Origin of the sequence: Dactylosporangium roseum (genome assembly GCF_025264685.1) — a bacterium.
In the GTDB taxonomy this organism is placed as follows: domain Bacteria; phylum Actinomycetota; class Actinomycetes; order Mycobacteriales; family Micromonosporaceae; genus Dactylosporangium; species Dactylosporangium roseum.
Genome location: NZ_CP073721.1, coordinates 5139559 through 5254901 on the forward strand (window position 1 = coordinate 5139559; position 115343 = coordinate 5254901).

The 115343-nt window shown below is 71.7% G+C and carries 96 protein-coding genes and 2 riboswitches (2 of these 98 only partly in view); of the genes, 31 read left to right on the plus strand and 65 right to left on the minus strand.

Annotation, left to right across the window (positions count from 1 at the left end):
- On the minus strand, positions 1–247 hold the 5' portion of the coding sequence (locus Drose_RS39165) for a hypothetical protein (protein WP_343869794.1). It extends 188 nt beyond the left edge of the window; only the first 247 of its 435 coding nucleotides appear in the window; its start codon is at positions 245–247; the stop codon falls past the left edge of the window.
- 499 nt (positions 248–746) lie between these two features.
- Between Drose_RS39165 and Drose_RS24085 the strand changes: the two genes are divergently transcribed.
- Positions 747–1643 carry a universal stress protein gene (locus Drose_RS24085; RefSeq protein WP_260723573.1) on the plus strand — a complete coding sequence of 299 codons (897 nt, stop codon included), beginning with the start codon at positions 747–749 and terminating at the stop codon, positions 1641–1643.
- Positions 1644–1671: 28 nt separating this feature from the next.
- Here the strand turns inward: Drose_RS24085 and Drose_RS24090 are convergent, their stop codons facing one another.
- The 3 genes from Drose_RS24090 to Drose_RS24100 form a co-directional block, all read right to left on the minus strand.
- Positions 1672–2016 carry a TraR/DksA C4-type zinc finger protein gene (locus Drose_RS24090; RefSeq protein WP_260723574.1) on the minus strand — a complete coding sequence of 115 codons (345 nt, stop codon included), beginning with the start codon at positions 2014–2016 and terminating at the stop codon, positions 1672–1674.
- A gap of 9 nt (positions 2017–2025) precedes the next feature.
- The gene (locus tag Drose_RS24095; RefSeq protein ID WP_260723575.1) at positions 2026–2343 is read right to left on the minus strand and encodes a TraR/DksA family transcriptional regulator; all 318 of its coding nucleotides are present in this window, start codon (positions 2341–2343) and stop codon (positions 2026–2028) included.
- A 65-nt stretch (positions 2344–2408) separates the two neighbouring features.
- Positions 2409–3233 carry a rod shape-determining protein gene (locus tag Drose_RS24100; protein ID WP_260723576.1) on the minus strand — a complete coding sequence of 275 codons (825 nt, stop codon included), beginning with the start codon at positions 3231–3233 and terminating at the stop codon, positions 2409–2411.
- Positions 3234–3868: 635 nt separating this feature from the next.
- Between Drose_RS24100 and Drose_RS24105 the strand changes: the two genes are divergently transcribed.
- Complete coding sequence (locus Drose_RS24105; RefSeq protein WP_260723577.1) at positions 3869–5080, plus strand: PucR family transcriptional regulator; 1212 nt, start codon at positions 3869–3871, stop codon at positions 5078–5080.
- Between the two features lie 36 nt (positions 5081–5116).
- Here the strand turns inward: Drose_RS24105 and Drose_RS24110 are convergent, their stop codons facing one another.
- The 3 genes from Drose_RS24110 to Drose_RS24120 form a co-directional block, all read right to left on the minus strand.
- Positions 5117–6403 carry an NAD(P)/FAD-dependent oxidoreductase gene (locus Drose_RS24110; RefSeq protein WP_260723578.1) on the minus strand — a complete coding sequence of 429 codons (1287 nt, stop codon included), beginning with the start codon at positions 6401–6403 and terminating at the stop codon, positions 5117–5119.
- Positions 6404–6572: 169 nt separating this feature from the next.
- Positions 6573–7367 (minus strand): rod shape-determining protein, encoded by a 795-nt coding sequence (locus tag Drose_RS24115; RefSeq protein ID WP_260723579.1) that lies wholly within the window; start codon positions 7365–7367, stop codon positions 6573–6575.
- Complete coding sequence (locus Drose_RS24120; RefSeq protein ID WP_260723580.1) at positions 7307–7708, minus strand: TraR/DksA family transcriptional regulator; 402 nt, start codon at positions 7706–7708, stop codon at positions 7307–7309. Before Drose_RS24120 ends, Drose_RS24115 begins: the two co-directional genes overlap by 61 nt.
- Before the next feature lie 187 nt (positions 7709–7895).
- Between Drose_RS24120 and Drose_RS24125 the strand changes: the two genes are divergently transcribed.
- Complete coding sequence (locus Drose_RS24125; RefSeq protein WP_260723581.1) at positions 7896–8243, plus strand: STAS domain-containing protein; 348 nt, start codon at positions 7896–7898, stop codon at positions 8241–8243.
- A gap of 20 nt (positions 8244–8263) precedes the next feature.
- Here Drose_RS24125 and Drose_RS24130 read toward each other — a convergent pair whose 3' ends face one another.
- The 4 genes from Drose_RS24130 to Drose_RS24145 form a co-directional block, all read right to left on the minus strand.
- A complete protein-coding gene (locus Drose_RS24130; protein WP_260723582.1) occupies positions 8264–8680 on the minus strand; it encodes a large conductance mechanosensitive channel protein MscL in 417 nt (138 codons plus the stop codon).
- A gap of 585 nt (positions 8681–9265) precedes the next feature.
- Positions 9266–9598, minus strand: coding sequence for a hypothetical protein (locus Drose_RS24135; RefSeq protein ID WP_260723583.1), 333 nt, complete (start codon positions 9596–9598; stop codon positions 9266–9268).
- On the minus strand, positions 9595–10179 hold the full coding sequence (locus Drose_RS24140) for a sigma-70 family RNA polymerase sigma factor (protein ID WP_260723584.1): 585 nt from the start codon (positions 10177–10179) through the stop codon (positions 9595–9597). Before Drose_RS24140 ends, Drose_RS24135 begins: the two co-directional genes overlap by 4 nt.
- On the minus strand, positions 10176–11702 hold the full coding sequence (locus Drose_RS24145) for a sodium:solute symporter family protein (RefSeq protein WP_260723585.1): 1527 nt from the start codon (positions 11700–11702) through the stop codon (positions 10176–10178). Before Drose_RS24145 ends, Drose_RS24140 begins: the two co-directional genes overlap by 4 nt.
- A gap of 130 nt (positions 11703–11832) precedes the next feature.
- Here Drose_RS24145 and Drose_RS24150 point away from each other — a divergent pair, with 130 nt between their 5' ends.
- From Drose_RS24150 to Drose_RS24160, 3 genes are read left to right on the plus strand one after another with little or no spacing between them, the layout of a single operon-like run.
- Entirely contained in the window at positions 11833–12099 is a 267-nt protein-coding gene (locus tag Drose_RS24150; RefSeq protein WP_260723586.1) for a DUF3311 domain-containing protein, read from the plus strand.
- Positions 12096–14267 carry a carbon starvation CstA family protein gene (locus Drose_RS24155; protein ID WP_313899928.1) on the plus strand — a complete coding sequence of 724 codons (2172 nt, stop codon included), beginning with the start codon at positions 12096–12098 and terminating at the stop codon, positions 14265–14267. The genes Drose_RS24150 and Drose_RS24155 overlap by 4 nt, the downstream gene beginning before the upstream one ends.
- Positions 14264–14437, plus strand: a complete 174-nt coding sequence (locus Drose_RS24160) for a YbdD/YjiX family protein (RefSeq protein WP_260723587.1) — start codon at positions 14264–14266, stop codon at positions 14435–14437. The genes Drose_RS24155 and Drose_RS24160 overlap by 4 nt, the downstream gene beginning before the upstream one ends.
- 218 nt (positions 14438–14655) lie before the next feature.
- Here Drose_RS24160 and Drose_RS24165 read toward each other — a convergent pair whose 3' ends face one another.
- The 4 genes from Drose_RS24165 to aceA form a co-directional block, all read right to left on the minus strand.
- Complete coding sequence (locus Drose_RS24165) at positions 14656–15405, minus strand: CbtA family protein (RefSeq protein ID WP_260723588.1); 750 nt, start codon at positions 15403–15405, stop codon at positions 14656–14658.
- 18 nt (positions 15406–15423) lie between these two features.
- Complete coding sequence (locus Drose_RS24170) at positions 15424–15639, minus strand: CbtB domain-containing protein (protein ID WP_260723589.1); 216 nt, start codon at positions 15637–15639, stop codon at positions 15424–15426.
- 392 nt (positions 15640–16031) lie between these two features.
- Complete coding sequence (gene aceB, locus Drose_RS24175; protein ID WP_260729797.1) at positions 16032–17615, minus strand: malate synthase A; 1584 nt, start codon at positions 17613–17615, stop codon at positions 16032–16034.
- Positions 17616–17635: 20 nt separating this feature from the next.
- Positions 17636–18907 carry an isocitrate lyase gene (gene aceA, locus Drose_RS24180; protein ID WP_260723590.1) on the minus strand — a complete coding sequence of 424 codons (1272 nt, stop codon included), beginning with the start codon at positions 18905–18907 and terminating at the stop codon, positions 17636–17638.
- Between the two features lie 234 nt (positions 18908–19141).
- Here aceA and Drose_RS24185 point away from each other — a divergent pair, with 234 nt between their 5' ends.
- The gene (locus Drose_RS24185) at positions 19142–20569 is read left to right on the plus strand and encodes a short-chain fatty acyl-CoA regulator family protein (protein ID WP_260723591.1); all 1428 of its coding nucleotides are present in this window, start codon (positions 19142–19144) and stop codon (positions 20567–20569) included.
- A 100-nt stretch (positions 20570–20669) separates the two neighbouring features.
- On the opposite strand, the gene katG is transcribed toward Drose_RS24185, so the two are convergent.
- Both katG and Drose_RS24195 read right to left on the minus strand, forming a co-directional pair.
- The gene (gene katG, locus Drose_RS24190; protein ID WP_260723592.1) at positions 20670–22937 is read right to left on the minus strand and encodes a catalase/peroxidase HPI; all 2268 of its coding nucleotides are present in this window, start codon (positions 22935–22937) and stop codon (positions 20670–20672) included.
- Positions 22938–22968: 31 nt separating this feature from the next.
- Complete coding sequence (locus Drose_RS24195; protein WP_260729798.1) at positions 22969–23394, minus strand: Fur family transcriptional regulator; 426 nt, start codon at positions 23392–23394, stop codon at positions 22969–22971.
- Positions 23395–23539: 145 nt separating this feature from the next.
- Between Drose_RS24195 and Drose_RS24200 the strand changes: the two genes are divergently transcribed.
- Positions 23540–23983 (plus strand): OsmC family protein, encoded by a 444-nt coding sequence (locus Drose_RS24200; RefSeq protein WP_260723593.1) that lies wholly within the window; start codon positions 23540–23542, stop codon positions 23981–23983.
- Between the two features lie 226 nt (positions 23984–24209).
- Here the strand turns inward: Drose_RS24200 and Drose_RS24205 are convergent, their stop codons facing one another.
- The 6 genes from Drose_RS24205 to Drose_RS24230 form a co-directional block, all read right to left on the minus strand.
- Positions 24210–25646, minus strand: coding sequence for a sulfatase family protein (locus Drose_RS24205; protein ID WP_260723594.1), 1437 nt, complete (start codon positions 25644–25646; stop codon positions 24210–24212).
- Positions 25647–25687: 41 nt separating this feature from the next.
- Positions 25688–27022, minus strand: coding sequence for a sulfatase family protein (locus Drose_RS24210; RefSeq protein WP_260723595.1), 1335 nt, complete (start codon positions 27020–27022; stop codon positions 25688–25690).
- Positions 27023–27054: 32 nt separating this feature from the next.
- Complete coding sequence (locus Drose_RS24215; protein ID WP_260723596.1) at positions 27055–28482, minus strand: sulfatase family protein; 1428 nt, start codon at positions 28480–28482, stop codon at positions 27055–27057.
- Positions 28479–29372 (minus strand): carbohydrate ABC transporter permease, encoded by an 894-nt coding sequence (locus Drose_RS24220; RefSeq protein ID WP_260723597.1) that lies wholly within the window; start codon positions 29370–29372, stop codon positions 28479–28481. Before Drose_RS24220 ends, Drose_RS24215 begins: the two co-directional genes overlap by 4 nt.
- A gap of 12 nt (positions 29373–29384) precedes the next feature.
- Positions 29385–30233, minus strand: a complete 849-nt coding sequence (locus Drose_RS24225) for a carbohydrate ABC transporter permease (protein WP_260723598.1) — start codon at positions 30231–30233, stop codon at positions 29385–29387.
- A gap of 110 nt (positions 30234–30343) precedes the next feature.
- Positions 30344–31618: an ABC transporter substrate-binding protein gene (locus Drose_RS24230; protein WP_260723599.1), complete on the minus strand. Its 1275-nt coding sequence runs from the start codon at positions 31616–31618 to the stop codon at positions 30344–30346.
- Positions 31619–31968: 350 nt separating this feature from the next.
- On the opposite strand from Drose_RS24230, the gene Drose_RS24235 reads away from it, so the two are divergent.
- Genes Drose_RS24235 through Drose_RS24245 form a run of 3 tightly spaced genes read left to right on the plus strand, consistent with a single transcriptional unit; the run spans position 31969 to position 36054 of the window.
- Entirely contained in the window at positions 31969–33114 is a 1146-nt protein-coding gene (locus Drose_RS24235) for a GntR family transcriptional regulator (RefSeq protein WP_260723600.1), read from the plus strand.
- A gap of 34 nt (positions 33115–33148) precedes the next feature.
- Positions 33149–34156, plus strand: coding sequence for a Gfo/Idh/MocA family protein (locus Drose_RS24240; protein ID WP_260723601.1), 1008 nt, complete (start codon positions 33149–33151; stop codon positions 34154–34156).
- The gene (locus tag Drose_RS24245) at positions 34156–36054 is read left to right on the plus strand and encodes a DUF2264 domain-containing protein (RefSeq protein WP_260723602.1); all 1899 of its coding nucleotides are present in this window, start codon (positions 34156–34158) and stop codon (positions 36052–36054) included. The genes Drose_RS24240 and Drose_RS24245 overlap by 1 nt, the downstream gene beginning before the upstream one ends.
- Positions 36055–36189: 135 nt before the next feature.
- On the opposite strand, the gene Drose_RS24250 is transcribed toward Drose_RS24245, so the two are convergent.
- Positions 36190–39372: a chondroitinase family polysaccharide lyase gene (locus tag Drose_RS24250; RefSeq protein ID WP_260723603.1), complete on the minus strand. Its 3183-nt coding sequence runs from the start codon at positions 39370–39372 to the stop codon at positions 36190–36192.
- An 81-nt stretch (positions 39373–39453) separates the two neighbouring features.
- Here Drose_RS24250 and Drose_RS24255 point away from each other — a divergent pair, with 81 nt between their 5' ends.
- Positions 39454–40257 (plus strand): sugar phosphate isomerase/epimerase family protein, encoded by an 804-nt coding sequence (locus Drose_RS24255; RefSeq protein WP_260723604.1) that lies wholly within the window; start codon positions 39454–39456, stop codon positions 40255–40257.
- A gap of 15 nt (positions 40258–40272) precedes the next feature.
- Here Drose_RS24255 and Drose_RS24260 read toward each other — a convergent pair whose 3' ends face one another.
- The 5 genes from Drose_RS24260 to Drose_RS24280 form a co-directional block, all read right to left on the minus strand.
- Positions 40273–41715 carry a sulfatase-like hydrolase/transferase gene (locus tag Drose_RS24260; RefSeq protein ID WP_260723605.1) on the minus strand — a complete coding sequence of 481 codons (1443 nt, stop codon included), beginning with the start codon at positions 41713–41715 and terminating at the stop codon, positions 40273–40275.
- A gap of 149 nt (positions 41716–41864) precedes the next feature.
- On the minus strand, positions 41865–42755 hold the full coding sequence (locus tag Drose_RS24265) for a dihydrodipicolinate synthase family protein (protein WP_260723606.1): 891 nt from the start codon (positions 42753–42755) through the stop codon (positions 41865–41867).
- Positions 42756–42765: 10 nt separating this feature from the next.
- A complete protein-coding gene (locus Drose_RS24270; RefSeq protein WP_313899930.1) occupies positions 42766–44196 on the minus strand; it encodes an FAD-dependent oxidoreductase in 1431 nt (476 codons plus the stop codon).
- Positions 44193–44492: a (2Fe-2S)-binding protein gene (locus tag Drose_RS24275; protein ID WP_260723607.1), complete on the minus strand. Its 300-nt coding sequence runs from the start codon at positions 44490–44492 to the stop codon at positions 44193–44195. The genes Drose_RS24270 and Drose_RS24275 overlap by 4 nt, the downstream gene beginning before the upstream one ends.
- Complete coding sequence (locus Drose_RS24280) at positions 44489–45688, minus strand: NAD(P)/FAD-dependent oxidoreductase (RefSeq protein WP_260723608.1); 1200 nt, start codon at positions 45686–45688, stop codon at positions 44489–44491. The genes Drose_RS24275 and Drose_RS24280 overlap by 4 nt, the downstream gene beginning before the upstream one ends.
- Before the next feature lie 214 nt (positions 45689–45902).
- Here Drose_RS24280 and Drose_RS24285 point away from each other — a divergent pair, with 214 nt between their 5' ends.
- Both Drose_RS24285 and Drose_RS24290 read left to right on the plus strand, forming a co-directional pair.
- Complete coding sequence (locus Drose_RS24285; protein ID WP_260723609.1) at positions 45903–46631, plus strand: GntR family transcriptional regulator; 729 nt, start codon at positions 45903–45905, stop codon at positions 46629–46631.
- A gap of 117 nt (positions 46632–46748) precedes the next feature.
- A complete protein-coding gene (locus Drose_RS24290; RefSeq protein WP_260723610.1) occupies positions 46749–48293 on the plus strand; it encodes a GGDEF domain-containing protein in 1545 nt (514 codons plus the stop codon).
- Positions 48294–48418: 125 nt separating this feature from the next.
- Here Drose_RS24290 and Drose_RS24295 read toward each other — a convergent pair whose 3' ends face one another.
- The 7 genes from Drose_RS24295 to Drose_RS24325 form a co-directional block, all read right to left on the minus strand.
- On the minus strand, positions 48419–49792 hold the full coding sequence (locus Drose_RS24295) for an L-serine ammonia-lyase (protein WP_260723611.1): 1374 nt from the start codon (positions 49790–49792) through the stop codon (positions 48419–48421).
- A complete protein-coding gene (locus Drose_RS24300; protein ID WP_260723612.1) occupies positions 49789–51090 on the minus strand; it encodes a serine hydroxymethyltransferase in 1302 nt (433 codons plus the stop codon). Before Drose_RS24300 ends, Drose_RS24295 begins: the two co-directional genes overlap by 4 nt.
- Complete coding sequence (gcvH, locus tag Drose_RS24305; protein WP_260723613.1) at positions 51087–51479, minus strand: glycine cleavage system protein GcvH; 393 nt, start codon at positions 51477–51479, stop codon at positions 51087–51089. Before gcvH ends, Drose_RS24300 begins: the two co-directional genes overlap by 4 nt.
- 5 nt (positions 51480–51484) lie before the next feature.
- On the minus strand, positions 51485–51703 hold the full coding sequence (locus Drose_RS24310; protein ID WP_260723614.1) for a hypothetical protein: 219 nt from the start codon (positions 51701–51703) through the stop codon (positions 51485–51487).
- A 47-nt stretch (positions 51704–51750) separates the two neighbouring features.
- Positions 51751–51847, minus strand: a riboswitch (glycine riboswitch).
- Positions 51848–51939: riboswitch (glycine riboswitch) on the minus strand. It abuts the riboswitch before it with no gap.
- A gap of 71 nt (positions 51940–52010) precedes the next feature.
- The gene (locus Drose_RS24315) at positions 52011–53306 is read right to left on the minus strand and encodes an aldehyde dehydrogenase family protein (protein WP_260723615.1); all 1296 of its coding nucleotides are present in this window, start codon (positions 53304–53306) and stop codon (positions 52011–52013) included.
- Positions 53307–53371: 65 nt separating this feature from the next.
- Positions 53372–54373, minus strand: coding sequence for a proline racemase family protein (locus Drose_RS24320; RefSeq protein WP_260723616.1), 1002 nt, complete (start codon positions 54371–54373; stop codon positions 53372–53374).
- A 72-nt stretch (positions 54374–54445) separates the two neighbouring features.
- On the minus strand, positions 54446–55792 hold the full coding sequence (locus Drose_RS24325) for an aminopeptidase P family protein (RefSeq protein ID WP_260723617.1): 1347 nt from the start codon (positions 55790–55792) through the stop codon (positions 54446–54448).
- A gap of 365 nt (positions 55793–56157) precedes the next feature.
- On the opposite strand from Drose_RS24325, the gene Drose_RS24330 reads away from it, so the two are divergent.
- Positions 56158–57942 (plus strand): ABC transporter substrate-binding protein, encoded by a 1785-nt coding sequence (locus tag Drose_RS24330; protein WP_260723618.1) that lies wholly within the window; start codon positions 56158–56160, stop codon positions 57940–57942.
- Between the two features lie 79 nt (positions 57943–58021).
- Here Drose_RS24330 and Drose_RS24335 read toward each other — a convergent pair whose 3' ends face one another.
- A complete protein-coding gene (locus Drose_RS24335) occupies positions 58022–60586 on the minus strand; it encodes a collagenase (RefSeq protein WP_260723619.1) in 2565 nt (854 codons plus the stop codon).
- Positions 60587–60869: 283 nt separating this feature from the next.
- On the opposite strand from Drose_RS24335, the gene Drose_RS24340 reads away from it, so the two are divergent.
- Entirely contained in the window at positions 60870–61586 is a 717-nt protein-coding gene (locus Drose_RS24340; protein WP_260723620.1) for a response regulator transcription factor, read from the plus strand.
- Here Drose_RS24340 and Drose_RS24345 read toward each other — a convergent pair.
- From Drose_RS24345 to Drose_RS24365, 5 genes are all read right to left on the minus strand, one after another.
- On the minus strand, positions 61574–62548 hold the full coding sequence (locus Drose_RS24345; RefSeq protein ID WP_260723621.1) for an ABC transporter ATP-binding protein: 975 nt from the start codon (positions 62546–62548) through the stop codon (positions 61574–61576). The genes Drose_RS24340 and Drose_RS24345 overlap by 13 nt on opposite strands.
- Before the next feature lie 21 nt (positions 62549–62569).
- On the minus strand, positions 62570–63631 hold the full coding sequence (locus Drose_RS24350) for an ABC transporter ATP-binding protein (RefSeq protein ID WP_260723622.1): 1062 nt from the start codon (positions 63629–63631) through the stop codon (positions 62570–62572).
- 164 nt (positions 63632–63795) lie between these two features.
- The gene (locus Drose_RS24355; RefSeq protein ID WP_260723623.1) at positions 63796–64773 is read right to left on the minus strand and encodes an ABC transporter permease; all 978 of its coding nucleotides are present in this window, start codon (positions 64771–64773) and stop codon (positions 63796–63798) included.
- A 78-nt stretch (positions 64774–64851) separates the two neighbouring features.
- A complete protein-coding gene (locus Drose_RS24360; protein WP_260723624.1) occupies positions 64852–66606 on the minus strand; it encodes an ABC transporter substrate-binding protein in 1755 nt (584 codons plus the stop codon).
- A 30-nt stretch (positions 66607–66636) separates the two neighbouring features.
- The gene (locus Drose_RS24365; RefSeq protein WP_260723625.1) at positions 66637–67635 is read right to left on the minus strand and encodes an ABC transporter permease; all 999 of its coding nucleotides are present in this window, start codon (positions 67633–67635) and stop codon (positions 66637–66639) included.
- A 110-nt stretch (positions 67636–67745) separates the two neighbouring features.
- Between Drose_RS24365 and Drose_RS24370 the strand changes: the two genes are divergently transcribed.
- The gene (locus Drose_RS24370; protein ID WP_260723626.1) at positions 67746–68705 is read left to right on the plus strand and encodes a LysR family transcriptional regulator; all 960 of its coding nucleotides are present in this window, start codon (positions 67746–67748) and stop codon (positions 68703–68705) included.
- A gap of 249 nt (positions 68706–68954) precedes the next feature.
- Here Drose_RS24370 and Drose_RS24375 read toward each other — a convergent pair whose 3' ends face one another.
- The gene (locus Drose_RS24375; protein ID WP_260723627.1) at positions 68955–71999 is read right to left on the minus strand and encodes an AfsR/SARP family transcriptional regulator; all 3045 of its coding nucleotides are present in this window, start codon (positions 71997–71999) and stop codon (positions 68955–68957) included.
- A gap of 187 nt (positions 72000–72186) precedes the next feature.
- Here Drose_RS24375 and Drose_RS24380 point away from each other — a divergent pair, with 187 nt between their 5' ends.
- Together Drose_RS24380 and Drose_RS24385 are read left to right on the plus strand one after the other, a co-directional pair.
- Entirely contained in the window at positions 72187–72642 is a 456-nt protein-coding gene (locus Drose_RS24380) for a DoxX family protein (RefSeq protein ID WP_260723628.1), read from the plus strand.
- Positions 72639–73085, plus strand: coding sequence for a DUF1579 domain-containing protein (locus Drose_RS24385; RefSeq protein WP_260723629.1), 447 nt, complete (start codon positions 72639–72641; stop codon positions 73083–73085). The genes Drose_RS24380 and Drose_RS24385 overlap by 4 nt, the downstream gene beginning before the upstream one ends.
- 274 nt (positions 73086–73359) lie before the next feature.
- Here the strand turns inward: Drose_RS24385 and Drose_RS24390 are convergent, their stop codons facing one another.
- The 8 genes from Drose_RS24390 to Drose_RS24425 all read right to left on the minus strand — a co-directional run bounded on the left by Drose_RS24390 (position 73360) and on the right by Drose_RS24425 (position 82683).
- Positions 73360–74076: an N-acetylmannosamine-6-phosphate 2-epimerase gene (locus Drose_RS24390; RefSeq protein ID WP_260723630.1), complete on the minus strand. Its 717-nt coding sequence runs from the start codon at positions 74074–74076 to the stop codon at positions 73360–73362.
- Positions 74073–75056 (minus strand): ROK family protein, encoded by a 984-nt coding sequence (locus tag Drose_RS24395; RefSeq protein ID WP_260723631.1) that lies wholly within the window; start codon positions 75054–75056, stop codon positions 74073–74075. Before Drose_RS24395 ends, Drose_RS24390 begins: the two co-directional genes overlap by 4 nt.
- Positions 75053–76024, minus strand: a complete 972-nt coding sequence (locus Drose_RS24400) for a dihydrodipicolinate synthase family protein (RefSeq protein WP_260723632.1) — start codon at positions 76022–76024, stop codon at positions 75053–75055. Before Drose_RS24400 ends, Drose_RS24395 begins: the two co-directional genes overlap by 4 nt.
- Entirely contained in the window at positions 76021–77070 is a 1050-nt protein-coding gene (locus tag Drose_RS24405) for an oligopeptide/dipeptide ABC transporter ATP-binding protein (protein WP_260723633.1), read from the minus strand. The genes Drose_RS24400 and Drose_RS24405 overlap by 4 nt, the downstream gene beginning before the upstream one ends.
- Positions 77063–79012: a dipeptide/oligopeptide/nickel ABC transporter permease/ATP-binding protein gene (locus Drose_RS24410; RefSeq protein ID WP_260723634.1), complete on the minus strand. Its 1950-nt coding sequence runs from the start codon at positions 79010–79012 to the stop codon at positions 77063–77065. The genes Drose_RS24405 and Drose_RS24410 overlap by 8 nt, the downstream gene beginning before the upstream one ends.
- A complete protein-coding gene (locus Drose_RS24415) occupies positions 79009–79971 on the minus strand; it encodes an ABC transporter permease (RefSeq protein WP_260723635.1) in 963 nt (320 codons plus the stop codon). Before Drose_RS24415 ends, Drose_RS24410 begins: the two co-directional genes overlap by 4 nt.
- 109 nt (positions 79972–80080) lie before the next feature.
- Positions 80081–81679 carry an ABC transporter substrate-binding protein gene (locus Drose_RS24420; protein ID WP_260723636.1) on the minus strand — a complete coding sequence of 533 codons (1599 nt, stop codon included), beginning with the start codon at positions 81677–81679 and terminating at the stop codon, positions 80081–80083.
- Between the two features lie 332 nt (positions 81680–82011).
- A complete protein-coding gene (locus Drose_RS24425) occupies positions 82012–82683 on the minus strand; it encodes a FadR/GntR family transcriptional regulator (protein ID WP_260723637.1) in 672 nt (223 codons plus the stop codon).
- Between the two features lie 370 nt (positions 82684–83053).
- Between Drose_RS24425 and Drose_RS24430 the strand changes: the two genes are divergently transcribed.
- The 3 genes from Drose_RS24430 (at position 83054) to Drose_RS24440 (ending at position 87665) form a co-directional block, all read left to right on the plus strand.
- Positions 83054–84811 carry an exo-alpha-sialidase gene (locus Drose_RS24430; RefSeq protein WP_260723638.1) on the plus strand — a complete coding sequence of 586 codons (1758 nt, stop codon included), beginning with the start codon at positions 83054–83056 and terminating at the stop codon, positions 84809–84811.
- A 379-nt stretch (positions 84812–85190) separates the two neighbouring features.
- On the plus strand, positions 85191–86345 hold the full coding sequence (locus tag Drose_RS24435) for a glycosyltransferase (RefSeq protein ID WP_260723639.1): 1155 nt from the start codon (positions 85191–85193) through the stop codon (positions 86343–86345).
- Positions 86346–86354: 9 nt separating this feature from the next.
- Positions 86355–87665: a lanthionine synthetase LanC family protein gene (locus tag Drose_RS24440; protein WP_260723640.1), complete on the plus strand. Its 1311-nt coding sequence runs from the start codon at positions 86355–86357 to the stop codon at positions 87663–87665.
- Positions 87666–87807: 142 nt separating this feature from the next.
- On the opposite strand, the gene Drose_RS24445 is transcribed toward Drose_RS24440, so the two are convergent.
- Positions 87808–88944 (minus strand): uroporphyrinogen-III synthase, encoded by a 1137-nt coding sequence (locus Drose_RS24445; RefSeq protein WP_260723641.1) that lies wholly within the window; start codon positions 88942–88944, stop codon positions 87808–87810.
- Between the two features lie 287 nt (positions 88945–89231).
- Here Drose_RS24445 and Drose_RS24450 point away from each other — a divergent pair, with 287 nt between their 5' ends.
- The 8 genes from Drose_RS24450 (at position 89232) to Drose_RS24485 (ending at position 97574) form a co-directional block, all read left to right on the plus strand.
- Entirely contained in the window at positions 89232–89717 is a 486-nt protein-coding gene (locus Drose_RS24450) for a TOBE domain-containing protein (RefSeq protein ID WP_260723642.1), read from the plus strand.
- 24 nt (positions 89718–89741) lie between these two features.
- Positions 89742–91043 (plus strand): ABC transporter substrate-binding protein, encoded by a 1302-nt coding sequence (locus tag Drose_RS24455; RefSeq protein ID WP_260723643.1) that lies wholly within the window; start codon positions 89742–89744, stop codon positions 91041–91043.
- A complete protein-coding gene (locus Drose_RS24460; protein ID WP_260723644.1) occupies positions 91043–92317 on the plus strand; it encodes a carbohydrate ABC transporter permease in 1275 nt (424 codons plus the stop codon). The genes Drose_RS24455 and Drose_RS24460 overlap by 1 nt, the downstream gene beginning before the upstream one ends.
- Entirely contained in the window at positions 92314–93234 is a 921-nt protein-coding gene (locus Drose_RS24465) for a carbohydrate ABC transporter permease (protein WP_260723645.1), read from the plus strand. The genes Drose_RS24460 and Drose_RS24465 overlap by 4 nt, the downstream gene beginning before the upstream one ends.
- Before the next feature lie 300 nt (positions 93235–93534).
- Positions 93535–94806 (plus strand): MFS transporter, encoded by a 1272-nt coding sequence (locus Drose_RS24470; RefSeq protein ID WP_260729800.1) that lies wholly within the window; start codon positions 93535–93537, stop codon positions 94804–94806.
- Positions 94807–94982: 176 nt separating this feature from the next.
- Positions 94983–95453 carry a CoA-binding protein gene (locus Drose_RS24475; protein WP_260723646.1) on the plus strand — a complete coding sequence of 157 codons (471 nt, stop codon included), beginning with the start codon at positions 94983–94985 and terminating at the stop codon, positions 95451–95453.
- A gap of 158 nt (positions 95454–95611) precedes the next feature.
- Positions 95612–96256, plus strand: a complete 645-nt coding sequence (locus Drose_RS24480) for a DNA alkylation repair protein (protein ID WP_313900052.1) — start codon at positions 95612–95614, stop codon at positions 96254–96256.
- 316 nt (positions 96257–96572) lie between these two features.
- Positions 96573–97574 (plus strand): glycoside hydrolase family 5 protein, encoded by a 1002-nt coding sequence (locus tag Drose_RS24485; RefSeq protein ID WP_260723648.1) that lies wholly within the window; start codon positions 96573–96575, stop codon positions 97572–97574.
- Positions 97575–97647: 73 nt separating this feature from the next.
- On the opposite strand, the gene Drose_RS24490 is transcribed toward Drose_RS24485, so the two are convergent.
- From Drose_RS24490 to Drose_RS24520, 7 genes are all read right to left on the minus strand, one after another.
- Positions 97648–98835: a TIGR02679 domain-containing protein gene (locus tag Drose_RS24490; RefSeq protein WP_260723649.1), complete on the minus strand. Its 1188-nt coding sequence runs from the start codon at positions 98833–98835 to the stop codon at positions 97648–97650.
- Positions 98832–102911, minus strand: a complete 4080-nt coding sequence (locus tag Drose_RS24495) for a TIGR02680 family protein (RefSeq protein WP_260723650.1) — start codon at positions 102909–102911, stop codon at positions 98832–98834. Before Drose_RS24495 ends, Drose_RS24490 begins: the two co-directional genes overlap by 4 nt.
- Before the next feature lie 16 nt (positions 102912–102927).
- Complete coding sequence (locus Drose_RS24500) at positions 102928–104271, minus strand: TIGR02678 family protein (protein ID WP_260723651.1); 1344 nt, start codon at positions 104269–104271, stop codon at positions 102928–102930.
- Complete coding sequence (locus tag Drose_RS24505) at positions 104268–105860, minus strand: TIGR02677 family protein (RefSeq protein WP_260723652.1); 1593 nt, start codon at positions 105858–105860, stop codon at positions 104268–104270. Before Drose_RS24505 ends, Drose_RS24500 begins: the two co-directional genes overlap by 4 nt.
- Before the next feature lie 361 nt (positions 105861–106221).
- Positions 106222–106578: a hypothetical protein gene (locus Drose_RS24510; RefSeq protein WP_260723653.1), complete on the minus strand. Its 357-nt coding sequence runs from the start codon at positions 106576–106578 to the stop codon at positions 106222–106224.
- A 7-nt stretch (positions 106579–106585) separates the two neighbouring features.
- Positions 106586–106894 carry a hypothetical protein gene (locus tag Drose_RS24515; RefSeq protein WP_260723654.1) on the minus strand — a complete coding sequence of 103 codons (309 nt, stop codon included), beginning with the start codon at positions 106892–106894 and terminating at the stop codon, positions 106586–106588.
- Between the two features lie 17 nt (positions 106895–106911).
- Positions 106912–108606 carry an MFS transporter gene (locus tag Drose_RS24520; RefSeq protein ID WP_260723655.1) on the minus strand — a complete coding sequence of 565 codons (1695 nt, stop codon included), beginning with the start codon at positions 108604–108606 and terminating at the stop codon, positions 106912–106914.
- 65 nt (positions 108607–108671) lie between these two features.
- On the opposite strand from Drose_RS24520, the gene Drose_RS24525 reads away from it, so the two are divergent.
- On the plus strand, positions 108672–109166 hold the full coding sequence (locus Drose_RS24525) for a MarR family winged helix-turn-helix transcriptional regulator (protein ID WP_260723656.1): 495 nt from the start codon (positions 108672–108674) through the stop codon (positions 109164–109166).
- Here the strand turns inward: Drose_RS24525 and Drose_RS24530 are convergent.
- The 6 genes in view from Drose_RS24530 to Drose_RS24555 are tightly spaced (at most 2 nt apart) and all read right to left on the minus strand, a layout consistent with a single transcriptional unit that may run on beyond the window.
- Positions 109109–110260, minus strand: a complete 1152-nt coding sequence (locus Drose_RS24530) for an alpha/beta hydrolase family protein (RefSeq protein ID WP_260723657.1) — start codon at positions 110258–110260, stop codon at positions 109109–109111. The genes Drose_RS24525 and Drose_RS24530 overlap by 58 nt on opposite strands.
- Positions 110253–111800, minus strand: coding sequence for a class I adenylate-forming enzyme family protein (locus Drose_RS24535; RefSeq protein WP_260723658.1), 1548 nt, complete (start codon positions 111798–111800; stop codon positions 110253–110255). The genes Drose_RS24530 and Drose_RS24535 overlap by 8 nt, the downstream gene beginning before the upstream one ends.
- Positions 111797–112738 (minus strand): aromatase/cyclase, encoded by a 942-nt coding sequence (locus Drose_RS24540; protein WP_260723659.1) that lies wholly within the window; start codon positions 112736–112738, stop codon positions 111797–111799. The genes Drose_RS24535 and Drose_RS24540 overlap by 4 nt, the downstream gene beginning before the upstream one ends.
- Positions 112735–112989: an acyl carrier protein gene (locus Drose_RS24545; protein WP_260723660.1), complete on the minus strand. Its 255-nt coding sequence runs from the start codon at positions 112987–112989 to the stop codon at positions 112735–112737. Before Drose_RS24545 ends, Drose_RS24540 begins: the two co-directional genes overlap by 4 nt.
- Positions 112990–112991: 2 nt before the next feature.
- A complete protein-coding gene (locus Drose_RS24550) occupies positions 112992–114257 on the minus strand; it encodes a ketosynthase chain-length factor (RefSeq protein ID WP_260723661.1) in 1266 nt (421 codons plus the stop codon).
- Positions 114254–115343 carry the 3' portion of a beta-ketoacyl-[acyl-carrier-protein] synthase family protein gene (locus tag Drose_RS24555; protein ID WP_313900053.1) on the minus strand. Its footprint extends 179 nt past the window's final position, so only the last 1090 of its 1269 coding nucleotides appear in the window; the start codon falls outside the window, past its right edge; it ends in the stop codon at positions 114254–114256. Before Drose_RS24555 ends, Drose_RS24550 begins: the two co-directional genes overlap by 4 nt.

Here is a 115343-nt window from a genome sequence, read left to right on the forward strand (position 1 = left end):
CTCCGCGCCACCCCAGGCACTCGCAGGTGAGATAGGTGTTCATCTCCCAGGCTTCCTCACCCTTCTCCTTGTAGGGCTCCGGAAGCGCGGGTTGTCCACCGACGTCGTGCAGGACGCTGCGGAGCGCCTCGTACCGCGCGTTCGAGATCTCGTAGGGCGAGTCCATCGGCGTGTGCTCGACGGGGTTGATCTCGGCGATTCCCCGTGCGATCTCGTCGAAGCGGACATCCCGGGTTGTCGTGCTCATGGCTCTCTCCGTTCATCTGGTCCCGGCCGGACCGCACCCCCGGGCGGACGACGACCACGCAGGTCGGGTCGACTCACCCGGAGAAGGGCGTGTTCGCTGCTCAGGCCGAGTGGATCCGCCAGTCGGCGTTGTGTGCCCGATGCGCGGGCCGCGAAACGCGCGACCGCGCGGGATCGCTCGTACGACCGACGAGGTTCGGCCGGCGGCGCACCCCGCCGAGGATCACCCCGAGGCGACGAACCGGCCCCGTCGGCGACCCGGGACCGGACCCTGGGCAGCGTTGCTTCCGCCGGCAGATCCGAAGCGCTCCCGCAGTTTCGTACCGCCCGTCGCGGGCAGTCGGCCCGGTGCCGGCCGGCATTGCCACCGCGATGGTGTGCGGGATCGAAGCGCCTGGTCCGTGGGGGTACGCGTTCAGGCGAGCACGGCCGGTGGCCGTGACCGGGATGTCCGACACCCGGTCACGGCCGATCCGCACCCCACCGGAGGAGTGATCGTGATGCGCCAGAGGCCCATCCGCGTCCTGGTCGGGTATGACGGTTCTCCCGCGGCGAGCACCGCTCTCGACGCCGGGTCGTTGCTGCTGCCGGGCGCGCACGCCGTGGTGGCCCACCTGTGGGCACCCCCGTTCACCAGCCCCGAGCTGCGCAGACGGCTGTGGACCGGATCACGCGACGTCGACGCGTTCACCGAAGCGGTCGAACGGGAAGGCGATCGGGAGGCGCATCGTCTCGCCGACGTCGGCAGCACGCTGGCCCGGGCCGCGGGCTGGGAGGCCGAGCAGATCACCCGGCGTTCGTACGGTGGCGAGGGATTGCAACTCGCGCAGATCGCGGACGAGGCCGACGTCGACGTCGTGCTCGTCGGCTCCCGGGGACTGCGCGGGGGTCGCGCGCTGCTCGGCAGCGTGTCGGACATGCTGGTCCACTACAGTTCCCGGCCCGTCCTCGTGGTGCCGCACCCGCTGCTGACCGACGAGTACGCCGCACTCGCCAACGGGCCGGCACTGGTGGGATGGGACGGCTCAGCGGGCGCCGCACTGGCCTGGCGACGCGCCCGCGAGCTGTTCCCCGGCCGGGAACTGATCGCCGCCGTCGTCGGCCGCGACGGCACGGCGAGCACCGTGCCCACGCCGCCGTCGGACGCCGGCCTCGAACCGGCCGCGGCGGCGTTGCCGCGCGACACCCGCGGCGGCCGGGCACGACGCGTCGCGGGTGCCCTCACCGCCCAGGCCCGGACACTCGGCGCGGCAGCCGTGGTCGTCGGCTCCCGGGGACGCTCCGCAGCGCAGGAGATCCTCCTCGGCACCGTCGCCAAGGCGACCCTGCACCGCGCACCCCTTCCGGTCCTGGTCGTTCCGCCCGCCGACCATCCAGACGGTGAACGCCCGGCATAGGCGCGCTCCCCCCGCCGACAGCGCCGGGTCACCGTTCGACACGGCCGGTGTCCCGGGTTTCCGCCGGGCGGCACCTGGGACAATGCCGGGTGGCCGGTCGCCGGGCGAGGACGTCGATCGGGATGTCCCGGCCACAGCCGTCACAAACGCCGTAGTTGTCGTGCCGCAGACGGTCCAGCGCACGCGCGACGTCACCGAGCGCCCGACGGGTGGCGGCCGTGAGCGTCGCGGTCGCCGTGGCGTGCGCGTCCTCGGATCCGAGCAGCGCCGCCTGCTGTCGCAGCAAGGTGAGTTGGGTGCGATGCCGGTCGTAGTGGTCCTCGAACATCATGCGCAGCACAGCGAGTTCGTCGTGCCTGCTGACGGTGTACACCGGCGCTGGCTAGCGGCTGCGCGACTGGCAGGGAACGCAGAGCCGGGCGTGGGGAAGGATCTCCAGCCGGGCTACGGGAATGGCGCCGACGCACCGCTCGCAGCGGCCGTAGGTGCCGTCGGCCAGCCGGGTGAGCGCGGCGTTGGTGTCGGCGATGGCGCGCCGAGCGGCGGCGGCGCGCTCGGCGATGGTGTGCGGGTCCTCACCGGCGCCCTGCGGGTCCGTGCCGGCGGTGGTGAGGGCGGTGAGCTCCGCGGTGTGCCGCTCCAACTGGGCGTGCAGCAGTTGCCGCAGCTTGCCGGTGTCCGCGTCCGTGTTGATGCTCATGGTTCTCCGTTGGGTTTGCGGCCGGACGGCGACAGGTCTGACCGTCTGGCGATTCGACGTACGGATCAGGCGTGCATCGCGGCACGGCGCAGGGCGGCCAGGGCGGCCAGACCGGCCCCGCGGACGGCGACGAGGTGCGGTGCCGCGGGCCGGCGAACCGGCAGGTCCACGGCGGCGGTGAGCCGGGCGGCCAGTCGCGGCCGGGTGGCGCCGCCCCCGACGAGCAGCAGGCCACCGCGTGTCGCCGCCGCGACGGCTTGCCGGTGCTGCGGCGCACGGCGCAATCGGCCGAGCAGGTCGACGACCACCGCGACGATCGTGTCGTCGGCGTCCGGTCCGGCCGCTTCGCCGACCCTGAGCTCGTGGCGGAGCGCACCGGCGACGACACCCCGGGCGAGCACGGCGGCTTCCACCAACTGGGCACCGACGTCGATGACCAGCTTCGGGCCGGCCGCGGCGCCGGCGCCGATGGCGGCGGCCCGGACGGTGTCGATGAGCAGCAGCCGCTTCGGCGTCAGGGCGGCCGTGAGTGCCTGGCGCAGTGCTTGCTCGTCGCGCGTGTCGGCCGGGGCGGGCCGGCAGGCCACGACGATCGCACCGGCCGGCAGGGCCGGGTTGTGCCTGTCACAGAGGCCGGCCAGCATCGCGGACGCGGCGGCCGGGTCGGTGATCCGGCCGTGTCGGATCACTTCACGCTTGGTGGGACCGCCGCCGGTGCGGGTGTGTACCAGGGGTCGACCGGATACCCAGATCCGTGTGTAGGCGCTGCCGATGTCGACGCCGATCGCGGTCGGCTGCACGGCGGCGGTGCCGAGAACTGCCGGATCGATCCGTTGTGCGGGGGCGGCGGGCCGCACCGCAAGAGCGGGGCTGATCACGTCGTTGATCACGGTGGCTCCTCTCGGCCGGACGAACGTCATCCGCAGGGGGTGCACGCCCGCGCTGACGGACGTACGAAACGGGATGCGGCGGCTGCACAGGGTGCGGCCCGGTCAACGCACGCGGGTCCGAGTCGGACGGCAGGCGCACGGGCGGCGTGTGCGCCGCCACCGGCGGGCGGCCGGGCCCGGATCGCGCCTGTCCCGCGGGCACCGGACCGGCGAGCCGGAGACCGGTCCGCCCGCTTTCGGATGGCGTCGGAGCCGTGCCAGGCACATGACCCGGCCGGGAGGCGGCGGTGACACGATGCCGACGGTGTCTCGCCCGCCCGGCGTCATGCCGGTCGTCATCGTCACTGTCCTCCCTTCGTCCAGTCGCTCCGTGAATCTCCAGCGTCCGCCGCCGCTCGGTGGGGCGCATCGGCGGCGACCGGCAACCTGGTCGTATGGTGATTGCCGACGGACGGCAACAGTGACTGGCGCGGACGGCACCGGCAACGGTCGTACCGCGACCGGACATGCCCTCGCATGCCGGTGCCCGGCAACCCGAAGCCAGGCACTCGGGCGCTTGGAGTCCGGCAGGCTGGAGCGTCCGCACGACGGTGGCGATCGGCGGAACGGAGCTGTCCAGCGTGAGAAGCGGTGAGATGCGGCGCCGTAGGGCCTCGGCGGCGGACCCGGCGGAGTGGCTGCACGCGGTTGGACAGGCGGCCAGCCGGGACGCGGGCGCACCGGCGGAACTGCTGGGCAACTATCTGCCGCTGCTGGCCGAGGCGGCGTCCACCGGCCGGCGGCCGCGCCGCGCCGACCTCGACGCCGTCGGCGAGCTGGGTCGCAGCGCGGCGCGGCAAGGCGTCTCGGCCGGCCGGGCGGTGCAGCTCTACCTGTCCGCGGCGCGACGTCTGTGGCAGGACCTGCCCGCCGTGGTGCGCTCCGACGACAGCGAGGCGGTCCGGGCCGCCGCCGCGGCGGTGCTGCAGGTCGTCGACGACGCGGTGGCCACCCTCGCCGAGGGCTACGCCCAGGCCCGACGGGACCTGGTGCGTCAGGAGGAGGCGCTGCGCCGCGAACTTGTCGACGACCTGCTGCGCGGTGACTCCGACCCGGGCGCGCTGGTGCAGCGGGCCGAGCCGTTCGGTGTCGACCCGGCCCGCGAGCACCAGGTCGCCCTGGCCGCTCCCGGCCGGCGGCTGCCCGACACGCAGGCGGCGATCACCGCGCTGGAGGCGGTCATCTTCGACCGGCTCGGCGACCGGGACGTCCTGGTCGCCACGAAGGACGGCCTGCTGGTGGTGATCGCTCCCGCCGACCTCACCGCGACCGGCCCGGCCGCGACCGGCGGCCGGCACGACCTCGGGCACCTCGTGCACGCCGAGCTGAGCCGGCCACGGCACGGCCGCCCGTGGCGGGTGACGGTCGGCCGGGCCCATCCGGGCCTGTACGGCATCGCCCGCTCCTACGAGGAGGCCCGCGAAGCGCTCGCCATGGTGAAACGGCTGCGCCTGGACGTCCCGGTGACCGCGGCCCACGACCTGCTGGTCTACCGGGTGCTGCTGCGCGACCAGCCGGCCATCGTCGATCTGGTCGGCGCCGTGCTCGGCCCGCTGACTGCCGCTCGGGGCGGCGCCGGACCGCTCCTGGACACCCTGCGGGCGTACTTCGCCACCGGCGAGGTCGCCACCGAGGCCGCCAAGCAGCTCGGGGTCTCGGTGCGCACCGTCACCTACCGGCTGGCGCGGATCAAGACCCTGACCGGATACGACCCGGCCGACCCCGACCACCGGTTCACGCTGCACGCCGCCGTCCGCGGCGCGACGGCCCTGAACTGGCCCGCCGATGCGCTGCCGGCGGTGACGTGACCGCCGGCGGCGCATCGGCGGCCCGCACGGCGCTGATCAGCGCAGCGGGTCGAACGGCGCCAGGTCGCGCGGCGCCTCGCCCTTGAGCACCGCCTCGGCCATCAGTTGCCCGGTGATCGGGCCGAGCGTGATGCCCCACATGCCGTGGCCGCCGGCGACGAACACCCGGGGACAGGCGGTCACCCCGGCCAGCGGCAGTCCGTCGGGTGTGCACGGCCGGGACCCGACCCATTCGTCGCGCCGGTCGTCAAGGTTCACGCCGGCCAGGAACGGGCGGACCGCGTCGACGATGGCGGTGACGCGCCGCGGGTCGAGGGGGTCGTCCGGCCGGCGGAACTCCATCATTCCCGCAACGCGCAGTCGGCCGCCCAGCGGTGTGCAGGCCACCCGTTGCTTGGCGAAGTACAGGGGACCGGCGGGCAGTTGTTCGGCCGGCACGCTGAAGCTGTAGCCACGACCGGCCTGCACCGGCCGCCGTACGCCGAACCGTGCGGCGAGCTGGCCGAGCAGCGCACCGGTGGCGACGACCACCGCGTCGTGCTGCCGCTCGTCCCCGTCACCGCGGCCCAGCAGGACGCCGTCCGGCCGGGGGCGCAGATCGGTCACGTCGGCGCCTTCCACGATGTCCCCACCGCGTGCCCGTACCGCATCCGCCAGGGAGCGTACGAACTGCGGCGGGTCCAGGTAGCGCTGCCCGTAGATCCTGATCGCGGCACCCACCCGATCGGTCAGCGCCGGCTCCAGGGCCCGGATCCGCCACCCCTCGACGGCGTGGAAGCGGACGTCCTGACCGGCCTCGCGGATCTGATGCAGTTCGGCGAGCAGGGCCCAGGCGTCGCGTTTGCGGGCGAAGCAGGCCAGGAACGTGTCCGGCCGGGACGTCGGTGCGGTCACGCCACCGGCGGCCAGCACGTCGAACGCTTCCAGGGCCCGCTCGTTCAGCGGCACGTAGGCGGCCATGCCGCGCCGCCATCGCCGCGCGGTGCTGTGCGCCACGAACGAGGTGATGAAACGCAGCAGGCCGGGATCGGCGCGCAACGGGAGGTACACCGGCGAGCGTGGGCTCAGTACCGCACGCAGCCCGTACCGCAGCACCGCCGGCTCGGGCAGCGGCGCGGTCAGGCCCGGGGTCAGCCACCCGGCGTTGCCCCACGAGGCACCCGCCCCGGCGTGCTTCCGCTCGTACACCGTCACGTGCACGCCGGCCTCTTGCAGAAACCACGCGGTCGACAGTCCGACCATGCCGGCGCCGACGACCGCGACGCTGCGCGGCGAACCGGCGGCGAAGGCCGGCACGCGCTGCTGCTGGAATCCGAATGACATGCTGTTTCCTTCCGCCCGGTCCCGCTGTGGCAACCGCCGCACAGGGCGGCGGTCGCGCCGTGGCCACCGCGGCCCCGTGTCCACCCATGCTCGTACGGCGCCGGGCCGCCTGACAGGGTGACCGCCTGCAAGCTGGTCGCGCGGTCGTTGCCGGTCACCGGCAACGGCGTCAGGCCGTGAGCAGGAGCCGGATGCCCGTGAGCGTGGCCAGCAGCGGATCAGCGGGCATGGTGACGGATCGGCCGGTCCACGCGGCCAAGCGGGCGGCGAGCCCGGGAGACATCGCGCCGCCGCCGGTGATGACGAGGCGCCGGCGCCGGACGCCGGGCTCGCGGACGTTCATGCCGCGCACACACCGGGCGATTTCGTGAACCGGATCGAGGGCGTTCCCCGCGTGGACCCGCACCGCCCCGGTGACGCGGGAGTCCGCGATGCGCGCCACCTCGATGCGGCCGGACCCGATGTCCACGGTGACCAGGTCGTCCGTCGCCGGGCCCAGCCCGCAGGCCAGCGCGGCCGCGAGCGGCTGCTCCACCGTCGTGACGCGACCGCCGACCGCGCGACGGACGACCGCGGCCAGCAGGTCCCCCTGCCGCACCGTGGCCGTCGCCGGCACACCGACCAGCACCGAACATTCGGGCCCGTACGACTGTCCGGTGCGGGCGACGAGGACGCGCAGAAGATCGACGCAGGCAGCGAAGTCGCGGACGGTACCTTCCCGGATGGGCGAGATCAGTTTCGCGCCGTCAGCGACCGCCGCTTCGGCGGCGGCCCGGCCGGCGACGCGCCGGCCGTCGGGCATCCGCGCGATGACGGCCGGTTCGACGATCGCCGCGGCAGCCTGCGGGGTCCACAGCCGCACCGCCGAGGTACCGAGATCCAGTGCGAGGCGCTGCCGCGGGTTCAGCACCCCGCCGGCCCGGGCTCGTGGCCGTGCCGCACGCTCGCGTGGTGTTGCTGACACGGCTCGCACCACCGGGCCGACGGCGCGGCCCGCAGACGGACGAGCGGGATCTCGCGGTCGCAGCGGCCACAGCGGCCGTAACCGCCTTCGGACATGCGCCGCAACGCCTCGGTGGTGTCGGCGATGCCCTGCCGGGCGGTCCGCATGAGCGTTCGCACGGTGTCCGGGTGATGTACGTCCGAGTCCGGCAAGCGGCCAGGTACCGTCAATCCGATGAGCTGTTCGGTGTAGTCCTGGAACTGCCGCTCGAGGAGCTCGCGCAGCGAGGCGGTCGCGCTGCGCGGGATTCCTGCCGGCGGCGCCCCGACCTCCGGCACCCTGGCCCTTGCCAGCTCGGTCATCACCACCACCTCCGTCGGAACGCCGTTGTCCATCCAGCCTCGGCCACCGACGGCGGCACGTCATGACCATCCACCGGCGAACAGCGATGCCGCAGCTTGCCGGACCTCGGCAACGTCCGGCCCGTGGCGCCACACCGCGTCTCATACTTTCAGATTGTCATCATTCGATAGACAGATAGTGACGATCATGGAGGTTCTGTGGGACGCTGGCGACATGGCGCTCTCGTTCGAGGTGTATCGGCACGCCGCCGGGCAGGTCCTGCTCCGGCTGCGGGGTGAGCTCGACCAGGACACGGCCGCGACGTTTCATCAGGCGCTGGCCACGGCGCTGGAGACGGTGCCGAGCGAACTGCTACTGGATCTGAGCATGGTCACGGCGGTCGGCGTCAGCGGGATCAGCGTCCTGATGGCCGCACGCCGCGCCGCCGACCAGTTGCGCTGCCGGTTCGGACTGTCCGCCGTCAGCCCAGCCGTCGACCGGCAGCTCCGCTCCCGGGGTCTCACCAGCCCGTCCCTCGAACCCGGCGGCCGGTAGGACCGACGCGGTGGTGCGGCTCAGGCGGCGGCGAGGTCGCTGGTGCAGTGCGGACACCGGACGGCATCCACGGGCACGTCGTTCAGCTTGCAGCTCGGGCAGGTCCTGGTCGGTGGCGGGTCACTGAAGACGGTCTTGCCGCGCTTGCGCATGTAGGCCCGGTACGGCACCACGATCAGGAAGTAGATCACGGCCATGAAGATGATGAAGTAGATGAGCGCGCCGATGAAGGCGCCGACGTCGACCCGCTGGCCGTTCAGCGTCCAGCCGATGCCCTTCCCGGACGATCCCCCACCCGCCAGCGCGTTGACCAGGGGTGTGATGATGCTGTCGGTGAAGGCCTTGATCAGGGTGCTGAACGCCAAGGCGACGACCAGGCCCACCGCGACGATGATCAGGTCGCCCTGCATCAGGAAGTTCTTGAAGCCTTTCAACATCCGCACTCCCCCCGTCATGGCGTCCCGGTGGCCGGCCTACGGCACGTTGCCCGCGAACACGCACGGTGGCCGGCTCGGGCACGGTCTCCACCGCGGCTCACCTCGCCCCCGCCGACTCCCGGTCTCGACCTGGACGACGCCATCCGGCAGGCCGCCGAGCGCACCGCCGGCGACCGGCGCCACATCGCGGGCGCGCGTCAGATCCGGACCCGCCCGCCGGCTCGCCGTCTCGGCCTTCTCTACCAAGCCGACGCGGACATAAACCGCGCCCGGCGAACCGAGCCGCGGACATGCCGCCGCGCCCTCGGCGCCCGGCTCGACGGCCGACCGGCCGGTATCACCCGCCTCCTCGCGCGGGTTGCCGCCCGCCGGAGATGGCACAGCTCGTGCGGTTTCATACCGCCTGCCGCGGGCAGTCAGCGTGCGCCGGCCGTCGTTGCCAGTGCGTTGGTATGCGGGATCGAGGCGCCTGGTCCGCGGGGGTGTGTGATCAGGCGGGACGGCCGGTGGCCGTGGCCGGGATGTCCGACACCCGGTCACGGCCGGCCCGGGTGACGGTGGGGTGACGGACGGCCGAGGCGCCGGCTACGGCGGCGGCCCGATGCCGTTCGTCGGCGCCTCGGTGCTGTTCCCCGGCCGGTCGTTGAAGATGATGTGGGTGTTGACGTCGGCGCGGCTCAACGCCCACAGGCCGAGGATGTTGGCGAGTGCGAAGATCACCGCGGCGAGGATCGGCAGCACGATCCGCCGCCGGCGCTCCCGGCGCCGCCAGTCGGCCAGGGCGGCCGGGTAGCGGTCCGGTGTGCCGTGCACGGAGGTGACGAGCGCGTCGAACACGTCACGGAGCTGCTCCTCGGCGGCCCCGGAGCCCGTGACCGGGCCGGTTCCGGGAGTCCTACCGGGTGTGACGCCGTTCATCTCCGCTCCTCCAGTAAGCGCGAGAGCGTGGCCATACCCCGCGACGTGTGCGACTTGACCGCGCCCGCGGAGATGCCCATCGCCGCGGCTATCTCCGATTCTCGCAAATCCAGCCAGTACCGCAGGACCAGCGCTTCCCGCTGCCGGGTCGGCAGCCGTTTGATCGCCTCCACCAGGGCCCGCTGGTCGTCGCGCAGCAACACCTCGGCCTCGGCCGATCCGACCGACTCGATCACCTGTTCCGCGTGCTTGCGCGCCACCTGCAGCCGGCGTACCCGCATCCGCACGAGGTTGCACACGACGGCGCGCAGGTAGCTCAGGGCGGCGTCGTGGCTGCGTAACCGGCGCCATCGCCGGTACAGCTCGTAGAACGCCTCCGAGACGATGTCCTCGGCCTCGCTCTCCGCGCCGAGCAGCACGGCCAGGCGCAGCAACTGGGTGTGGTTGGCGTCGAAGAGCCTGGCCAGTGCGACCTCACGGTCCAGGTCGACAAGGCCCGGCCCGGCGGGGGCGGGCTCGGGCTCGGGCGGCGCCGGGTCGGCAGCCGGTGCGAGCACGCGTGACGAGACCTGCTGGCTCACCGGACCACCGCCCGGGTGGCAGTACCGCCGCGGAGCTCCCGGGCCACGCCGAGCCAATCCAGCGCCGGGGTCAGCGCCGCGGCGATCCCGAGGTTGAGCACCAGCGCGGCGAGCGCGACGTACACGTGGACACCGGCGACCGACACGACCGAGGAGAAGCCGCCGGAGGCCACCAGCACGGTGCCCGCGACCATGCCGACGAGCCAGCCGGCGAGCAGCGCGCCGCGGTGCGGCCAGCGGGTGAACAGGCCGAGGGCCACCGAGGGGAACGTCTGCAGGATCCACACTCCGCCGAGCAGTTGCAGGTTGATCGCGTCCTGGTCGGGCAGGCCGAAGACGAACGCCAGCGCCCCGAACTTCGCCACCAGCGACACCGCGCGGGCGACCTGGGCCTGGTGCTTCGGTGTCGCCGACGGGTGGAAGTACTCGACGTAGACGTTGCGCACGAACAGCGCCGCCGCGCCGACCGACATCACCGCGGCGGGCACCAGCGCCCCGACCGCGAGCGCGCCGAACACGAGCCCCGCGGCGACCGGTGAGGTCAGCTCCCGCACCATCAGCGGCACGGCCGCCTCGGCGTTGCCGGGCCGGGCCGGCACGCCCGCGGCGAGCGCCGCGACGCCGAGCAGCGCGAAGAGCCCCAGCACGGCGGTCCACGCCGGCAGTCCGACGATCGCCTTGCGGAGCCGGTCGCCGCTGGACGCGGCGAAGGACGCGGTCAGCACGTGCGGGTACATGAGCAGCGCGAGCGCGGAGCCGAGCGCCAGCGTGGCGTAGGTGGTGTAGAGCGAGGAGGTGAGGGTCAGGGAGGCCGCCGGGACACCGCGTGCGGTGATGGTGTCCTCGGCGGCCCGGAACACCGCCCGCGGCCCGCCGAGCTGGTCGAGGACCAGCACGACGACGGCGACGACCGTGGTACCCACCAGGACCCCCTTGGCCATGGAGATGACGGTCGGCGCGCGCAGCCCGCTGCGGTACGTGGCGCCGGCCAGCACCGCGAACACCGCGACGAGCGTGAGGTCGCCCGCGATCCCGTCGGTGGGATAGAGGCCGCCGGCGACCAGGACCGCGCGGATGCCGAGCAGTTGCAGCGCGATGTACGGCATGGTGGCGAGAATGCCGGTGAGCGCCACGGCCAGCGCGAGTAGCGGTGAGTCGTAGCGGGTCCGCACGTAGTCGGCCACCGTCGTGTGGCCGTTGTCCTTCGCCACCTGCCAGAGCTTCGGCAGGAGCACGAAGGCCAGCGGGTAGACGATCACCGTGTACGCGAGTGCGAAGAATCCCAGCGCCCCGATGCCGTACACGAGACCCGGCACCGCCGCGTACGTGTAGGCCGTGTAGATCGTGCCGCCGAGCAGGAACCAGGTCAGCACAGCTCCGAACTGCCGTCCCGCCAGCGCCCAGCCGTCGAGCGTGGGCAGCTCGTCGCGGACCCGGAAGCGCCGCGCGGCGATCGCGAGCAGCGACGTGCCGGCGACGACCAGCGTGAAGGCGGCGGTGCTGGCGGCATCGACCATGGGCACCCTCTCAGTCCTCTGTGTGTTGCGCAGGCTCCCGGATCGGTTGACACGAAACAAGAGGCAATCGGGCAGTAAACCGTCAGACATGGATGCGCAACCTTCACATATCGTCGACGACTGATCGGAGGCCGGTATGGCGAGATTCCGGAAGGCATACAGGGTCGCCGCCTACACCGGCCTGGCACTGCCGCTCGTGGCAATTCTCCTGGTCCCGCTCTACGCGCGGACCACGCCCCGGCTGGCAGGGCTGCCCTTCTTCTACTGGTTCCAGTTCGCCTGGATCCTCCTCAGCGCGGCACTGATGGCGGCCGGTCATCTGCTGCTGAAGCGTGCGGACAGCGGGGTCGGCACGCCGGGGACGGTTTCGGGCGCACACCCCCACCCTGGAGAACATGGATGAGCATCTTCACTCCGCAGACCCGGGCCCGCCCGGGCGCGCGGACCATCGTGACCTGGACGGCCGTGTCGATCGTCGGCGCGATCGCCTGGGGTACCATCGCCCTCGCCCGCGGCGAGCGCATCTCGGCGATCTGGCTGGTCGTCGCGGCGCTGTGCTCGTATGCGATCGCCTACCGGTTCTACGGGCGCTTCATCTCCCGGCGTGTGCTCAAGGTCGACGACCGGCGCGCCACGCCAGCGGAGCGGCTGGACAACGGCATCGACTACCACGTCACCGACCGCCGCGTGCTGCTGGGCCACCACTTCGCCGCGATCGCGGGCGCCGGACCACTGGTCGGGCCGGTCCTGGCGGCGCAGATGGGCTACCTGCCCGGCACCATCTGGATCATCGTCGGCGTCGTCTTCGCCGGCGCCGTGCAGGACATGGTGGTCATGTTCCTGTCCATGCGCCGGGACGGGAAGAGCCTGGGCCAGATGGCCCGGGACGAGATCGGCCGCGTCGGCGGCGTCGCCGCCCTGGTGGCGGTCTTCTCCATCATGATCATCCTGCTCGGGGTCCTCGCGCTCGTCGTCGTCAACGCGCTGGCGAAGTCGCCCTGGGGCACCTTCTCCATCGCCATGACCATCCCGATCGCCCTGTTCATGGGCTTCTACCTGCGGGTGCTGCGGCCGGGCCGGGTGATCGAGACCAGTGTGATCGGCGTCGCGCTGCTGATGCTCGCCATCGTCGCGGGCGGCTGGGTCCAGGACTCGAGCTGGGCCGCCACGTTCACGCTCAAGCCCGAAACGCTGGTCTTCTGCCTGGTCGGGTACGGTTTCGTCGCATCCGTCCTGCCCGTGTGGATGCTCCTGGCGCCGCGGGACTACCTGTCCACCTTCATGAAGATCGGCACGATCGGGCTGCTCGCGGTCGGCGTGCTGGTCACCGCCCCGGTCCTACAGAACGAGGCCGTCACCAAGTTCGCCCTGAACGGCAACGGCCCGGTCTTCGGCGGCGCGCTGTTCCCGTTCGTCTTCATCACCATCGCCTGCGGGGCGCTGTCCGGCTTCCACGCGCTGATCTCCTCGGGCACCACGCCGAAGATGATCCAGAAGGAGTCGCAGGTCCGGCTCATCGGCTACGGCGCCATGCTGATGGAGTCCTTCGTCGCGGTCATGGCGATCATCGCCGCGTCACTGCTCGATCCGGGGCTCTACTACGCGATGAACTCCCCGGGCGGCGTGGTCGGCACGACCTTCGAGAGCGCCGCGACGGCGGTGTCCAACCTGGGCTTCGTCGTCACACCGGAGAGCCTGCGGGCCGCGTCCGCCGCCGTCGGCGAACCGACGCTGGTGTCGCGCACCGGCGGCGCGCCGACGCTCGCCGTCGGCATCTCGGAGATCTTTTCCGGCTTCCTCGGCGGCGCGGGCGTCAAGGCGTTCTGGTACCACTTCGCGATCATGTTCGAGGCGCTGTTCATCCTGACCACGGTCGACGCCGGGACCCGGGTCGGCCGGTTCATGCTCCAGGACACGCTGGGCAACATCTGGAAGCCGATCGGCCGGGTGAGCTGGCTGCCCGGCGTGTGGCTGACCAGCGCGGCGGTCGTGGGCGCGTGGGGGTACTTCCTGTACACCGGGGTCACCAACCCGCTCGGCGGCATCAACCAGCTCTTCCCGCTGTTCGGCATCGCCAACCAACTGCTCGCGGCCGTGGCGCTGACCGTGGTCACGGTCATCCTGGTCAAGAGCGGCCGCCTCAAGTGGGCCTGGGTCACCGCCGTCCCGCTGGTCTGGGACGTGGCGGTGACGCTGACCGCCAGCTACCAGAAGATCTTCTCCGCCGACCCGAAGATGGGCTTCTTCGCCCAGCGCCAGCGCTTCGCCGACGCCCTCGAACAAGGCAAGGTGCTCGCGCCCGCCAAGAACCTCGACGAGATGCGTGCGGTCGTCACCAACTCGACCGTGCAGGGCGTGCTGTCGGTGTTCTTCGCGGTCCTGATCATCATCGTGATCGTGGACGGGGCCCGGGTGTGCCTCCAGGCGATCATCCGGGGCCGGGAACTGCCGACGACGGAGGCACCGTTCGTGGAATCGACGATCGTCGCACCGTCGGGTCTCTTCCCCACGGCTGACGAACGACGGGAACTCGTCGGTGCGGCGACCGCCGACGGGGGCGGCGACCGATGAACCTCCGGCACCTGCTGGCGCGGCTCTGGTGGTATCTGCGCGAACTGGCCGGTGAGACCGGCTACGACCACTACGTCGCGCACCACCGGGAACACCACACGGCGGGGGCCCCGCTGACCCGCCGGGAGTACGAGCGGCTGAAGAGCGGCACCGCCGTGCGCTGCTGCTGAAGCACGGGACCGCGTCGCGGCCGGACCGGGGCGGGTGGAGCCGGTCCGGCCGCGACGGCGGCACGGCGCGGTCTTGGCCGGTCCCGGTGCCGGCGGAGTGGCCCGACGAGCGGCCAGAAGTCCCGGTGCCGGAGCGCTCACCGGCCCGGCCACCGAGGCCGATCCTGGTCCCGGCCGGGACCAGGTCGCAGCGCCGGACCTGCGCCCACCGGTGACGATCAGGCGGCGACCGGCCGCGTGGTGACCGCGGTGGAAGTGCGCAGGCTACGTTCGGTCAGGTAGCCGAACAACAGGCCCAGGGTGGCCCAGGTGACCGCCTGGGTCCCGAGTGACGCCAGCCGGAACTGCCACAGCAGCACCGGGGAGAACGCGCCGGGCACCTCGTTGACCGCGGGGAGCAGGGCGATGGCCGCGCCGACGACGACCGCGGCGCCGACGATCGCCACGGTCGTGGCGTTCCAGGCGCCCAGCCGCGGTTGCAGTGACCGGCCCGCGACGGCGACACCGATGACGGCGGCGACACCGATGACGACCATCAGGAAGTACAGGCCGGTGCGTTGCTGCAGCGTGTCCGGGTTGCCGGTGGCCGGCGGGTTGGCCGGATACTTCAAGAACGGCACGAGCGCCACCCCGACGAACCCGGCGAGCGCGACCAGCCCGGCAGTGGCACGGGCGCTGACCTTGCCGAACCGGCCGACCGTGAGCGCGACGGCGATGCCGAAGACGCCGCCGAGCGCGACGCCGTAGACGATCGAGGCGGTGGCCAGGCCCACGGTGCTCTGCACCGTGCGGCTGACCAGCTCGTGCTCGTGCTCACCGGCCGGCAACGGCGCGGCGTTGGCCTCCTCGAACGCGATCGCGTCGTTGATCGGGCCCTCGCCGAAGAGGTAGGCGAAGAGGAACGCGGCGACGCCGGCGGCCGCGCCGACAAGCATCCCGCGGACCAGCAGGGAACGGGCAGACAGCATGACCGGGTTTCCCTTGTCTCAGTGGCAGGGGAATCCGAGCAGGTGACGGCCGTCGTGGACGAACTCGTGGACGGTCTCGCCGGAGATGACCGAGGTGATCCCCTGCTCGGCACCGACGAAGTAGAGCAGCACGACGGCGAGCACGACGCCGAAGGCGGCCCAGGGCAGGATCTGCCGGAACGGGATCGGGGCCGGCGCCGCGGCCGGGGTGGGCAGAGCCGAGATGGTAGCCATGTCGATGCAGCCTCCTGCGGGATGTGCGCGTCCCATCGAGCGGTGTCCGTGACGGCGGCCGGGTCTGACTCCCACCGATGGTGGTTACAGTGGCGCGACCGCGCCGGGCTTGCACCGGCTTCCTGCCACCGTCACGCTGTGCCTCGGACGGTACGGCCGGCATCACACGGTGTCAAACGATGTGACGCGGCGCCAGCCCCTGACGGCCCCCGACGGCGCACCTGCCACCGCGCGGCCAGCACCGGGGTATCGCCCCCACTTCGTGCGTCGATCTTGCAGTTGTGGTGCCTGACAAACCTGGCATTCAGGGAGTGTCCCGGCACCACAACTGCAAGATCAACGCACGAAGTGGGGGTCAGTGACGTTCGGCCGGGGCGGTTCCGGGGGTGTCGTCACTGGCCCGGTTCGCACCTGACCGACGGTGCGAGGTGGTGGGCGTACGCGTCCGTGGTGAAGAACGCCGGAAGGTCCTCCTCGAGCGCGGTGCGCTCGACGACGCCGGCCGCCGCCACGGCACGGGCGCGGTCCGGCCCGTCACGATCGGCGGTCAGGTCTGCCAGGGCATCGGCCAGCAGCGACCGGACCAGTCCGTCGGTGACGACGCCACCGTCGGCCAGCGGTGTGCGGTGGTGCAGCCACTGCCACACCTGGCAGCGGGCGATCTCGGCGGTCGCCGCGTCCTCCATCAGGTTCGACAGCGCCACCGCACCCGTGCCGCCGAGCCAGGCATCGATGTACCGAAGCGCCACCTCGACGTTGGATCGCACCCCCTCGACGGTGACCTGGCCCGGGGTCTTGTCGACGGCGAGCAGGTCGGTGCCGGTGACCTCGACGTCGTCCCGGAGCCGGTCGAGCTGGTTCGGGCGGTCGCCCAGCACCGCGGTGAACGCGTCCCGGCACACCTCGACCAGGCCCGGGTGCGCGACCCAGGATCCGTCGAACCCGTCGCCGGCCTCGCGCTCCTTGTCCGCCCGGACCCGGGCGACGGCCTCCGCGTTGACGTCCGGCGACCGGCTCGGGATGAACGCGGCCATGCCGCCGATCGCGTGTGCGCCGCGCCGGTGGCAGGTGCTCACCAGCAGCTCGGTGTAGGCCCGCATGAACGGCACGGTCATGGTGACGTCGGAGCGGTCCGGCAGGACGAACTCGGACCACTGGCCGAAGTTCTTGATGATGCTGAAGATGTAGTCCCATCGGCCCGCGTTCAGCCCGGCCGAGTGCTCGCGCAGCTCGTACAGGATCTCCTCCATCTCGAACGCGGCGGTGATCGTCTCGATCAGCGTCGTGGCCCGGATGGTGCCCAGCGGCAGGCCGAGGTACTCCTGGGCGAAGACGAAGACGTCGTTCCACAACCGCGCCTCGCGGTGGTCCTCCAGCTTCGGCAGGTAGAAGTACGGGCCTTTTCCGGCGTCGAGCTGCCGCCGCGCGCAGTGGAAGAGGTAGAGGCCGAAGTCGACCAGGCTGGCCGAGATCGGCCGCCCGTCGACCACGATCCACTTCTCCACGAGGTGCCAGCCGCGCGGCCGGACGACGATCGTGGCCGGATCGTCGCCGAGGACGTACCGCTTGCCGCGCTCGTCGGTGAAGTCGATGCGCCGGTCGAGCGCGTCGATCAGGTTGAGTTGCCCGCCGATGATGTTGTCCCAGGTCGGCGCGGTGGCGTCCTCGAAGTCGGCCAGCCAGACCCGCGCGCCGGAGTTCAGCGCGTTGACGGTCATCTTGCGGTCCGGCGGGCCGGTGACCTCGACCCGCCGGTCGGTCAGCCCCGGTGCGGGCGGCGCCACCCGCCAGGCCGGGTCCTGCCGGATCCGGGCGGTGTCCGGCAGGAAGTCCGGCATCTGCCCGAAGGCGTACCGGGCGCGGCGGGCCCGGCGGGTGTCGAGCAGCGCCACGCGGCGTCCGCTGAACCGGCCGTCGAGCGCGACCAGGAAGTCCAGAGCGTCGGCGGTGAGGACCTCGTCGTAGCGGTCGGCCATCGGGCCGATGATCTTGTATCTCACGCGAACTGCTCCGCTTCGGTCGAACCGCGCAGGGCGGTGGTCTCCCCCGCCGGGTTGAGCACGGTGCTGATCAGGTCGAAGTAACCGGTGCCGACCTCGCGCTGGTGCTTGACCGCGGTGTAGCCCTCGGCCTCGGCGGCGAACTCCCGCTCCTGCAGCGCGACGTAGGCGGTCATGCCGTCGGTGGCGTAGCCGCGGGCCAGGTCGAACATCGAGTAGTTGAGGGCGTGGAAGCCCGCCAGGGTGATGAACTGGAACTTGTACCCCATGTGGCCCAGCTCCCGCTGGAACTTGGCGATGGTCGCGTCGTCGAGGTGCTTGCGCCAGTTGAACGACGGCGAGCAGTTGTAGGCGAGCAACTGGTCGGGGTACTGCGCCTTGATCGCTTCGGCGAACCGGGCGGCGACCTCGAGGTCGGGCGTGCTGGTCTCCATCCACAGCAGGTCGGCGTACGGCGCGTAGGCCAGCCCCCGGGCGACGCACGCGTCGACGCCGTTGCGGAACCGGTAGAACCCTTCCGCGGTGCGCTCGCCGGTCACGAACGGCTGGTCCCGCTCGTCGATGTCGGTGGTGAGCAGGGTGGCGGCCTGCGCGTCGGTCCGGGCGACGATCAGCGACGGCACACCGGCGACGTCGGCGGCGAGCCGGGCCGCCTCCAGGGTGCGGATGTGCTGCCCGGTCGGGATGAGCACCTTGCCGCCGAGGTGGCCGCACTTCTTCTCGGCCGCGAGTTGGTCCTCCCAGTGCACGCCGGCGGCGCCCGCCACGATCATGGCGGTCATCAACTCGTAGGCGTTGAGCACGCCGCCGAAGCCGGCCTCGGCGTCCGCGACGATCGGGGCCAGCCATCCGGTGGCGTCCTCGTCGCCCTCGGCGGTGCTGATCTGCGCGGCGCGCAGCAGGGCGTTGTTGATCCGGCGGACCACCGCGGGCACCGAGTTGGCCGGGTAGAGGCTCTGGTCGGGGTACGTGTGACCCGCGAGGTTGGCGTCCGCGGCGACCTGCCAGCCGGACAGGTAGATGGCCCGCAGGCCGGCGCGGACCATCTGGACCGCCTGGTTGCCGGTGAGCGCGCCGAGCGCGTGGATGTAGTCCTCGTCGTGCAGCAATTGCCACAGCCGCTGCGCCCCGCGGCGGGCCAGCGTGTGCTCCTCCTGGATCGCACCGCGCAGCCGCACCACGTCCTCGGGACGGTAGCTGCGCCGCACGCCCTGCCAGCGCGGGTCGGTGGCCCATTCATTTCGCAACTGTTCGACTGCGTCCCGCATCGCGTGCTCCTCGTTCGCTGTACCGTGATCGCCCGTGCGCCGCCGGCGGGGCCGGCGCACGGGCGACCGGGCGGACCATTGCCGATCCGCAGCCGGTGGTGGGGTGCGTCCACCGTCACACGGCGACGGCGGGCTGGTCGAGAGACGCATGAAGCGAAGTCCTGCGAATTTGTCGGACCATTTTGCCAACTTGCGAAATCGCCATTTCACAGCAGTGCTATAACTATCTGGGAGGTGAGGGCGATCACCAAGATCTTCGCCGGTGCCCGGCTGCGCCGGCTGCGGGAGGACCACGGGCTGAGCCAGACGGACCTCGCCCGGCACCTGGCGATCTCACCGAGCTATCTCAACCAGATCGAGCACGACGTGCGGCCGCTGACCGCCCCGGTGCTCATCCGCGCCACGGAGTTGTTCGGCGTCGACCCGACGGTGTTCGCCCCGCACGACACTCCGCAGCTCGTCGCCGGGCTGCGGGAGGCCCTTCCCGGCACGGGCAGCATCGCGGACCTCACCGAGTTCGCCGGTCGGCTGCCGGAGCTCGCCGCGTCCGTGATCGAGCTGCACCGCCGCTACCGGCAGGTCGCCGACCAGCTCACCGAGCTCGTCGGCGACCGCAGCGAGCTCGGCCGCAGCCCGCACGACCAGGTGACCGAGTTCTTCTACCGCCGGCAGAACTACGTGCCGGACCTCGACGAGGCGGCCGAGACCCTCGCGGCGCAGATGGGGCTCCGGCGCGGCCGGATCCGGACCGCCTTGGGGGACCGGCTGACGCATCTGCACGGCATCCAGCTCGCGCACGAGGACGCCCAGTCGCTCGGCGGCGAGCTGCACCGCTACCGACCCCAGACCCGCACGCTGCACCTGTCGACGTCGCTGCGCGCCGGGCAGGAGGCGATGCGGATGGCCGCGCAGCTCGCCCTGCTGGAATACGCGGACGTGATCGACGAGATCATCGAGGAGGAGCGGTTCGACGACGTCCAGACCCAGATCCTCACCCGGGTCGGCCTGGCGAACTACTTCGCCGCCGCGCTGGTCCTGCCCTACGAGCAGTTCCTGACCGCCGCGGAGAGCCGCCGGTACGACATCGACCTCCTCACCGAGCACTTCGCGATGGGCTGGGAGACGATCTGCCACCGGCTCAGCACGCTGCAACGGCCCCGCGCACGGGGCGTGCCGTTCTCGTTCGTCCGCGTCGACCGGGCCGGCAACATGTCCAAGCGGCAGTCGGCCACGGGTTTCCCGTTCTCCCGCACCGGCGGCACCTGTCCGCTGTGGAACGTCTACGAGGCGTTCAGCGCCCCGGGCCGCGTCGTCACACAGGTCGCGGCGATGCCCGACGGGCAGCGGTACCTGTGGATCGCCCGCACCATCACCCGGCACCACGGCGGCTACGGCCAGCCCGGCAAGGTCTACGCGATCGGGCTGGGCTGCCAGACCAAGCACGCCGGCCGGCTGGTCTACTCGACCGGCATGGACCTGCACGACTCCGAGGCTGCCATGCCGATCGGTCCGGGCTGCAAGACCTGCGAACGGTCGAACTGCCCGCAACGAGCCGCCGCGCCGATCAGCCGGCAACTCGACCTGGACGAGAACCGCAGCACCTTCATCCCGTATCCGCTGAAGGGCACACCCGCCGCCGAGACCGGCAGGCCGCCGAGATGACCCGGCACACTGTCGACCGCTCGGGTCCGCAGCGCGGTGCGAGCGGGACCGGGCCCGGTCGATCACTGTGGATCGGCCGGGCCCGTCGACGGCAGCCGGTTCAGGCGAGGTCGAACCGGTCGAGGTCCATGACCTTGGTCCAGGCCGCGACGAAGTCGGCCACGAACTTGTCGCGGGCGTCGTGGCTGGCGTAGACCTCCGCGAGCGCCCGTAGCTGGGAGTTGGAGCCGAAGATGAGATCGACCGCGGTGGCGGTCCACTTCACCTCGTCGGTGGCCAGGTCGCGGATCTCGTACACGTGCTCATCGGACTCCGACGCCTTCCACCGGGTGCCCGGGGAGAGCAGGTTGGCGAAGAAGTCGTTGGTGAGCACGCCGGGCCGGTCGGTGAGGACGCCGTGCCGGGTGCCGCCGAAGTTGGCGCCGAGGGAGCGCAGGCCGCCGATGAGGACGGTCATCTCGGGCGCGGTCAGGTCGAGCATGTAGGCACGGTCGACGAGCAGTACCTCCGGCTGGGTCTTCTCACCGGGACGCAGGTAGTTGCGGAACCCGTCGGCGCGCGGCTCGAGGACCCGGAAGGACTCGACGTCGGTCTGCTCCTGGGAGGCATCGGTGCGGCCCGGGTGGAACGGCACGGTCACCTCGACGCCGGCGTCACGCGCCGCCTTCTCGACCGCGGCCGAGCCCGCCAGCACGATCAGGTCGGCGAGCGAGATCTTCGCGCCGCCGGCCTCGTTGAACTCCCGCTGGATGCCCTCGAGGGTCGCCAGGACCGTGGCGAGCTGCTCGGGCTGGTTGACCTCCCAGCCGCGCTGGGGCTCGAGACGGATCCGGGCACCGTTGGCACCACCGCGCTTGTCGGTGGACCGGAAGCTCGCCGCGGAGGCCCAGGCGGTGGAGACCAACTGGGCGGTCGTGAGGCCGGACTCCAGGACCTTCGCCTTGAGGGCGGCGATGTCGGCGTCGCCCACGAGCTCGTGGTCGACGGCCGGCACCGGGTCCTGCCACAACTGGGTCTCCGGGACCCACGGCCCGAGGAACCGGCTGACCGGGCCCATGTCGCGGTGCAGCAGCTTGTACCAGGCCTTGGCGAACGCCAGCGCGAACTCGTCGGGGTGCTCCAGGAAGCGGCGGGAGATCTTCTCGTACTGCGGGTCGACGCGCAGCGACAGGTCGGTCGTGAGCATCGTCGGCTTGTGCTTCTTCGACGGGTCGTGAGCGTCCGGGATGATCGCCTCGGCGTCCTTCGCGACCCACTGCTTGGCGCCGCCGGGGCTCGTGGTGAGCTCCCACTCGTAGCCGAAGAGGATCTCGAAGAAGCGGTTGCTCCACTGCGTCGGCCTGTCGGTCCACGTCACCTCGAGACCGCTGGTGATCGTGTCAGCGCCTTTGCCGGTGCCGTGGCTGCTCAACCAGCCCAGGCCCTGCGCCTCCAGCGGGGCGGCCTCGGGCTCCAGGCCCACGTGGCCGTCGGCGACGCCGGCGCCGTGGGTCTTGCCGAAGGTGTGCCCGCCCGCGATGAGGGCGACGGTCTCCTCGTCGTTCATCGCCATCCGGGCGAAGGTCTCGCGGATGAAGTGCGCCGCCGCGGCCGGGTCCGCGTTGCCGCGGGGACCCTCCGGGTTGACGTAGATGAGGCCCATCTCGGTCGCGCCGACGCCCACCGTCATCTCCTTCTCGGAGACGTAGCGCTCGTCGCCGAGCCAGGTGTCCTCCGGACCCCAGAAGATCTCCTCGGGCTCCCAGACGTCCTCGCGGCCGAAACCGAAGCCGAAGGTCTTGAAGCCCATCGACTCCAGGGCGACGTTGCCGGCGAGGACGAGCAGGTCGGCCCACGAGATCTTCTGGCCGTACTTCTGCTTGACCGGCCACAGCAGGCGGCGGGCCTTGTCGAGGTTGGCGTTGTCGGGCCAGCTATTGAGCGGGGCGAACCGCTGCCCGCCGTCGCCGGCTCCGCCGCGACCGTCGTTGATGCGGTAGGTGCCGGCGGCGTGCCAGCTCATCCGGATCATCAGGCCGCCGTAGTGGCCGAAGTCGGCCGGCCACCAGTCCTGCGAGGTGGTGAGCACCTCGATGATGTCCTGCTTGAGGGCCTCGACGTCGAGCTGCTGGAACTCCTTGGCGTAGCTGAAGCCCGGCGCCAGCGGATTGCTCTTGGACGAGTGGGCGTGCAACACCGAGAGGTCGAGCTGGTTGGGCCACCAGTCCCGATTGGTGCGCGGACGGCCGCCGGTCTTCGGGGTCGGCGAGTCGATCGCCGGGTTTTCGCTCTCGCTGCCGTGCGCGGTCACGGAGTCGTGCGCGACCGGGCACTCCATGTTGTCCACGCCTTGAGCGCTGATGGGGGCCTGGTCCTGGGTGTCGCTCATCTGCTTCCCTTGCTTCCTTCCGAACTGGCGATCAGTGCGAGGTGCGTTTGGCTGCGCAGTCGGGGCAGGTGCCCCAATAGACGACTTCCGCCTCGTCGACCGCGAAGGCGTGATCGTCCGAGGCGGTGAGACAGGGTGCGCGGCCGGCGGCGCAGTCGACGTCGGCGATCACGCCGCAGGAACGGCACACGACGTGGTGATGGTTGTCCCCGACCCGAGACTCATAGCGGGCGGTCGTGCCGGCAGGCTCGATGCGCCGCACCAGACCGGCCTCGGTGAGCGCCCGCAGCACATCGTAGACCGCCTGGTGGGAAACCGTTGGATGATCGGCGCGGACCAGCGCGATCACCGTGTCGGTGTCGACGTGCGGGTGGTCGCGCAGCACGGCGAGCACCGCCAGCCGGGGCCGTGTCACACGCAACGAGGCCGCCCGGAGCTGCGCCTCGAAGTCGAACATCACACGACCAACATAGGCCATCTTTCTGGAATAGTTCAAGTTTTTGGACCGGCGTGTCCCGCTCGGCACCGGTGGGCGACCGGCCGGGAGGCCCCGCCACGCGGATCAGTTCGGCGAGCGGATCATCCGGGTAGATTCTGCGCTCATGAGTGACGACACCCTGCGCTCGGTGGACATCGAGCGCTCCAGCGCCGGACACTACGTCGCACGCAACGTCCGCGGCGGCTCGATCCCGATCGGCACGGGCGGCGACGACAGCTTCACCCCGGTGGAGTTGCTTCTGGCCGCCCTCGGTGGCTGCAGCGCCGTCGACGTCGACCTCATCACGAGCCGGCGCGCCGAGCCGAGCGGATTCGTCGTGAAGGTGACCGGCGACAAGGTCCGCGACGAGGCGGGAGGCAACCGGATGGAAAACCTGCGTGTCGAGTTCACCGTGACGTTCCCGGACGGCGCGGCGGGCGACGCGGCCCGCGACATCCTGCCCCGCTCGCTCGAGATGTCCCACAACCGGCTCTGCACCGTCTCACGGACCGTCGAGACCGGCACCCCGGTGCCAATCACGGTCGCGCCCAGCACGGGTGACGCGTAGCCGCGCGGACCTGGACCGCGCGAGTGGACGCCCTCGGACGCCGACCAGGGTAGTGCCCCGCGAGGGGCGAGGCACTACCCTGGCGTTCCGTCGTTCGCGCACCTGAACCCGCGGGTCGACCGCACCCCGCGCGGCTGCCGGCTCGCTGGCGCCGGACCCACGCGCCCGGCCGCGCAACAACCGCGTCCTCCGCCTGGTTCCACCGGCGTCCCCCTGCGAAGATCCATCACTTCCGGCCGGCATGACCGGGGTGCGGCTCGACGTGCCGGCCCGCCACTTCGGCGCGCCACCTGTCGTGCAGCGCCCGCAGCTCGGCCACTGTGCCGGGCTCGGCGGCGGCCAGGTCGGTCGTCTCGGCGGGATCCGCGGCGAGGTCGAACAACTGCCAGCCGAGGCCGGGCTCGGCCTTCTCGACGTCGCGCAGTCCCTGCACCTCGGCACTGTCCGGATCGACCCAGAGCAGCTTCCAGCGGCCGGCCCGCACCGCCCACTGGAAGCCGTTGTCCCAGTGCAGCACGGCATGGGTGGCGCCACGGTCGTCGTGGCGCAGCAGCGGCAGCAGGTTGTTGCCGTCGCAGTGCGCGTAGGCGGCCGGTGCCGCTCCCGCGGCGGCCAGCAGCGTGGGATACAGGTCCATCGAGGACACCGGCCCGTCCCGGTGCCGGCCGGCCGGGATCCCGCCGGCCGGCCAGCGCAGCAGGTAGGGCACCCGGACACCGCCCTCCCAGAGCGTGTACTTCGTGCCCCGCAGCGGTGTGTTGTCGGCGAAGTTGCAGTTCGAGCCGCCGTTGTCGGTCAGGTACACCACCACCGTGTCCTCGGCGACACCTTGGGCGTCGAGCGTGTCGAGCAGCCGCCCGATCTGGGCGTCCATCAACTCCAACTGTGCCAGGTAGTACTCCCGGCCGTTTTCGAGATTCGGCCGCACCTGCCCGTCGTACCAGTCCAGGTAGTCCTCGCGCCCGCCTTGATAGTCGGCGTGCGTCGGCAGCCCGCGTTTCTCCAGCTCGGCCGCGGGTAACTGCCAGCAGAAGTTGTGCACGGCGTTGAAGGCCAGCATCAGGAAGAACGGCTGTCCGGCCCGGACGCTGTCGGTGACGAACCGCCTGGCCCGCCGGCCCAGCTCGTCGGTCAGGAAGCCCTCGCAGTCGACCTCGGTGTCGCCCTCCAGCATCGGCTGCACGGCGCTGACCGCGGTGCCGAACTCGCCGTACTCCGCCACCGCGGCCCGGGAGTGGCGCAGATAGTTCAGCCGCCCGGTCTGCTGCCCCGCCAAGCCGTAGAAGGTGACGTCGAAGCCGTGGTGCGGGGGCGTGCCACGCTCGCCGACCCGCTCCGGGCCGTAGTGCACCTTGCCCAGGTAGCCGGTCACGTAGCCGAGCCCCTGGAACTGCTCGGCCAGTGACGGCGCGTGGTCGGGGTAGCGGCTGTCACCGAACCAGTGCACACCCCATCGGGCCTGGTACTGCCCGGCGATCAACCCGGCCCGCGACGGGCTGCACACCGGCGCCGTGACGTACCCCTCGGTGAGCGTGACACCCTCGGCGGCCAGCCGGTCCAGCGCCGGCGTCCGCACGTCGGGATGGATGCCCGTCGCGCCGCGATCGGCGTAGCCGTGGTCGTCGGAGAGGATGAGTACGACGTTCGGGCGGCGCTCGGACAACGCGTCTCCTGATCGGTGGGGCGGTCGCGGGGCGGTAGGTGCTAGTACGGGACCTCGAAGATGCGCCGCACCACCTCGTCGGGTATCGAGCTCGGATGGACCAGCCGCTTGAGGAAGCCGGCATCGTCGGTGCGCAATCCCCACGCCAGCAGCCGTTCCCGCATCTCGTCGAGCACGGGCGCGTAGCGTGACTCGACGGCCAGGTTCCGCATCTCGCCGGGGTCCTCGCGCAGGTCGTGCAACTGCTCCCGATTGCGTCCCCAGCTATAGACCACGTACTTGTACCGCTCGGTGATCAGCGCCCGGCCCGAGGTCAGCGGCGGGTCCGCCCGCTCGAAGCGGGTTTCGACCACCACCTCGCGGTGTCCGGCCGGCCCGCCGTGGCCGTCCGCGTCGCTCAGCAGCCGGCCCCAGTCGATGCCGTCAAGGCCCTCGGGCGGCCGGACACCCGCCACCGCGCACAGCGTCGGCAGTAGGTCCAGCCCGACCGAGACCGGCTCGTCGCACACCTGCCCGGCCGGGTAGTGCCCGGGCCGGCGCACGATCAGCGGTACCCGCGCGCACTCCTCGTACAACGCGGTCTTCTGGTTCCAGGCGTGTGCCGCGTCCCCGTCACCGTGATCGCTGGTGAAGACCACCACCGTGTCATCGGCGAGACCGCTGCCGGCCAGCGCGTCGAGGACCAGGCCGACGTTGGCGTCGGCGCGCTCCACGAGCCGCCGGTACGCGTACCGATACCGGCGCCAGTCGTCCGGCTGGTACTCACCTGTGCCGTACATCGACGCCCGGGCGGCCTGCTCGAAGCGCACCGCCTCGGGTTCGTACGGGTGGCGGCCGAAGTTGAGCGGGAGATTCGGCGTGTCGGCGACCGGCGCATCCGCCACGTCGCCGTACGGCAGGTGCTGGGCACGGGCGAGTTCGCAGATGCTGTGCGGGTCGTCGAAGGAGACCGTAAGGAAGAACGGCCGCGCCGGGCCGGCCGCCGCCCGCTCGCGCAGCCAGTCCGCGGACGTTTCGGCCAGCCCGGCGTCGCCGAACGGTGCCAGGACCGAGAAGCCGTCGGCCGGCGAGGCACTCGGCTGCCGGGCGTGCCACTTGCCGGCGAAGACGCAGTCGTACCCGGCCGAGTGCAGGAGGTGGCCCAGGGAGTCCCCGCCGCGGCCCGGCTCCAGGCCGTCGCCCTGATTGCCGCCGACACCCAACTGGTGCGGATAGCGGCCGGTGACCATGCTGCTGCGGGCCGGCACACACAGCGGAAACGTGGTGTACGCCCGGGTGAAGCGGACCCCGCCGGCCGCCAGCGCGTCCAGGTTCGGGGTGGCGACCTGCTCGTCGCCGGCACAACCGAGCAGGTGGGCGGCGTGCTGGTCCGTCATGATCAGCACAATGTTCGGTCGCCGGCCGGCGCTCACCGGTGGCTCCTTGCCACCAGTTCCTGCTCCACCTTCCGGCGACCGGGCCAGGGATCACCGGTGCGGTCGAGTTCGCGGCACAGCAGCTCGGCCGTCGACGCGACGACGTCCGGCTGGTCGCCGGCGACGTCGGTGCGCTCGTAGGGGTCGGCGACCAGATCGAACAGCCGGTGACGCAGCGGCTCGCCGGGCGGCGCTTCGACGATCAGCTTGTGGGTCCGCGTGCGCAGCCCACGCACGTCCAGGCGCAGGTTCTCCCGGCCCGGGCCGATGTACAGCGCCGCTTCCGGCCGGCCCGCGGTCTCCGGGCCGCCCGCCGTCAACAGTTGGCCGGACAGGTCGCGGCCCTGCATCGCCGGCGGGCGGTTTCCCGCCTGACCGAGCAGTCCCAGCAGCGTGGCGGCCACGTCGGGCGAGCCGAGCAGCAGGTCGTCGTGGCCCGGCTCGATGTGTCCGGGCCAACTGACCAGGAACGGAACCCGCATCGACTCTTCGTACGGCACGTTCTTGTAGACCAGACCGTGGCTGCCCAGTTGCATACCGTGATCGGAGGTGAACACGACGATCGTGTCACCGGTGAGCCCCTCGTCGTCCAGCACGGCGAGCAGCCGCCCGATCTGCTCGTCGACGCCGGTGATCGCGGCGTAGTACAACGGCGCCGCGTCGGCCGCCTCGGCCGCGGCCGGGGTGCCCCAATCGACGTTCGGCCTGCGCAGCAGATCCCGGGGATCCCGTCCCTCGTAGCGTCCCCGGTAGCGGTCGGGCACATGGTCGAACGGTTGGTGCGGCGGGTTGTACGACAGCACGAGCGCGAAGCGCTGCGCGCGCTCGCGATAGTGCCGCGCCGCCGTGCGCAGGTAGTCGACGGCGACGTCGGTCTCGTGCTCGGCGGACCACTGATCGACCCGCAGGACCTCCTCCCGCGGTGCGTCGCCCACCCAGAAGTGTGGTTGCGCGTGGTTGTCGCAGCAGCCGTGGGAGTACCAGAAGTCGAACCCGTGCCGATGCTCCGGCGGGGTATAGGCGTCCCACACCTTGCCGTCGTCGCGGCGGCCCTCCCCGTACACGGCGTCGTCGTCGACCGGGGCCTCGAGGTGCCACTTCCCGATGTAACCCAACGCGAAGCCGGCGTCGGACAGCACGTCCGACCAGCACCGGGTCTCCGGCCGAAGGCCGACGTCGGGGGCGGTGGCGGAGTTGACGTTGAACGGCACCCCGTTGCGGTGCGGATACTGCCCGCTCATCAGCATCGCCCGGCAGGGACTGCACACCGGGTAGGTGCTCACCGCGTCCGTGAGCACCCGGGACCTGCTCGCCAGTTCGTCCAGTGCCGGCGTGAGCACCGGGTCCTCACCCAGGAATCCCAGCGCGCCGGCCCGCCACTGGTCGGCGATGACGAACAGCAGGTTCGGCGCCGCCGTCACTTGCCCATGCCCAACGTGAGCCCCTCGGTCAGCCGCCGGCCGAGCCACACGTAGACGGCGAGCATGGGAATGACGATGATGCACAACCCGGCGAACAGGCCGCCCCAGTCCGCGCCGCTGTACGTCTGCTGCTGCACGAACGAGATGAGCGCCACCGGCAGGGTGTAGTTCTCCGTCGATTGCAGGAACGTCAGGGCGAGCAGGGTTTCGTTCCAGTGCCCGATGAGCTGCAGGACGAACGCGGTCAGGATGCCGCCCTTCGCGACCGGCAGCATGACCCGCCAGAAGACGCCTGTCGGCGACGCGCCGTCCAACGCGGCGGCCTCCTCCAGCTCCATCGGCAGCGAACGGAAGAACCCGGTCAGCAGGAAGACCGTGAACGGCATGGACAGCCCGATGTAGATCAGGTTGAGGCCGATGAGGCTGTCGACCAGGTGGACCGAGTTGAGCATGACGAACAACGGGATCAGGATGACCTGGGCCGGCACGCCGAGCCCCAGCACGAAGAACAGCGTGAGGCCCCGGCTGAGCCGGGACTCCTGCCGGCTGAGGTAGTAGGCGGCGGGTGCCGCCACGGCGACCGTCAGCACCGAGGACACCACGGTCACCCAGGTGCTGTTCCAGGTCGCCGTGGCGAAATCGCTGACGGTCCAGGCCTGCACGAAGTTCTCGACCGAGGCCGCGTGCGGCAACTCCCACGGGCTGGCGAGGATCGAACGCGTGTCACGGAACGCTTGCAGGACCATCCAGACCAGGCCGGCGACGTTCGCGAGGACGATCAGCCACATGAGCGCGACGCCCAGGCGGCGAATCGGTCCGGTGCCGTGCAGCAACGCCGGACCCCGCCGGCGGGTCGGGCGCCGCCGGACGATTGAGGACGATGAACGCATCTGCGGGGCCTCTCAGAACTCGATGACGTCACGACGCATCAGGCGCCGGAGCAGGACGACCAGCACGGTCACCAGGAGCAGGGACAGCATCGCCGAGGCCGTGGCCGCGCCGTAGGCCGGAATGGAGTCGCCCGAGAACGCCGTCGCGTAGGTGTACACCGCCGCCGTCCAGGTCTTGGCCGGTGGGATGCCGTTGCCGCTGCTGCCGCCGAAGATCCAGACGATCTCGAAGATCTTCACCGACGAGATCGTCCACAGCACCGCGCAGACCCCGAACACGTCCCACGTCAGGGGCAGCACGACGTGCCGGAGCCGCTGCCACGCGTTAGCACCGGCCAGCGCGCAGTCCTCGTAGTAGTAGCGGGGGATCCTGTCGACGCCCGCCATCAGGATCGTGGTGTAGTAGCCGGTGGTCATCCAGACCATCGTCAACATGATCAGCGGGAACAGGTTGTCCTGCGCCAGCCACTCCGGCGGCGAGTCGACGCCGAGCGGTTTGAGCAGCGAGTTGGCCAGACCGCCCGGGTTGAAGATGAAGCCGGCGAGAACGCCGTAGACCAGGGCGTTGATCAGGTGCGGGAAGAAGATGACGGACCGCACGAGCTTTCGGCCCGCCATGTCCCGCAGGATCAGCGTCATCGCGAAGCTGAGGACGAAGACCACGATTCCGACGATGAACAGCAGTTTCAGCGTGTTGGCGAGGGACTGCCGGAACAGCGGGTCCTTCACCAGTCCGCTGTAGTTGTCCACGCCGTTCCAGGTCATCGGCCCCGAGCCGGCCCATTCGTGGAAGCTGATCCACACCGCGCCGAGGATCGGGACGACGAACAGGACCACGTAGAACACCAGGGCCGGACCCACGAACGGAACCAGCAGGCGACGCCGCTGATCAGCCAGGGAGCCGCCGCGACGGGCCGAGCGCGGACGGGCGCCTGTCGGTGCCTTGGACGTGGCCGGCAGAACCCTCGTCGTCATTTCTGGGTCTTCCAGTACGCGATCTGCGCCTCCTTCATCTGACGCACGAAATCCTGCGCCGAGATCTTGCCGAGGAACAGTTCGTCGTCCTTGGCCCAGAAGGTCTTCTCGTTGTATCCGGGGAAGGCGACCCCGTCGTTCTGCTGGTGGTAGGTGGACACCTTGTCCAGCGCCGTCTTCACACTGGCCATCTCCGGCGCGGTCGCCGCGTCGCTACGGACCGGGATCACCTTGGCGTCGACGCCCCACTTGTCCTGGTACTGCTTGCGCAGGAAGAAGGCGGCGAACTCCTGCGCCAGCTTGGCGTTCTTCGCCTTCTTCGGCACGGCGAAGCCGGAGAAGTCGGCCCGCATGCTGTCGGCCGAACCGGTGGTCGGGAACGGGAAGGACCCGTATTCGAACCCGGCCGCGGCGTAGGTGGCCGACTCGGTCGGCAACCACGACCCCATGAACATCAGCGCGGCCTCGCCGTTGGCCCACTTCTGCTGCTGGGCGGGCCACTTGCTGGCGTTGTAGCCCTTGATGAGGTAACCGCCCTTGACCAACTGCTCGACCTTCTTGGCGGCGTCGAGCACCGCCGGGTCGTCCCACGCCGCCCCGGTCTTGTCGGAGGCCAGCTTCATCAGCGCGCCCGGCCCGCTGTTGCGCACCAGCAGGGTGCTGAAGAAGGCCGCGTTGTAACCGGCGATGTCACCGTCGGCGGCGAGCGGCGTCTGCCCCTGGGCCTTGAGCCGGTCGAGCAGGGCGATGAACTCGTCCCAGGTCTTCGGCGGGTTGGTCTTCAGTTCGGGGTGCTTCGCGGCGTTGAACCAGATCGCGTCCGACTGGATCTGGTACGGCAGCATCCACGGCTGGCCGTTGGCGTACTTGATGTCGATGGTCTTCAGAAGCTTGCCGGGAATCTGCTCGGCCGCGGTCTTGCCGTCGACCTGCGCCGCATAGGCTTCGGTCAGACCGAGCGCCTGCTCCGTGGCCACCAGTGCCGGATACATCTTGACGTACGGGCCGTCGACGAGGTCCGGCACGTTGTCCGTGTTCAGCGCGGGAACCAGCTTCTGCAGGTTGTTCCGCCCCTGCCACTGGACGTCGACCTTGACGCCACGTTCCTTCTCGAAGTCCGCGATGGCACCGGCCAGCACCTTCTGCTGCGGCTCGTCGCTCTTCCACATGGACCAGTACGTGAGCTCCTGGCTTGGCTTATCGGCAGCCGTCGAGGAGCAACCGGTCAGGGCCAGCGCCACGACAGCCGCGGCACCGACCGCGAGCCTCATGGACCGGCGTGCTGGATGAGCCCGGGTCATGGACCAACACCTCCCGAAACAGGGCAGCCGACGGGCTGCGAGTGCACGAACTGTTCCGACCCACAAAGAGAGGATTCAAGAAGTAATCCAAAGATCCAGCCTCGACCCGGCTCCCCGCCCCTCCGCCACCCCACTCCTCGCCCCGCCGCGATCGTGGAATTGCGGTCCCCAACTTATCCGACAAATCATCGTAAAGTCGGGACCATGACTCCACGATCGCGGCGGGTGGCAACCGGGCTCCTCGCTTATTACTTCTTTAATCCTGTCTTCTGTGCGGGGAAAATGGGCGGGCACCCAGCCCGGCACGACCCGAGGAGGACATGGTGGACATCAAGCCGGCTGCCGCTCCTCGCGGCCCCAGGTCGGCCCGGGACACCTCGGCTCGCGACCTGAAGTTCCAGCAACTCGCCGGTGAGCTGCGGCGCGGGATTCTTGCCGGCGACTGGGCCGCCGGCACCAAACTGCCCACCGAGAACCAGTTGGCCAAGGAAACCGGCCTGTCGATGACGACGGTCCGCCGGGCCTACGAGGAGTTGGTCGGGCAAGGGCTCGTCGTCCGCCGGCAGGGCGCCGGCACCTTCGTGACCACGCCCGACCGCCGCGGATCACGCGCTCGATGCTCCATCGGCGTGCTCGTGCCGGACACTCAGCTCTATTACCCGCGCGTCCTCCAGGGCATCGAAGAGGCCCTGTCCGCGGCGGGCGCCCGCCTGCAGTTGGCCACCTACCACTACGACCGGCGGGAGGAGGAACTCGACCTGCGGTTCCTGCTCGACTCCGGCGTCGACGGCCTGCTCCTGGTGCCGACACTGCTCGGACTGGACGACCCGGCGGGCCGGGCCGACCAGTTGATGTCCCTGCCCGTGCCGGCGGTCTTTCTCGAGCGCCGCCTGGCCGACGCCGGGCCCGGCGACCGGACCGAGCACGTCTGCTCCGACCACCAGGCCGGGGCGTACGACGCGGTGATGCACCTGCACCGCCTCGGACACGAGCGGATCGCCCTCGTGACCCGCTGCAACAACCCCACGGAGGCGGCCGTGCTGCAGGGGTTCGATCGGGGCATGCGGGATCTGGGCCTGGCGACCGACCTACGGCACTCCGCGGTCAAGGAGCGGTGGGGTCCCGACGTGGCGGACGAGTTCCTGGCCCGGTTGGTGGACTCGTCGGTGACCGCCGCCCTGGTGCTCGGCGACCGGGAAGCCGCGTTCATCGAAGGCGCGGCCCGCCGCCGGGGCCTGCGAATCCCCGAGCAACTGGCACTGGTCTCGTACGACGACGAGACCGCTGACGTCGCCGAGGTGCCGCTGACGGCGGTGTCTCCCCCGAAGTACCGCGTCGGTCGGATGGCCGCCGAGGTGTTGCTGCGCCGCCTGGCCGAGGGCGATGCCTGTCCACTCCACCAGGTACGCCTCCGGCCGCGCATCGTCATCCGCGCCTCATGCGGTGCCCGGCCGGTGCGGCAGTGACAGAAATGAAGGCAATCGCGAGTCAAGGAGGCCCATGCGTATCGGGCTGATCGGAGCCGGCGCGGTAGCGGAACTACACGCACGCGCCGCGGAGTCCCTGCCACACGTACGGCTGACCGCTGTGTGCGACCTGGTCGAGGACGCCGCCCGTCGTGTCGCCGCGCCCCGGGGGGCCGCGACCTTCACCGACTACCGGAGGCTGATCGGCAGCGGGCTGGTCGACGCCGTCATCGTCAACACGCCGCACGCGCTGCACCGCGAGATGGTGGTCGACGCCGCGGAACTGGGCCTGCACATCCTGGTGGAGAAGCCGATGGCGACCTCGCTGGCCGACTGCGACACGATGCGCGCGGCGTGCGAAGCGGCCGAGGTCACCCTGGTCGTCGGCCACATCCAGCACTTCCTGCCCGAGAAGGTGGCGGCGGAGGCGGTGCTCGCGCAGGGCGAGTGCGGCTCCCCCGTCATGGTGCACGACTACCGCAGCACCGACTACCGGCCGGGCACGCGTTCCGCGTGGTTCTTCTCCACCGAGATCGCCGGCGGGGGCGCGCTGATGAACATCGGGGCGCACTGCCTGGACCGGTCGGTCTGGCTCGGCGGGGCGGGCGCGGGCGCGGTGCGGATGACCGCGGCCACGTCACGGCGCTTCGGCGTCCCGGTCGAGACCGACGGGACCATCCATCTCGAGCTGGCCAACGACGTGGCCGCGTCGATATCGATCGTCTCCGACCCGCCGCGGAAGGTCGACGAGCTGATGGTGGTCTGCGAGCGCGGCGTGGTCACCGCCGATCCGCGACGCGGCACCTTCATCCGCCGGGACGGTCGCACCCGGATCGTGCTGGAGCCCAGCAGCTCCGGCATTCCGGATGCGTTCCGCGCCCAACTGGCCGACTTCGTGGCCGCCGTGGAGGGTGCGCCGCCCCGGGTCAGCCTCGACCACGGTCAGCACGTGGTCGAGCTGGTGCTGGCCGCGTACGAGTCCGCCGCCCTCGGCAAACCGGTCGTGGTCGGCGCTCTGCCCTCCCCGGCCTCCCGCACCTGATGGTCGCCGCGCTTCCTCCCCCCGACCGGACTCGCTCGGCCTACAGCGGCTGGACCCGCCGGCACTGGGAGTCCCTCGCCGATCGTCTCCTGGAAGGTGCGCGAGCGCACTCCTCGCCGTCGCACGCCCGGGTGCGGTTCCCGGCGCGCGGGCGCGAACAGGACGACACCGACGAGTTGGAGGGCTTCGCCCGGACGTTCCTGCTCGCGGCGCTCCGGATCGCCGGCGCACGGGGACGCGACGAGGGCCTGTGCGAGTGGTACGCCGCCGCGCTGGCGGCCGGCCCCGACCCCGGGCATCCCGAGGCCTGGCCGGCCATCGGGCACCACGGTCAGCCCCTGGTCGAGGCGACCGCGATCGCGATCGCGCTGCACTGGACCCGGCCCTGGCTGTGGGACCGGCTCCCCGACGCCGTCCGGCAACGGCTGGTCGCCTGGCTGGCCGGGTCGGCCGGTGCCTGGAGCGCCGACAACAACCACGTGCTGTTCGGCGCGACGGTCCAGGCCTTCCTGGCCTCGGTGGGAGCCGACCACGACAAGCTGGAGATCGACGGCGGACTGGCACGCATCGAGGACTGGTACGCCGGGGACGGCTGGTACACCGACGGCCGGGGCCGGCGCTTCGACCACTACAACGCCTGGACCTTCCACCTGTACCCGTTCTTCATCACCGACATGCTGGGCGAGGTCGCGGGACCGCACTTCGCCCAGACCTACCGCACCCGGCTGCGGATGTTCCTCGACGACTACCAGCACCTGTTCGACGGTACGGGCAGCCCGATCCTCCAGGGGCGTTCCCTGATCTACCGCTGGGGCGTGGTGGCACCCTTCTGGATGGGAGTCCTCCAGGACGCCACGCCGCTGTCCCCCGGTCGGACCCGCCGGCTGGCCAGCGGCGTGGTACGGCACTTCGTCGACCACGGGGTCGGCGCCGGCGGCACGCTCGGGCTGGGTTGGCACCGGGACACCGGCAGCCTGCTGCAGCCCTACAACGCACCCGGCTCGCCGCACTGGGCCAGCAAGGGATTCCTCGGCCTGCTGCTGCCGGCCGACCATCCGGTGTGGACAGCGCCCGAGGAGCCCCTGGAACTGGAGGAGCGCGACGTGCTGCGCCCCCTGCCGGGGCCCGGCTGGCTGGTCCACGGCACGCGCGCCGACGGGATCGTGCGGCTGCTCAACCACGGCAGCGACGGGCACCCGCGCAAGGACGATCCGCTCTACCGCCGGCTCGCGTTCAGCACCCGCACCGCGCCGGTGGATGCCCCCGTGCGCGACAACCGGGTCGACGTGGCGTTTGCCGATCCCGGCGCCTCGGTGCACCGGGGGCTGCTCGGCGGTACGACCCGGCCCGGCAGCGCCTCGTCCCGCTTCGACCTGGACGGCCACGGACGGGACGTACGCGTCGATGTCGCCACCACCGTCTTCGGCCCCGCCGAGCTGCGGCTGTTCCGGCTGCGCGGCGCCGTCGCCCTGCCGTTGCGGATCAGCGGGTACGCCGTCTCCGCGGACTCGCCCCTGTCCGTCACCACCGGCGACCGGTGGATCCGCGCGAGCCGCCCCGACGGGCTCTCGACGTTGATCGCCCTCATCGCCGGCGAGACCGGTGAAGCCCGCATCGACGTCACCCTCGACGCACAGGACACGGCGTTCGGCTCGCACGTCGCCGTGCCGTGGTTGCGGCTGCCCTCCGGCGCCGACTTCGAGGTGCGGCTCGCCTGCGTGGTCGCCCTGACCGGCCAGCCGTGGGATCCCGCCCCGCTGATCGCGTCGCTGGCTGTCACCTGGCTGCCCGACGGCGCACGGGTCGACCGCGGCGCCGAGGTCCGGCATCTGCCCTGGGTCACCGAGACCCGCTGGCCCGCCCACGCGATCAACCAGGGCGTGTTCCGCGTCGGCTAGCCCCCTCGTTGATCTTGCAGTTGTGGTGCCTGACAAACCGGGCATGCCGGGAGTGTCCAGGCACCACAACTGCAAGATCAACGAGCCAAGGGGGCGGGCTGCGGGGCCGGCGGCGGCGGCCCCGCAGCGTCCCGGTCAGGCGGGCCGAAGGCGGAACTGCACGCTGTCGCCGTGCTGGCAGAGCACGGCGACCACCGTCGCCGCGGCGACGGACTCGACCGCCACCCGCGGCTGCTCGCCGGCCAACTGCCACCGGCCGTTCAGGACGAGCCGCAGCCGGTGCGCGGCGCTGGGTGAGCGGCGCCACGGACGCGAATACGGGGTGACCCGGCCCACGAACCGCCCGGACGAGTCGTACTGGTCCGGGTCCTTGCCGTCGTACAGCCGCAGGTCGGGATCGGTGACCGACAGCACGAGGTCGGCGCCGTCGTCGTGGGCCAGCAGCAACGAGGGGGTGTCCACCGCGGCCAGCCGCCCCTCGGCGAGCCCGGACAGCGGCTCGAACACCACGTAGCCGGTGATCCCGGTGGCCCGGTCCCGCACCACGTGCGCCTTGTCGTCCGCGCGCAGCACCACGTACGGGGCCTGGCCGGCATCCGCCATGCGGGCGGCGAAGTCGGTCATCGCGGCCTGGTCGGCACCGACGACCATGGCGTACTGGTACGACGCGCCGGTGGGGGCGCTGCCGTGGTCGAGCCACGCCGCGGCGAAGTCCGCGCTGCCCTGGCTGACGCCACCCTGCTCGGGGCCGGTCTGGGTGGCCCGGCTGAGCATGAGCCGCTGCCCGGCCGGAACGTAGTAGCCGATGCGCTGGGGGTCGACCATCCACACCGGTCGTTGCAGGTCACGGTTCTGCTGGTACGGCAGCGAGGCGATCTGGCCGAGCTCGGAGTCGTACTGGGCGCTGGTTGCCTGCGGCAGCAGGGTCTGGAACAGCGTGGTCTCGGTCCGGTGCTGCGGATCGGTGTTGGTGATGCCCGTGCCGATCGCGACCACCCGATTGTCGAAGAGGAACACCGACTTGCGGGCGCGGTGGGACTCGTCGTATTTCGGGTGCTCGTGGAGCTGCATGCCGAACACCCCGTGGCGGCCGTCGATCGAGCCCGCTCCGGCGAACCGGGAGTCGGTGAGCAGCATCTCCTCGATCGTGCCGCTCAGGTCGGCCCTGAGCCGGTCGAAGGGCAGGTTGATCGTCGTGGTGCCCGGCCAGCGGTTCCAGTCCCAGCCCGGTTGCAGGAAGCCGCTGCCGCGGTTGTCGATCGGGTCGCCACCGCTCATCACCTGGATCTGGCCGTAGGTGGTGTAGCGGCCGTACAGGTTGTCGGCTTCGTAGATCTCGGAGCTCCAGAGGTACCGGTTGTGACCCCGGACGGCGATCAGCCAGTTGTTCCGGCGGTGCAGCGACAGGGCCGCGTAGTTCATCGCCCAGTTGCCCTCGGGAGCGGCCTCGGCCTTGACCCCGGCCGCGGCCAGCCGCTTGGCCAGCGCCTGCTGCACGGAGCTCGGCTTGGCCGGCAGCAGGCGCAGGAACGCCGCCCCGATCTCGGGGTCCAGCGCGGCCGAGCCGTCGGGCGAGCCGGCCTCGGTCATCACCTGGTACGGCGGGAGGGCGAGCCCGGTGAGGCCGGTGGGGTGCCGCGCGGCCAGGGACAGCGGCCACTGGTTCACGTTGGCGTACACCCGCATTCGCAGCAGCGCCTGCTTCCATCGTTCGTGCGCGGCCCGCGACACGGCGAACGTCGTGCCGGCGAGCGCGGCGACGGTCGGCGATCCGCCCTTGAGCCCGTCCCGGGCGTAGTCGGGGTAGAAGCCGACGTGGTGGAAGAGCGAGCCGTCGACCTTGAACCCGTCCTCGATGCCGGGTGACGGGCTGAGCGCCCGGTCGAGCCAGGCGGTGAGCAGCTTCAGGTTCGCGACCTGCGCCGCCGGTGTGGGCATGAGCAGGGCGGTGCCCAGCATGCCCTGAACGGTGGTGTTGAGGATGTCGAAGACACCGCCGTAGGGCCGGGCGTCGCCCCAGTCGTCGCGCAGCCGCCCGAACCCGGTCAGCCAGGCCAGATCGGCCCGGACGGCGGCGAGCAGGTTCCGCTCGGTGAGCACGTCGCGCATCAGGTAGACCGAGTCGTAGAACCCGCGGACCTGGTAGCCGAGGTGGTGGATCGTGCCCTGGGCGCTGCCGTCGGTCCACCCCTGCTCCCGCAGATGGGTGAGCATCCGCAGGTACTGCGTGGCCAGGGCGCTGCGGTGCTCCGCCACGGTGGTCGCGTCGTAGGCGGTGGCCACCTGGTACATGAGGTCGGTGTACGCCCGCAGCGCCACCCCGTTGACGAACGTGGTCAGCTCGGCGCCGATCGCCGGTGGATAGACGGCGTTCTGGTAGCCGATGATCGGGCGTCCGCGCCCGGTGTCCGGTTGCGCCGGTACGCCCATCGCGTCGATCGCCGCGACGAGCTCGGCGATCGAGTCCGCGGTGACCTTGACGGACTTACGCACCGTCGCGTAGTAGGAGGCGTGCACCTCGGCGAGGGAGGCCTGTTCGGCCGCGGTGGGTTCGGGCATGGGCAGCGGGCCGGCGGCGAGCCCGGAGAAGCGCAGCAGCGCGAGCCAGTGCGCGTTGTCCGCCAGCGCCACGTCGGCGTTGACGAAGGGGACCTGCCGGTCCGGTGTGGGGTGGTCGGGGCGCACGTCGCTGTTGAGGATGAGCAGATCCAGGTGCAGGGTCCCGGCGGAAGCCCGCCGCGGGGCGATGAGCCGCACGGTGTTCATCCCCTGGTGGGGCCGGCCCGACAGGTCGTAGCCGTAACGGATCCAGACCGTGCGCCAGCCGCGGAACCCGAGGTGGATCTCGCACCTGGCGTCCACGCCGGAGCCCCGGCCGAACTCGACCCGCAGGACGTCGTCCACGGGCCGGTCGTTGTAGAGCCACACGGAGAAGGTGGCGACCTGGCCGGCGGAGCCCTGGTCGCCTCCGGGCCGGTAGGAGCTGGGACGATAGTGCAGCGGTGCGCGTACCTCAACCGTCCCGCCCGGCTGGTAGTCCCACCGCAGGGAGTGATCTCCGGCGCGTGCCACGTCGCCGCTTATGCTCAGCCGCGAACCGTTCAGCGCCCGTACCTGGTCCGGTACGCGCGTCTCGAACAGGAACACCGGAGGCTCGAGCTCAAGTGCCCGCTGTTCGAGGGTCGGCACGTCGACAGGAGCCGTTTCGGCGATCGGTGTGCCGGCCCGGGCAACCGACGGCAGGCCGATGATGGCGGCACCCGCCACGGCGGCGGAGAGGACGCTGCGTCGCGTCAGACCCGAAGGTTGCTCTGACATGGTTCCTCCTGGGGATGAAAGCCTGAAGGCATCAGAGCCGTTCGGAAACACACGATTCAAGAAGGATTGAAGGGGAAACCTATGCCGCTGGCCTTCTCGACCCTCGGTTGCCCGGGCATCGACCTGCCGAGCGTCATCGACATCGCGATCGACCACGGCTACCAGGGCCTCGAACTGCGCGCCGGCCCGAACGAGCCGGTGCACGCCGGCCTGGACGGCGCCGGACGGCGTGCGGTGTCGCGCCGGCTGAGCGCGGCGGGCGTCACTGCCCTGAGCGTCGCCAGCTACGTCCGGGTCTGCGACCCGGACGCCGACGACGAAGCGGTGCTCTCGGCCGGGCTCGCCCACGTGCGGCTGGCCCACGACATCGGCGCCGCGTACCTGCGGGTGTTCCCCGGCGGCCGGCGCACCGCCGCGGCCACTGATGCGGACGACCGGCGTGGGGCACGGCGACTGGCGGGGATCGTCGCGGCCGGCGCCGGGCTCGGCGTCCGCGTCGCGCTCGAGACGCATGACAGCCACGGCCGGGCCGCCGACGTACGCCGGATCATCGACCAGCCAGGATGCGCCGACGTGCTGGTCGTCTGGGACGTCCTGCACACCTGGCTGGGCGCGGAGGAGCCGGCCGACTCGCTCGACCTGCTCGCCGGCCGGCTGGCGTACCTACAGATCAAGGACGTGGCGGGCCGCGCGGACCTGACGCCCCGGCCCCCCGCCACCGGCGCGCTGCCGCTCGCGCGGGTCGCCGCGGCGGTGCGGGACAGCGGATACGACGGATGGATCTCCTGGGAGTACGAGCGGGCGTGGTACCCGGCCGAACCGCCGCTGATCACCCTGGCGACGGAGGTACGGCGGTGGGTCCAGTCGCAGCGGCTGCTGCCCTGACCGCCGGCGACCGGCTCAAGGACCGGTGGGCACGACCCAGCTCGGCGGCTGGAAGGCGGCGTGCGGGTCCGCGTCCACCGGTCCGATCTGACCGGCCCCGACCACCGGCAGCGCCCGGCCGTCGCGGACGGGATCCGCGTGCGCGACGAACCACCCCTCGAGGTCGGCCCGCAGACGCGTGACGATGTCCCGGGTGTCGGGGCCGTCCACCCGGTTGACCCGTTCACCCGGGTCGTGCACGAGGTCGTACAGCTCGTGCGGGCCGTCCGGGTAGCGGTGCACGTACTTCCACGCACCGGTGCGGATCATCCGCACCGGTCCGTATTCGTCGTAGACCACGATCGGGCGGTGCGTCACGTCGCCGGTACCCGCCGCGGTGAGCAGCCCGGCGAACGACCGGCCCGGGCCCCGCTCGAACGGGCGCGGGTCCAGCCCGACCAGCTCCAGCAACGTCGCGGCCAGGTCGTAGGCCGAGAGCAGCTCGTGCCGCACCTGGCCGGCCAGGACCCGGCCCGGCTGGGCGATGACGGCCGGGACCTTGACCGAGGTGTCGTACATGTTCTGCGGGTACGTGCCGTTGCCCTTGCCCCAGATGCCGTGGTGGCCGGCGTTGAACCCGTTGTCACTGCTGAACACCACCAGGGTGCTGTCGCTCAGCCCCTGCTGCGCGAGGACGTCGAGCACCCGGCCGACGGCGGTGTCCATCGCGGTAACGGCGGCGAAGTAGCCCACGAGCGCGGCCCGGGTGTCCGGCTCGCCCCCGATCGGCGCGCCGTCCACGAGCGGCACCCAGGGATGGTGTGGCTCCTGGGGACACGTGGCGAAGGCGCAGTCGTCGTAGAGGCGCTCGACCTCGGGCGGGTGCTGGCCCGTCCACGGTTTGTGCGGGGCGGTGAAGTGCAGTGACAGGTAGAACGGTTCGGGCCGCCCGGACTCGGCCCGCAGGAAGGCGATGGCGTCGTCGGCCAGGATGTCGGTGAGGTAGCCGTCCACGGTTTCCGCCCGGCCGTCGCGGTGCATCGGCGCCCCGAAGTACGGGCTGCCGCCGCTCTTGTGGGCATACCAGTGGACGAACCCCGGTCGCGGCCGGTCGTTGGCGCCCAGGTGCCACTTGCCGGTCAGGCCCAGCCGATACCCGGCGTCGGCCAGCTCGTCGGTGAACAGCCGTTGCCCGGCGAGGTAGTCCACCGCGTCCGGGCCGACGTGCACGCCGTCGAGGTAGTCGTGCACCCCGTGCCGTGACGGAATCTGGCCGGTGAACAGACTCGCCCTCGCCGGCGAGCACACCGGCGAGGCGCAGAAAAAGTTCTCCAGCCGGGTCCCGGAGGCCGCCAGGGCGTCCAGCCGTGGCGTGCGGATCTCGTCGTTGCCGGCGCAACCCATGGCCCAGGGCCCTTGGTCGTCGCTGAGAACGAAGAGGACGTTGGGTCGCTGCGGGTCTCGGCTCGCCAACTTCACGCTCCTGACAGAAGGGACTCCGGCCGACGCCGTCCTGGCCGTTCCAGCCGCACACCGCACTGAAAGCGCTTTCCTGGGCGGTTGCCGTAATATATGGGCAGCCGGGACCCGGTGGCAAGGGCCGGCTCACGGACCGGCGTCGGCAGCGCTCAGTGGAGTCCCGCGGCCAGTGCGTGCCCGGTGGCGGCCCGGACCGCCGCGTCCTGGTCGGGCAGCAGCTCCATCCGGGGTGGGCGGCAGGCTCCCCCATGGCGTCCGGCGAGGTCCATGGCGAGCTTGATCGCCTGGACGAACTCGGTCCTGGCGTCCCAGCGCAGCAGCGGGTGCAGCGTCCGGTACAGCGGCTGTGCGGTGTGCAGATCGCCGGCGACGGCAGCCTGGTAGAGCCGCACGCAAGCGGCCGGCAGCGCGTTGGGGAAGCCGGCGATCCAGCCGACCGCACCGGCCAGGGCCATTTCGACGACCAGGTCGTCGGTGCCGATCAGCACGTCCAGGTCGGGGGCCAGTTCGGCGAGCTGGTAGCCGCGGCGCGGGTCGCCGCTGAACTCCTTGACGGCGACGATGGAGCCCTCGGCGTGCAGCCGCGCCACCAGTTCCGGGGTGAGGTCGACCCGGGTGTCGTACGGGTTGTTGTAGGCCACGACCGGCAGCCCCACCTTGGCCACCTCGGCGTAGTGCGCCAGCACCGCACGCTCGTCGGCCCGGTAGGCGTTGGGCGGTAGCAGCAGCACCGCGTGCGCGCCCGCCTCGGCGGCCTGCTCCGCCCAGCGCCGCGCGTCGAGCGCGCCGTACGCGGCGACACCCGGCACGACGGAGAACCCGTCCGGGGCCGCGGCGACCGCGGCACTCACCACCTCGGCGCGTTCGCGTTCGTTGAGCACCTGGTACTCGCCCAGAGAGCCGTTGGGGACGACACCGTCGCAGCCGGACCGCGCGAGCCAGCGTACGTGCTCGGCGTAGCCGTCCAGGTCGACGGACAGATCTTCCCGGAACGGCAGTGCGGTCGCCACGACCACACCATGCCAGGCCTTGCTTGCCATGACGGTTCTCCTAGGGTTGCGATACGGACGGATCGGTTGCCGCGTCTGCCAGCAGACGCAGCGGTACGGGCTGAGCGATGGGCCGGCTGGCCCACGCGGCGAGATCGGCGTGGGTCGCCGGCCGTCCCCCGTGACGGCTGACGAGCGCCGAGACGGCGTGACCGCAGACCCGCCCCTGGCACCAGCCCATGCCGGCGCGGGTGAGCAGTTTCGCGGTGCGTAGCTGCGTGGCGCCGTCCTGCTCGACCGCCGCGCGAACGCGTCCGGCGGGGACCTCCTCGCAGCGGCAGACGATCGTGGTGGGCGTGAGCCAGTCGGTCCAACCGGCGGGAATCCGGTAGACGTCGTGCATGGCGGCGGCGAACCGGCGCAGAGCGGCCCGGCGCGACAGCAGCCGTTCGGGGATCGTGCTCGGACGGCCGGCGGCGGCTCGGATGGCGAGTCCGGCGATGGTCCCTTCGATGTGGGACAGTGCCGCGCCGCCGATGCCGGTCACCTCACCGGCGGCGTAGACCGACGGCACGTCGGTGCACTGCTCGGCGTCGACGTCGGCGACCACGCTGCCGTCGACGTCGAGGCGCGTGGCGCAACCGAGCTGCACCAGCAGCTCGATCTGCGGGGAGAACCCGTACCCGATCGCCAGGGTGTCACATGTCACACGGCGCCGGGTGCCCGGCACGGGACGGCCGGCGCGGTCCAGCCGCATGACCGTCACCGCGGCCAGCCGCGCGTCGCCGTGTGCGGCCACGACCGCCCATCCGCCGCGTACCGGGATGCGGTGGCGCAGCAGCGACGTGTGGTACCGCACGGCCTCGACGATCTTGCCGGCGTTTCGGGCGAGGGTCGGCGTGTGTCGCAGGAACCGGCTGGTGCGCGCCGCCTCGTAGACGCCGGCCACGGTGGCGCCGGCGCGGCCGAGACCGGCGGCCACCGGCAGCAGGAACGGGCCCGACCCGGCCACCACCACCCGCTGTCCCGCGAGCACCAGATTGGCCTTGAGCAGCGCCTGGGCAGCGCCGGCGGTCACCACCCCGGGCAGGTCCCAGCCGGGAAACGGCAGTTGCCGGTCGTAGCCGCCGGTCGCGACCAGCAGCGCCCGACCGCGGATCGTGACGCCCACCGGTGTGCGCAGGTCGGTCACGGCGCGCACGGTGACCAGGCCGTCCGTCCGTTCGACCGACCACACGTGGTGATCGGGCAGGTGGGTGACTCCATCGAGCCCGGCCAGGCGATCGCGCAGCGCGGCGAACTGCCGCCAACCGTGGTGCACCGCCTCCGGCCGGGTGACGTGGAACGTGGCCGGCGGCTGACGGTGGTACTGCCCGCCCAGTCGCGGTGCGGCGTCGACGAGCGCCACGCGCAGGCCCGCTTCCGCCACGGTGCGGGCGGCGGACATGCCGGCCGGGCCGGCACCGACGATGACCGCGTCGTACGTGGTCATCGGACGGTCCCGGTGCGCACGACGTCGCCGGGCCGGGCCTCGATCTGGCACGCGCGCAGCGCCGGCCGATCGTTGACGGTGACCAGGCAGTCGAAGCAGATCCCGATGCCGCAGAACAGCCCGCGCGGGTCGCCGGCGCCGCGGGTGTGCCGGGTGTTCCGCACGCCGGCCGCCCACAGCGCGGCACCGATCGTCTGGCCCGGCAGGGCGGGCACCGGCCGGTCGTCGACGGTGATCCGGAACGGCGGGTCAGGATCGGCGCGGACGAGCCGCCAGGGCACGGGTGGCCGACTCATGTCGCCTCCTCGGTGAGCGCGCCGGGGCGCGGGGCGTCTGCCGGGTCGCCGAACCGGTCGGGCCGGAACGGGTGCAGGTCGAGTGCCGGCTCGGTGCCGGCGAGCACCTGGCCGATGAGGTGCCCCGTGGCGAGGGCGAGACCGATCCCGGCGCCCTCGTGGCCGCACGCGTGCAACAGTCCGGGCACGCGGGGATCGGCACCCAGCGCCGGCAGGTGGTCCGGCAGGTACGGCCGGAAGCCGAGGTAGGCCCGGATGACCGAGACGTCGGCGAGCACGGGAAACAGGTCGATCGCCTGCGCGGCGAGCCGCGCCAGCACCCGCACCGGCAGCACCCGGTCGAACCCGACCCGCTCTCGGCTGGCGCCGATGAGCACGGTGCCGGCCCGGGTGCCCTCGACGACGGGTGAGGTCTGCAGGTCGGCGGAGTCACTCATGACATCGGTGGTGTAGCCGGCGCCGTAGACCTTGTGCCGGATGATCGCCGGCAGCGGCTGGGTGACGAGGATGCAGCCCCGCCGCGGCAGCACCGGCACGGTCACGCCGGCGAGCTCGGCGACGTGCCCGGCCCGGACTCCCGCCGCGTTGACCACGGCCGCCGCCGGGATCGGGCCACCCGGGGTGTCCACACCGGTCACCCGCCCGTCCCGGCCGCGGCGCAGCGCGATCGCCGGCGTGTCCGGATGGACGACGGCGCCGTGTGCGCGGGCGAGCCGCAGCAGCACGGCGGCGGCGAGCATCGGCTGCACCTGGGCATCCTGCGGATACCACACCCCGCCGGCGAGTCCCGGGGCGAGGTGCGGCTCCAGTTCGGCCAGGTCGTCCGGTGCGACAACCTCGGCCCGCACGCCGTCGGCCCGCTGCGTGTCGGCGAACCGGCACAGCGCTTCCAGGCCGGCCTCGTCGGCGGCGACGACCAGGCCGCCCTTCGGCTCGTACTCGACGGTGTCGCCGTGCTCGTCGCCGAACTGCCGCCACAGTGCGCTGGACAGCATGGCGAGATCGAGCTCCGGCCCGGGACCCTTGTCCGAGACGAGGATGTTGCCCTCCCCCGCGCCGGTCGTGCCGCCGATGACCGGCCCGCGATCGAGCACCGCCACCCGCAGACCCGCGCGCGACGCGGCGTAGGCGCAGGCGGCGCCGACGATCCCGGCGCCGATCACCACGACGTCGGTTCCGCGAGCCACATCCAGCACGCCAGTAATATGTCACACAGCACTGTCGATGGCAACAGCCTTCGATGCCGGAGGACCGGGCCGGACATCGTGCGCGCCACCCGGCAGCGGCCGAATCCCGCACCCGCCCTGTCCGGCGGCGCCGGCGTGCGCGAAAATGCCAGGGCGCCGAGCCGGCAGACGTCCCCTCCGGGGCGATCCGGCCCAGGTGCGACGAGGCGGAAGGTGGCGAGGGATGCGTCCGGACGACCCATCACCGGCCGGCGGGGACGCCGGCCTCGGCCTGCCGGCCATGCGAGACCGGCGCAGCCTGCGGGAGGACATCGCGCAGGCGCTTCGCGCCGCCATCGTCGCCGGACGGTTGCGCCCGGACGTGCTGTACTCCGCACCGACGCTGGCGAGCGAGTTCGGCGTGTCCCCGACCCCGGTCCGCGAGGCGATCCTCGACCTGGCCAAGGAAGACCTGGTGACCATCGCCAAGAACAAGGGCTTCCGGGTCAACTCGATCTCCGACGAGGAGCTGGACGAGATCACCCAGATCCGCGAACTGCTCGAGGTGCCGACCGTGGCGGGTCTGGCCGGCCGGCTCACCGACGAACAGCTCCTGCACCTGCTGTCGCTGGCGGAGGCCATCGTCGAGGCCGCACGCAGGTCGGACGTCGTCGCGTACATCGAGGCCGACACGGCGTTCCACGTCACGCTGCTCACCTTCGCCGGCAACGCGCGACTCGCCGCCCTGGTCGCCGACCTGCGCAACCGCAGCCGGCTGTACGGTCTGGGCACCCTGCTCAGCGAGGGCACGCTGATCGACTCGGCGAGTGAACATCTGCAACTGGTGGAGTTGCTGCGCACCAGGAACGAACGTGCGATCGTGGAGCACACCCGCCGCCATCTGCGGCACGTACGCGGAATCTGGGCCGACCGTCCCGAGCCTGCACATTCGACCGCCACCGCGCCAAAATAGCGCCGGGCGAGGTCGAGTCGCTCATGTGTGGATGTGCGCCGCCGATGAACTAGTCGCCGTGCAGGTCCCGAGCTTGCGGTTGCGGCAGGAAGGCCATGACGCGGATGAGGTGATCCGATGAGTGCGCAACGGCTCCCGGAGGAGCGACCGGCGTTTCGCGCCTTCACCGCCGTGTCGGCCGTCATCGGCGTCGCCGTCCTGGTGCTGTCCGGCATGCAGTCCGCCCGGGAGATCGATCGGCCGCAGGTGTTGCAACTCCAGGCCGCCGCGATCGCGTTGACCGCGCTCGTGCTGGCGATGGCCGCCCGGTCCCCCTTGGTCATGTCCGGGTTCCGCGGCGAGGTGACGATCCTGCTCGACACCACGGTATACGTGGTCGTGGCGCACGTGGTGCCGTTTGGTGTCGCCGTGCAGTGCGTCGCGGTCGGGATGATCGTCGCGTGCTGGACACTGTCCATGAACACCATGGTCCGGGTGGCCCACCTCACCGCCGCGACGGCGGTGTGGGCGGGTGTCATCACGGTCAAGCCGTTCATCGAGGCGTGGCTGAGCGGCTTCCCCCAGTTGCTGGCCACCGCGCTGACCCTCGGCATCCTCGGCGAGGTGGGCACGCTCGCCGTCGTCGCCGTGACCGCATACTTCAGCCGGGGCCGCAACCCGTTGGCGCTGTTCCGCGCGAGCTTCGGCGTGGAGTTCCTGGTCGGCTGCGCGCAAGGCGCGCTGGCGTGCCTGACCATCGCGATCATCCGCGACGCGCCGGCCGCCGCCGCGTTGCTGGTGGTACCGATCGGCATGCTCATGGTGGTCTCCCGCGCGCTGGTCCGCTCCCAGTTGGCGAACATCCGCAGCTCGGTGCTCTCCGACGCGGTGCTGCACCTGCAACAGTGCGCCGACCCGTCCGAGATCTTGCAGGGCACGCTCGACCACGCGGCACGCATGCTGCGGTCCCGGCATGTCCAGTTCACCGACCGGCCGGCGGGCAGGGGCGAGATCCACGCGGTCGTCCACCGGCCGGACGGCACCCGGCTGCGGCTGGTCGCCGAGCGCCGCGCCACCAACGAAAACTTCGGCGCCGAGGACGGGCGGGCGCTGGCCGCGCTCGCGGCGACCGCGTCGGCGGCACTGCGCACCATCGACCTCATCGCGACGATGCGGTGGCGGGCGATGCACGACGCGTTGACACAACTGCCCAACCGGGCCCTGTTCCTCGAACGGGCCGACGAGGCGCTGACGCTTCGCCGGGCGGACGAGCTGGTCGCGATTCTCTTCGTGGACCTCGACGGATTCAAGGCGGTCAACGACACCCTGGGGCACGACGTCGGCGACCTGCTGTTGCAGGAGACGGCCAGACGCCTGGGCGAGATGGTCCAGGCACCGAACACGATCGCTCGGCTCGGTGGCGACGAGTTCGTCGTGCTCCTGCGCGACGTCGCGTCGCGAGCGGTGTTGGACGACGTCGTCGACGACATCTGCCGGCGCGTCGCCGAACCGATCGTCGTCGCCGGAGGGCGCGCCTCCGTGGGAGCGAGCATCGGCACCGCCACCGCGCCCCACGACGGCGCCACCACCTCCGCGCTGATGCAACGCGCCGACGAACGGATGTACAACCGCAAACACTCCCGGCGCGGCACGTCCGCAACCCCCCAGGCCGTCATCAGCTAGGGCCGTATCCCCACCGCCCGCCCTTGTTGCGTTGATCTTGCAGTCGTGGTGCCGGGACGCTCCCTGAATGCCCGGTTTGTCAGGCACCACAACTGCAAGATCAACGCAACAAGGGGGATGAGGGGTCAGCATTCGACGACGTTGACCGCCAGGCCGCCTCTGGCCGTCTCCTTGTACTTGTCCTTCATGTCCCTGCCGGTGTCGCGCATGGTCTTGATGACCTTGTCAAGACTCACCACATGGGTGCCGTCCCCCTGCAGCGCCATCCGGGCGGCGCTGATCGCCTGGATCGCCGCCATCGCGTTACGTTCGATGCAGGGCACCTGCACGAGACCGCCGACAGGGTCGCAGGTGAGGCCGAGATTGTGCTCCATGCCGATCTCGGCCGCGTTCTCCACCTGTTCCGGGGTGCCGCCGAGGACCTCGCACAGTGCCCCGGCGGCCATCGAACAGGCCGAGCCGACCTCACCCTGGCAGCCGACCTCGGCGCCGGAGATCGAGGCGTTCTCCTTGTACAGCAATCCGATCGCGCCGGCGGTGAGCAGGAACCGGACGGTGCCCTCGTCGTCGGCGCCGGGAACGAACCACCGGTAGTAGTGCAGCACCGCCGGCACGATGCCGGCCGCGCCGTTGGTCGGTGCGGTGACCACCCGGCCGCCGGCGGCGTTCTCCTCGTTCACCGCCAACGCGAACAGGCTCACCCAGTCCAGCGCGCGCAACGGATCGATCGTGGCCGGGTCGTCGACCAGCCTCCGCAGCAGTGCGGGTGCGCGGCGGACCACGCGCAGACCGCCGGGCAGCACCCCCTCGCTGTGCATGCCGCGCTGGACGCACGCCGCCATCACCGACCACAGGTGCAGCAAGCCGTCCCGGACGGCGGTGTCGGCCCGCCAGGAGCGTTCGTTGGCGAGCATGACCTGGCTGATGGCCGATCCGGTCCGCCGGCACCACGCCAGCAGCTCCACGCCGGTGGTGAACGGGTAGGTCACCGCCGTCTCGTCGGGCTTGATCCGGTCGACGCCGTGCGCGTCGCCGTCCACCACGAATCCGCCGCCGACGGAGTAGTACGTCCGCTCGCACCGTTCGGCGCCGGTCTCGTCGTAGGCGGTGAACCGCATGCCGTTGGGGTGCACCGGCAGCGTCACCCGGCGGTTGAAGACGAGGTCCGTGTCCGGGTCGAGAGTGATGTCGCGGACACCGAGCAGCCGCAGCCGGCGCGACGCGCGGATCGCCGCGATCCGGCCGTCCGTGGTGTCGACGTCGACTGTCTGGGGGTCGTCGCCCTCCAGCCCGAGCAGGACCGCCTTGTCACTGCCGTGCCCGCGTCCGGTCGCGCCGAGGGAGCCGTACAGCTCCGCCCGGACCCGTGCCGTCGCGTCGAGCAGCCCGTTGTGCCGCAGCGACTCGGCGAAGAGCCGGGCGGCCTTCATCGGGCCGACCGTGTGTGAACTCGACGGGCCGATGCCGACCGTGAAGAGGTCGAAGACGCTGATCGTCATGCCGGCACACCCTCGTGCGACACCGCGCCGAGCCGGGGATACAGCGGCCGCCGGGACACCAGCCCGCCGACGCGGGCGCGCAGGAGGGCCATGGCCGCGGCGTCGAGCGTCGGCCGCAGCGCCTGCGCGATGATGTCGGCGACCTCGCTGAAGTCGTCCGCCTCGAAGCCGCGGGTGGCCAGCGCCGCGGTACCGATGCGCAGGCCGGAGGTGACCATCGGGGGCCTGGGGTCGAACGGCACCGCGTTGCGGTTGACGGTGATGCCGATGGCGTGCAGCCGGTCCTCGGCCTGCCGGCCGTCGAGCTCGGATGCCCGAAGGTCGACGAGCACCAGGTGGACGTCGGTGCCGCCGGTCAGGACACGCACGCCCGCCGCGGCGGCGTCGGCGGCGCACAGCCGATCCGCGAGGATGCGCGCGCCTTGCAGGGTGCGCGCCTGCCGCGCGCGGAACTCCTCCGACATGGCGACCCGGAACGCCACCGCCTTGGCGGCGATGACGTGCTCCAGGGGCCCGCCCTGCTGGCCGGGGAAGACGGCGGAGGCGAGCTTCTTCGCGTGCTCGGCGGTGGACAGGATCACCCCGCCGCGCGGGCCGCCGAGCGTCTTGTGCGTGGTCGTGGTGACCACGTCGGCGTGCGGCACCGGATCGGGGTGCAGCCCGGCGGCGACGAGCCCGGCGAAGTGCGCCATGTCGACCATGAGCAGCGCCCCGACCGAGTCGGCGATCCGGCGGAACTCGGCGAAGTCGAGCTGCCTCGGGTACGCCGACCACCCGGCGATGATCATCTTGGGGCGGTGCGCGCGGGCGAGGTCGCGGACCTCGTCCACGTCGACGAGGCCGTCGTGCTCGCGCACGTGGTACGGCACCGCCCGGTACAGCAGGCCGGAGAAGTTGCGCCGCATGCCGTGGCTGAGGTGGCCGCCGTGCGCGAGGTCGAGACCGAGGATCGTGTCGCCGGGCTCGAGCAACGCCGCCATGGCCGCCGCGTTGGCCTGCGCGCCCGAGTGCGGTTGCACGTTGGCGTACTCGGCGCCGAACAGCTCCCGCGCCCGATCGATCGCGAGGCGCTCCACCACGTCGACGTGCTCGCACCCGCCGTAGTAGCGCCGGCCCGGGTATCCCTCGGCGTACTTGTTGGTCAGCACGCTGCCTTGCGCCTGGAGCACCGCGACCGGCGCGAAGTTCTCCGACGCGATCATCTCCAGGGTGTCCTGCTGCCGGCATAGCTCCCGGTCGAGCGCCGCGGCGACCTCGGGATCGACTGCGGCGAGCTCCTGGTCGAGTAGCCCGGTCACCGCAGCTCCTCGACCTCGGCCCCGACCAGGGCGGCGTAGGCGTGCGCGTCGAGCAGGTCGGGTGCGCCGGTGATCCGCAGCCGCAGCAGCCAGCCCCGGCCGTACGGCTCCGCGTTGAGCAGGCCAGGTTCGGCGACCACCTCGGCGTTGACCTCGACGACGACACCGTCGGCGGGGGCGTACAGCTCGCTGACGGCCTTTGTGGACTCGATCTCACCGCACGGCTCACCGGCGCGCAGCGTGGTGCCGACCTCGGGCAGATCCAGGTACACGACGTCACCGAGCGCCTCGGCGGCGATGGCGGTCACGCCGGCGACGGACACGTCGTCGCCGATCGTGAGCCACTCATGGTCGGTGGTGTACCGCAGGTCACGGGGAATCGAAGGCATGGCACTCATCTCCGGACGAAGGGCATGGTGGCAACTTCCACGTCGACATGGTTGCCGCGCAGGCCGCACGCCGGCTCGGCGTACGCCATGGCTACAGCACCCCACACGGCATGGTGTTCGAGCGGCTCGCTGCTGTGCCGCAGCGGCGTCGTCCAGCCGGCGAAGGTGAAGGTGGCGCCCGGGACGCGGTGCGCGTCGGGGGGCGGACTGCGGTGCTCGGCCACGAGAGGCTCCCTGGTGTTGATGCCGCGGCTGCGGCACCGATGGGTGACCTCCCCGCTCTGTCATCGGAGCCTGAGAGCTTCACCGCCGTGCTTCAGCGGTTTGCACCGTTGGCGCAGGACAGTGTCCTGACTTTCCAGAGTCGCCTCGCCGCAGCGGTACCTGTGCCTGAGAGATTCCCGGGGAGGATTGCTCCTTCGGCGCCTCGAACGATCGAGGGCTCTCCCGCTGCGGGTCGACAGCCGATATGCGGTTGTGGTGCAGACCGTAGAGCTCGGATCGCCGCGCGTCAAGGCGCGCCGTCCGGCATCAGTTCGCCTGGACGGTCACGGTCCGCACGGCGGTGTAGAAGTCCATCGCTGTCTTGCCTTGTTCCGGCGGGCCGTAGCTGGACGCCTTGGCACCACCGAACGGCAGGTGGAAGTCCACGCCGGTGCTCGGCGCGTTCACCTTCACCAGCCCGGTGTGCAGCTCATCGACAAGGTGCAGCGCGTTTCCCAGGTCTGCGGTGTAGACCGCGCTCACCAGCCCGTACGTGCCGGAGTTGGCCATCGCGACCGCGGTCGGCAGGTCGGCGGCCGACTGTAGCAGGCAGAACGGTCCGAACGTCTCGTGCCGGGCCAGCGCGTGGCCTTCGGAGAGCCCGCCGGCGAGCACCGGCGCGACGAGGTTGTCCGACGCGGTGCCGCCGGCCAGCACGAACCCCCCCGCCTCTCGGACCTCCTGCGCCGCGGCGAGCAGCCGGACGCGGGCGGCCTCGTCGATCACCGGGCCGCACGCGGTCTTCGGATCGGCCGGGTCACCGCAGGGCAGTTCGTCGATCGCCATGAGCAGCGCCTCACGCAGCGGCTCGGTGGCCGCGCCGACGCTGATGATCCGGCGCGTGGCTGTGCATTTCTGTCCGGCGAAGCCGTAGGCGGCGGCGACGATGTGCCGGGCGGCGCGGTCGAGGTCGGCGTCCGGCAGGACGATCGCCGGGTTGTGTCCGCCCATCTCCGCCTGCACCGGGATGCCGGTGGTGACCGCCCGCGCCGCCACCACCGTTCCGGCGTGCACCGAACCGGTGAACGACACGACGTCGGTGGTGGAGGTCAGCACCTGGCCTTCCGTCGCGTAGCCGGGAACGACCGCGACGAGCCCCTCCGGCAGCGCGCCGGCCAGCAGGTCGAACAGCCGGATGGCGCACGCGGTCGCCTGCGGCGCGGGCTTGAGCACGACACCGTTGCCCGCGGCGAGCGCGGGCGCGGCCTTCCACACCGGGATGGCGAACGGGAAGTTCCACGGCGTGATGAGTCCCGCGACGCCGCGCGGGCGGCGCCGGGTGTACAGCAGCCCCGTCCCGGTCGGCTCGAACACCGCACCCGCCGGGTCGAAGACCTGCTGTGCGTAGTACCGCAGGATCGCCACGGTGCGGTCCAGTTCGGCGGTCGCCTCGGTGACCGGCTTGCCGACCTCCCGGACGGCGAGCGCGATGAGCTCGTCACGGGCGGCGTGCACCCGCTGCGCCGCCGCGGTGAGCGCGGCGCCGCGTTCGGCGGCCGGGCGCTTACCCCACTCGCGTTGCACCAGCCGGACTCGCTCGACGGTGGCCACGACGCCGCTCATGCCGGCGGCAGGGACAGTGATGACGATGTCGTCCGGTTGCTGCGGTGACCGGCTCCGCACGGAATTCACAGCAGGAAGCCCTTCGGGAAGGGGTCGGTGGGATCGAGCAGGTACTGCGCCGTCGCGGTGATCCAGGCACGGCCGGTGATCGCCGGGATGACGGCGGGCCTGCCGGCCACGTCCGTCGTCGCGGTGAGCCGCCCGGTGAACCGGCTGCCGATGAACGACTCGTTGCGGAAGTCGGTGTGCAACGGCAGTTCGCCACGGCTGTGGAGCTGGGCCATCCGCGCGCTGGTACCGGTGCCGCACGGCGACCGGTCGAACCAGCCGGGATGGATCACCATCGCGTGCCGCGACCGGGTGGCGTCCGAGCCCGGTGCGGCGAGATAGACGTGCCGGCAGCCGGCGATGCTCGGATCCTCGGGGTGCACCGGCCTGCGCTGTTCGTTGATCGCCGCCATGACGGCCAGTCCGGCGTCGAGAATCCTCCCCGCGGCACCGCGCTCGAACGGCAGCCCCAGCCGCTCCAGCGGCAGGATGGCGTAGAAGTTGCCGCCGTAGGCCATGTCGTAGCGGACGTCGCCGAAACCGCTGACGGCGACGGTGAGGTCGGCCGCGTCCAGGTACGACGGCACGTTGGTGAGCGTGACGTCGGTCGCGGCGCCGTCCTGAACGCGCACGTCGACGACGACGAGCCCGGCGGGGGTGTCCAGCCTGATCGTGGTGATCGGCTCCACGACCGGGACCATGCCGGTCTCGACCAGGACGGTCGCCACGCCGATCGTGCCGTGCCCGCACATCGGCAGACATCCGGACACCTCGATGTACACCACGCCCCAGTCCGCGTCCGGGCGGATCGGCGGTTGCAGGATCGCACCACTCATCGCGGCGTGTCCGCGCGGCTCGTACATCAGCAGCGTCCGAAGATGGTCGAGGTGTTCGATGACGTACCGGCGCCGCTCGGCCATGCTGTCGCCCGGAATGACGCCGACGCCCCCGGTGATCACCCGGGTCGGCATGCCTTCGGTGTGCGAGTCCACCGCGTGGAAGATGTGCCTGGAACGCATTTCGGACGGCCTCCCGGCGCCGGTTCGACGGTGATGGGTGGAGCGGCAGGGGGCGACGAACCCACCTCCGCGTCAAGAGGCGACGCGATGCATCCAGTTCTCGACGTCCGCGGCGGTGCGCGGCAGATCGGCCGACAGGATCCGGTAGCCGTCCTCGGTGATCAGGATGTCCTCCTCGATGCGGAATCCCATGCCGCGCAGTTCGGCCGGGATGAGCTCGTCGTCGGGCTGGAAGTACAGGCCCGGCTCGACGGTCAGGACGTGCCCGGGTTCGAGCACACCGTCAAGGTACCGGTCGGCCGGCGCCGCGGCGCAGTCATGCACGTCCAGGCCGAGCATGTGTCCCGACCCGCACAGGGTCCACCGGCGGTGGACGCCGGACTCCTCCTCGAGCGCCTCGGCGGCCGTGCACGGCAGGACACCGAGGTCTTCCAACCCCTGTGCGAGCACCGCCATGGCCGCCCGGTGGAAGGCCCGGAACGGGGCGCCGGGGCGCAGGCAGGCCAGTGCCACGTCGTTGGCCTGCCGGCACAGCTCGTACAGGTCCCGTTGCAGCGGGGTGAACCGGCCGGAGATCGGCAGGACCCGCGTGATGTCGGCGGTGTACAGCGTGCGGGTCTCGACCCCCGCGTCGAGCAGCAGCAGGTCGCCGTCGCGGACCGGGCCGTCGTTGCTGGTCCAGTGCAGGGTGGCGGCGTGGGCGCCGGCCGCGACGATCGAGTGGTACCCGACGTCGTTGCCCTCCACGCGGGCCCGCAGCCAGAAGACGCCTTCCAGGTATCGCTCCGACGTGCCACGTGCCTGCGGCAACGCGCGAACGACGTCCTCGAACCCGCGGGTGGTGGCGGCGACCGCGTGCTCCAACTGCGCGATCTCCCAGTCGTCCTTGACCAGCCGCAGCTCGTCCAGCGCCGCGGCGAACTCGGCGTCTGCGCCGCTGTCGTTCGCCGGTACCAGCCGGTCGACCCGCGGGTCCACGTCCCGCAGGACGAGCGTCGGCGCGGCCAGCCGCAGCTCATGCTCCAGCTCGGCGATGTGCCGGGTGGGAATGCCGTAGCGCCGCGCGCTTTCCAGCAGGGTGAGACGCCGGCCGTTCCACAGTTCGCCGTACCGGCGGTCGCGGTAGAACTCGTCGTCCTTGCGGTCGCTGCGGGGGCGCAGGAACAGTGTGGCGGAGCCGTCCGGCGCGATGACCAGGACGCCGTCGGAGGACTGGTCCGCGGTGAGCCATGTGTAGCCGGAGTGCGGGCGGAACCGGAAGTCGGTGTCGTTGCTGCGGCGCACGTCGCCGCCGGCCGGCACCACCAGGCGGTGGCCGGCGAACAGCGTGTGGAGCCGCTCCCGGCGTGCGCGCGTGTACGGCGCGACGGGGTCCGCGGGCAGGTCGGCCTGTTCGGTGTCCGCCCAGCCGGTTCGCATGAACTCGGCCAGGGTATGACTGACAGGGAGGTCATGGCTGCCGGTACGCAGAGGCGGCTGAGTCACGGGTTCCTTCCACGAGGTCGAGGTCGCGCTGGACGGAAAGCTGCTCCCGGTGACCCGGAAGCAGCTCTACCCCCCCCGGACCGGCGTGCGAGGTCCAGGATCGCACCGACGACACGGCTGGGCTCATCAGCCGCGACATAGGAATTCGCTATGGCTGCGCGCCGACCTTCTCGGCACCTCCAAGGTGCGGCGAACGACCCCGCTTGGACAATGTAATGTGTTACAGATAACATCGCACGCTGCGTAGAGATCAGAACCCGCACGGGGCCGCGCCGGCCCCGCCGAGACCGGGGGTCGCCATGCAGGTGCTGCGCCCGACGCCGTCGGCAACCGTCCCGCCGGCCTTACCGACGACCACCCGACCGCGAACCGTCCCGCCGCCGATCCGGCACGCGGCCCGGTCCGGGGTCGGTGTCATGCTCGTCGCCGCGCTCGTTCTGAGTGCCTGTCAGGACAAGCACGGCGACGACCGGCAGCCGGTCCCGCGCGACGGCGGCACCCTGCACGTGGTGATCGGTGGCGCGCTGGCGCACCTCGACCCGCAGCGCGTGTACGCGGTCACCGAGGCCAACGTCAGCCGGTTGCTGACCCGGACGTTGACCACGTTCCGGTCGGTGCCGGGCGCCGGGGCGAGCGAGGTCGTCGGGGATCTCGCGACGGACGCGGGCCGCCCGAGCGAGCGCAACCAGGTGTGGGACTTCACGCTCAAGGACGGCGTGCGGTGGGAGGACGGCAGCCCGGTGACGTGCGCCGACGTGAAGTACGGCATCCAGCGCAGCTTCGCGCCGCAGTTCGCCGACGGGGCGCAGTATCCCAGCCAGTACCTGCAACCGAACCGGCAGCCGTACACCGGCCCGTTCGCGGCGAGCGCCGACGACGCCGGCTTGCGCTCGATCGAATGCTTGACGCCGCAGAGCATCCGCTTCCGTCTCAAGCAGCCGGTCGGCGACTTCGGCTACGCCGTGGCGCTGTCGGTGTTCGCGCCGGTGCCCGCGGCGAAGGACACGAAAGAGGCCTACGACCGCCGCCCCTTCGCCAACGGGCCGTACAAGGTCGAGTCGTCGACGGCGCAGGAGTTGGTGCTGACCCGCAATCCGTTCTGGCAGCGGCGCACCGACACAGTTCGGGGCGCACACCCCGACCGGATCGTGATCACCTGGCGCAACGACACCACCGTGGTGACCGCGAACCTCATCGACAGCGCCGGCACGTGGGCGGACACGATCGCGATCGACCGGGACGCGGCGCCGAACTTCGTCCAGCAGATCATCAACGATCCGGTGCTGGCCCGCCGGGCGGTCGTCGGCAGCACCGGCGGGGTGCGCTACTTCGCGCTGAACACGCGTACGATTCCAGACCTCACCTGCCGGCAGGCGCTCACCTACGCGCTGAACAAGCGACGACTGCGTTCCGCGCTCGGTGGCTTCGTCGTCGGGGAGTTCGCCGCGACCATGCTGGCGCCGCAGTTGAAGTCGCACCGCGAGTTCGACCTCTACGGCTCACTCGCGAACCCGGACGGCGACCCGGAGCGCGCGATGCGGATGCTGCAGCAGGCCGCGGCGGACCGGCCGTGCCCGACCCGCATCCGGCTGGCATACCCGAACTCGAGCGACGTCGCTCGGGCGATCAGCACCGTGGTGGAGTCGTACCAGCGCGTCGGGATCGAGGTCGTCCGCAGACCGTACCCCTCGCAGTCGTACTACTCCACCGGCATCGGCAACCCGGCCAACGGTAACGACATGATGTGGGCCGGCTGGGTGCCGGACTGGCCGAACGGCTCGGCGGTGATCCCGCCGCAGTTCGACGGCCGGCACGTGCCGAAGGACGGATCCGCGGGCAACACCAACTACGCCAACTTCAACGACCCGCAGATCAACGCCATGATCGACGACGCGCTGGCCGAGTCGAACCTGGAGCGGCAGTACCGGTTGTGGGGTGCGCTGGACGAGGCGATCCAGGCCAAGGCGGTCAGCATCCCGGTGTTCTACATCAAGGCGTTGCGGATGGCCGGCGCGAACGTGCGCAACGGATTCATCCATCCGCAGTTCGGCCAGCCGGACCTGTGCGCGCTGTACCTCGCCTGAGGGCGAAGGGTCGAGGCCGAACACAACAACGCTCCCCGTGCCATGGTGCGGCACGGGGAGCGTCGCGGAGCGGGTGCGGTTAGTAGCGGGTGCTGACGGTGACGCCCGAGCAGGCGGTCTTGCCGTACAGGCTGATGTAGTTGTAGCCGGCGGGCGGGTTGGTGATGGTCAGGGTCTCGGCGTTGGTGGTGCCGGTGGACGACCGGGTGAAGCTGCTGGTCGTCGCCCAGCTCGACGAGTTGTAGTACAGGTCGCAGTTGCCGGTGCCACCGCTGGCGGCGATGGTCAGGCTGGTCACCCCGGACGGCAGGTAGATGTAGAGGTAGTCGTAGTTGCCAGCCGTGGCGGAGCGGTTGGAGCGCTGGCAGTTGCGGTCCAGCGTGCGGGCGTCGGAGCCGGTGCACTCCGGCAGCGTGGTGCCGCCGCCGGTGGAGACCGAGATCGACTGGCTGGTCGTGGCGGTGGCGCCCTGGTTGTCGGTGACCTTCAGGGTGACCGTGTAGGTGCCGGCCGTGCTGTAGGTCTTGCTCGGGTTGGTGGCGGTGGAGGTGGTGCCGTCGCCGAAGCTCCACTGGCGGGACGCGATGCTGCCGTCGCTGTCGGTGGACAGGTCGGTGAAGCTGGCGGTGAGCCCGGTCGCCGAGACGTTGAACGACGCGGTCGGCGGCTGGTTGGTCGGCGGGGTGGTGCTGCCGCCGCAGTCACCGGTCGAGCAGCGGGTCAGCCAGGCGTAGAAGTCCGAGTCGTACCGGCTGCCGATGGTGTTGGTCAGGTAGGTCCGGGCGGTGGTGAACGCCCCGGTCCGGTAGTAGCCCAGCACGGTCATCATGTCGGAGCGGTGCGACTGGAGCATGTACCGCACGGCCAGGTAGCCCCAGTTGTAGATCCGGGTCTGGTCGTGGCTGTACGTGGTGTCGAACAATGTCCGCAACGTGTACGTGTGGTAGCCGGCCTGCGTCTGCGCACTGGTGTAGACCACGTTGCGGTACGAGTACGAGATGTACTCGGCGAAGCCCTCGATCCACCAGATGGTCGGCGTGGTGATGTTCGCGTTGAAGTCGCCGTACATGTTGTAACGGCCGTCGAGGTAGTGCGTGTACTCGTGGTTGAGGTTCCAGATCTGGAAGGTCGGGCGCACCCACTCGGCCTCGTAGGCGATGAACCGCGCCTGGTTGTTCGGGTCCGACGGGTTGCCCTCCAGGTACATACCGCCGTTGTTGGTGTCGATGCCGTAGATCGCACCGGCGTAGGTCTGGTAGTCGGTGCTGGAGTCGAACACCACGACCTCGATGTCCGTGTTCACGTCACCGGAGACCGGGCCGGGGTCGGACACCACGCTGTGGAAGTACGCGTCCTGCGACAGCAGGCTGCTGCAGGACGAGCTGAGCTCCGAGGAGGTCATGCTCTGCGCGATAATCTTGATCGACGAGCTGCAGGTGTAGTTGATCGGCAGCACCGTGCTCATGAGCCGGGCGGAGAGGTTGCAGGTGTTGTAGTAGCTGCAGTTCGCCGCGTCGTAGTACTGCGTCATCTCGGCCACGCCGACCCACAGGGCCGCGGTCCGGCCGGAGATGTTGCTCATGTTCAGCAGTCCGAGGGCCAGCGGCCGGACGGTGGACTGCAGCGGGGCCTCCTGGAGGAACCGGCCCAGCTCCCGGCCCGCGTTCGAGGTCAGGAAGGCGTTGTCGGTACCCAGCAGGTCGAGGTGGCTCTGGGCGAAGTTGTACAGGTTGTCCAGCACGGTCCGGTCGGACTGCACCGCGGTGACGAACGCGGGGACCTGGTGGCCCCGGAACAGCACGGTGTAGACGTTGTTGACCGCGTTGAGCATGTACCACGACGTGTTGTAGGACGTGTTGTAGTTCGTCAGCAGGCGGTTGACGACGTACAGGTAGCGGGCGTTCTCCTGGGCGCTGTCGATCAGCGTGACCGCCTCGGAGAGAGTCTCACCGTTGGCGTCGGTGACGTCCCAGGCGTGCGAGCTGGCGAAGAACGCGTCCAGGCCCGACCGGATGGCCGTCTGCAGCGACGCCCCGTAGGTACCCACCGAGGTGTCGTACCACTGCACGTAGTAGCCGGCACGTAGGTACAGCACCAGTTGCGGCATGCCCGTGCTGGAGTTGCCGGGGTAGCTCGACGAACCGTCACGCACCGCATAGGCGACGGAGGCCATCTGCGCCTCGCGGAAGGCGTAGTAGGCGTCGCTGCCGGAGAGGCTGAACAGGCTGTTGATGCAGTCGATCGAGGACGCCTTGATCTGACTCACCAGCGCCGATCCGCTACGGCTGGTGAAATCCGCGGCGCTACAGGTAGCCGCCGCCGCGAGGGACGTGCGGTCGGACGGGCGGGCCCGACGCGCGTTGTTGTCCTTCAGGTCGTAGTCGGTCCGGGTGGCGGTCTTCGACGACGGTTGCGGCGCGCGGCGGTTGGCCGGCTGCGCCTGCTTCGAGACGTGTTCGTCGCTGGTGGCCGGGTCGGCCGCGGTGGGCGGGGCCTGCGTGCTGTGGGGCGCGGCGGCCGCCCCGCCGGAGGGTACGGCCGGACCGGCGGCGGCCGGCACCGCCGCCAGCCCGCTCGCGAGAGCGAGCAGCAGCGCCGCGCCGGACAACCGGGCCATTCTTCGGCGGATCTGACTTGTGGTCACGCGATCTCCTTGGGGGTTTCGGCGAGCCGAAGGACGAACCAGCTCTGAGATGATTACATCCTTCGATGTATTGCTCGGCGATGGACGCTAACCACCACTGAAGATCGGCGACAACCGATCCACATGGGAGGGTCAGGTTCAGCCGTACCGCAGCTTTCGGCAACCTTTACGTGAGTGGTTCCGGGCCGCGGCGATCAGTGGACGCTATGGCGCCGGCTATGAGATTCGAGCGCGCGGACGTGAGATTCTGCGGATCTACGGACCTCGACCTCGGGTGGTTGACGTGGCGAACATCCTGCTCATCGACGAGGACTGCGCATACCGCCGGACGCTGGCGGGCGGCCTGACACAGTACGGGCACGTGGTGTCGGACGTGTCACTGCACGCGGCCGGCCGGGTGCTGGCCGACCTCACCTGCCACACCCACCAACGACCGGACGTGGTCCTCATCGACCCGTTCCTGCCGACGATGGACGGGTTGCTGCTCCTGCGACTGGTGTGCGTCGGGTCCCGCCGGCCGGTGATGCTGCACACGGCGGAGGATATCGAGGAGAAGGTGGTGCAGGCGCTGCGCGGCGGCGCGGACGGCTTCGTGCCCAAGCCGGGTCAGCCGGCGGTGCTGGACGCGAAGATCGGTGCGTTGCTGCGGCGGGTACCAGCCGCGCCGCCACCGGCGCCCTGTGTGGTCGGCGCGCTGCGTGTCGACGTGGCCGAGCGCCGGGTGTCGCTGGACGGTGTGCCGGTGGCCGTCACCCGCACCGAGTTCGATCTGCTGGCCTGCCTGGCCGAGCATCCGGGCCGCGTGGTGTCCCGCGCGGTGTTGCGGACCCGGCTCGGCCGCGGCGGTACGACGTCGACCAACGGGATCGACGTGCTGGTGCACCGCCTGCGGACCAAGCTCGGTGAACCGTCGGCACGGGTGCGCTACCTGCACACGGTGCGCGGCAAGGGTGTGTCGCTGCACGCGGCGGACCGCGACGGCGAGCGTCACCGCACGTGACAGGCCGCCAAGTGCCCGTCGGCCCGTACCGTGAGCGCCGGCTCGGACTCGGCGCAGGCCGGTGCGGCCACCGGGCAACGCGCCCGGAACCGGCATCCGGAATGCTGCGTGCCCAGCTCCGCGGCCGGTGCGGCGGACGCGGCGGCACGGCTGCGGCGCGCTCCTCCGCCGCGCAGCCACGCGATGTCGGGAACCGCGGCCAGGAGGGTCTGCGTGTACGGGTGCCGGGGATCGGCGTAGATCTGGTCGCGGCCGCCGATCTCCACGATCCTCCCCCGGTACAGCACTGCGACGCGGTCGCAGAAGTGCCGCACCACGGCGAGGTCGTGGGAGATGAACAGGAACGCCAGGCCGAGATCGGCGCGCAGGTCCTCCAGCAGGTTCATCACCTGCGCCTGGATCGACACGTCGAGCGCCGACACCGGTTCGTCGGCGACGATGAGCCGCGGCTGGACCGCGAGCGCGCGGGCGATACCGATGCGCTGCCGTTGCCCGCCGGAGAACTCGTGCGGGTAGCGGCCGGCGTGGGCGGGTTCGAGGCCGACCTGGCCGAGCAGCTCCCGGATGCGGGACGCGACCTGCGCCTTGGGCACGGTGTCGTGTACGCGTAACGCCATGCCGAGGATGTCGCCGACGGTGTGCCGCGGATTGAGCGAGGAGTACGGATCCTGGAAGACGAGCTGCACGTCACGCCGGTACGGGCGCATGGCCCGCACGGACAGCGTCGCGACGTCGCGCCCGGCGAGCAGGATCTCCCCTCGGTCCGGCCGCAGCAGCCGCGTGACGAGCCTGCCGATGGTCGACTTGCCGCTGCCCGACTCGCCGACCAGGCCGAGGGTCTCTCCGTGGCGCAGGGCGAACGCGACCCCGTCCACCGCCGCGACCGTGACCCGGCCGCGGCCGGGCCGCGCGGTGAAGTGTTTGACGAGGTCGCGGACCTCCAGCAGGGGTACGTCGGGCACAGCGTCGACCTTTCCGGGCGTTCAGAGCAGACGGGATGCGATCTCGACGGCGAAGATTGCGTCGGGATCGTCGAGGTGGCAGCGGGAACGGTGCGCGTCGTCGCCGGTGCGTGCGGCGAGGTCGGGCAGATGCGTGTGGCACCGGCCGCCGGCGACCCGGTCGCGGAACTCGCACCGCGCATGGAACGGGCAGCCGGGCAACGGCTCGAGCAGGTTCGGCGGCATGCCCGGGATGGGATGCAGCCGGCCACCCGCCGGGCCGGACAGCGACGGCAGGCTTTCCAGCAGGCCCCAGGTGTACGGATGGGTCGGGCTGCCCAGGACGCTGCGCACCGGGCCGTGCTCGACACCGCGACCCGCGTACATGACGAGTACGTCGTCACTCACATCGGTGACGACGCCGAGGTCGTGCGTGATGAGGATGACGGCCGAGCCGAACTCCTCGCGCAGGGCGGCGATGAGCCCGAGAATCTGTGCCTGGACGGTCACGTCCAACGCGGTGGTCGGTTCGTCGGCGATGAGCAGTTTCGGGTCGTTGACCAGCGCCATGGCGATCATGACGCGTTGGCACATGCCGCCCGAGAACTCGTGGGGATAGTCGTCCGCGCGGCGGGCCGGGTGCGGGATGCCGACCCGGCCGAGCATGTCGACGGCGTGCGCGCGGGCGGCGCGCCGGGTAGTGCGATGGTGCAGCCGGTACGCCTCGGCGATCTGGTAGCCGACGGTGAGGTACGGGTGAAGGCTGGCCCGCGGATCCTGGAAGATCATCGCGGCCGTGTTGCCGCGGTGATGGCGCAGCTCCGCCTCCGGCATGCCGATGAACTCCTGGCCGTCGATGGTGACCGAGCCGGTGATGCTGCTGCGCCGCCGGTCGTGCAGGCCGAGCAGCGCCAGGCTGGAGGCGCTCTTGCCGGATCCGGACTCGCCGACGATGGCGAGCGTGCGACCCAGCTCCACGGTGTAGCTGAGGCCCTGGACCGCGCGGACCACCCCACCGGCGACCGGGAACTGCACGGTGAGATCCCGCACCTGAACAAACGGACCGCTCACCGGGCCCCCTCCGCTCCGCTCCGGACCGCTCATGCCCCCTCCGCTCCGCTCCAGGGGCCTGAGCTCCACCCTGCGCTCATGATGAGCGGCCCCTCCGCTCCGCTCCGGACCGCTCATGCCCCCTCCGCTCCGCTCCAGGGGCCTGAGCTCCACCCTGCGCTCATGATGAGCGGCCCCTCCGCTCCGCTCCGGACCGCTCATGCCAGCCGCACCCGCGGGTCGAGGACCGTGTACAGCAGGTCCACCAGCAGGTTCATGACGACCAGCACGACAGCGCCCACCAGGACCCCGCCCATGAGCACCGGCAGGTCGAACTGGTTGAAGGCGCGCAGCGTGAGCACGCCGAGCCCGGGCAGGCCGAAAATGCTCTCGGTGAAGATGGCGCCGGTGAGCTGCAGCGCAAGGTCCAGGCCGAAAATGGTGGTGACCGGGGTGAGCGCGGCGCGCAGGCCGTGCCGGTAGACGACCCGGCGCGGCGAGGCACCCTTGGCCCGGGCGGTGCGCAGGAAGTCCTCGTTGAGGATGTCGACCATCGCGGCGCGGGAGTAGCGGGTGTACGCCGCGGCGTTGGCGAGGCCGAGCGTGAGCCACGCGGCGCTGAGACCGCTGGCCCAGGCGAGCGGGTCGTCGAGCGGCGAGTGGTAGGCCGAGCGCGGCAGCGCGGTGGCGTACAGCGCGACGATCAGCGCGACGACGAAGTACGGCACCGAACTCACCGTGAGGGTGACCGCGACGGTGCTCCGGTCGACGAGCGTGCCGCGCCGGCGCGCGGCGAACGTCCCGGCCAGCACCCCGACCACCAGGTACACGACGGCCGCGCCGACGACGATCGACAGGGTCACCGGCACGGCCTGGGCGAGGAGGGTCGTGACCGGCTGACCGAGGGTGTACGAGTAGCCCAGGCACGGCGCCGAGCAGCGCACCACGGTCCCGCCGACGGTGATGTCCCGCCCGGCGACCAGACCCGTGACGTAGTCGCTGAACTGCACCGCGACCGGGCGGTCGAGGCTGAGGCTGCGGGTGATCTCGGCAACGCGTTGCGGGGTGCACCGGTTGCCGCAGATCGCCCCGGCGGGGTCGGTGGGCGCGACGAAGAAGAGGGCGAAGCTCACCACGAGGGTGGCTAAGATGACGCTGACAGCGCTGGCGATTCGTTTGAGGGTGTACAGCAGCACGGGTTTCCTGCCTGGGTGGCTGCCGGGCCCGGCCTGACGGGTCGCACGTCTGGCCGGGCCCGGGGATCGGGTGGCGGGTCAGGCCTTGAGGAACATGCTCTTGTAGTTCGGCATGCCCATCGTGGAGTCGACGAGCGCGCCGCCGATGTTGGCGCCGACCACGACGCCGACCTTGAAGTAGTACCGCGGCAGCACGACGTAGAGGCCCATGATCTCGCGGTCGATGTCGGCCCACTTGCCGACCGCCTCCTCCGGCGGGAGCGCGGCGATCGCGTTGATCCGGGCGTCGAGATCCTTGTCGCTGAGCATGCCGAGGCTCTGGCCGTCGGCGATGCTGTGCGACTGGAACAGCACCGGGAACCAACTGCTGCCGGAGGGCCAGTCGGAGCACCAGCCGGCCGGCGCGGTGCCCAGGTTGGTCGGCGCGTTGTAGTCGCCGAGCTTGCTGCGCAGTTCGGCGGTGGTGACGCCGATCGGCTTGGCGGTGAACCCGGCCGCGGTCAGCGCGCCGGAGAGGATCTGAGCGGACTGCTGGGTCAGCGGCTTGGTGTTGTCGAAGTACCAGCTAACCTCGAAGTTGAGCTTGCCCGCGTCGGTGAGCATCTTCTTCGCGGCGGCCGGGTCACCGGTGCCCTTGCCGGACAGGCCCGGCAGCGGCTCGTAGGCGCGGTAGCCGGGGACGCTCGGCGGCATGATGGTGCTGGACGCCTGCTGGCCGTAGTCGTTGTACCCGTTGGCCTTCCATAGCTGGTCGTACGGGTAGGCGATGGCGATCGCCTTGCGGACCTCCAGCGGGATCTTGCGCGAGTCAAGCTGGGTCATCCAGTGGCACGGGCTGGCGCCGCGCAGCAACCGGTTGGCCTTGTCGCCGGTGAGCTGGGGCACCAGCGAAGCGTCGATGTTCTGGTAGTTCAGCGCGTTGGCGTCGGCGCCGTTGCTGTTGAGCACCTGCTGCTGGGTCTTGACGTCCTGCTCGCCGAACTTGAAGTGCCAGCCGTCGACGTACTGGTGGCGGGCCGCGTCGGTGTTGGCGTCCCAGTGCGGGTTGCGCTTGAGCTTGAGCTCGGCGCCGGGCGTGTAGCTGTCGAACTCGTACGGTCCGGTCGCCATCGGCTTGTTCTTGTAGTCCTGCCGGGTGTCCTTCGCCTTCGGGATCGGCGTGAACAGCGGGTAGCTCATGTAGAACGGCAGGTCGGGGAACGGCTGGGCGAGGTGGATGACGAGCGTGCCCGGGTCGGGGGTCTCGACGCCGGCGTACGTGTCACCGCCGACGTACGGGCCCTTGTACGCGCCGGGTTTGGCCGGGTCGCCGTCCTTGAAGTAGGTCATCTGGTACGTCGGCCCGTTGGGGAAGACGTCGTGCGCGAAGGACCGCTTGATGGCGTATGCGATGTCCTCGACCTTGACCTCGCTGCCGTCGGCGTACTTGACGCCGCGCTGGAACTTGAACGTCCAGGTGAGCTTGTCGGCCGACACGGTGCCGAGGTCGGTGAGGTCCGGCACGAGCACCGCGTCGCCGTTCGGGCGGATGTCGAACTGGGTGGGCGTGCGGAAGATCAGCTTGCCGATCTCGTTGACGTCGACGTAGTACGTGTCGGTCGGGTCGAAGGTGTTGGGTGTCGGCTGGGAGTAGACGGTGATCGTGCCGCCCTTGCGCGCCCCGGAAACCTCTTTCGCTGGTCCCTTGGCGTTGGGGTCCATGATGACCTTGTCGGTGGCGATGGTGGACTTGCCGTCGTCCGCGGATTTCTGCTTCGACGACGGGCTGCCGCAGCCGGCCGCCGCGGTGGCGATCACGGCGACCACCACCGCGACCGACCTGACATACTTCATTCGATGCCTCGATTCTGGGGGTACGGGCGATCAGCGATGCGTCTTCGGGTCAAACGCGTCCCGGACGGCGTCTCCGAGCAGGCTCAGGGTGAGCACGAGCGTGGTGATGCCGAGCACGGGCAGCCACAGGTAGAGCGGATCGGCGCGGTAGTAGGTCTGGGCCGCCGCGACAGTGACGCCCCACGACGGGGTGGGCTCGGTCAGCCCGACTCCCAGGAACGTCAGGCCGGCCTCGGCGACGATGTAACCGGGCAGTGACAGCGACGCCGACACGACGACCGGCGCCACGAGGTTGGGCAGCAGCTCGCGCAGGAGCACGGTGCGGGTGGGCAGGCCGAGGACCGCGGCGGCGGCGATGAAGTCGTGCTCCCGCAGCGACAGGACCTGCCCGCGCACGAGCCGGGCAAGCCCGGCCCAGCCGAAGAACGCCAGCACACAGATCAGCGAGATGAAGCGGACGCGGGCCACCTGTTCCGGTGGTGCCTCCGCGCCGCCGGTCACGGACAGCAGCACCGCCGGGGTGGCGATGGCGAACAGCAGGTACGGCAGGCTCAGCACCAGGTCGATGAGCCAGGACACGATCCGGTCCAGCCAGCCGCCGACGAATCCGGCGAGCATGCCCGCGACCAGCCCGACGACGGTGGCCACGAGCGTCGCGGCCCCGGCGACGACCAGCGAGGGCCGGGCCCCGTAGACCCAGCGGGCGAACAGGTCCCGCCCGAGGCGCGGTTCGACTCCGAACCAGTGCTCGGTGCTCGGGCCGACCGTCGGGAAGCCGTAGTCGTCGATGAGATCCTGGTGCATCTCGGTCGGGCTCTGGCCCTCCAGCGCCGCCAACGCGGGCGCGAACACCGCCACGGCCACGAACAGCGCGACGATCCCGACGCACACCATCGCGACACGGTCACGGCGCAGTCGGGCGAGCGCCATCCGCGAGGGCGACCGGCCGGCCACCGCGGTGGCGGCGGCCGGCGGGTCGGTGAGCGGACCGGGATGTGGTCCTTCGGCGGCCACGACGATCGGTTCCATACGCGGCGCCCTCTTCGCTCGACGGTGGGAACAGGTGGATGTTGAATGCGCATCGGAGTCTCACAGCGCCCGCCGCCGCGACGTCATCGCCGACGGCATAATGTTTGGCTATGGGCATCGACGTGCGGCACCTGCGCGCGATCTGCGTCATCGCCGAGGCCGGCAGCGTCACCGCCGCGGCGGCACAACTCAACCTGTCCCAGCCAGCCCTGACCGCGCAGTTGCACCGGATCGAGGAACTGCTCGGCGGCGTGCTGTTCGTGCGCAGCCGGACGGGCGTGGAGCCGACCGAGCTCGGCCGGCGGGTCCTCAGCCGTGCCCGGGTGGTCCTCAACGAGGTCGACGCTTTTGTCGATGACTTCCGTGAAGCTCACCGAGCGTCCGGATTCGTCCGGTTGGGTGCGGTTCACCTCGCCTGCGCCGCGAGTTTGGTCGACCGCGTCAAGGAGGCGTTCCGGGACACCGAGGTCGCCCTGCGCATCGAGCCGTCCTCACGGCTGCTGGTGGACGCCGTCACGCACGGACAGCTCGACGCCGCCCTCGTCGGGATCATGGAGGGTTTCGAGATCCCGTTCGGCAGCATGCTGGCCAGCCGCACCCTCATCCCGCGGTACCCGATCTTCATCGCCCTGTCCGCGTCCCACCGGCTCGCCCAGCAGGACAGCGTCGACCTGGCCGACCTGAGCGGCGAACGGTGGGTCAGCCCGCCCGGGCCGGACGACGGCTCGCTCACCTCGCTGCGCCGCGCCTGCCGGGCGGCCGGGTTCGAGCCCGACATCCGTTACGACGCTCCCAGCGGCGCCGGCCAGCCCCTGGTACAGTCCGGCAACGGCGTCCGCCTCGTCGACCCCACCTGGCCTCAGCCGCCCGGCACCGTGGTCCTGCCGCTCCACGGCGAACCGCAGATCGCCCGCCTCGTCGTCATCTGGCGCCGCGACGCGTTCAGCCAGGTCGAGAGCGAGTTGCTCTACCGCGGGGTCACCAACGCGTTCCTCGACCACGTGCCGAACAACCCGGCGTTCGAGCGGTGGTGGCACGCCAACCCCCAGGCACACCCGATCGTCCAGTAGCCGGCAGTCCCAGCCGGCGGTGCTGGGCGGGGAGACGGGGACGCCGTCGCGGAAGCTCACCGGACCGGGCAGGCCGATGCCGACGGCGTGGAGCCGGTCGAAGTGTCCTTCGGCGCGAAGCTTGCCGAGAATGTCCTTGATCACGGCGAGCACGGGTTCCTAGCTTCCAGCGCTCCGCAACTACATGAAGACCCTGCCGGCCGAGACCGACGAGGCCGCCGTCATGGCCGCGGCACCGACGCTCATCGTCTACGTCCTGCTCCAGAAACAGTTCATCGCGGGACTGGCGCTCGGGTCCGCCAAAGGTTGACGTCGCACGACGAGCCGCTCGGCTTCGTCCCGCGAGCGGCGTGCGGCGTCGTGCCGACCAGCGTGCCGCTGGGCGTCGCCGAGTGCGACGAGGGCACGGATCAGGTCGATCCTGCTGTCGGCCCGGCGGAAATGCTCCGCCGCCCGCTGGAGGCAGTCCGCGGCCCAGCGCGGGTGGTCGTGGGCGAGCGCCGCCTCGCCCAGAGCGGTCATCGCGTGACCCCGGACGAGCGGGTCGTGGATGGTGCCGGCGCGGTCGCGCGCCTGGTGCAGGGCGGCGAGGGCGGCGGTGGTCCGGCCCAGGCGCAGCCGGACACGACCGAGGTCGGTCAGGATGTGCGCCTCGCCGGCGACGTCACCCACGCTCCGGGCGAGGGCCAGCGCGTCATCCAGGCTGCCGGCCGACACGTCGAGCCGTCCTGCCCGCAGGTGAACCTGGCCCGTCCGGTGCAGGGCCTGGGCGAGCACCCGGGGGTTGCCTGATGCGCGGGCATGCCGGACCGCGTCGGGCGCCAACTGTTCGGCTGCCGCGACGTCGCCATGGATGAGGCTGATGCCGGCAAGCACCTGGAGAATGTAGGCGATCTCGGTTTCCACACCCAGCGACCGAACGGTCGCCAGGGCCTGCCGGAACAGGCGGGCCGCGTCGGTGGTACGGCCGCGGCTGTAGTGCACGAACGCCTGTCCCCGGATCGCGACGGCGACACCCTGCTCGTCACCGACCTCGCGACACAGCGTCTCGGCAGCGGCGAGGTGGCCTTCGGCGTCGGCGTAGCGGCGCAGCCCCGAGGCGAACGTGCCCAGTTCCAGCAGGACGGCCGCCTCGCCCGCACGGTCCGCAGCCCGTCGGGTGGCCCGCAACGTGGCGAGCAGTACGGCGAGTGCGTCGTCGTGGTAGGCGCGTTGAATGAGGAACTGCCTGACCGCCATGGCAAGGCCGAGCCCGGGGTCGGACAGCCCTCCTCGCGCCGCCTGGTGGACGGCGGCGACGATCAACCGGTGCTGCGACTCGAACCACCGCGTCGGGTCGGCCCTCACCTCCTCGACCAGGTCGGGCGGCGGCGACCAGGCCGGCGCCCGGTCACGGCGTCGCAGCCGGTCGTCCAGCACCGGCCCGGCGGCGGCGCGACAGAGGCACAGCAGCGCGTCAAGCGCCCGGCGGAGCGCCGCGGACCGCTGCGCGGCGGGTTCGTCGGAGGCGAGCCGCTGCCGGGCGAAGCCACGGATCAGATCATGGAACCGGTAATGGGTGTGCGCGCCGCGGCCCGTGTCGACGGCCTCCACCAGGTGGGCGTCGACCAACTCCTCCAGGTGTTCCTGCCCCTGGCCGAGCGGCTGGTCCAGCAACGCGGCCGCGGCCCAGGCGGGGAAGGCGTGCGCGTCGAGGACCGCCAGCAGCCGGAACAGGCGCCGCGCCGGCGCACTGAGCGCGTCGTGCATCAACCAGATCCCGGCCCGGACCGCCATTCCGCCGTGCACGAGTTCGTCAAGTCGTCGCTCTTCGTCGGCGAGCCGGTCGGCGATCTGTGCGACACTCCAGTGCGGCCGCATCGCCAATCTGGCGCCGGCGATCCGCAGGGCCAGCGGCAGATGTCCACACAGCTCGGCCAGTTTCCGGGCCGGTGCCGGCTCCTGACGCACGCGGTCGCCGCCGACGAGGCGGGACAGCAGGTCCAGCGACTGCTCCGGCTCGAACCGGCCGAGGTCGATGCGGACGGCACCGGCGAGGCCGGGCAGCCGGCGGCGGCAGGTCACCAGGACCGCGCAGTTGCGGCTGCCGGGCAGCAGCGGGACGACGTCGTCCTCGCCGGCGACGTCGTCGAGGACGACGAGCACACGCCGGTCGGCGAGCAGGTTCCGGAACAGCTCCGCCCGCTCGTCGATGCTGTCCGGGATCGCCGTGCCGTGCACGTCGAGCATTCGCAGGAATCGCGCCAGGATCTGCGTCGGCCCGGCGGGATCGCCGCCGCCGGCGTGGAGGCTCGCGAACAACTGGCCGTCCGGGTAGACGGCACCCAGGTCGTGGGCCGCGTGCACCGCCAGGGTGGTCTTGCCGACCCCGGCGCGTCCCGAGATGGCGACGATCGGGACGGCCAGGCTGCCACCGTCCGCGTCGACGTCCTTCACCGTACGGTGGATGGTCGCGAGGTGGTCGAGGCGGCCGGTGAAGTCGCCGATGGTGGCGGGCAGCGTGCGGGGCCGGACCGGCCGGCCGGGACGGTCCGGGCCGCCCGTCGCCACCGCGTCCGGCAGAGCCGGCAAGTGGCCGCGCAGCACGGCCAGATGGACAGCGCGCAACCCCGGTGACGGGTCGGCGCCGAGCTCGTCGGCAAGGAGCCGCCGGGCCTCGGCGTAGGCGGCCAGCGCCTCCGCCTGCCGCCCGGCGCCGGCGAGAGCCTTGATGAGCAGCACGTACAGCCGTTCCCGCAGCGGATGGCCGGCCACCAGCTCGCGCAGCTCCGCCACCACCGAGCCACCCTTGCCGCACCGCAGCTCCGCTTCGATCCGCTCCTCCACCACGGTGATCCGAAGCTCTTCGAGCCGTGCGGCCTGGGCCGCCGCGAACGGCGCGTCGACGTCGACCAGCGCGGGGCCCCGCCAGAGCTGTAGCGCCTCGGCCAGGAGGTCGGCAGCCCGTGCGTGGTCACCCTGGTCCGACGCTTTCCGCCCGGCAGCGGCCAGCCGCTGGAAGCGGTGGGCGTCGACATCGTCGGTGTCCACCACCACGCGATAGCCGGCCGGATGCGGCCGCACGGTGTCGCCGAGCAGACGGCGCAGCCGAGCCACCTGTGACCGGAGCGCGTTGACCGCGCCGCCGGGCGGCCGTGCCCCGTACAGCCCGTCGACCAACCGCTCCGTCGTCACGACCTCGCCACCGGCAGTGACGAGCAGCGCCAGCAGCGCCCGCAGCCCAGGCCCACCGACGGTCAGCCGCCGGCCGTCGCCGTCTTCGACCAGCGTCGGTCCGAGGATGCCGAACCTCATCCGAGCATCTTCCCGGCCGGGACCACGCCTCCGCCACCTGCCCGAACGGTGCCGCAACCGCGCCGGACGGCGGCGGTGACCGATCGGTGCTCCGCCGGTGATCTCGTCCGCGCAAACTGACCCAGCGACCCCGCCGATGCCGTTGCCGGCACGACGAGGCAACGAGGACCTGACGAAGGGAGACCCCATGATCCGCAACGGCGCCACACGCTTCGCCCGCGGCTCCACCGCACGGCGCCGCGCCGCCACCATCGCCTCGTGGTCACTGCAACTGCTCCTGGCCGCACAGTTCGCCGCGGGTGGGCTGCTCAAGCTCGCCGGCGACGCGCAGATGGTCGACCTGTTCGATCGCATCGGTGCTGGGCAATGGATGCGCTACCTGGTCGGGGTGCTGGAACTGGCCGGCGCCGCCGGCCTGCTGGTGCCACGCCTGGCGGCGCCGGCCGCGCTCGCGCTGGCCGGCCTCATGGTCGGGGCCCTGGTCACGAACCTGCTCATCGGCATCAACGCCGTCCTGCCCGCGGCCTTGCTCCTGGCCGCCGGCGTCATCGTCTGCTGCCGACGAGATCACCTGTCCGCCTGGTCCCGAGCCGCTGACGGCCGAGCCCACTCCCCCAACCTTCGAAGGAGGCCATCGTCATGACCGACAGCGGCACAGACCAGAATTCCGCCAAGACTCCCCACCCGAACCTGCAACGCCTCAGCGTACTGGTCGGCACCTGGCGGGTGTCCGGACCCGGACACAGCGGCACGGTCACCTACGAGTGGATGGACGGCGGCCATTTCCTGGTCCAGCACGTCCGTCTGGTCCAGGACGACCGGCCCACCACGGGCGTCGAATACATCGGGTACGACCCGGACACGGACACCCTGAGGTCCCACTTCTTCGGCAGCGACGGCGACCTGCTGGAATACGTGTACGAGGTGGTCGATCACGAGCTCACCATCTGGTTCGGCGAGCCGGGCTCACCCGCGAAGTACAGCGGAACCTTCAACGCGCAGGCCACCGCCGCCACCGGCGCGTGGAGCTGGCCCGGTGGTGGCTACACGTCCACCATGACCCGGATCGACCCCGGACAGCACTGAACCCGCTGCCGGTCACCGCCGGCTTCGCCGAGCGGGCGGGTCGACGTCTGTCACGCACGCCTCTCCTTTCCGGAGTGTCCGTTCCGGCCCGGTGCGGTCGGCGCCGCAACGACCGCCATCCTGCCGCAAACAACAGGCAACTGTCAACACTTGTCCGACAAGCCCGGCGCAGTCGCTGAGCCCGAAGATGGATTTACGTCAGGCCTTCGCACTATTTCGTGGCCCGCCTCGGACCGGACCGCCACGCGCCCCGGCCGCCTGAGCGGGGCAGGCGTCATCGGTGCTCCGCGGTCACAGGTGCGGGCCGGTGGGTCGCGTCGGCGAACCTGCGGGTGATCCAGACCGGGTCGGTGATGGCGGTGCCGACGACCACGGCGCCGGCACCGGCCTCCAGGGCCTCCCGGACCTGCTCGATCCGGTGGTACCGCCCTTCGGCGATGATCGGCACGGCCGGCAGCTCGGCCACCAGGTCCCGGACGAGGGCGAGGTCCGGCTCGGCGGTCCGCGGGCTGTACGGGGTGTACCCGGACAGCGTGGTCGCGACCAGGTCGGCGCCCGCCGAGGCCGCCGCGACGCCTTCGGCCACCGTGGAAACGTCGGCCATGACGATGCCGCCGGCGTCGTGCACCGCCTCGATCGTCTCGCGCAGTTCGGCGCCGTCGGGGCGGGGACGCGTCGTGGCGTCGGTCGCCACGACGGCCGCGCCGGCGGCGAGCACCCGCAGCGCGTCCGCGACGGTCGGGGTGATGAACACCCCGTCGGTGCCGCTCTTCGTCAGGCCGATGACCGGCACGGCGACGGCGGCGGCGACGGCACGGACGTCGGCGATGCCGCCGACCCCTCCGCACCGCACGGCGGTGGCTCCGCCGAGCACCGCGGCTTCCGCGAGCCGCCGCATCGTGGATGTGTCACGCAGCGGGTGCTCGGGCCCGGCCTGGCACGAGACGATGAGCCCGCCGCGGATCGTCGCCATGAGGTCGGTGAGGTTCATGCGTGCTCCCCTGCGGATGCGGTGTCGTTCCGGCGGTGTCCGGCCACGGCCCCTCTGGCCAGGCGTGCCGCGCCGAGCAGTGCGATGTCCGCGCCCGTGGCCGGGACGAGGACGGGCACCGACCGCAGCGGCGGGAGCGCCTCGGCCCGGAACGCCGCACGGGCCTCGTCGGTGAACTCGACGACGTTGAGCGCGACGCCACCGCCGAGGGTCACGGCGTCGACGTCGACCGCGGCGACCAGGCCGGCCAGGGCGCGGCCGAGCAGGCGCCCCGCGGCGCGGATCACGGCGTCCGCGCCGCGATCACCGGCCCGCATCCGTCCGACCACCTCCGTGAGCGGCAGCACGTCGACGGCACGCCGTTCGGCGTAGGCGGCGGCAATGGCCGGGCCGGCGACGACCGCCTCGAGATGGTCGCGGCGTCCGCAGCCGCACGGGATCGCGCCGTGCGCGGGAACGAGCAGATGGGCGACCTCGCCGCTGCTGGCATGCGGGCCCGGCCACGCGGCACCGTGCCGCAGCAGGGCGCCGCCGACGCCGGTGCCGATCGAGACATGCAGCACCTCGCGGTGCGGTGCCACCGCCGGGTCCTGCGCGGTGCCGACGGCGGCGACGCGGACGTCGTTGGCGACGGCGATCGGCAGCCCGGTGCGGCGGCGCAGTTCGTCGCCGACGGGAGTGCCGGCCCAGCCGGGCAGGATGTCCGTGGCCGAACGTACCGTCGCCGTCGCCGGGTCGATGACGCCCGGGGCGCCGACGCCGGCGGCGCGCACCGTGACGCCCAGCCGGTCGGCGTGCAGGCACAGGTCGTGGACGAGCCCGGCGACGGCGTCGAGGACGGCCCGCGCGCCGGCGGGGGTGGCGACCCGCGTCCGTTCCAGGATCCGGCCGGTGTCGTCGACCAGGCCTGCGGCGATCTTCGTGCCGCCGATGTCGACCGCGGCCCAGGCACGGCGGCCCGATGCGTTCCCGCTGGTCACAGCAGTCCCGTCGCCACCAATGTGCGCCGCACGACGTCGGCCTCGGCGTCGTCGAGCGGGATCTGCGGCGGTGCGGTGACCGCGTGGTCGATGACACCGCGCAGCTTCAGGGCCGTCTTGAACGCGCCGAGGGCCGAGGAGCCGCGCCCCATCCGCGCCGGCGAACCGGCCTGCACGATACGCATCAGCCGCAGCAGCCGCTCCTGTTCCCGGCCCGCCCGGTCCCAGTCGCCGTCGCGGGCGTGCCCGTAGAGCTTCGCGTAGCCGTGCGGGTCGACATTGCCCAGGCCGGGGACCACGCCGTCGGCACCCATCCGCAACGCGCTGTCCACGGTCAACTCCGAGCCCGTGAGCACGCTGAAGGTCGTCAGTCCGGCATCCCGGCGCGCGATGAGCAGGTCACGCATGGCCGCGTCGTCGCCCGTGGAGTCCTTCAGCCCGGTGAGCACCCCGTCGGCGGCGAGCCGCAGGATCATCTGCGGGTCGAGCCGGGTGTGCACCGAGACCGGCAGGTCGTAGGCGTACAGCGGGGCCTGGCACCGCTCGGCGATCCGCCGCAGGTGCAGCTCCACCTCGGCGGGATGGGTCCGGGTGTAGAACGGCGCGGTGGCGACGATGCCGGAACAGCCGGCGCGCACGGCGCGGTCGGCGTGGTCGAGCACGCGGAGCGTCGTCATGTCGATGACCCCCACCAGCACCGGCACCTGCCCGGCGACGTGCCGCATGACCGTGTCGACGACCACGGCACGGTGCCGGTCCGGCAGAAACGCCACCTCGCTCGAGGAGCCGAGCACGAACAGCCCGTCCACGCCGCCGTCGAGCTGGAAGTCGACCAATCGCTGCAGTGACGCGACATCGACCTCCAGATCGGGGGTGAGCGGCGTGCACACCGGCGGCACGACGCCGGTGAGTCCGCGGGGTACCACGGGTTCCGGTGCGGTCGCGGAGGTGGCGGTGCTGATGGTCATGCGGGCTCCTCAACGGATCGGTCCGCACCGGGCGCCGCGATGACGGCACGGTGCAGGTCCGAGGGGTCGGTGACGGGATGGAAACAGCGATAGCGGTGGGCCGGCCCGACGGCGTCGTCGGTGTACGGCGGCATGGCCGTGGCGCACGTGTCGGTGGAGCGCCAGCATCGGGTGCGGAACGGGCATCCCGACGGTGGATGTACCGCGGACGGGACCGGACCGCTCAGCGGGATGGGACGCATCGGTCGCAGCAGCCCCGGCGTTGCCGAGAACAGCGCCTGCGTGTACGGGTGACGACCGTGCTCGATGCGTGCGACCGGCAGCTCCTCCACCACCCGGCCGAGGTACATGGTGACGATCCGGTCCGACACGCGCCGGACCGTCTGCAGGTCGTGCGACACGAACACCATCGCGAGCCCGAGCCGCTCGCGCAGGTCCATGAGCAGGTTGAGGATCTGCGCCCGCACCGACACGTCCAGCGCCGAGGTCGGCTCGTCGGCGACGAGCAGCGCCGGCTCCAGCGCGAGGGCGCGCGCGATCGCCACCCGCTGCCGCTGTCCACCGGAGAGGTGCGCGGGCAACGCGTCGCGCGCGGACGCCGGCAGGCCGACGAGGTGCAGCAGCTCGGTGACCCGTCGCATGCGGTCGCGCGGGCCGCGCCAATGATGCACGTCGAGCGGATCGGCGATGATCCGTTCGACCGGCAGGCGGCGGTTGAGCGACGTCGAGGGATCCTGGAAGACCATCCCGACGGTCCGGCCGATGTGCCGCCGGCGCTGGGCGGTGCTCAACTGCCAGATGTCCCGGCCGCCGACCAGGACGGTTCCCGAGGTCGGCCGCTGCAGGCCGACCAGCACCTTCACCAGGGTCGACTTGCCGCAGCCGGACTCGCCCACCACACCGACCGTCTCACCGGCGGCAACGGTGGCATCAGCGCCGGTGAGAGCGTGCACGCGGTCACGGTTCAGCAGAGACCTGCCCGGGGCCCGGTGCTCGACGCTGACCTCGCGCAGCTCGGCCAGGATCTCGGAGGGCCGGTCAGTCATGGACGACCACCTTCACATCGTTGTCGCGTGGTGCGGGGTGGTGGCAGGCCGTGAGGTGGTCGCCGACCTCGACCAGCGGGGGCCGCACCCCGGCGCAGATCTCGGTCGCGGCCGGGCAGCGGTCGGCGAAGCGGCAGCCGGCCGGGAAGTCGGCCGGTGACGGCACCGTCCCGCCGATCTGCACCAGCCTCGGGGCCTGGGACTCCAGCGACAGCACGGAGCCCAGCAGGCCGCGGGTGTAGTGGTGGGCCGGTGCGGCGAGCACCGCCGGGGTCGCACCCTGCTCGACGATGTGCCCGCCGTACATCACCGCGATCCGGTCGCAGACGTCGCTGACGAGGGCCAGATCGTGCGAGACGAGGATGAGCGCGAAGCCGAGCTCGGCACGCAGCCGGAGCAGCAACTCGATGACCTGGGCCTGGACCGTGACGTCGAGCGCCGTGGTCGGCTCGTCCGCGACGACCAGCTTCGGGTCGCGGGCCAGCGCCATCGCGATGACCACCCGCTGCCGCTGCCCGCCGGACAGCTCGTGCGGGTAGGACGACAGCGTCCGGGCCGGATCCAGCCCGACGAGCGTCATCAGCTCCTGCGCCGTGCGGGTGCCGCCGCGGCGGATGACCTGCTTGAGCTGCGCCCGGACGGTCATCGACGGGTTGAGTGCGGACAACGCGTCCTGGTAGATCATCGCGATCTGCCGGCCCATCACGGCCCGCCGGGCGGAGCCGCGAAGGGTGAGCAGGTCGGTGCCGGCGAAGTCGATGGTGCCGCCGACCCGGGCACCGCGCGGCTGCAGGCCCATCACCGTCAGCGCGGTCAGCGACTTGCCGCAGCCGGACTCGCCGACGAGCCCGAGCACCTCGCCCGGTCGCACCTCGAAGCCCACCCCGTCGACGATGTCGACGCCGTTGTGGCTGCCCGGGAAGCCGACACGGAGGTCACGGACGGACAGGATCGGCGCTGCGGTGATCGGCGGGCGGGCCGCCGCGGCGAGCCGCGTCGCGGCCTCGGCCAGGCCGGGCAGCACGACGGGCGACCGGTCGCCGCCTGCTGCCGGCTCGATCGGCTCGCCGGTGCCGGTGCGGCGTCGGCTGGCCGGCGCCGCCCAGGCGTCGGAGATGCCCTCGGCCAGGATGTTCAGGCTCAGCACGGTGCACAGGATCAACACGCCGGGGAAGAAGGTGGCCCACCAGCCGCGGCTGGCGAGCATCTGCTGCCCGTAGGCGATGACGCTGCCCCACGACGACGGGCCCGCCTCGGGCTGAAGACCGCCGCCGATGAACGACAGCGACGCCTCGAAGACGATCGCGTTGGCCACCATGATCGTGGCGTACACGAGAATCGGCGCGGCACAGTTACGCGCGACGTGCCGCACGATGATGTGCCAGCGCCCCGCGCCGATCACCCGCTCGGCGGCGACGTAGTCCTCCTGGTACTGGGCGGCCACGTTGGCCCGGACCAGCCGCGCGATCTGCGGAGTGAAGACGAACCCGATCGCCCCCACCAGCACCGGGACACTGTCGTGGCCGTACGCGACGACCAGGATCGCTGCGAGCACGATGGTGGGGAACGCCATCACGACGTCCAGCGCCCGCATGATGATCTCGTCGACGAGGCGCCGGCTGGTCGCCGCGATCGCGCCCAGGACCGCGCCGACGAGCAGCGCCAGCCCGGCGGAGCAGAAGCCGATGACCAGTGAACGGCGGGTGCCGGCGACCAGGCGCGAGTAGATGTCCCTGCCGAGCCGGTCGACACCGAACCAGAAGTCCCCGTCCGGCCCGGTCGACGGCGCGGCGAGTGCGACCTGGGTCGGGTCGTGCCGGACGAGCCAGGGTGCGGCGATCCCGATGGCGACGACCACCAGCAGGAAACCGAGACAGATCTTGGCAAGCAGTGGCAGGCGTCGCCATCCGGTTCCGACGGCGTGGACGGCACGCGCGATCATCCGTGCGCTCCTCGAAGACGGGGATTGGCCGCCAGGTACAGCAGATCGACGACAAGGTTCACGACCACGAAGCCGAGCGCGATGGTGATCACCAGTCCTCGCGCCAGACCGATGTCGTTCTGCTGCACCGCGCTCATGATCTGGGTGCCCATACCGGGCAGCGAGAAGATGGTCTCGATGATGATCGCGCCGCCGATCAGGTAACCGACCTGCAGGCCGAGCACGGTCATCGGGGTCAGCAGGGCGTTGCGCAACACGTTGCGGCCGACCACCACGACCGGCGGCAGCCCGGCGCCGACCGCCGTGCGCACGTAGTCCTTGTCCAACTCCTCGACCATCGAGGTGCGCACGATCCGGGCCAGCGCGCAGCCGGTCGGCACCGCCAACGCGACGGCGGGCAGGATCAGATGCCGCAGCCAGCCGCTCAACGACTCCGACGGCGACACGTAGTGCCCGCTGGGCAGCGATCCGCCCCCGATGGTCGACAGCCGCTGGATGAGCAGGATCGCCAGCCAGAACGACGGGATGGAGATGCCGGCCATCGACAACAGCCGGGTGAGCTGGTCGGGCCAGCGATCCCGGTAGAGCGCACCGGTCACGCCCAGCACGAGCGCCACCACGATCGCGCCGGCAACACCGACGAGTGTCAGTTGCAGCGTGACCGGCAGCGCCTCGGAGATCACCGAGCTGATCGGCACGTTCAGCGAGAAGGTGTTGCCGAGCTCGCCGTGCAGCAACGCCCACAGGTAGTCCACGTAGCGCACCAGCAGCGGCTGGTCCAGACCGTTCGCCCGGTTGAACGCGGCGACCTGCTCGGCCGTCGCCTCGCTGCCCAGCACGGACAGCGCGGCGTTGTTCGGCGACAGCGCCATGATGATGAAGATGAACAGGATGATGCCGAGCATCAGCGGGATCAACGCCGAAAGCCGGCGCAGGACGATGCCGAGGAAGGCGTTCACCCGCCGCTCCTTCTGTTGTCGGTGTGCGCCGCCGAGGTCGTGGTCGAGTCGGTGAACCCGAGCCGGCCGTCGCCCGACGGCGCACGGTCACACCACCGGGGACGACGACTCACGCCCGCGACGCGCCGAGGAAGTACAGGCCGGTGGTCGAGGCGCCCTGGAAGTCCTTGAGCTTCGCCGGGTCGTAGGCCGTCACCGTCTTGACGTGGAAGACCGGATACAGCGGCGCCTCGTCGGCGATGAGGTCGAGGGCCTGCTTCCACAGCGCGGCCTGCTCGGATCCGGAGGCCTTCGCGGCCGACTCGATGAGCTGCGCGCACTGCTTGGCCACGTCGGGGGCCCACCGGTAGCGGTCCTTGGTCCAGGTCTGGTTGAGGTAGAACCAGCGCAGCAGCAGATCCACGTCCGGGCCGAACACGGTCGGGTCGCCGGACGCGGCGAGCACCCGGAAGTTCGCGCCCGGCACGACGCTGCCGTAGATCGCCGACGACGGCTTGGTGTTGAGCGTCGCGTTCACCCCGATCGCCTTCCAGGCGTCGATGAGCACCGGGGCGCTGTCCTTGACGAACGCCGTGTCGGTGGTGTTGAGCTCGAACGACAGGTTGCTCGCGCCCGCCGCGGCGAGCAGGCTCTTGGCCTTGTCCGGGTCGTAGTTGTAGGCGGTGGCCGCCTTCTGGTAAGCGGCGTTGCCCGCGTCGAGGTAGCTCGACGCGGCCGTGCCGTAGCCCTGTAGCGCCGTCTTGACGACCTTGTCCGCGTCGATGGCGTAGTGCAGCGCCTGCCGGACCCGCTTGTCGCTGAACGGCGCGGCGGCGCAGTTGAACATCAGGAACAGGTGGTTGAACGCCTGCTTCTCCTCCACCTTGCGGTCGGTGCCGACACTCTTGACGTCGAGGTACGGCACCGCCTCGATCGCCTGGGAAGAGCCGCCCCGCAGATCGTTGAGCCGGGCGGTGCCGTCCGGGCTGGTCCGCAGCGTGATCTTCTCGACCTTCGCCGGGCGTGGACCGTTGTAGTTGGCGTTGACGCCCATCACGACGCCGGCGGTGGCGTTGGCACTCTGCACGGTGAACGGCCCCGAGCCGATGGGTGCGGTGTCGAAGGCCTTGGACGCGGCGGCGTCGCCGGTCTTCGCCTTCGGCACGATCTTGATGACCGCGATCCGCTGCGGGAACAGGCTGAACGGGTGCTTGAGGCTGAACTCCGCGGTCCGCTGGTCCTTCGCGGTGACCTTGTCGACGAAGGTGATGAACCCCGCCATCAGCGCCTTGTTCGCCGGGTCCATCGCCCGCTGGAACGACCACGCCACGTCGTCGGCGGTCACGGGAGAGCCGTCGGAGAACTTCGCCCCCTCGCGGAGCGCCACGGTCCAGGTCAGCCCGTCCGCGCTCACCGTGGGCTGCGAGGCGGCCAGCGCCAGGTACGGCTTGCGGGTGATCGGGTCGAGGTCGATCAGCGCCTCGAAGACGTGCTGGTTGACCGCCGTGGCCACGGCACTGGAGGCGCTCATCGGGTCGAAGCCGCTGGACAGGGTGAAGGCGAGTGTGGCCTCGATCGTCTTGCCGGCGGGGCCGCTGGACTCGCCGCCCTTGTCGCCGCCACTGTCGCCGCACGCGCCCAGTCCACCGGTGATGGCGGTCGCCGCGCCGAGGATGCCTGCGTAGCGCAGGACGTCACGGCGGGACACGCCTTCAAGGCTTTGCTTCATGCCCACTCCCGAAGATATAAGACGTCGTACGTCTGATTAATCGTAGGCGGTACGTTAGGAGCCGGACGGGACAGGGTCAAGGCCAGCGCCGGAACCATCGGTAACGGATGTGCAACATCGATCATGCGGGCGTCACCAGCGCTGACGGCCGGCCCGGCGGGGTGTTCGACGCCGGCCACCGGCGCCCCTACCAGCACATCCTCTCGGGCGCGCCGCCGGGCCGCGGCACGCGAGCCACGGCACGGCCGGGCACGGCGGTGCCCGTCGAGCGTCTCACACGTCACGCCGCGTCATCTCCAAGACCGCCGGCCGAGCGCGTGCCGCGACGGCGGTCAGGCTCGTCCGGCGGCGGCGATCCTGCGGCGTACCGGCGCGTAGTGCGCCACCACGGCCGCGGCGAACGCGTCGGCGTCGCGGCCACGGGCCGCCTCCACCATGGCGCGATGCGCGGCGACGGTGTCGGCGTCCTCCGCCGGGCTGGACATGCCCAGGTACGGCGCGACGATCGCGTGGACGTCCCAGAACGCTCCGGTGAGCTGGCTGATGAGCTGGTTGCCCAGGGGTTGCATGAGGAGCTGATGGAACTTCCGGTCGGCCTCCACCTGCGCCGCACTGCCGGGCGGACATTGCTCGAGCTCCGCCGTGGCCTGCTCCAGATCGGCCAGGTGTTCCCCGTCGAGCCGCTCGATGATCTGCGCGGCCATGCCCTCCTCGAACAGTTGCCGCACCTCGACGAGGTCGAGCAGGGCGCGGAGGTCGTCCTCCGGGCTGAGCAGGCCACGGAACGTCAGGCTCTCCACCAGCGCGGACAGTGACAGCCGTCCGACGAAGGTGCCGGAGCCGTGGCGCACCTCGACGATGTCGAGTGCGGCCAGGGTCTTGATCGCCTCCCGGAGGCTGGACCGGCTCGCGTTGAGCGCCTCGCACAGTTCGGCCTCGGTGGGCAGCGGATCGCCGGGCTTCAGCCGGTTGTCGATGATGTACGTCTTGATGCGATCCGTCACCGCCTGCCGAAGCAACGTACGGTCCGGCCGGATGGGCTTGATCTCGGTTCGCATCGAGCTGGCTCTCCCCTGATCCCGTCATCGTTGTCACGCTCCCCTGCCACGAGCATCACATCAGACATCATACGCCTGACCTTTCCCGTTTCCCCCGCCGCCGCCTTGCGCGTTGATCTTGCAGTTGTGGTGCCTGACAAACCGGGCACTCAGGGAGCGTCCCGGCACCACAACTGCAAGATCAACGCGGGTGGTGGGGGGCGGCGCAGTCAGGCACGCGAATCTCTTGACGCTCCACCGGCATCGATCTACGGTCATCAGACATCGCACGTCCGATGATTTGGCATCCTGGTCATCGCACCCCGAAGGAGCCGATGTGAGCCCCCGAAGAAGCTTGATCCGAGCGGTGACGGCGGTGGCGGCGGTGGCGGCGTTCGCCCTGACCGCCACGCTGCCGGCCGACCCCGCCCGGGCCGCCGCACCCGCCGGCGTCATGGCCGTCGCCGGCGCGGACTGCACCACCAACCGCCTGACGCTGACCCTCGTCAACAACAGCAGCGCCGCCCAGACCTACACGATCACCTGGCCGGGCCGGTCCGGTTCGCCGTGGACAAGCACGGTCCCGGCGGGCGGAACCTCGTTGCGCTACTGGACCCTCGCCCCCGGGGCGGCGTACAACCTGCGCACCACCACGCCGACCGGGCTGGACACCACGACGGCCGGTCTCTTCCACTGCGGCACCGGCATGTCGGCGCTGACCAGCATGGACTGCACCGCCGGCCGGCTGCAGCTCGCCCTGGAGAACCGGACGAGCACGGCGAAGACGTTCACCACCACGTGGCCCGGCCGGAGCGGTTCCCCGTGGACCACCAACGTGGCCGCGGGCGGCAACGCCCTGCTGTCCTGGACGGTTCCGTCCGGCACGTCGTACGCGTTGCGGACCACCGCGACAGGGTTCGACCTGACCAACCAGGGCACCGCCACCTGCGGGCTGGACGCCGGCACCCCGCAGATGAACGCGGTGACAGTGCTGACGACGCAGAGCGTCATCCGCGGGCTCAACGGGCCGAACGGGCACTACGACGGCACCGTGGCGTCGGTGCGCATCCCCGGCATGGCCGTGACGAACAACGGCACCGTCATCGCGGTCGCGGACGCACGGGTGAACGGCAACTACGACCTCGGCGGCGGTGACAACAACATCCAGATCGCCATGATGCGCAGCACAGACGGCGGACGCACCTTCGAGCAGCCCCGCGTCATCCACCACGCGCCGGCGCTCGGCGCGGGCGTCGGCGACCCGAGCCTGCTCGTCGACCGCGCCACCGGCACCGTGTACTGCTTGTACACGTACTCCCCCCGGGTGGGCGTCAGCTACTGGGCGGCCGGCTCCGGCACCAACTCGGCCGGCGACCCGGACAGCCTGCACCTGCAGTACGTCAAGAGCACCGACAACGGCGCGACGTGGAGCGCGCCGGTCGAGCTCAACCCGCAGCTCAAGGATCCGGCGTGGAAGCAGGTGTTCTTCTCCTCCGGCCACGGCATCCAGACCAGCTCCGGGCGCCTGATCCAGCCGATCTCGTACCGTGACGCCAACGGCGTCAGCAACGCGGGCAACGTGTACAGCGACGACCACGGCGTGACGTGGCGGCGCGGCGGCTCCGCCGGCGCGAACATCAACGAGAGCAAGGCGGTCGAGCGCGGCAGCGGCACCGTGGTGCAGAACATGCGCCACGACTCCGTCAAGAGCCGCTACTACTCGACGTCCACCGACGGTGGTGCCACGTTCGGCGCCGCGACCGCGAGCAGCCTGCTGCCCGACCCGGGCTGCAACGCCGACGAGATGAGCTACCTGCGCCCCGCCGACGTCGGGCCCAACGGCGCGCCGACGCGGACCGCCACCGTGCTGTTCAGCAACAACGCCAGCTCGAGCAGCCGCAACAACCTCACTGTCCGGCTGTCCACCGACAACGGGGCCAGTTGGCCGGCCCGGGCGCTGCTCAAGCCGGGCGCGGCCGGCTACTCCACGATGGCCGTGCTGTCGAACGGCCAGGTCGCCGACCTGTACGAGATCGGCAACACCGGCGGCATCATCTTCACCCGGTTCAACCTGGACTGGGTGCGAGGCGCCTGACCGGTCCGCGGCCGACGGCGGGTGCGTCCACATCGGACGCACCCGCCGTCAGCGGCACGGCGGTGGGTCGAACGGCACACCCAGGATGTCTGATGCCGATCGCGGTAACAGGATGCGCATGGTCGAACATGGATGGCCGAAGGTTCGCCGGGGTCCGAGCGCCACCCGCTACCCGTCGCGGGCTGAGCCGCGCCGACGCAGGCCACCACCACAGTTTCATGTTCGTGGGGTGTCTGGGTGGCCGGAGACGCACAACCGCTCCACGATCATGAGGCTGCGCCCAGCCGGCCGGTTCGTCGGGTTTCCCCGCATACCGGCGGCGCAGGATGGCGCGTTTCCGTGTAGCTGAAGGGCCGACCGGGTCCAAATAATCGGGGCCATGCGTGTGTTGTTCACGGCGGTGCCGATCTACGGGCATCTGCTGCCCGTGCTGCCGCTGGCCGAGGCCGCCGCCACGGCCGGGGACGAGGTCGTGCTCGCCGTGCCCGGCGGGATGGCGCCGCTGGCCGGGGGGCTGACCACCGTGCCGGCCGGACCGGACACGGAGGTGCTGCTCGCGGAGAACGACCGGCGGACCGGCGGGGCCGACATGGCGGACATGCGTGACGTCTTTCCCGTCGCGTCGTTCTTCGCCGGGACCCGGGTCGACCTCTCGTTCGACGGCACGCTGGCGCAGGCGCGGGCGTTCGGGGCCGAGGTCGTCGTCACCGACGAATACGACGCGGTGGGGGCGATGGTCGCCGCGGCCCTGGGGGTGCCGCTGGTGCGGCACGCGGTCGGGCTGCCGGTGTCGCCGCCGGCACTGGTGCCGGCCATGCGGGCGTTGCTGGCGCCACGATACGCCGAGCGCCGCCTGACCCCGGCCGGGCGCGTCGCGCTGGTCGACCCGTGGCCGGCGGCGCTGCACGAGCCCGGGTGGGAGCCGGCGGCGGACCGGCTGCCGATCCGGCCGCGGGCGTACGCGGGGACGGCGCCGGCCGCCGTGCCGGCGTCCACCGCGCCGCGGCGGGTGCTCGTCACCCTGGGGACCGTGCTGCTGGACGCGGCGATGCTCGACGCGCTGGTGGACTCGGTGGCGGGGCTCGACGACGTGGACGTGCTGGCCGTCGTGGCGCCGGGCACCGACCGTACCCTCGCGGACGCCAGGGCGAACGTGCACTTCGTCGGCTTCGTCCCCATAGCCCAGCTCCTGGCCGCGGACGTCTCGGTCGTCGTCGCCGCGGGCGGCGCCGGCACCGTGCTCGCCGCGCTGAGCCACGGCATCCCGATGGTGCTGTGGCCGAAGGGCGCCGAGAAGCCGATGAACGCCGAGCGGGTCGCCGCGGCAGGGGCCGGCATCGTCGTCGACGAGCCGGGGCAGGCGGCGGCCGCGGTGCGCAAGATGCTGCACGACGGGGCGTACCGCGCGGGAGCCGAGCGGGTCGGCGAGCGGCTACGCACCGCGCCCGAACCGGCCCACGTCTGGGCCGCGCTGCGGCGGAAGCTGCCCAGCGGCGCACGCCGACCCGCCGGGCCGCGACCGCTCGGCGGGTAGCGTGCAACGGTGACGTATCGGGAGCTTGGTGAGGCCGCCTGGACATGGGTGCGGGCGCGGGTGCGGGACGACGACGGGCCCTGGCTGGCGGAGGTCGATGCCGTGGCGCCGCCGGCCGACCGGGACTCGCTGTACGCGGGACTGGCCGGGCTGGCGCCGCTGCTCGCCGAGATCGCCGCCGGTCGTGAGCTGACCGCCGACGAGCGAGGGCTGGCCGGTCGGGTCGTCGAGCGGCTGGCGGCGCGGGCGCGGACGCGGGGCGAGGCCTCGCTGTACGACGGGCTCGCCGGGGACGTGACGGCGCTGCGGCTGCTGGCGCCGGGGCGGGAGGCGGTGGCGATGCGGCGGATCGCCGAGCTGCGCACCGCCGACGGCTGGGACACGACGCTCGACCTGGAGTACCGCGGCCCCGTCACCGACGTCGTCATGGGCGCCGCCGGCGTCGTGCTCGCCGCCGTGTGGGCCGCCGGGCCCGGCGCCGCGGACATCGCGGACGGCGGCGGGACGGCGCTGCTCAGGCGGGCGGAGGCGACCGAGGGCGGTCTCGACTGGCGGATGTGGCCGGGGTACCGCTCCAGCACCCCCAACTTCTCGCACGGCACCGCCGGGGTCGCGTCGGCGCTCGCCGTCGCCGGCCACGTCCTGGGCCGCGCGGATTTCGTCGACGCGGCCGTGCGCGGCGCGGAGCACCTGCTCAGCGTCGGGGACCTCACCGGCGGCGGGTTCGTGGTGCCGCACACGCTGCCGTACTCGCAGCGGGACGTGGAGCCGGTGACGTACACCTGGTGCCACGGCCCGGCGGGCACCTCGCAGTTGTTCGCCGCGCTCGCCCGGGCCGGCGCGCACACGGCCGGCGGCCACGACGTCGGCGAGCTGCGCCGCCGCTGCCTGCGCTCGGTGCTCGCGTCGGGCGTGCCGGCCCGCCTGCGACCCGGGTTCTGGGACAACGACGGACGATGCTGCGGTACCGCGGGCGTCGGCGACATCCTGCTCGACGCCTACCAGGACACCGGTGAAGGGTGGCTGCTCGACGGTGCCCGGCTGATGGGCGACGCGCTCGTCGAGCGGGCGGTCCGCGACACCGGCGGGGCGCGGTGGCGGTTCGTCGAGCACCGGCAGGACCCGCCGCTGCTGCCGCCGGGTGTGTCCTGGATGCAGGGCGCCGCCGGGATCGCGGCGTTTCTGCTGCGCCTGGCCCGGATCGTGGAGACCGGGCCGGAGGCGCCGGCGCCCGACCGCCCCGACCAGTGGTGGTGCGTCCCGGACCGGCTGCGCACCACCCGGGCGGGCGGCGGGTGGCCGGCCACGCTCTCGGGGTGATCATTTCCCGCGTGTACCGACCACTCGGATCCGTGGACGGTCGCCCGGGTCGACTCGACGAACGCGAACCAGAACACCGCCATCACCCGGGAGTACCGCGTGCACGGGCTGACGGGAGTGCGCAGCAGCGGAGCCGCGCCCGTCAGGCGGCGAGCCGGTATCCGTGTTTGATCACTGTTTGTACGAGGTCGAGGTCGGGTACTGCCCGGCGGAGCCGGGATACGGTCATTTCGATGGCATGGTCGTCGGCGTCGGTGAGGCCGGGGACGAGGTGTCGGATGTCGGTGGTGGAGAGGACTCTTCCGGGTCGGGTGGCGAGGGCTCGTAGGACGTCGACGGGTCCTTGCTGGATCGGGTAGAGCTTGCCGTCGAGGAGTGCGGCGTGTCCGCGGACTTCCAGTGCGTGGCCGCCGACGGTGGTGTGGACGGTTCGGTTGAGGACGGTTCTGGCCAGGAGTGCGGCGGTTTCCTCGTCGAACGGCATGGGTGGTGTGGCCGGTTGGACGTGGTGGTTGCGGAGGACGGCTGCGGCGAGGGGGCCACGGCAGACGGCTGGGATGTGGGCGCCGAGTTGGGTGATGACGGCTGGTAGTCGCCCGTGGTCGGTGGCGAAGCGCAGGATGTGGCCGGTGGCGACGGGGTCGATCCAGGCCACGGCGTCGAGTTGGCGGCGGCCGATGAGTTCGACGACGCGGCGTACGCCGACGACGTCGTTGGGTGGTTCGGTGGTGTAGGTGGGGAGTTCGGTCACGTGGGCGCCGTGGAGTCGCAGCGTCTGGCAGTGTTCGGTCTGGTCGGGGGTGTCGAGTTGGGCGGCGACGCGCCGGCCGTGGGGTTGGTGGGTGAGGAGGTATCGGTAGATTTCGTCGGCGGTTCCGGTCGCGGTCGAGAGGATGTCGTGCAGGGCGTCGGCCCGGAGGGCGTCGGCGGTGCGTGGGTTGGCGGCCAGGAGGCGGGCGGTGCGCAGCGCTGTTCGTAGCCGGTCGGGGTCGGGTGCGGTGCGCAGCCAGGCCCGCGCGCCGGTGGCCGAGGAGATGATCACGTCGGTGAGGGGTGTGTCGAGGCTGGTGGTGGTGGCGTGGCGCAGGGTGTGGGGGTCGGGTTGCGGTACGGCGCGGACGCCTTGGACGGACACGGTTCGGGCGCCGTGGTGTTCGAGCAGGTCGGCGAGGCGGTGCCGGCGGCGGTGGCTGATCACGGCGATGGTGAATCCGGCGAGGAGGGTCGGGTTGGCCGCAGCGTCGCGGGCGCTGCTGATGCCCGCCGGTTGCGGCGCCACGGTCTCCTTCCTGGGACGGTTCGGTGCACCAGATCGGGTCCGGATCGTACGTCCTGCGGTGCTGTCATGGGCAGTGTCGTGGCGGTCGACAGATTGAAACGCCTGTTGGGGGAGGCAGGTTCACGGCCACGCCGAGACCCCGGTCGCGCGGCAGGCCCGGGCGGCTCGTCCGGTGATCTTGTGAGACGCCTTGCAACACGGTTACACGTGGCGGCCGCCTCTGGTGCGGGCCGTCGTCGGGCCCCAACACTCGAATGACACGCCGCCGACCGTGATGGGGATGGCCAATGCATGCCAGCAGTGTGCTCGTTCGGGACGCTGACCCGCTCGTCGTGGCTGAGCCGACGATCAACCTGATACCGGCGATGCTCATCGAGCGCCTCGGCTGCCCTGTCCTCGCCGTGTGTGGCCAGCAGGTGCCGGTGTCGGCGCTGTTGCGGCAGCACCCGCTGTTGCAGCGGTATCTCGGCCGGCACATCGTCGTCGGGGTCCGGCCCGAGCACCTCCAGGACGCCGTGGTACGGCAACCCGCTGTGGCGGGACCGGCGGCATTGGTGCTGCACGGCGTGGTGCGCCTGGTCCGCCCCGCGGGCCCGGACCGGATCGTCGAGCTGGAACTGGCCGACGGCGAAGGCTGCGCACTGCCCGCGCCCACCGTGGTCGCGAGGGTGAGCGGCTGCTCGAACGCCGCCGCCGGTGAGCCGATCATGCTCGCTGTCGGCACGCGGCACATGCTGGTGTTCGACGCCCACAGCGGTCGAAGCCTGTGGTGAGGCTCCGGTGGTGAGGCTCCGGTGGTGAGACTAACCGGCCGCGCGCTCGCCGCCGGGCTGTGGTGCGCCGCGCTGCTTCTGGCCGGCTGCGATGCCGTCGAGACGCCGGCCAAGCCGTACGCCGGGCAGTCGGTCGAGATCGCCGGTAGCTGGACCGGCACCGAGCAGGCGAACTTCGAGCGGGTGCTGCGGGCGTTCGGCAAGCAGACCGGCGCGCGGGTGCGGTACACCTCCGGGGGCAGCGATCTTGAGGTGCTGGTTTCCGCACGTGTCAGGGGTGGGACACCACTCGACATCGCCATGATCCCGCAGCCGGGGGTGATCGCCCGGTACGCGGCCACCGGCGCGGCGAAACCGATCACCGGTGCCGCCGAGCGGGCCGTCCGCGCGCACTTCTCCCCGCAGTGGCAGCAGTTCGGCAGCGTCGACGGCCGGCTCTACGGGGTGTACTTCAAGGCCGCGAACAAGTCGGTCATCTGGTACCGCGACGACGCGTTCACCGCGGCGGGTGTCGGGCCGCCCACGACGCTCGACGAGCTGACGGCGGTGTCGCAGACGCTCGTCGACTCGGGCACGGTGGCGATGGCGGTGCCCGGCGCCGACGGCTGGCCGCTCACCGACTGGTTCGAGAACGTCTATCTGCAGCTCGCCGGCACGGAGGCCTACGATCGGCTGGCCATGCGTGAGCTGCCGTGGACCGATCCGACGGTCGTGGAGACCCTCCGGGTCATGGGCCGGTACTGGGCCTCACCGCGGTTCCTGCAGGGTGGCCCCAGCGGCGCGCTGCAGACCACGTTCACCCGCTCGGTCGCCGACGTCTTCGGGCGCAGGCCCGGAGCCGGCATGCTCTACGAAGGGGACTTCGTCACCACCGAGATCGCCAAGCTCGGCCTATACCGCGTCGGCGACGGCGCGCGGTACTTCGCCTGGCCGACGGTGGACGGCAGCGCCGGCGCGGTCATCACCGGTGGTGACGCCGCCGTCGCATTCACCGACCGGCCGGTGACGATGGCGCTCATCGCCTACCTGGCGTCTCCGGAAGCCGCCGCGATCATGGCCCGCAGCGGCGGGTTTCTGTCGGTCAACCTCGGCCTGGACGCCGCCGCCTATCCCGACGCGACCACGAGGTCGCTCGCCGAGAGACTGCTGCGGGCGCCGACGCTGCGGTTCGACCTGTCCGACCTGAGCCCGAGCGGCTTCGGCGGCGGCAACGGTGCGAGCATGTGGCGGCTGCTGCAGGAATATCTCGCCGAGCCGACGACGGACCCGGCCCTGGTCGCGGCGCGGCTCGAGGCTGCCGCCGCCGTCGCGTACAGGGGCATGTGATGGCACGTACCGCCAGGGTCTCCACCGCGGCGTGGTTCCTCGCACCCGCCGCGCTGTTCGTGCTCACCCTTGTGCTGTACCCGATCGGTCGGACGGTGTGGTGGAGCTTCCACGACGCGGCCGGCCGCGACCTGGTAGGGCCGGCCAACTACGTCGAGATCTTCACCGCACCCCGCATCCGCCGGGCGCTGCTCAACAACGCCATCTGGATCATCGTCACACCGAGTCTCGTCACCGCGGTCGGGCTGCTGGTGGCGGTCCTCGCGCAGCGGGTCCGCCGCACCGCCGCGTTGCGGGTCGTGCTGTTCATGCCGATGGCGATCTCGCTGGTGTCCGCCGGGATCACGTTCCGGCTCGTCTACGACGAGAGTCCCGACCGGGGCGTGCTCAACGCGGTCGTCGTCGCCGTCCACGACACGTTCAAGCCGCCGTCGCTGTATCACGGCGCGCGGGCCCGTGACGGCCAGGCGCTCGTGCCGAGCGGCGGCGGGCTGCAGACCAGCCGGACCCTCGCCGCCGGCGAGGCGGTCCTGTTGCCGCTGGTCGGGCTCGCACCCGGGCAGGTGCCGGAATCCGCGCTGCCGGCCCCCGGCACGGTCGGCACTGCCGAATCCGGGATTCGTGGCGTGGTCTGGTCCGACTTCAGCGCGACCGGCGGCCGGCCGGGTGCCGTCGACCCCGGTGAGCGGGGCCTTCCCGACGTGGCGGTGGAGGTGTTGCGCGACGGCAGGGTGGTCTCCCGGACGCGGACCGCGGCGGACGGCACCTTCAGTGTGCCGGAGCTGACCGGCCAGGGCTACGTGGTACGGCTCGCCGCCGGTAACTTCACCGAGCCGTTCGCGGGCCTCACCTGGCTCGGTCCGTCCCTCGTCACCCCGGCGATCATCGGCGCGTACATCTGGATCTGGGCCGGTTTCGCGATGGTGCTGATCACGGTCGGATCGGCTGCGATCCCGAGGGAGACCCTGGAGGCCGCCCGGGTCGACGGCGCGAGCGAATGGCAGATCCTGCGGCGGGTGACGGTGCCACTGATGCGCCCGATCGTGGTGGTCATCCTGCTGACCCTGACGGTCAACGTGCTCAAGGTGTTCGACCTGGTGCTGGTCGTCGCGCCGGAGTCGGCACAGGGGCCGGCGTCGGTGCTCGCGCTGGAGATGTGGCGTTCGTCGTTCGACAACGTCGGCCGGGGCAGCGCCCTGGGCGTGCTGCTGCTCGTCCTGGCGTTGCCCGGAGTGCTGTTCAACATCCATCGCTTGCGAAGGAGCGAGCGTTGAGCATCTTCGCCCCGGTCGCCGTGCCGGAGCTGCGGCCCGCCGGCACCGAACCGGACAGCCGGCCCCGGGTGAGCCCGGCCGTCCGGGTCGCCCGGCGGCTCGGCCGCGGCGCCGCCCAGGTCGCTGTCGTCGCCATCGGCCTGTGGTGGCTGGTGCCGGCCCTCGGCCTTGCCGTCGCCAGTCTGCGCAGTCCGGCCGACAACAGCGACACCGGCTGGTGGACGGTCCTGGGCGCGCCGACCCGGCTGACGCTGCGCAACTACCAGGACCTGGTCGCCGACGGCCGGATCGTCCACGCGCTGTGGAACACGGTGCTCATCTCGGCCCCGTCGACTGCGCTCGTGGTGGCGATCGCCGCCGCCGCCGCGTATCCGCTGGCGTGGCTGGAGTTCCGCGGCCGGCACGCGGTGACGCTGGTCCTCGCCGGACTCATCGCCGTGCCGGTGCAGATGGCGATCATCCCCGATGCGCAGTTGTTCCGGCTGCTCGGCCTGTCCGGCACCATCCCCGCGGTGGTGGCCTTCCACGTCGCGTTCGGCCTGCCGTTCGCCATCTTCCTCCTCCGCAACTTCTACGTGGCGATTCCGTCGGATCTCATCGAGGCCGCACGGATGGACGGCGGCAGCGAGTTCGCGATCTTCCGCCGGATCGTGCTGCCGCTGGGCGGGCCGGCGCTCGCCTCGCTGGCGGTCTTCCAGTTCGTGTGGGTGTGGAACGACCTGATCGTCGCCCTCGTCTTCGCCCGCTCGGACCACGCACCGATCACGGCGGTGCTCCAGGAGCAGATGCGGTCGTTCCCCTCCAACATCGACGTGATCGCTCCCGGCGCGCTCGTGTCGATGGCCGTACCGCTGCTGGTGTTCTTCCTGTTCCAACGGTTCTTCCTGCAAAGCATGCTCGCCGGCTCGGTCCGGTAGCCGCACCACCCTCGCCGCCTTCGCGACCCCTTCATGACGTGCTCACCCTGCTGTCCACCACCCGCTCACCGCCCGCCCGGCGCGTGACGGCCCACGCTGATGCGGTATCCGCCACCTTTGTTGCGTCGATCTTGCAGTTGTGGTGCCTGACAAACCGGGCATTCGGGGAGTGTCTTGGCACCACAACTGCAAGATCGGCAAGGTGGAGCCGGTGCGGGCCGGGCGAAATCGGGGTGCCGTCCGAACCGGCGGTCGCTAAGCTCCGGCCGAACCGACGAGGGGCGAGGCGTCTTCTTGAACGTGTTACACCGGCTGCGGCACCTCCGCATGGATGTCAGGCCGCTGCGGCACCGGGACTTCCGGCTGCTCATGGCCAGTGGCGTGATCACCATGTTCGGCAGCTTCATCACGATCGTGGCGGTGCCGTTCCAGCTCAAGCAGCTCACCGGGTCCTACGTCGCGGTCGGTGTCGTCGGCGTCGTCGAGCTGGTCCCGATGGTGCTGTGCGGCCTGTGGGGCGGCGCGATCGCCGACGCGGCCGACCGGCGCCGGGTGATCCTGTGGTGCGAGGCCGGCATGGCGGTGTGCACCGGCGGCCTGCTCGTCAACGCGTTGCTGCCGCACCCGGCGGTGTGGCCGCTGTACGTCGTGGCGGCCGCGGTCGCCGCGCTCGACGGCCTGCAACGGCCCTCGCTCGACGCGCTGATCCCGCGGCTCGTGCCCCGCGAGGAGATGACCGCCGCCAACGCCCTGCAGGGAATGCGCTGGCAAGTCGGGGCGATCGCCGGTCCGGCGGTCGGCGGCGTGCTGGTCACCGCGGCCGGCGTGCCGGTGGCATACGCCGTGGACACACTCACCTTCCTCGCCTCCATCTTCCTGCTCTTCGCGCTGCGACCGGTGCCGCCGGCGGCCGAGGCCGAGCGACCGAGCCTCGGCGGCATCCTGCGCGGCGCGCGGTACGCGTGGTCGCGCCCCGAGCTGCTGGGCACCTACTTCGTCGACATCGCCGCGATGTTCCTGGCCATGCCGATGGCGCTGTTCCCGTTCGTCGCCGACGAGCTGCACGCACGGTGGGCGCTGGGCCTGCTCTACGCGGGCCTGCCGATCGGGGCGCTGCTGGTCTCGCTCACCAGTGGCTGGGCCTCGCGGGTGCACCGGCACGGCCTGGCCGTGCTGATCGCCGCCGGGGTGTGGGGGCTCGCCATCGCCGGTTTCGGCCTGGCTCCCGACATCTTCACCGCCATGGCCCTGCTCGTCGTGGCGGGCGGCGCCGACATGGTGAGCGGGCTGTTCCGCTCCACGATCTGGAACCAGACCATCCCCGACCACCTGCGCGGCCGCCTCGCCGGCATCGAGCTGCTGTCCTACTCGATCGGTCCGACCGCCGGCCAGCTCCGCGCCGGTGTCATGGCCGGTGCGACCGGGCTGCGGGGGGCGATCGTCTCCGGCGGGCTGCTGTGCGTGGGCGCCGTCGCCCTGTGCGCCGCGCTGATGCCCGGCTTCACCCGGTACGACGAGCGCACCGACCCGCACCGGCGCAGCGCCGAGTTGCAGCAGGCACCGGCCGGTTGACGCGGAGCTCGGCGGCAGCACCCGTGGCGGGCCGGGACGCCCGCTCGGCGGAGATGACCGCACGGGTCCGACGGACCCCCGATCGGTGCCATCAGACCCTGACCGGATGCGCCGGCGTGGGCGGATAGTCGGGTGCGGAGCCGTCGAGAGGCATCCTTGATCCGGAGGGCACAGTCATGCTCACGATGCGACAGGCCGCCGCGGAGTTCCTGGCGAAGCAACGGATCGCGGTGACCGGAGTGTCCCGCAACTCGCGAGACCATGGCGCGAACGTCGTGTACCAGCGGCTGCGGGAGCGCGGCTACCAGGTGTTCGCGATCAACCCCAACGCGGAGCGGGTCGAGGGCGACCGGTGTTACCGGGACCTGAGGTCGGTCCCCGGTGGCGTCGAGGCGGTGGTGATCGGCACCCGTCCGGAGACCGCCGAGGAAACCATGCGGGAGTGTGTCGAGCTCGGCATCGGTCACGTGTGGATGCACCGCCTCTACGGAACCGGCAGTGTCTCCGACACAGCCACCGAGCACGGCCGCCGGAACGGGATCACGGTGATCGACGGGGGCTGCCCGCTGATGTTCGGCCCCACCGCCGACGCGGGGCACAAGGTGATGCGCTTCCTGTTCACCCGCGCCGTGCCCAAGCGGGTCTGAGCACACGCGCACCGCCCGGGCAAAAGGGTCGCGCCCGATCTGAAGACGCGGGTTTTCGTGCCGGTGCCGACTTCCGTCGTAGGCTGGGTCTCGCAGGTGATGGACGGGAGGCTGAGGTGGCCGAGGCAACGCTGACCGAGACGACGGTGGCCGAGGTGATGGCCGAGCTGGCCGGGCTCGAGGACCCGAAGACGCGCGAGGTGAACGAGAAGCACGGTGACGATCACGGTGTGAACCTCAGCAAGTTGCGCGCGCTCGCGAAGCGGCTGAAGACGCAGCAGGCACTCGCGTGCCGGCTCTGGGAGACGGGTGACACCGCGGCGAGACTGCTGGCGATCCTGATCTGCCGCCCGAAGGCGTTCGGGCTTGACGAGTTGGACGGCATGTTGCGCGACGCGCGCACGCCCAAGGTGCACGACTGGCTTGTGAACTACGTGGTGAAGAAGAGCCCGCACGCCGAAGCGCTGCGCCTGGCCTGGTTCGCCGATCCGGATCCGGTGGTCGCGAGCGCCGGCTGGGCGCTGACCACCGAGCGCGTGACGAAGCAGCCCGAGGGCCTCGACCTCACGGCACTGCTCGACGTCATCGAGGCGGAGATGAGAGACGCCCCGGATCGCCTGCAGTGGGCGATGAACGAGTGCCTGGGCAATATCGGGATCGAGCACGCCGAGCACCGCGCCCGTGCGATCGACATCGGTGAGCGCCTGGAGGTGCTCAAAGACTACCCGACCTCCCCGGGTTGCACGTCTCCGTTCGTGCCCATCTGGATCACCGAGATGGTGCGCCGGCAAGACGACCGGTAGGAGGTCCGCGCTCACGGCACCCGGTCCGCAGCTTCGCGGCGAGTCCGGCCACGTCGACGCCGGCGTTCCGGGTTGCTCCGTACCAATTAATATCCACAGGGTTCCCGGCAGACTCACCCGGACCGAGCGATTGTCCCGCTGTGGTGCGCCGCGGCAGCGAGCGACGCCCACGAGCTGAGCCGTTCGCCTACCCAGCTCGATCACCATGTGCGGGGTTTGTGCGGCGGCACCGGGGAAGTGCTCCACTGCGGGCCCTCATGCGTGAGCTGGGCCAGGAGTCGGCGCCAGGAGATCCGGTCCGAGGTGGGTCATGAGGATGCGCACCACCATCGCGGGTACGTTGCTGGTCACCGTCGTCGTCTCGATCGTCCTCGTGGGAGAGCCGCACCACTCGAACGGGGCACCGCGACGGCCCGGGTTCCAGGTGGACAACGGGCGCCTCTACGATGCCGACGACAACGAATTCGTCATGCGTGGTGTGGGCCACAGCCACGCCACGTATCCGGAACGAACGGCCCGGATGCTCAGCGACGTCAAGGCGATGGGCGCCAACACCGTACGTGTCGAGTTGTCCACCGGCGCGGTCGCGAAACGAGACGACGCGGCCGATGTCGCGCACGTGATCGCGCTGTGCCGGCGCAACCGCCTCATCTGCGTCCTGGTGGTGCACGACACCACGGGGTGGGGCTTCCGCCGGGAAGCCATTCCGCAGGCACGGGCGGTGGACTACTGGATCAGCATTCGCAAGGCGCTCATCGGCCAGGAGAAATACGCGATCATCGACGTCGCGAACGAGCCGTACGTCCTCGACAACGTCCAGCGCTGGCCCGGCGACACGATGGACTCGATCCGCCGCCTGCGCCGAGCGGGCATCCGTCACACCCTCATGGTCGACGCGCCCGACTGGGGTCAGGACCTGTCATTCACCATGCGGGACCACGCCGCCGGTGTCTTCGCCGCCGACCCGGAGCGCAACACCGTCTTCTCCATCCACATGTACGGCGCGTTCTTCCGCGCCACGAACGTCCACGACTACCTCGGCCGGTACATCCGGGCGAGGCTTCCCGTCGCGGTGACCGAGTTCGCGTACACGCATCACGACGGCGACGTCGACGAGGACGCGATCATGTCCGAGGCGCAGGCGCACCGCATCGGCTATCTCGCGTGGTCCTGGAGCGGCAACAGCGGAGACGTCAGCAACCTCGACATGGTGACCCAGTTCAACGCCAAGTCGCTCACCTGGTGGGGCCAGCGAGCGTTCAACGGTCCCAACGGCATCCGGCGGACCTCCCGCGAGGCGACCGTCTACGCGCCGTAGTCCGGCTCGGCGCGGCGGTCATCGCCGCCGTTTGCCGCAAATTAGCGGCCCGTCTCGGTCCACACACCCGGTGTCATGCGAGGTCTGCCAGCAGCGCCGGCAGCAGCCGCTCCTCCATCATCGCCCGGCCGTTCGCAACCATCGCGGTTCGCAGTCGCGGATCCCACGGCGTCTCGGCCGGCACGCCGATCAGCGCGGGTCCGGACGGGCCCGGGTCGTAGTTCTCGACGGACATCCGCCACGGCACGGCCTGCGGATACCGATCGAATGCCGCCGCGGTCATCCGCACGCCGGCCCAGTCGAAATCGTTGCGCCAGCGGATGACCCCGTCGACCATCGCGCGCAGAAGGTGGTGTGCCGCGGCTGACGGTACCCCCTCGGTGCAGACCAGGGGGCGCGACCGTCCAGCGTGGACGGTGACGGCGGCGCGCAGAACAGCCGGGTTCTCGCAGACGTACACCTCCTCGCACCGAAGCCTGAGTGGGGCGAGCCGTAGCTGGTGCAGGGTCACCCGCAGCGGCACACCGGCCGTGGCCGCCTCGGTGAGCCATGATCCGACAAGCCCGCCCGTCGCCGGGACGTTGAGCACGAGCACCTGGCTGGCCAGGTCGTCGGAGACCAGGCCGACGGCCTCGAGCAACTGTCGCTCCTGCTCCCGGCCGACCGGCTGCGGCACGCCCTGCCACCCGCTGACCGCCCGCAACAGCAGGCCACGCAGCGGACCGTCGGTGAGCGCCTTGGTGTCGTGCAGCACCCGGTCGGCGAACACCGGCACCGGTTCACCGTCGGCGGGCAGGGCGTCGAGCACCCGGACGAGATCCGCGAAGGGCAGCCCGGCCCGCACGATCCGCGTCATCGTCCCGTCCCGGCGCATCCGCTCCAGCCAATCGGCGTACCAGGCCGTGCCGGCGTGCCGACCGTCGTTCGCGATCGAGACCAGGGCATCACGGGCCGACGCCTCGCGTTTCGCGTCCGCCGGGCGGTTGCGCAGCGGCGCCGAGGCGGAGACGGTCTCGATGAGCCCGGTGCCGTGGACGGCGCGCAGGTGCTCATCGAGCTCGGCGAGGCGGACGGTCAGCCGGGCGGCGTTCGCCGAGCGGTGCGCGCCGGTGACGCCGATGACGACGAGGCGTTCGTCCTGCGTCGGTGCGGCGAGGGTGATCACGCCGTCCAGACTGCCGCCGGTGCGTTCGAGGACGCGCCGGGCCTTCTCGATCAGTCGTCCCCAGCCCGCGTGATCGCGCAGATCCGGAGCCGTCACGGCGTCGGCTCCGACGCCCGCCGGGTCTCGGGCGAGCCGAGAGCGGCGGCGAGCGTGCCGTCGAAGTCGGCGATGTTGGCCGTACCGTCCCAGACGAGCAGCACGGCGGAGACGGTGTGCTCGACGGTGGAGTGCGACAGGTCGTAGTGTGCGGCACCGCTCACCGCCGGATGGGTGGCCCACAGGTCGTAGCCGGTCATGAACAGATCCAGGTCGAACTGTGTGGCCAGCGCCATCAGCTCGCCCCGGCCGTTGTCGTCGACCCCGGCGAACGCCTCGTCGAGGCCGAGCAGGCGCGGCGCGTCCGGGCGGGCCGAGTCGAACAGCGCGTTGGCTGCGGCAAAGAGCGGTAGGTGCAGCGAAACCGACTGCTCACCGCCGGAGAGCTGGGAGTGCCGGGCGCGGGTGAGTGCCTCGGTGCCACCGCCGGGCCGGTGCAGGCTGAACGCGAACACCCGCCAGGCCCGGTAGTCGAGGACCTCGGCGAGCAGTTCCCGGTACGGCCGCTCGGGCGCGGTGGCGCGGGCGGTCTTGATCCGGCCGGCGAAGTGGCGGCGCATCATGCTCAGCGGTGCCGGCCCGAGCCGGGCCGGGTTGCGCTCCAGGAGCTTGCAGACCTCGCGCTGATCCGGGTCGAGGTCGTCGGCGAGCCGCCAGCCGACGCCGACCGTGAGGCCGGAGGACATGCGGCGGGCCCGCATCTGCGTATCCATCGCGTCGACCAGGTCGCGGGCCTCGATCGTGCGGTGGTGGATCTGCTGGGCGAGCTGGCCGAGCAGAGCGTCCTCGAGGACCCGCTGCTCGGCATCGGTGAGCAACTGCTCCTGGTCGCGGCGTTCGCGGGCGATCCGCTCGGCGAAGTGCGCGACCGGGGTCAGGCCCTGCTCGTCGGCGACGCGGACGACGATGACGCCGCCGTCGGTGTCCCACTCCGGGCGGTGGTCGAGGCCGGCGGCCGGCAGTTGCGCCTGTAGCTCGGTGAGCGCACCGGTGAGCCGGGTCGCGCTCTGTTTGCGTGAGCTCTCGGTCGGGCTGAGCTCCCGGGTGGCGGCGAGGATCGCTTCGTGCAGCGCCACCACGGACGGGTCCAACTGATCGTCCGTGGTGGACTCCTCCGCCGGCCACCGCAGGTCGGTCGGGCAACGGATGAGGCCGAGGAGGTCCGGCTGGGCATAGGGGCGCAACTGTACCGCGTCGTGGCGGGCCTCGGCCACGGCGGTGGCGACGCGCTCCTCGCCGAGATCGGCGCGGGTGGCGGCGGCGGTGCGGGCCTCGCGGGCCGTCATGACCCGTTGGCCGGCCGCCGTGCGGGCGGCCTCGGCGGCGGCGATCGCGGTGGTCGTGGCGGCGACGTCAGCGAGCACGCGTTCGGCGTCGGCGCCGACGGTGTCCCGCAGCGTCCGGTACGCCTCCTCGCGTTCCCGGTGCCGGGCCACCGCTCCCCTGGCGGTCTCCTCCGCGGCGCCGAGCCGCTCGACGGCCTCCTCGTACTGGCGGTCGGCCTGCTCCTCGGCGCCGGCGGCGGTGCCGGCGGCCCGGCGGGCGGCCTCGAGGCGGACGCCGGTGGTCTTGAACCGGTTGACCGCGTCCTCGGCCGCGTCGACCCGGTCGGCCGGCAGCGACCGCTCCGCCGCGGTGCGCCGCAGCGTGGCCGCGGCGACGGCCTGCTCGGCGACGGCCTGGTCGAGTCGGGCGGCGGCGGTTTCGTTGGCCTCGGTGCGGGCGCGGAGGGTCGCCGCGGCCCGGTCGAGCTCGCGGCGGGCGGTGTGGATCGGTGCCGTCGGCGGCAGGGCGGCCGCTGCCGCGTCCACGGCGGCCAGCAGCGCGTCGACCGCGTCCGACTCGACGACGAGGGCCTTGAGGTCGGTCTCGAGGGCGGCGATGAGCCGGTCGCACTCGGCGAGACGGGCGGCCCGGCGGGCGGCCCGGGCGGTGGCGCCGATGTATTCGCAGGTGACCTTGGCGGCCCGGCCCGCGGTGAGCCCGTGGCGGTAGGCGCCGCCGCGCCCGATCGCCGCGGCGGCGGCGCCGTGCCCGGCCGGCACGGCCTCGTCCGGGCGCACGAGATCGACCAGGGTGATCGCCGACAGCACGGCGGTGACCTGCTCGGCGGGGACGACGTGCTGGTCCTCGACGACGAGCACGTCGGCGAGCGTCGGTGCCGCCGCCGTGGTACCGGTGGTCAGGTACGCGTCGAGTTCGCCGCCGACCGTGCCGTCCGGAAGCAGCCACGCGTCGAGCAACCCGGTCGCTTGCAGCGCAGCCTCGATCGCGGTGGCGTCGGCGTCGGCCACCCCGTCGGCGAACCGGACGAGCCGCCACAGCGGTCCGCCCGGCCGGTCCCCGCGCGCCGCCGGCCGGCCGGGCGCGGCCGGTGGGGCGTCGTCACGTTCGGCGGCGATGTGGTCCCGTTCGGCGGCGATGTCGGCGCGCCGGGCGACGAGCGCGTCCTGCCGCGCGCGCAGCGCGGCCAGCCGGGCCTGCCGGTCCCGTACCGGTGCGGCGGTGGCGTCGGCGTACACCTCCTTGAGCGTCGGCGCACCGGCCTCTCCTACGCCGTCCACTGTGGACGACAGGAGCTCCTCGACCGTGGCCTGGTCGAGCTCGCCGAACAGTGCGGCGTGCGCGGCGGACCAGGCCCGCACCGCGGCGCGGACCTCGTCGCGGGCGCGGTCGACGCCCGCCTCGGCCGCGCGCTCCGCCTGCTCGGCGGCGTCGAGCGCCAGCGCCGCTGCGGAGGCCTCGGCCGTGGCCCGGGTGTGGTCGCGCTCGGCCTGGGTGAGCCGGGCGGCCCGGTCCCGGACGGCACGAATGTCGTCCTGGCGCTGGACGGCCCGGGCGCCGACGCGGTCGGCGAGACCGTCGGTGGCAGCGTCCTCGACCGTCCAGGCGATGCCCGCGTCGGCCGCGTCGCGGGCCAGGTCGTCGGCGATCCGGGCGGCCTCCGCACGGGCGTCGGCGGCGGCGACCGCGGCCCGTTCCCGGTCGGCGCGCCGACGGGTCACGGTGTCCGTCTCGTGCACGACCGTGGCGGCGGCCCGGGTCGCCGTCTCAGCCAGGTGCCCGACGAGCTGTTGCAGATCGGCGAGCTGCTCGTGGGACTGGTACGCGGCCGAGGTCTTGAGGCTGTCCAGATGTGCACGCAGCCGGGCCGGCTCGCCCTCGACCGCGTACAGCGCCGCCTCGGCCTCCCGCAGCGCCGCCGCGGCCGCCTCGGCCGCCGCCCGGTCCTCGGTGAGGGTCGCGCGGTGGGTGTCGACGGCGGCACGCCGCTCGGTGAGGACGTCGGCCGCGGCCCGGGCGTGGGTGCGCAGGTAGGTGGCGTAGACGGCCAGGAACGTCGCTGTCGCGGTGTCCGCCGCGACGAGCCCTTCCAGAGTACGGGCCACGGCCTCCATGTCGTCGAAGGAGCGCGCGGCCTCCACCAGTAGCTGGTCTTCCACCGGCCGCAGGCCCCGCTGCAGCGTGCGGGACAGTTCGACCGGATTGAGGTCCTTGGCCAACTGCGGCTTCCGCAGGGTCAGGACCAGATCCAGCATCTGTTCGTACCTGGCCGGGCCGAGGCCGAACAGGCGGGCGTCGACGAGGTGCCGGTACTCCTCCGGTGAGTCGCGCACGGCGTCGGCGCCGAGGCGGGCGACGAGGTCACGCCGGGTGAGCGGACGATCGTCGACGTCGAGCAGGGAGAAGTCGACGCCGACCCGGCCGTCGACGACGAAGTGCCAGCGGGTGACCCGGTCGACGTGCTTGTGCGCCCGCAGGCCGATGCCGACGGTGACGTAGGAGTCCCCGTCGCCGAATTCCATCCAGACGTACGCGTGGGACGTCTCCTGCCCGCGGTACAGCAGGTTGGACTTCATCGTGCGGTCCTCGCCGGCGAACGGGTTGAGCCGGCGCGGCTCGATCCGCCCGTCGAGGACGAACGGGAACAGCACCTCGAGCGCCTTCGTCTTGCCCGAGCCGTTGGGGCCGCGCAGGACCAGCCACCCGTCGACGAACATGAACTCTTCGTCCCGGTAGTCCCACAGGTTGATGATTCCGGCCCGGATGGGCGCGAACCGGCGCTGGCGCGTCATCGGATCTGGTTCCCTCTCAGAACAACGGTTCGGCGGTCGCGCGGGGTTTCACCGTGGCGACCGTGGCGCGGTATCGGCCGATGAGTGGCCGGACCAGCACACCACCGGGCACCCGGATGATCGCGTCGAAGCGCTCCAACTGGGCGACCGCTTCGGCGCGGAGCCGGTCCGGGTCGGCGTGCCACTGCGCGCCGAACGCCTTGCCGTAGCGGCGCAGCAGCTCACCGGTTGCGGCCCGCAGGGTGCTGTCGGCGACGAAGGGCAGCCGGTGGGTGCCGTCGTCGTCGACCGGCTGCCCGGCCGGTGGCGGCTCGGCCTCGACCGGCACGAACGTCTCCGCCGGCAGCCCGGCGTCGACGTCGCGGATGCGCTGCCGGTGCGCGGCGTGGCCGTCCGGCACCGGCAGGCGGCGGGCCTTGCGGCCGTCCGGATCGGTGACCCGGGCACCGATCTCGACGGCGAGCAGGACGGCCATCTGGGCCACCGAGCCGCTGCCCGGGAAGCGTTCACCGGACAGATTCGTCGTGTCGACCAGCAGCACGCCCTCGGCCCGCCGCTCCACCCGCAGCCCGGTCAGCCGCTGCACGTCGGAGGCGAGCGTCGCGCCGCGCAGATGGTTGGCCACCGGCTCGGCGACGTCGTCGAAGTAGACGACCGGCGACTCGACCACGGCGCGGCGGGCCGCCTGTGCCGCCGCCCGCCGCTCGGCGTTGCCGCTGCTCGCGAAGGACCGGTCGAACAGGCCGGTGACGCTCTCGATGTGCTGCAGCACGCGGGCCGGGCGGAACACGGCGAACACCGCGTCGCGGGCGATGTCGTAGAGGGCCTCGCCGGCACCGGGATCGCTGGCCCACGACGCGCTGGAGCCGTCCGCGAGGCGCAGCACGCCGCGATCCTCGATCCAGCCGACCGCGTCGACGAAGGCCCGCCGATCGGCGCCGCTGTCCGGGTCGAGGCCGAGCCCGGTGATCCGGCCGGCGTCCGCGGCGACCGACTCGGCGAGCTCGCTGAGCGTGATCTGGATGCCGGCCCGGCCGAGCACCGCCAGGCACAGCGCCAGGTAGGCGTAGCGCTGCCGGTCGAACGGCCGTCCGGTCCGGGACGTGGCCGGCTGAGTGTGATCGAGGCGGTCCTTCGCGCGGACCAGCCGTGCCGTGACGCCGTGCAGCTCCAGCCGGTAGCCGAACGCCTCGGCCAGGTCCTTGCGCAGCGTCGTGGCGAACCGCCGGACTCGCGGCAGCGCCTTCTCGTCCGGCCAGGTGGCGGTGACCAGCGGATGGCGCAGCACCAACCGCAGCGCACGCTGGTAGTCGGCGAGCTCGGTCTCGGCCACGTCGGCGGCGAAACGCTCCCCCGTCATGCGACCGCCCCGGCACCAGCGGTGTCGATGTCGGTGCGGGTCCGCTGACGCACCGCCGTGTGTTGCGCCGGGGCGACGGCCAGGGTGTAGCCGTCGAGGTGGAGCCGGCCGTCGGCGGTGTCGACGGTGCTGTACCGGCCGGGCGCCGGGGTCAGCGTGAGCCGGACTCCGTAGGCGGCCGCGGCCAGAGGAGTCCGGGCACCGATCCGCGCCGCCAAGGCGATGTCCAGCAGCCGCAGCAGCACCGTGGTCTGGTCCCCGTCGAGCTTCACCGGACCGCCCGGATCGTCGTCGAACCGCTCGGCCAGTCCGGCGGCGGCGTCGGCGAGGCGCCGTTCCTGACCGAGTTGCGCGGTGCGCAGCCGGCGTCGCCGGGCATCGTCACGCTCGATTCGCGCCGGCCGGCCGTTGCCCTGTCCGGGCAAGCGACCGCTCTCCACGAGTGTCCGGGACAGCTCGACGGCGGGCGCCTCCCACCAGGACAGCCGGCTCGGGATCACCTCCGGATCGGGGTGCGTGACCCCGACGTGCCGCGGCGCGCCGAGGCCGAACACCGCATCGAACAGCGCATGCGCGGCGTCCTGATCGCCGACGTTGGTGAACCACGCCGCGAGGTGACGTAGCTGCGACTCGCGGCTCACCCCGCCCCGGCGGGCCTCGGTCACGCGACGCAGCAGGGCAAGCACGTCACCGATCGCGGCGATCGTGGCGCCTGCCAGCCGGTCGGCCTCGCTCGGCTCGTCCGGGCCCGGCGGCGCCAGCCAGGACCGCAGCCCGAGCCACCGCCGCCGCCAGTCCTCGAGCCGCTCCGCAGGAGTGTGGAACAGCCGGTCGTCGGCCTCCGCGGCGGCCTCGACCAGCCGCTCGACGCCGGTCGTCTCGACCGCGTGGACCGCCTCACGCAGCCGCGGCGTGTAGCGCTGCAACTCCTCGTGGAAATCCCGCAGGTGGACGAGCAGCGCGTCCTTGTGGGCGAGGAACACCTCCGGCCGCACGTCGTTGGTCCGGCTCAGGTCGCCCAGCATGTGGTAGAACCGCGCCGCCCGCTCGGCGATGTCGGCGAGCGCCCGGTCGAGGCGGTTGAGTTTGCGGTACACCTCCTCGCGATCACCGGCCGCGTTGGCGGCCGCGAGCACCTGTAGGTCGGCCAGCAGGTCGGCGAAGACGAGGCGGGACAGGGTCGTGTCGTCCATCGTGGCGGACAGCACGCTCTCCACCGCCCGGTGCGCCCGGTAGCCGGCCTCGGTGAACTGATACACCGAGTGACGGTTGCGGTACTCGGCGAGGGTCGTGGCCCGGGTGCCGTCCTGGCCCCGGTCGAGCACACCCCAGCCGACGAGCGCGTCGAGCAGGCGAGGCAGGTCGAGCTCAGCCGGGTCCGGGCAGCCCGGATCGGTGTGGCGGAGCGCGCCGAGCGCGGCGGCGACGTCCGTGGTGTGCAGCATGACGTGGTAGCTGGACCGGGCTGCGTCGAACGCCCGCAAGACCCACAGGTAGGCGAGACGGTTGTCGGCGTTGACATAGCCGAAAAGCCGCATCCGGTCGTCGAGACCGAACTCGTCCAGCCCGAACGTCTGCCGCGCCGTCATCGGTCTCCTTCCGCCCGTCGACCACCCTATCGCCTGCCGAGCCCGCCCTGCCGACTCATGTCCGTCGCTGACAATCGACACGGGAGCCGCTCATCGGGCCTCTGCTGGCCAACGATTGTCCCGGATGTGGGAGGGATCCGGCTGTCGGGGTAGCCAGTTCTGTCCCCTGATCATGTCAACGTCGCGACGTTCACGTTGTGACGCAACAACTCCGGACCGCTGCACCGCGATGCGGTGCAGCGGTCCGGAGTGTTGCGCCTGGCTCGCGAGGACACCTCGCGGCAAGGTGGAATGGGGCAGCGACCAGTGCCGGGCAGGACGCCCACCAGCGATGACGTGATGGGTCCTGCGGATGCCGAGGCTATGTCCGCTGCGCCCGCAGGACGGCCCGGGTCGACTCGGCCGGGTGGTAGTCGGCGAGCCCGTGCAGCACCGACCGGACGAACGGCACGAAGCCCTCCGGGCCCGACCTGTGGTCCTTCATGTGGACGGTCGCCCGGTCGCTGGACTCGAAGACCGTTCGCACCATGTCCAGCCGGGCCGGCAGGCCGAGGCCACCGCCGATGATGACGTGGTCGATGTCCGCCGCGGCGAGCGCGGCGGCGAGTTCCTCGACGCCGGTGCCGCTGATCAGGTCGACCTCCGCCACGGCGAGCCGCTCGCGGAAGTCGTCCATGAGGTGCGGCAGCAGACCGGCGATGAACACCCTCGTAGCCACGGCCGCCTCAGTCCGCAAGGTCCAGCAACTGCGGGACGATGACGTGCCGCACGTGCTCCTGGACGGTCTGGCCGGGCACCCGCCGGGCCTCGAACACGGCGGTGCCGTGCGGGGCCGCGTGCTCGTGGACCGGCGGGCGAGAGGCGTACTCGACGCCGCTGCCGACCAGGACGGCGGCGAAGTCGCCGGTGTCGAGCAGGGCGAACGCCTCCTTGTCCTCGGTGACGCCGACGGCGCGGAAGCCGTTGTCCTCGATGATCTCGGTGGACGCGTCGACGAGATGACGCTCGCGGCCGAGGACCAGTACGTTCTTCACTCCGATGACCTCTTTCGTTACAGCGGGCTGACCGTGCGCGGGTGCTTGGGCAGCGCCAGGAAGCCGGCGCCGGCGATGACGAGGGTCGCGCCGCCGAGGATCAGCACCCAGCTAAACGCGTAGGAGTAGTTCTCGGCGTTGGCGCGGGCGACGGCGCGGTCGAACGCGCCGGCCGCCGACGGGTCCGGGCTCGCCGCGGCGCAGCTAGCCGGCACGGCGCTCTGGTCGAGGGCCGAGGCCCGATCCCGCACGCAGGTGCCGAAGCTCGCGACGGCGGCGTCCTGTGCCTGGCTGGACAAGCCGAGGGTGGCGAGGTCCGAGCGCAGGCCGGGGGTCGCCGCATCGACGCCGCGGTCGGAGCCTCGGTCGAGCTGGGTGAACAGGATCACGCCGATCAGCGCCACGCCGAGGGCGATGCCGATCTGCTGGATGGTGTTGAGCAGGCCGGAGGCGTTGCCCGCCTGCTCGCCGGGGACCTGGCCGAGCAGCATGTCCAGCGTCGGGGCGACGATGAGGCCGAAGCCGATGCCGGACAGCACGTGCACGGGTATGAGCGCCCACGACGTGAGGTTCGGCCCGTAGTGCCAGGCCAGCCAGGCGAAGGACAGCCAGCCGACCGCGTTGACGAGACCGCCGGCCACCAGCACGTTGCGGCCGAACTTCGGCACCAGCTTGTTGGGCGCGTTGCCCGCGCCGATGCCGACGCCGACGGCCAGCGTCGCCGCGGTGAGACCGGCGTGCATCGGGCTCCAGCCGAGGCCGGCTTGCAGGAACAGCGTCCAGGCGAAGAAGAATCCGCCGGAGGCGACCCAGAACAGCCACCACATCGCCATGCCGACGGAGAACGGGCGGGAGCGGAACACGCCGAAGTCGATCAGCGCGGAGCCGCGGACGGCCTGGCGGCGGCGCTCGAAGGCGACGAACGCCACGAGCAGCACGACGGCGCCGGCCACCATCGCGAACGTCCACCCGGGCCAGCCCAGGCGGCGGCCCTCGGTGAGCGGGTAGACCAGGGCCACGACCGCGGCGAGGGCGAGCACCATGCCGACGATGTCCAGGCGCGGGCGGCTCGGGGAGCGCGACTCGTGGACGAAGGTCGCGCCGGCGACGAGCGCCGCGATGCCGATCGGGACGTTGATGAGGAAGATGGTGCGCCACTCCCAGCCGAACAGGTCCCACTGCACGATCACGCCGCCGAGCGCGAGGCCGAACACCGCCGAGGAGCCCGTCACGCCGCCGAAGAGCGCCACGGCCTTGGCCCGCTCGTGTTCCGGGAACGTCACCCGCAGGATGGCGAGGATCTGCGTGACCATCAGGCCGGCCGCGGCGCCCTGTGCGAAGCGTGCCGCGATGAGCATCTCGGGGCTGACCGCCAGACCGCACAGCAGGGAGGCCGCCGTGAACCCGGCCATGCCGACCATGAACACACGCTTGCGTCCGTAGATGTCGCCGAGCCGGCCGCTGAGGATCAGCAGCGCCGCGAACGACAGCACATAGGCCGCGACGACCCACTCGAGCTGGGCGTAGTTCGCGTGCAGGTCGCCCTGGACGCTCGGCAGGGCCACGTTGACGATCGTCGAGTCGACCAGGTCGACAAACCCGGCCACCAGGACCACCGCGAACGCGAGCCAGCGCCGGGGGTCGAGGCCGGTGTCGTCTCCGGCGCCCTTCGGCGGCGCGGCCGGCGAGGACGAGGAGATGTCTTGAGTCATGAGGTAAGTATGCACATGTCGTGACTATCCCTCAAGGTGATAATCAAATGAGATAGTGTGGACGGGTGACATCGCCGCTGTACGAGTACCCGGCCTGCCTGATGACCCGGCTGGGCGTCCACGTCCAGGAGCAGCTCACCGACCTGCTCGCGCCGCTGGGCATCCAGCCGCGCCACTTCGGCCTGCTCACGCTGCTCAAGGGGCACGACGGGCTCAGCCAGCACCAGCTCGCCGACCCGCTCGCCGTGCACCGCAACGTGATGGTGGGCCTGGTCGACGACCTGGAGGCGCGGGGGCTGGTGGAGCGCCGCCGCCACCCCACCGACCGCCGCGCCCACGCCGTGCACCTGCTGCCGGCCGGCCGCGAGCTGCACGCCGAGGCCGAGACCCTCATCACCGAGTTCGAGGCCAAGCTGCTGGGCTGCCTGAGCCCGCAGGAGGCGGCGACGTTCGTCGCGCTGCAGCGGCGCGTCTCCGAGCACGCCGGCCTGCACCACGACGTTCACCCCGGCCTGCGCTCCAGCCGTCCGGCCACCCAGTCCGCAGTCTCCAGCGTGTAGGAATTGATCACGTTCAGGCTCGTGTGCGCCTCGCGCGGGTGCACCACGAGTCGGTGCCGACCGGACCACGCCCGGTCGAGGTCGGTCAGGCCCTCGACCGGGAAGATGTCGTCGAGCGCACCGTGAATGCTCAGCACCTCGGTCGCCGGAGGTCGGCCGGGGTCGAGGGCGAGTTCGTCGAAGCGGGGTTGCAGGTCCGCCGCGACGTCGGCCCCCAGCGCAAACCGGAAGTTGGCCTTGAGCCGCCGCGGCAGGCCGTCGAACTTGTTCAGGGCCGGGCCGCCGCCGAAGTTGACGACGCACCGGAACCGCTCCCCCAGCGCCCCCGCTACCCGCAGCGCGATGTGGCCGCCGAAGCTGATGCCGGCGAAGGCGAGCCGGTCAGCCTCGATCCCGGGCTCGGCCGCCAGGTGCGCCACCAGGTCGGCGACGACCTCCTCCATGGCGAGGTGCAGCGGCGACCGGCCCAGTTGCAGGCCCTGGCCCGGGCCTTCGAACAGCACGGCCGCGATGCCCCGCTCGAGGTACGCCTCAGCCAAGGCGAGCAGCTCGATCTCGGTCGCCGAGTCCAGGCCGTTGGACAGCAGCACCGCCGGCAGCGGCCGCCCGGCGGCGCGCATGGCGGGCGTGGTCAGCAGCCAGTACGGCACCTCGGGGCGACCCGCCCGCGCGGGCAGCCGGCCCTCGGCGAGCCCGAGGTCGGTGCCGTTCAGGCTGCCCAGGAAGCAGTCGCGGATCCGCCGGCGCAGGTGCCGTTTGCGGACGTGGTCGTCGAAGTACTGGAACTCCGCCCAGTGATAGGCGGCCGCCGCGCCGCGCAGCGCCCGGGAGCGCCCGGCCACGGTGCTCGAACGCTCGGCGAGCCGGGCGTAGTCGTCGGCCCGGGCCGTCCACCGCTCCCGCCAGTCGTTCCAGAACGCCGCCGAGCTCAGGTCGAGGTCCTCGGCCGGAAAGCCGTCGAGCGCGGCGGCGATGTCGCCCCAGTGCACCTGCGGCGCATAGCGCGCGTTGAGGAAGAAGAGCCTGGGGAAGAGGTAACCCAGGGCCCGGTAGACGTGCTCGGGCACCCGCAGCCGGGCGACGTCATCAGCCACGGCCGTCACCGCCCAGCTCGACGAGCCCGGCCGGATCGATGGCCGCGGCCACCTCGCCCCGCATGATCTTGCCGTTGGCGCTCTTGGCGAACGGCCGCGCCGTCGCGTACGCGAGGTCCGGCCACTTCTCCGGGGCCAGGCCTCGCTTCAGCTCGCCGGCCACGATCGTGCGCACGTCCTCGGGGCTGCGCTCGCCGATCGGCCCGCACACGCACGCCACCGGCCGCTCGTGCGGCGTGCCGGAGCCGGGCAGGCCGACGAGCACCACGTCGTCGACCCCCGGCGCGCCGGCCAGGACCGCCTCGACCTCCTCCGGGTAGATGCGGTGGCCGTTCTCGCTGAGCAGCACGCCCGACATCCGGCCCTTGAGCACCAGATCGCCGTCCGGGCTCCACTCGGCGAGGTCGCCGGTGCGCAGCCACTCGCCGGGCGACTCGATCGTGCCGTCGGCGACGTTCACGTACCCCTCCATCACCAGCGGGCCGCGGACCAGGATCTCGCCGACCCCGTCCGGATGCTCGGCCACCGGCTCGATCCGCACGGCGAGGGTGTCGTCGGGCCGGCCGATGCAGTAGACGTGCTTGACGTGACGCTGCTCGGCGTGGCCCGCCTCGTCCAGGAAGCAGAACGGCCCGTAGGTCTCGGTGAGGCCGTACCCCTGGATCCAGTCGCCGCCGATCAGCGCCCGGCCCTGGTCGAGGACCGCACGCGGGACGGCGGCCCCGCCGTACGACACGACCCGCAGGCACGACAGGTCCGGCCGCTCGGCGTCGACGGCGGCCACGAACCGCTTGAGGGCCACCGGCCGCAGCGCGAGGTGCGTGGCGCGCTCGGCCGCCACCTGGGCCGGCCACCGAGCCGGGTCCGGGGTCTGCGGAAACACGACGGTGGCGTCGTGCAGCAGCGCCCCGAACGAGTTGATGACGCCCGTCGTGTTGTTCATCAGGCCGGTCATGAAGATGCGGGCGTCCGGGCGGTACCGCATCGTGCGGGTGACCGCCGCCATTCGCCCGCACACGTGCGCTTCGCCGATGCTGATGGCCTTCGGCGTGCCGGTGGTGCCGCTGGTGAACAACACCAGGAAGTGCTCCACCGGCTCCGGGCGGTCGATCGGCAGCTCGCGGTCCGGCGCGTCGGCGGCCGGGAACGGCAGCTCGACGACCCGGCCGCCGCGCCCGCGCAGCGCGTCGACGCCGGTGCGGTCGCGCTTGGCGTGCACGATCACGTCGGGCCGCGCGCTGTCGGCGATCGACAGCCACTCCGGCAGCGCCGCCGCCTGAAGGCCGTACGGCATCAGCAGATGCAGGCCGAGCGCACTCGCCGCGGCGAGGAAGAACACCGCGTCCGGGCCGTGGTCGAGCAGCGCCAGGACCCGATCGTCCGGGGCGACGCCACGTTCGAGCAGCTCCGCGCGGCAGCGGGCCACCTCGTTGCGCACCTGCCGCCGGGTCAGTGTGCGCCCGGCAGCGACCATGCACACCCGGTCGGGATCGGCCCCGGGCGCCGCGGCGATGTACGCCAGCTTCGCCGCCTCGCTCATGAGCCCGCCGCCGCCATGGTGGCGCGGCTGTTGGCGCCGAGCGCCTCGCGCGCCCAGGCGCCGGCCTTCTCCAGCGTGGTGCCCGCGCCGAGAACCGCCTCCACGGCGGCCGGATCGATCGCCACCGTGTGCCGTGATGTGATCGCCGCGCCGCCGGCGACGGCCTCGAACTCCCACACGCCGCTGTGGCCGGACAGCAGCGCCGGCAGCACCGTCTGCTTGTAGGCGATCCGCTCACCCGGCGAGCAGAGCCGGATCGACTGCGTGGTGTGCGAGCCGCCGTCCGCGGTGAGGGTTTCCATCTCCATCCGCTGTACCCCCGGCACCGCCTCGTCGACGTCCACCCGCCGGACGTGCGGCAGCCGTCGCGGCCACCGGTCGGCGCGGTGGACGAAGTCGTAGGCGTCGGCGGCCGCGACGCCCGGCAGCTCGACGCGGTCGCTGAAGCTGAACACCAGCCGGTCCAGCGGGTGCCCGAGCGCGGCGACCGCGCCGAGCGCGGCCAGTTCCTGCTCGCTGTTCCGGTCGACGGCGGCGGCGATCCAGTTGAGTGTCTTGCGGTCGCCGGTCAACGCGGAGAAGGCGTGCGTCAGCGTCATCCGCGTCTGCCCGTCGCCCTCGGGCGCGAACGACCACGCACCCGACATCGCGGCGATCGGCGGCGCGCTGCGCTCCTGCCGGAACGCGACCCGCAGGCCGGCCGGGTCGAGCGTCCGGCGCGAGGTCCACGTCTTGACCTCGCCGTTGACGTCGGCAGAGATCTCGATCCGCTCCTCATCGCCGGCGATCTCGAGGCGGCGCGCCTCGACGCACGGGCCGAGGATCACCGGCCAGCGGGTCACGTCGGTGACGAGGTCGTACAGCCGCTCGGGCGGTGCCGCCACGACCCGGTAGTGCTCCATCCGCCGGGTCTCCGAGCTGATCACGCCCTGGGTCATGCCGCCGCCTTCGCGGCCGACTCGACGATCTCGGTCAGCTCGCGCGGCGTCTTCGCGGCCGCGAACGTCTCGTCCGAAACCCGCACGCCGTACTCCTGCTCGATCGTCGCGGCCGACTCCATGAGCGCGAGCGAGTCGTAGCCGAGGTCCTCGAGGCTGGTGTCGGCGAAGTCGGCGTCGGCGACCTCGACCTCCGGCGCGCCGGAGCACGCGATCAGGATGCGGCGGACGTCCTCGACGGTGACAATCATGGCTACTCCTTCTCAACAGATGTGATGTCGGCAGCGGCGGACGGCCGATCCGCGCCCCAGGCGCGGACGACCACCGCCGAGTTGAAGCCCCACAGCCCCCGCGCGAGCACGAGTGCCGTGCGCACGTCGCCGTCGCGGGCGGCACCGCGGACCACGTCGAGGCCGTACTCGGCCGGGACGTCGGCGGTGCCGGCGGTCGGCGGGATCACGCCGTCGCGGATCGACAGCAGTGCGGCGGCGACGTCGAGCGGCCCGCCGCCGCCGTAGGTCCGGCCGGACGCCGCCTTCGGGGTTGTGACCGGCACCCCGCCGGGGCCGAACACCGCCCGCAGCACCGCCGCCTCGGCCCGGTCCAGCTCGGGGACGCCGATCGCGTCGGCGAACACGACGTCGACGTCCGCGGCGACGATCCCCGCGTCGGCGAGCGCCGTCTCGACGGCTCGGCGCAGCGCCGGCGGCCGGCCCGAGCCGGGGGCGGGGTCGAAGGCGCTGGCGTAGCCGGCGATCTCGCCGTAGACGCGGGGCGCGCCTCGGCGCACGGCCGCGTCGGCGTCCTCGAGCACGAGCAGCGCGCCGCCCTCGCCGGGGACGAAGCCGTTGGCGTCGCGGTCGAAGGGCAGATACGCCTCGGCCGGGTCGTCGCGGCGGCTGAGCCGACCGCCGGCGATCTGCGACACCCAGCCCCACGGGTCCAGCGCCGAGTCGACGCCGCCGGCGACCACGAGCGGCGTGCCGCGGCGCACGGTGCGCCGGGCGTGCCCGATCGCGTCGAGCCCGCCCGCCTGCTCGGCCACGAGCGCGCTGCTCGGGCCGCGCATGCCGTGCCGGATCGAGATCTGGCCGGTGTTCACCGCGTAGAACCAGGCGAAGGACTCGTAGACGCTCACCGCCTGCGGGCCTTTGGTCCACAGCTTGTGGAACTCGCGATGGGTGAACTCGAACCCGCCGAGGGCGTTGGCGGTCACCACGCCCATGTCGTAGTCGACCAGGCGCTCCGGCTCGACCCGCGCGTCGTCCAGCGCCCAGGCGGCGGCGACCAGCGCCAGCCGGGTGGACACGTCGGTCTGCGGCAGCAGCCGGCTCGGCAGGTGCTCGGCCGGGTCGAAGTCCAGGATCTCCCCGGCCAGCCGTGCCGGGTACCGGCTCGAGTCGAACCGGGAGATCTCGCCGAGGCCGTGCCGGGCCTTCACCGTGGACTCCCAGTACGCCTCCGTGCCCAGGCCGTTGCAGGCCAGCGCCCCGATCCCGGTCACCACCGTCGCGATCATGACGCCGCCCCGTCCGCGCGCCGCAGCACCATCGCCGTCTGGAAGCCGCCGAACCCGCTGCCGACCGTGAGCACGGTCCGCACGTTCTGCTCGCGCGCGGTGAGCGGCACGTAGTCGAGGTCGCACTCGGGGTCGGGCTCGTGCAGGTTGGCCGTGGGCGGCACCACGCCGTGCTCGATCGCGAGCGCGCAGGCGGCGATCTCCACGGAGCCGATCGCGCCGAGCGAATGCCCGACCATCGACTTGATGGAGCTGACCGGGATGCGGTACGCGGTCTCGCCGAGCGCGCGCTTGAACGCCGCGGTCTCGTGCCGGTCGTTCTGCTTCGTGCCCGAGCCGTGGGCGTTGATGTAGTCCACCGCGGAGCGGTCGACGCGGGCATGGTCCAGCGCGACCCGGATCGCCTCGGCCATCTCGCGGCCGTCGGGCTTGAGCCCGGTCATGTGGTAGGCGTTGCAGCGGGTGGCGTACCCGCTCACCTCGGCGTAGACGTGCGCACCGCGCCGGCGGGCGGAGTCGAGGCTCTCCAGCACGAACATCGCCGCGCCTTCGGCCAGCACGAACCCGTTGCGCAAGCGGTCGAACGGCCGCGACGCGGTCGCCGGGTCGTCGTTGCGCGGCGTGGTGGCCTTGATGGCGTCGAAGCACGCGACCACGATGGGCGTGATCGGCGCGTCGGCGGCGCCGGCGATCATCACGTCGGCGGCCCCCTCCTGGATGAGCTGCCACGCGTGGCCGACGGCGTCCAGGCCCGAGGTGCAGCCGTTGGACACCATGGACACCGGGCCTTCGGCGCCGACCTTCCACGCGACCTCGGCCGGCATGACGCTCGGGGCCAGATAGTCGAACATGTGCGGGGACAGCCAGTCGCCGTCGACCAGCCAGTTGCGGCCCGTGTCGGACAGGACGAGGTACTCCTGCTCCAGGCTGGTCGCGGCGGCCACCGCGCTGCCGACGGTGACCCCGACGCGGGCCGGGTCGACGCCGGCGAAGTCGACGCCGCTGTCGCGGACCGCGTCCTGGGCACAGACGACGGCGAACTGGGTCGCCCGGTCCATGCGCCGGATCTCCCGCTGGCTCAGACCC

Bases quoted from the DNA above. Each gene is read 5' to 3' on its own strand.
- Drose_RS24085 (WP_260723573.1), top strand. From the start codon at position 747: ATGCGCCAGAGGCCCATCCGCGTCCTGGTCGGGTATGACGGTTCTCCC.
- Drose_RS24095 (WP_260723575.1), bottom strand. From the start codon at position 2,343: ATGAGCATCAACACGGACGCGGACACCGGCAAGCTGCGGCAACTGCTG.
- Drose_RS24105 (WP_260723577.1), top strand. From the start codon at position 3,869: ATGCGGCGCCGTAGGGCCTCGGCGGCGGACCCGGCGGAGTGGCTGCAC.
- Drose_RS24110 (WP_260723578.1), bottom strand. From the start codon at position 6,403: ATGTCATTCGGATTCCAGCAGCAGCGCGTGCCGGCCTTCGCCGCCGGT.
- Drose_RS24120 (WP_260723580.1), bottom strand. From the start codon at position 7,708: ATGACCGAGCTGGCAAGGGCCAGGGTGCCGGAGGTCGGGGCGCCGCCG.
- Drose_RS24125 (WP_260723581.1), top strand. From the start codon at position 7,896: ATGGAGGTTCTGTGGGACGCTGGCGACATGGCGCTCTCGTTCGAGGTG.
- Drose_RS24130 (WP_260723582.1), bottom strand. From the start codon at position 8,680: ATGTTGAAAGGCTTCAAGAACTTCCTGATGCAGGGCGACCTGATCATC.
- Drose_RS24135 (WP_260723583.1), bottom strand. From the start codon at position 9,598: ATGAACGGCGTCACACCCGGTAGGACTCCCGGAACCGGCCCGGTCACG.
- Drose_RS24150 (WP_260723586.1), top strand. From the start codon at position 11,833: ATGGCGAGATTCCGGAAGGCATACAGGGTCGCCGCCTACACCGGCCTG.
- Drose_RS24155 (WP_313899928.1), top strand. From the start codon at position 12,096: ATGAGCATCTTCACTCCGCAGACCCGGGCCCGCCCGGGCGCGCGGACC.
- Drose_RS24160 (WP_260723587.1), top strand. From the start codon at position 14,264: ATGAACCTCCGGCACCTGCTGGCGCGGCTCTGGTGGTATCTGCGCGAA.
- Drose_RS24165 (WP_260723588.1), bottom strand. From the start codon at position 15,405: ATGCTGTCTGCCCGTTCCCTGCTGGTCCGCGGGATGCTTGTCGGCGCG.
- Drose_RS24170 (WP_260723589.1), bottom strand. From the start codon at position 15,639: ATGGCTACCATCTCGGCTCTGCCCACCCCGGCCGCGGCGCCGGCCCCG.
- aceB (WP_260729797.1), bottom strand. From the start codon at position 17,615: ATGGCCGACCGCTACGACGAGGTCCTCACCGCCGACGCTCTGGACTTC.
- aceA (WP_260723590.1), bottom strand. From the start codon at position 18,907: ATGCGGGACGCAGTCGAACAGTTGCGAAATGAATGGGCCACCGACCCG.
- katG (WP_260723592.1), bottom strand. From the start codon at position 22,937: ATGAGCGACACCCAGGACCAGGCCCCCATCAGCGCTCAAGGCGTGGAC.
- Drose_RS24195 (WP_260729798.1), bottom strand. From the start codon at position 23,394: ATGTTCGACTTCGAGGCGCAGCTCCGGGCGGCCTCGTTGCGTGTGACA.
- Drose_RS24200 (WP_260723593.1), top strand. From the start codon at position 23,540: ATGAGTGACGACACCCTGCGCTCGGTGGACATCGAGCGCTCCAGCGCC.
- Drose_RS24210 (WP_260723595.1), bottom strand. From the start codon at position 27,022: ATGACGGACCAGCACGCCGCCCACCTGCTCGGTTGTGCCGGCGACGAG.
- Drose_RS24220 (WP_260723597.1), bottom strand. From the start codon at position 29,372: ATGCGTTCATCGTCCTCAATCGTCCGGCGGCGCCCGACCCGCCGGCGG.
- Drose_RS24230 (WP_260723599.1), bottom strand. From the start codon at position 31,618: ATGAGGCTCGCGGTCGGTGCCGCGGCTGTCGTGGCGCTGGCCCTGACC.
- Drose_RS24235 (WP_260723600.1), top strand. From the start codon at position 31,969: ATGGTGGACATCAAGCCGGCTGCCGCTCCTCGCGGCCCCAGGTCGGCC.
- Drose_RS24240 (WP_260723601.1), top strand. From the start codon at position 33,149: ATGCGTATCGGGCTGATCGGAGCCGGCGCGGTAGCGGAACTACACGCA.
- Drose_RS24245 (WP_260723602.1), top strand. From the start codon at position 34,156: ATGGTCGCCGCGCTTCCTCCCCCCGACCGGACTCGCTCGGCCTACAGC.
- Drose_RS24250 (WP_260723603.1), bottom strand. From the start codon at position 39,372: ATGTCAGAGCAACCTTCGGGTCTGACGCGACGCAGCGTCCTCTCCGCC.
- Drose_RS24255 (WP_260723604.1), top strand. From the start codon at position 39,454: ATGCCGCTGGCCTTCTCGACCCTCGGTTGCCCGGGCATCGACCTGCCG.
- Drose_RS24265 (WP_260723606.1), bottom strand. From the start codon at position 42,755: ATGGCAAGCAAGGCCTGGCATGGTGTGGTCGTGGCGACCGCACTGCCG.
- Drose_RS24270 (WP_313899930.1), bottom strand. From the start codon at position 44,196: ATGACCACGTACGACGCGGTCATCGTCGGTGCCGGCCCGGCCGGCATG.
- Drose_RS24275 (WP_260723607.1), bottom strand. From the start codon at position 44,492: ATGAGTCGGCCACCCGTGCCCTGGCGGCTCGTCCGCGCCGATCCTGAC.
- Drose_RS24285 (WP_260723609.1), top strand. From the start codon at position 45,903: ATGCGTCCGGACGACCCATCACCGGCCGGCGGGGACGCCGGCCTCGGC.
- Drose_RS24290 (WP_260723610.1), top strand. From the start codon at position 46,749: ATGAGTGCGCAACGGCTCCCGGAGGAGCGACCGGCGTTTCGCGCCTTC.
- Drose_RS24295 (WP_260723611.1), bottom strand. From the start codon at position 49,792: ATGACGATCAGCGTCTTCGACCTCTTCACGGTCGGCATCGGCCCGTCG.
- gcvH (WP_260723613.1), bottom strand. From the start codon at position 51,479: ATGCCTTCGATTCCCCGTGACCTGCGGTACACCACCGACCATGAGTGG.
- Drose_RS24315 (WP_260723615.1), bottom strand. From the start codon at position 53,306: ATGAGCGGCGTCGTGGCCACCGTCGAGCGAGTCCGGCTGGTGCAACGC.
- Drose_RS24320 (WP_260723616.1), bottom strand. From the start codon at position 54,373: ATGCGTTCCAGGCACATCTTCCACGCGGTGGACTCGCACACCGAAGGC.
- Drose_RS24325 (WP_260723617.1), bottom strand. From the start codon at position 55,792: ATGCGAACCGGCTGGGCGGACACCGAACAGGCCGACCTGCCCGCGGAC.
- Drose_RS24330 (WP_260723618.1), top strand. From the start codon at position 56,158: ATGCAGGTGCTGCGCCCGACGCCGTCGGCAACCGTCCCGCCGGCCTTA.
- Drose_RS24350 (WP_260723622.1), bottom strand. From the start codon at position 63,631: ATGAGCGGTCCGGAGCGGAGCGGAGGGGGCCCGGTGAGCGGTCCGTTT.
- Drose_RS24360 (WP_260723624.1), bottom strand. From the start codon at position 66,606: ATGAAGTATGTCAGGTCGGTCGCGGTGGTGGTCGCCGTGATCGCCACC.
- Drose_RS24365 (WP_260723625.1), bottom strand. From the start codon at position 67,635: ATGGAACCGATCGTCGTGGCCGCCGAAGGACCACATCCCGGTCCGCTC.
- Drose_RS24370 (WP_260723626.1), top strand. From the start codon at position 67,746: ATGGGCATCGACGTGCGGCACCTGCGCGCGATCTGCGTCATCGCCGAG.
- Drose_RS24375 (WP_260723627.1), bottom strand. From the start codon at position 71,999: ATGAGGTTCGGCATCCTCGGACCGACGCTGGTCGAAGACGGCGACGGC.
- Drose_RS24380 (WP_260723628.1), top strand. From the start codon at position 72,187: ATGATCCGCAACGGCGCCACACGCTTCGCCCGCGGCTCCACCGCACGG.
- Drose_RS24385 (WP_260723629.1), top strand. From the start codon at position 72,639: ATGACCGACAGCGGCACAGACCAGAATTCCGCCAAGACTCCCCACCCG.
- Drose_RS24390 (WP_260723630.1), bottom strand. From the start codon at position 74,076: ATGAACCTCACCGACCTCATGGCGACGATCCGCGGCGGGCTCATCGTC.
- Drose_RS24400 (WP_260723632.1), bottom strand. From the start codon at position 76,024: ATGACCATCAGCACCGCCACCTCCGCGACCGCACCGGAACCCGTGGTA.
- Drose_RS24405 (WP_260723633.1), bottom strand. From the start codon at position 77,070: ATGACTGACCGGCCCTCCGAGATCCTGGCCGAGCTGCGCGAGGTCAGC.
- Drose_RS24410 (WP_260723634.1), bottom strand. From the start codon at position 79,012: ATGATCGCGCGTGCCGTCCACGCCGTCGGAACCGGATGGCGACGCCTG.
- Drose_RS24420 (WP_260723636.1), bottom strand. From the start codon at position 81,679: ATGAAGCAAAGCCTTGAAGGCGTGTCCCGCCGTGACGTCCTGCGCTAC.
- Drose_RS24435 (WP_260723639.1), top strand. From the start codon at position 85,191: ATGCGTGTGTTGTTCACGGCGGTGCCGATCTACGGGCATCTGCTGCCC.
- Drose_RS24450 (WP_260723642.1), top strand. From the start codon at position 89,232: ATGCATGCCAGCAGTGTGCTCGTTCGGGACGCTGACCCGCTCGTCGTG.
- Drose_RS24460 (WP_260723644.1), top strand. From the start codon at position 91,043: ATGGCACGTACCGCCAGGGTCTCCACCGCGGCGTGGTTCCTCGCACCC.
- Drose_RS24475 (WP_260723646.1), top strand. From the start codon at position 94,983: ATGCTCACGATGCGACAGGCCGCCGCGGAGTTCCTGGCGAAGCAACGG.
- Drose_RS24480 (WP_313900052.1), top strand. From the start codon at position 95,612: ATGGCCGAGCTGGCCGGGCTCGAGGACCCGAAGACGCGCGAGGTGAAC.
- Drose_RS24485 (WP_260723648.1), top strand. From the start codon at position 96,573: ATGCGCACCACCATCGCGGGTACGTTGCTGGTCACCGTCGTCGTCTCG.
- Drose_RS24495 (WP_260723650.1), bottom strand. From the start codon at position 102,911: ATGACGCGCCAGCGCCGGTTCGCGCCCATCCGGGCCGGAATCATCAAC.
- Drose_RS24500 (WP_260723651.1), bottom strand. From the start codon at position 104,271: ATGACGGGGGAGCGTTTCGCCGCCGACGTGGCCGAGACCGAGCTCGCC.
- Drose_RS24505 (WP_260723652.1), bottom strand. From the start codon at position 105,860: ATGACGGCGCGGCAGACGTTCGGGCTGGACGAGTTCGGTCTCGACGAC.
- Drose_RS24520 (WP_260723655.1), bottom strand. From the start codon at position 108,606: ATGACTCAAGACATCTCCTCGTCCTCGCCGGCCGCGCCGCCGAAGGGC.
- Drose_RS24535 (WP_260723658.1), bottom strand. From the start codon at position 111,800: ATGAGCGAGGCGGCGAAGCTGGCGTACATCGCCGCGGCGCCCGGGGCC.
- Drose_RS24540 (WP_260723659.1), bottom strand. From the start codon at position 112,738: ATGACCCAGGGCGTGATCAGCTCGGAGACCCGGCGGATGGAGCACTAC.
- Drose_RS24545 (WP_260723660.1), bottom strand. From the start codon at position 112,989: ATGATTGTCACCGTCGAGGACGTCCGCCGCATCCTGATCGCGTGCTCC.
- Drose_RS24550 (WP_260723661.1), bottom strand. From the start codon at position 114,257: ATGATCGCGACGGTGGTGACCGGGATCGGGGCGCTGGCCTGCAACGGC.